A 112,066-nucleotide genomic window follows, 5' to 3' on the forward strand; every position below is an offset into this window, starting at 1 on the left:
TCCCCGAAGCTCCTCCTTGCCCGACCCAACTCCGCGTCTCTCCACAGTGTGTAATCGGTTTCATCCAACGAAACCACAGGATGAAATGGTTTACAATATGCATTTTTGCGATAAGCGTGAGGCTGGCCGCACCCCGGCCCCAAGGTGAGTTTCCCGTGTCAGATCAAGTCCGTCCGCCCCGCATTCTCGATGTCGCCAAGCTGGCGGGCGTGTCGGTCGCCACTGTCAGCCGCACCCTCTCCAACCCCGCCATCGTCTCGGAGGCCACCCGCAAGGCCGTCGAGGAGGCCATCGCGCAGACCGGATACACCCTGAACTTCACCGCCCGGAACCTGCGCCAGCAGCAGGTCGGCGGCGTGCTGGCGCTGGTCCCCAACCTCGCCAATCCGTTCTTCGCGCAGATCCTCTCGGGCATCTCCGAGGTGCTGCGCCGCCATCATCTGAGCCTGCTGGTCATGGACACCACCGCCGTGCCCGATCAGCCCGCGATGACCGTGCTGGCCCCCTATCTGAACCGATCCCGCTCTGACGGGGTGATCGTGCTGGACGGGCGGCTGGACCCGGCGCTGTTCGACCGGCCCGGATGCCCGCCGCTGGTGCAGGCCTGCGAATGGATCGGCGGGCTGGCCGCCCCGCGCGTGCTGGCCGACAATGCCGGCGGCGGGCGCCTGGCCGCCGCCCATCTGACAGGGCTCGGCCATCGCCGAATCCTGCATCTGACCGGCCCCGAAGACAGCTCGCTGACCCGCGCCCGCCGCCAGGGTTTCCTGCAGGGCCTGGCCGAGGCCGGACTGCCCGCCCCCGGACCCGGCGACAGCCTGAGCGGCGACTTCACCGCCCGCTGCGGTCGCGACGCCGCCGCGCGCCTATTGGCCTTGCCCACGCGCCCCACGGCGGTCTTCTGCGACAATGACGAGATGGCCATCGGCCTGATGACCGGGCTGATCGCTGCCGGGTTGCGCGTGCCCGAGGACATCTCGGTCATGGGCTTCGACAATATCGAGATGGCCGATTTCTGCCTGCCCGGGCTCACCACCATCCGCCAGCACCGTGCCCGCCTCGGGCGCCGCGCCGCGGAGACCCTTCTGGCCCGGATGGCAGGACAAACCCCCGAAACGACCCTCACCCTCAACGTCGATCTTGTCACACGAGGCAGCACGGGGAAAGCAGCGCAAGGCTAAGGCCCGCCGCCGTCACAGGATCGCGGGATCGGCGCCTCGGAGGGGAGCTTCAGAGAACCAGCTGGCCCACCTCGGCCATCTGCCGCTCGATCAGGGGCGGGATGTCGGCCACGCTCATCGTCTCGTCCGCGGCCCAGGCCCGGACCGCGTTCGACAGCGCATGGGTGGCCAGTTCCGCCACCAGCATCGCCTCCAGCCGGCGGTCGGGACCAAGCCGCGCCTCCAGCAGGCGCCCAATGGCCAGCGCGATGCTGTCCATCGAATTGCGAAAGATCGTCATCAGTTCAGGCGCGCTGTCCCAGATCTGCTCGATCATCCGCACGATCTGCCGGTCCAGCTGCTTCTGCTCCAGCATCGTTCCCAGAAGTCGCGCCAGATCGCTGCGCAGCGGCGCCGTCGAGGTGACGAGCCAGGCCGCGCAGTCGCAATCCAGCGAGGGCGGTTCGCCCAGCACGGCGGCCTGCTTGTTGGGATAGTAGTTGAAGAAGGTGCGCGGGCTGATCCCCGCCTCGGCAGCGATGGAATCGGTGGTCACCGCCGGATAGCCCAGGCACAGGCTGAGGCGCAGCGCGGCCAGCTGGATCTCTCGGGCGGTCTGCTGTCGGCGACGATCACGCAGATTGATGGTCATTTCACGGGCACCCTCCTCGTGCGGTAAAAGCAAATATTGCACACTCCGCAAAATTATGCAATGAGCAGCCGACAACGGCGCCCTCGGGGCGATTGATCGGGATCCATCACCATGCACAAGACCCTCCTTGCATCCGGCGCGGCTTTGGCCGGCGCGGTCCTTGCAGCCCTTCCCGCGACGGCCCAGCCCGCCGGGGGAATGCCGCCCAAGCAGGTCGGCGTCCTCGAGGTCGCCCGCCAGAGCGTGCCCCGCGTGGTGACCCTGCCCGGACGGGCGGTGGCGGCCTCGGACACGGCGATCCGGCCCCGCGTCGGCGGCATCATCACCGAGATCCTCTACACGCCGGGCCAGCTGATCGAGGCCGGCACGCCGATGTTCCGCATCGAGGAGCGCACCTATCAGGCCAATCTGGCCGGCGCCGAGGCGCAGGTCGCCTCGGCCCGCGCGCAGGTCACGCAGGCGCAGTCCTCGTTCGAGCGCACGCAGCAGCTGCTGGGATCGGGCACCACACAGGCCCAGGTCGAGCAGGCGCAGGCCACGCTGGACCAGGCGGTGGCCGGCCTGCAATCGGCCGAGGCCGACCTGACCCTGGCCGAGGCCGATCTGGAATGGACCACCGTGACCACGCCGATCTCGGGCTTTGCCAGCGTCGCGGCGGCCTCGGTGGGCGATCTGGTGACCGCCGGACAGGCCGAGGCGATGGCGACGGTGACCCAGCTGGACCCGATCGAGGTGGACATGTACGAGCCCTCATCGCGGTTTCTCAGCGTGCTGGACGACATCAATGACGGCAACCTGCGCCTGAACGACGAGCTGAACGCCGTCCTGACGCTGGAGAACGGCCGCGAATACCAGGCGGTGGGCGAGCTGGTGGCGCCGGGCGTGACCGTCTCGACCTCGACGGGGTCGATCGACACGCGGTTCCGCTTCGACAATCCCGACAACCTGCTGCTGCCGGGCATGTTCCTGCGCGGCCAGGTCGAGCTGGGCGTGACCGAGGCCTTCCTCGTGTCCCAATCGGCGGCCAACCGTGACAAGATCGGCAACCTGTCGGCCTGGGTCGTGGTGGATGGCGCGGTGCAGCAGCGCCCGCTGACCGAGGATGGCAGCTATCAGCAGCAATGGATCGTGACCGAAGGGCTGGAGGATGGCGACATTCTGGTCGTGGACGGCCTGACCGGCCTGACCGAGGGCGCCGAGGTCGTCAGCGTGCCGGTGACCTTCGACGACCAGGGCGTGGTGCGCGAGACCGCCGCCCCCGACGCCGATGCCCCCGCCACGGATGCCCCCCCGACTGCGGATGCCGCGCCCGCGGAGAGCCCGGCGGCGGACGCACCCCCCGCAGACATGCCGGCGGCAGACCCCGCCGCCGAGGCGCCCGCTGACGCGCCCGCGACGGAGTAACCCAGACCCATGGCCCGTTTCTTCATTCACCGACCCGTCTTTGCCTGGGTCATCGCCCTGATCACCATGCTGGTGGGCGCGCTTGGCCTCAGCAGCCTGGCCATCGAGCAGTATCCGCAGATCGCGCCGACGACGGTCAGCGTCAGCGCGACCTATAACGGCGCCTCGGCCGAGGTCGTCGAAAGCTCGGTCACCACCGTGATCGAGGACGCGATGACCGGCATCGACGGCCTGATCTACATGACCTCGAACTCGACGCCGGGATCGGCCTCGGTCTCGCTGACCTTCGACGACACGGTCGATGCCGACATCGCGCAGGTGCAGGTGCAGAACAATCTGCAGCTGGTCAATTCGCAGCTGCCCGACGTGGTGCAGCAGCAGGGCGTGCAGGTCGCGCGCTCGACCTCGTCGATCCTCTTGGTGGGGGCGCTGACCTCGCCCGACGGCAGCTATTCCACGGTCGAGCTGGGCGACCTGATCGCCCAGCTGATCGAGGATCCGGTCGCGCGGACCCCGGGGGTCGGCTCGATCAACACCTTCGGGTCGGGCTATGCGATGCGGATCTGGATGGATCCGATGAAGATGGTCCAGTATCAGGTCACCCCCGCCGACGTGACGGCGGCGGTCGCAGCGCAGAACACCAATGTCACCGTGGGCGATCTGGGCGCGCAGCCCGCGACCCCGGGCCAGAGGCTGACCGTGTCGGTCTCGGCGCAGTCGCAGCTGACCACGGTGGACGAGTTCGAAAGCATCCTGCTGCGCGTCGATCCCGACGGCTCGACGGTGTTTCTGGGCGACGTGGCACGGATCGAGATCGGCCAGGAAAGCTATGGCGGCGAATCGCGCCACAATGGCAATCCGGCGGCGGGCTTTGCCGTCAACCTGGCCACCGGCGCCAATGCGGTCGACACCGCCCATGCGGTGCGCGAGACGATCGATTCGGTGGCGGGCGTCCTGCCCGCCGGCGTCGAGATCGTCTATCCCTACGACACCTCGCCCTTCGTCGAGGAATCCATCAGCCAAGTCTATCACACCCTGGCCGAGGCCGTGGTGCTGGTCTTTCTGGTGATCCTGGTCTTCCTGCAAAGCTGGCGGGCGACGATCATCCCGGTCGTGGCGATCCCGGTCGTGCTGCTGGGCACCTTCGCGGTCCTCGCCGTGGCGGGCTATACCATCAACACCCTGACCATGTTCGCGCTGGTGCTGGCCATCGGCCTGCTGGTCGACGATGCCATCGTGGTCGTCGAGAATGTCGAGCGGGTGATGGAGGAAGAGGGCCTCGGCCCCGTCGAGGCCACGGAAAAGAGCATGGACGAGATCACCTCGGCGCTGGTCGGCATCGTGTTGGTCCTGTCGGCGGTGTTCCTGCCCATGGCCTTCATGACCGGGGCGACGGGGGTGATCTATCGACAGTTCTCGATCACCATCATCACCGCGATGATCCTGTCCCTGGGCGTTGCCGTCATCCTGACGCCCGCGATGTGTGCCAGCCTGCTCAAGCCGCGCAAGCACGGACAGGGCGGCATCGCCCCGGCGCGCTGGTTCAACCGCAACCTCGACCGGGTCAATACCGGCTATGTCGGCGCCGTGACGCGGATGGTCAAGCGGCCCCTGCGCATGCTGCTGGTGCTGGTCGCGGTGGGCTTCGGCGTCATGACGCTGTTCGACCGCCTGCCGGGATCCTTCCTGCCCGACGAGGATCAGGGCGTGGCGCTGGTCATCATCCAGGGCCCCGACGGATCGACCACCCAGCAGACGCAGGCCCTGGTCGAGAAGGTCGAGACCTACCTGCTGACCGAGGAATCCGACACGGTCGAATCGGTCTTTGCCGCGCTCGGCTTCAGCTTCGGCGGCACGGGCCAGAACAACGCGATGGTCTTCGTGAAACTGCGCGACTACGACCAGCGCGAGGGCTTCGACATCGCCTCGCTGGTGGGCCGGGCCAACGGCTATTTCTTCACCACCAACCGGCAAGGCAACATCTTCGTGCTGCAGCCGCCGGCCATCCAGGGCCTGGGCACCTCGTCGGGCTTCACCATGTACATGGTCGATCAGGCGGGCCAGGGCCAGGACGCGCTGATCGCCGCCGCCGACGATCTGGTCGCCGGGGCGCCCGCCGACGGGCGGGTGACCAACCTGCGCGGCAACGAGGCCGCGACCCAGACCGCCCTGCGACTGGACATCGACCAGCAGAAGGCCGCGGCCTTCGGCCTGTCGATCCAGGAGGTCAACGCCATGCTGTCGGTCATCTTCGCGGGCCGCGACGTGAACGACTTCTCGCTTGGCACCGACCTGCGCCCGGTCATCGTGCAGGGCGAGGCCGAGGCCCGCAGCCAGCCGCAGGACATCGACCGCTGGTATGCGCGCAACGATCAGGGCGAGATGGTGTCCTTCGGCGCCTTCTCGGACCAGAGCTGGCAGCAGGAGCCGCAGGCCCTGGCCCGCTTCGGGGGCACGCGCGCGCTGGAACTGAGCGGCGCCGCCGTCGAGGGCCTGTCCTCGGGCGCGGCCATGGACGCCATGCAGGAGATGGTTGACGGTTTGGACGGCAATTACGGCACCGCCTGGACGGGCCTGTCCTATCAGGAGCGCCTGTCGGGCAATCAGGCGCCGCTGCTCTTTGCGCTGTCCGCGCTGGTCGTCTTCCTGTCGTTGGCGGCGCTCTACGAAAGCTGGGCGGTGCCTCTGGCGGTCATGCTGACCGTCCCGGTGGGCATCCTAGGCGCGCTGGCGGCGGCCCTGTGGTTCGGACAGTCGAACGACGTCTACTTCAAGGTGGGCCTGCTGACGACCATCGGGCTGGCGGCCCGCAACGCCATCCTCATCGTCGAATTCGCCCAGTCCCAGGTGCATGAGGGCAAGTCGGTGGTCGATGCGGCGCTGATCGCCGCCCGCCAGCGGCTGCGGCCGATCCTGATGACCACCTTCGCCTTCATGCTGGGGGTGCTGCCGCTGGCCATCGCCTCGGGCGCGGGGGCCGGGGCGCAGAACTCGATCGGGATCGGGGTGCTGGGCGGCATGGCCTCCTCCGCCGTGATCGGGATCTTCCTGGTGCCCGTCTTCTATGTTGCCGTGCTGAAGCTGCGGTCGATGCTGACCCGAAAGGAAAAGACCTCGTGATACTCTCTCATTCGGCACGGGCGGCGCTGTCGCTGACGGCGCTGCTGATGATCTCGGCCTGCGCGGCGGTGGGGCCGGACCCTTCCGAGCTTCCCCAGACCCGCCTTCAGGCGGCCTTCGACGAGGGGGGCGCCGCGCCCTTGGGACAGGTCGGCACCAATGCCTTCTGGTCGGGCTATCAGGACCGCACCCTGTCGCGGCTGATCGCGGACGGGCTGGACACCAGCCTGGACATCATCACCGCCAACGAGCGCATCCGCGCCGCCGCCGCCGACCTGCAGGCGACCCAGCCCCTGGCCGCGCAGATCACGGGCGAACCGGCCTCGGCCAGCCGCGTCCGGTCGGGCGGGGACGGCCTGTCCACCGGCTATTCCAGCACCGCCAATCTGTCGGCGGGCTTCGTCTTCGACCTGTTCGGTGGCGCCCGGCGGGCGCGCGAGGGCGCGGCGGCGGCCTATGCCTCGGCCGAGTCGCAGGTGCAGGTCACCCGGCTCGCCTGGCTGGCCGAGGTGATCGGCGCCTATTCCGAGGCGCGCTACAACCAGCAGGCGCTGGCCCTGACGCGCGAGACGATCCGTGCGCGCGAGGCCACGCTGGAGGTGACGCGCAACATGCTGTCCCTGGGTCTGGCCACCGATTACGACATCGCCCAGACCGAGGCGCTGCTGCAGACCGCCCAAGCCGACCTGCCCGCCTTCGAAGCGCAGTTCTCGGCCCAGGTCTATCGCCTGTCCACGCTGCTGAACCAGCAGGCCGGGCCGCTGACGGCGACCATGCAGGGCGGATCGGGCGCACTGCGCATCCCGCCCGGGCCCGGCACCGGCGTGCCTGCCGAGTTGCTGCGCAACCGCCCCGACGTGCGGGCGGCCCAGCAGGACCTGTCGCAGGCGCTGGCGGCGGTGGGCGTGGCCACGGCGGACATGCTGCCCTCGCTGTCGCTGACCGGCACGGTCAGCGATCAGGGCGGGGCGACGGGTTGGGGCTTCGGCCCCCGCCTGTCGCTGCCGGTGGCCGATCAGGGCGTCCTGCAGGCCTCCCGCATCCGGCGCCTGTCCGAGGCGCGCTCGGCCGATCTGGCCTGGCGCTCGTCGGTCGCGGCGGCGGTCGAGGATGTGCAGACCGCTCAGTCGAACCTGCGCCGGCTGCGCCAGCGGGTCGCGGCGCTGGATCAGGCGGCGGCGTCCTATGACCGCGCCTATGATCTGGCCAGCACGAATTTCGAGGCGGGGGCCCTGCCCCTGATCGATCTGCTGGATGCCGACCGGCAGCGCGCGGCGGCAAGGCTGCAGGCCGCCTCGGCCCGCAACGACGCGGCCCGCGAATGGGCGGCGCTGCAGATCGCCACCGGCGCGGGCGCCGCCGTGGAACGGATCGCCGACTGACCGACACGCGGCGGCAGGACCCTGTCGTCGCGACGTTCCCCGGGGGGTGTCACGATGGTCCGGCGATTCGATTTCTGAAAAGGGGGGGTGCCACGAGGACGCTCGTGGACAGCCTGCCTTGGTGCGGCCGAGAAGACTCGAACTTCCACTCCGGTTAAGGAACAGCGACCTCAACGCTGCGCGTCTACCAATTCCGCCACGGCCGCATCCGGGCAGTGCGCGCCTGATAGCCGAGGGCCGCGGCGATGGAAAGGGGTATTTGCGGATGGCGGCCGTCGAGGGGGGCGCTGCCCCCCGGCTTGCGCCCCCCCCGGGATATTTCCGGACCCAAGCAGCCCATTGACGGCAGGACCGGGGCGCGCCACATCGGCCCCATGGTGGAATGGATCATCAGCAAGGGCCTGACCGGCCATGACGAGGCCGTCTCGGTCATGGAGGCGCGGGTGGCCGCGATCCTGGCGGGTGCGGCGAACGAGGCCATCTGGCTGGTCGAGCATCCGCCGATCTATACGGCCGGCACCAGTGCCAAGGGCGCGGATCTGCTGGAGGCGCGCTTTCCCGTTCATGCGACCGGGCGCGGCGGGCAATATACCTATCATGGGCCGGGCCAGCGAATCGCCTATGTCATGCTGGACCTGAACCGGCGCGGGCGCGACGTGCGGGCCTTTGTCGCGCAGCTGGAAGCCTGGGTGATCGACACGCTGGCCGAGTTCGGCGTCTCGGGCCAGATCCGGGCCGGGCGCGTCGGGGTCTGGGTGCCGCGTCCCGACAAGCCGGCCCTGCCCGACGGGTCCGTCCACGAGGACAAGATCGCCGCGATCGGGGTCAAGCTGCGGCGGTGGGTCAGCTTTCACGGGCTGTCGATCAATGTCGATCCCGATCTGACCCATTACGACGGCATCGTGCCCTGCGGGATCAGCGGGCATGGGGTGACCTCGCTGGTCGATCTGGGCCTGCCGGTCGGGATGGCCGATCTGGATGTCGCGCTGCGCCGGACGTTTTTCGACAATTTTCCCTGATTTCTGCATCACTTCTTCGGATGCGACCTTTCGATGGCTGGCCTTTCCGGCCGACTTGCCCTTAGCTTGGCCCTCGGGAGACCAAGGCCCCGAGGGGCGGAGCGAGGAACTACAGCATGAGATCAGCCATTGTCGGCGCCCTTCTGGGCGCGACCCTAGCCATTCCCGCAACTGCGCAGGAGATGGGCGATGTCGCCGCGGGCGAAAGCGAATTCCGCAAGTGCCGGGCCTGCCACATGATCCAGGACGATGCCGGCACCGACATCGTCCGGGGCGGCGCGACCGGCCCGAACCTGTGGAACATCGTTGGATCGGGCATCGCGGCGGAAGAGGGCTTCCGCTATGGCGACGGCCTGATCGCCTCGGCCGAGGCCAATCCGGACATGGTCTGGACCCCCGAGGAACTGGTCGCCTATGTCACCGATCCCACGGCCTGGGTGAAGGAGAAGTCGGGCGATGATTCGGCCCGCAGCAAGATGACCTTCAAGCTGAACCGCAACCAGGAGGATCTGGTGGCCTATCTGGTCAGCGTCTCGCCGGATGCTCCGGCAGAGTGACGCCAGCACGGGACGGATGCGGCACGCTGCCGCCTCCGTCTGCCTTGCGCCCCCGCAGCCCGTCGTGGCGTGGGGGCGTTCTTCGTTCAAGGCCACTGTGACGCATTGCCCGGTCCGCCCGGGTGGTCTAAAGAATGCGTGATTATGCCGGTCTGCCTGACCGGGTCGACGACATCTTGAGGGAGTTCGGGTATGGCAGACGCAGCCGCACACGGCCATGACGACCATCATGACACCCGCGGGTTCTTTACCCGCTGGTTCATGTCCACCAATCACAAAGACATTGGTATCCTGTACCTGTTCACATCGGGTCTGGCCGGCCTGATCGCCGTCAGCTTCACCGTCTACATGCGGATGGAGCTGCACGAGCCGGGCGTTCAGTACATGTGTCTGGAAGGCGCGCGGCTCTTTGCCGATGCGTCGGCGGAATGCACGCCCAACGGCCACCTGTGGAACGTGCTGATCACCTATCACGGCGTCCTGATGATGTTCTTCGTCGTCATCCCGGCGCTGTTCGGCGGTTTCGGCAACTACTTCATGCCGCTGCAGCTTGGCGCGCCGGACATGAGCTTCCCGCGCATGAACAACCTCAGCTACTGGCTGTATGTGACCGGCCTGCTGCTGGGCATCGCCTCGCTGCTGTCGCCGGGCGGCAACCAGCAGCTGGGATCGGGCATCGGATGGGTGCTGTACCCGCCGCTGTCCACGAACGAGGGCGGCTATTCGACCGACCTCGCGATCTTTGCCGTGCACGTCTCGGGCGCCTCGTCCATCGTCGGCGCGATCAACATCATCACCACCTTCCTGAACATGCGTGCCCCCGGCATGACCCTGTTCAAGGTGCCGCTGTTCGCCTGGTCGGTCTTCATCACCGCCTGGCTGATCCTGCTGGCCCTGCCGGTGCTGGCCGGCGCCATCACCATGCTGCTGATGGACCGCAACTTCGGCACCAACTTCTTCAACCCGGCCGGCGGCGGCGACCCGGTGCTGTACCAGCATATCCTGTGGTTCTTCGGCCACCCGGAAGTGTACATCATCATCCTGCCCGGCTTCGGCATCATCAGCCATGTCATCGCGACCTTTTCGAAGAAGCCGATCTTCGGCTATCTGCCGATGGTCCTGGCCATGGCCGCGATCGGCATCCTGGGCTTCGTCGTGTGGGCGCACCATATGTACACGGTCGGCATGTCGCTGACCCAGCAAAGCTACTTCATGCTGGCCACCATGACGATCGCCGTGCCCACGGGCATCAAGGTCTTCTCGTGGATCGCGACGATGTGGGGCGGCTCGGTCGAGTTCAAGACGCCGATGCTCTGGGCCTTCGGCTTCCTGTTCCTGTTCACCGTCGGTGGCGTGACCGGGGTCGTTCTCAGCCAGGCGCCGCTGGACCGGGTCTATCATGACACCTACTACGTCGTGGCCCACTTCCACTATGTGATGTCGCTTGGTGCGGTCTTCGCGATCTTTGCCGGGGTCTATTACTGGATCGGCAAGATGTCGGGCCGCCAGTATCCCGAATGGGCCGGCAAGCTGCACTTCTGGGCGATGTTCATCGGCTCGAACCTGACCTTCTTCCCGCAGCACTTCCTGGGTCGCCAGGGCATGCCGCGCCGCTATATCGACTATCCGGTCGAGTTCGCCTTCTGGAACGCGGTCAGCTCGATCGGTGCCTATCTGTCCTTTGCCTCCTTCGTGTTCTTCATCGGGGTCGTGTTCTACACCCTGTTTGCCGGCAAGAAGATCACCCAGAACAACTACTGGAACGAATACGCCGACACGCTGGAATGGACCCTGCCCTCGCCCCCGCCCGAGCATACGTTCGAGCAGCTGCCCAAGCGCGAGGACTGGGACCGCAGCTCGGCCCACTGAGACAGATCCGACGATGCCTTATCGATGGACAGAAGCGGCCCCGGACACGTCCGGGGCCTTTTTGCAAACCCTGACCCTCTGGCCGCACCGGTCGCTGCCCAAGCGCGGCTTCGTCGGGTTCATCGCCGTGACGGCGGCGTTCCTGTCGCTTCCGATCCTGGCAGTGCTGGGGACGGGGGTCCTGTGGGGGCTGTTGCCCTTCATGGTGCTGACGGTGGGCGGCGTGTGGTTCGCGATCCAGCGCAGCTATCGCAGCGGCGAGACGCGCGAGGAGCTGGTCATGGACCGCAGCCGGCTGCAGATCCGCCGCAGCGATCCCGGTAGGCCCGAGCGGATCTGGCAGACGAACAGCTATTGGGTGCGTCCGGTCCTGCGCAAGGGACCGGTCGAGGCCTATCTGACCCTGTCCGACGGGCAGCGCGAGGTCGAGCTGGGGGCGTTCCTCACCCCCGACGAACGCCGCAATCTCTGCGACGAGCTGCTGCGCCGCCTGTCGCATCTGCGCTGAGGCGATCGGGGCAAGCCCCGCCGCGTCTCAGGCGTCGTCGACGTGATCGGGCAGGTCGTCAAGTTCGGTCGCGGCGAAATCCTGAAGCTCGTCCTCGGACATGCTGTCATACATGTCCTTCGACGCTCCCTTCAGGTCGCCGACCTTCGTCTCGCCGCGCTTGGCGGACAGGGCGGCACCGGCGGCACGTTGCTGGGCTTTGGATCTGGCGGGCATGAACACACCTCCTTCCCGCCAAACTCCGGTCGAAACGGAAAGTTCAGGCCAGCAGGCGGTCCTTGACGGCCGGACCGGCGGCGCCGAAATCCATCTGCCCGGCGTGACGTTCCTTCAGCGTGGCCATGACGCGGCCCATGTCGCGGATGCCCTCGGCGCCCAGATCGGCGATGGCCTTGTCGATGGCGGTCACGGTTTCCTCGGCGCTCATCTGGCGGGGCAGGTATTCCTGGATGACCAGGATCTCCTCCTCCTCCTTCGCGGCCAGTTCCAGCCGCCCGCCCTCCTCATAGGCCCGGGCCGATTCCTGGCGCTGCTTGACCATGCGCGACAGGATCGCGATCAGGTCGGCCTCGGTCAGGGTGCCGTCCCCGTCGCTGCCGCGCGCCGCGATCTCGCGGTCCTTGACGGCGGCGCCGATCAGGCGCAGCGTCGACAGGCGGGAGCTGTCCCTGGCCTTCATCGCCTCCTTGGTCGCGGCTTGCAGCTTGGCTCGCAATTCCATGATCGTCTCCAGACCCAGGGCGCGGAATGCGCCGGAAAGACTGGCATCTAGCCCTGCAGGGCCGCCTGTTCAAGCGGCGGCACCGGGCCGGGGCGGGTTGACCTTGCGCCCCCACCCCACTATCCACCGGCTGATTTCACACCAGAGGTGCCGACATGGCTGCAAAACCGACCGCCTGCCTGGCGCTTGCCGATGGCACCGTCTTCTATGGCCAGGGCTTCGGCGCCCCGGGCGAGGTGGTGGCCGAACTGGTCTTCAACACCGCCATGACCGGCTATCAGGAGATCATGTCCGATCCCTCCTATGCCAGCCAGATCGTGACCTTCACCTTTCCCCATATCGGCAATACCGGCGTCACCCCCGAGGATGACGAGGCGCCCGATCCGGTCGCCAGCGGCATCATCGTGCGGTGGGATCCGACCGAGCCGTCGAACTGGCGCGCCGCCTCGGACCTGACCGGCTGGATGGCCCGGCGCGGACGGGTCGGCATGGGCGGCGTCGACACCCGCCGCCTGACCCGCGCGATCCGCCAGCAGGGCGCCCCCCATGTGGTGCTGGCCCATGACCCGGACGGCAATTTCGACATCGCGGCCATGATTGCCCGCGCCCGCGACTGGAAGGGACTGGTGGGTCTGGATCTGGCCAAGGATGTCAGCTGCGCGCAAAGCTATCGGTGGGACGAAGGCGCGTGGCAATGGGGCGCGGGCTTCGGCACCTCGCCCCAGGACAAGCCCTTCAAGGTCGTGGCCCTGGATTACGGCGCCAAGCGCAACATCCTGCGCTCGCTGGTCGCGCATGGGGCCGAGGTCACCGTCCTGCCCGCCTCGGCCACCGCCGAGGAAGTGCTGGCCCACGAGCCCGAGGGCGTCTTCCTGTCCAATGGTCCGGGCGATCCGGCGGCCACCGGCGCCTATGCGGTGCCGATGATCCAGGGGCTTCTGGCGCGCGACATGCCGATCTTCGGCATCTGCCTGGGCCATCAGATGCTGGCGCTGGCGCTTGGTGCAACGACCGTCAAGATGGGCCACGGCCATCACGGCGCGAACCATCCCGTCCGCGATGTCGAGACCGGCAAGGTCGAGATCACCTCGATGAACCACGGTTTCGCCGTCGATTCGCAAAGCCTGCCCGCAGGCGTGGTGGAAACCCATGTCAGCCTGTTCGACGGCAGCAATTGCGGCATCCGCATGGCCGACCGCCCGGTCTTTTCGGTCCAGTACCACCCGGAGGCAGCCCCGGGGCCGCAGGACAGCCTGTACCTGTTCCAGCGGTTTGCCGAGTCGATGCGCGCGCGGCGCGGCTGACACGGGCAGCAGGCGCGAAACCCGGCAGGGGCGGTCGGCCCCTGCCGCGACGCCCTGTCACTTAACCGGCTGTTAAGCATCCCCATGCCAGATGAGGTCGACCCAACGGGGAATCGACCATGGCCCAGCTTGCCTATCTGCCTCGGCCCGCCAACCTGCCGACCTGCGCCGATCCGGCGGTCACGCGTCCGCATGGCGTCGTGCTGCGCGGTCCGGGTCCCGGCGCGCGCGATCCGCGCCCCCTGGGCCAGATCCTGTTGGAGGACGGGGCCATCACCCCGGGCGACCTGCTCAAGGCGACGGTGGTCACGCAGCGCCACGGGCTGCAGCTTGGTCAGGTGCTGGTGGCGCAGGGGGCCGTCACCCCCGAGGCGCTGGCCCGGGCCCTGTCCCGGCAATGGCGCACCAGCTGCATCGATCCCCTCGAAAGCCCCGCCGATCCGCGCCTGATCGACGTGGCGGGGGCGGGCTTCTGCCTGACGCATGGCCTCTTGCCCTGGCGGCGCATCGGCGGGGTCACCTGGATCGCCACCGCCCGCCCCGACGAATTCGCCGCCTGCCTGCCGCGTCTGCCGCCCGCGTTCGGCCATGTCCGCATGCTTCTATGCTCCGAGGATCAGGCACAGAAGGCGGTCCTGGCCGCGCGCCGCACCCGCCTGATCCGCGAGGCCGAGACGCGGGTGCCCGCCGCCGAAAGCTGCCGCACGCAGAACCATGCCCGCACGGGACGGCTGGCGGCGGGGCTGCTGGCGCTGGCGCTTCTTGGCATGGTCGCCGCCCCGGCGCTGTTGGTGGCGCTGCTGGCGGGCTGGGCGGTCCTGACCCTGCTGACGCAGAGCGGGCTGAAGCTGCTGTCCTTCCTGGCCGCGCGGCGCGTGCAGATCGAGACCGAGGGGATCGCGCGCCTGCGGGCCGAAGGGGGGCACCCGTCGCCCGACCCCGCGCTGCCGGTGATCTCGGTCATGGTGCCCCTGTTCGAGGAAAGCGACGTGGCGGGCAAGCTGGTCGCCCGGCTGGCCCGGCTGGCCTATCCACGCGAGCTGACCGACATCCTGCTGGTCATCGAGGCCAGCGACCAGGTGACCGAGAAGGCCCTGGAGGGCGCCCGCCTGCCCTCGTGGATCCGGGTCATCCGCGTGCCCGACGGCCCGATCAAGACCAAGCCGCGCGCGCTGAACTATGCGCTGAACTTCTGCCGGGGCCAGATCGTCGGCATCTGGGACGCCGAGGACCGTCCCGATGCGGACCAGTTGCACAAGGTTGCCGCCCGCTTCCGCCTGGCGCCCGCCGATGTCGCCTGCCTGCAGGGCGCGCTGGATTTCTACAACCCGCGCACCAACTGGCTGGCCCGCTGCTTCACCGTCGAATATGCTAGCTGGTTCCGGGTGCTGCTGCCCGGCGTCGCGCGGCTTGGGCTGGTCGTGCCCCTGGGCGGCACCACCCTGTTCTTCCGCCGCCCCCTGCTGGAGGAGGTGGGGGCCTGGGACGCGTGGAACGTCACCGAGGATGCCGATCTGGGCGTCCGCCTGGCCCGGCGCGGCTACCGGACCGAGATCATTGACACCACCACCGACGAAGAGGCCAATTGCCGGGGCCTGCCCTGGATCAAGCAGCGCTCGCGCTGGCTCAAGGGCTATGCGATGACCTGGGGGGTGCACATGCGCGATCCGGCGGCGCTGTACCGCGATCTGGGCCCCCGGCGCTTCTGGGGCTTTCAGGTGCAGTTCCTGGGGGCGCTGTCCCAATACCTGATGGCCCCGGTCCTCTGGAGCTTCTGGCTGCTGGCCCTGGGCCTGCCCCACCCGCTGCGCGCGCCCTTGGAAAGCAGCCTGGGGGCCTGGGCGGTGACCGGGCTTTTCGGCCTCTTCATCGGGTCCGAGGCGCTGGCCATCTTCGTGGGCATGCGCGCGGTCCGGGGCAGCAAGCACCGTCACCTGCTGCCCTGGGTGCCGACGCTGCATGTCTACCATCCGCTCGGCTGCCTGGCCGGCTGGAAGGCCATCTACGAGGTGGTGACCAAGCCCTTCTACTGGGACAAGACCGCCCATGGCCTGTTCGTCGAGACCGCCGATCAGCCCGGCGCGGTGCCCCTCGCGCCCGGCCTCGTCTCGCTGCCCATCCTGGGCCAGATCGGCGGGCGCTCGCTGTCCGAGGTGGCCGCCGAGTTGCAGGACACCGCCCAGCAGGCCAGCACGGCCGACGAGATCACATGCGGCGGCCGCTCCCCCGGGCAGAGGGACGAGGACGGGGCCTCGGCGGCGCGCCAGTCACCCGGAGGCGATTCTTCCAATGGACAGGACAGGGGCGCTGACCGACGCAAGGACGGCGGCCGGCATCCGCAGACGGCCCTGGGATAGGTCGGGGGCACCCAACCGCGCGCCTGCACCCTGCGCCGGGCCGTCGGACAGGGAAGATCAATGGCGCTGCTGGTCCCCGTGTTGCCGCCGAAGAGGCGGTTCCGGACAGCCCCCCGCCCGCCGGCCTCCGACGCGGCGTCGTCATCCCCGGCTCCGCCCAAGGGCCCCATCACCCTCCCCCGTGCCGGGCTTACGGATCCGGACGGTCGGGCGGCGGCAGCTGGTCCTCGATCAGGCGGCGGGCCCGGTCCACTTGCCGGGCCAGGGCGTCGCGCAGGGCCTCGGGGCTGGCAGCCTCGACCTCGCGCAGCAGGAAATCCTGCCCGCCGCGTCCGATCTCGTCCATGTCCAGGGGGCGGTCGGTCAGCAGGCGCGTCGCGGCATGCAGCCCCCAGAGCGCGCGCCAGAGCGAGGCCAGCTCCTCGGCCACCTCCGGGGTCAGCAGCCCCGCGCGGCGCCCGGCCCGCAGCTGCGCCAGGGTCCCATGGGCAGGGTCCCCGGCCCGAAGCGCGCAGCTTTGCGCCAGAAGGTCGATGTCCTGCAACCGCCCCGGCCCCTGCCGCGCGTCATGGGCGCCATGCGCGGGCTTGGCGGCGAACAGCCGCGCGCGCATCTGCGCCAGATCGGGCAGGACGCGGGCATCGCCCCCGCGCCGGGTCAGGATCCTGCGGCGCAGATCCTCGATCTGATCGGCCAGGGCGGGCGCATCGGCGCCGATCCGGGCGACGGCGCGGGCGCGGGTCAGGGCCAGATGCTCCCAGGTCCAGGCCTCATCCATCTGATAGGCCTCGAAGCTTTCGATCGCGGTGGCCACCGGCCCCTGCCGCCCCGAGGGGCGCAGGCGCATGTCCACCTCGTAGAGCCGCCCCTCGGCGGTGGGGGCGGACAGGGCCGTCACCATCGCCTGAGTCAGCCGGGCATAATAGGGCCGCGTGGCGAGGGGGCGCGGCCCGTCCGAGGCCTCGACCCCGTCCGCGTCATAGATGACGATCAGGTCCAGGTCGGAGCCGGCATTCAGCACCCGCGCGCCAAGCGAGCCCATCCCCAGCACCACCGCGCCCCGCCCCGGCGGAGGGCCGTGGCGGCGGGCAAAGTCGGCGGCGGTCACCGGGAACAGCGCGGCGATGCAGGCGCCCGCCAGATCGGCATATTGCGCGGCGGCCTCCTCGGCGCCGATCAGGCCGCGCAGGTGATGCACGCCGATGCGGAACTGCCATTCATGCGCCCATCGCCGCGCGGCATCCAAGGCACGCTCGTAACCGCCACCGGGCTGGGTCAGGGCGCGCTGCAGGGCGCGGTCCAGTTCGGCCTGCAGCCCGGCCTCGCCCGGCCAGGGGGCGAAGAAGCTGCCGGCCAGCACTGCCTCCAGCACGGACGGATGGCGCGCCAGATAGGCGGCCAGCGCGGGCGCGGTGCCGCAGATGTCCACCAGCAGGTCGATCAGCTGCGGGTTGGCCTCGAAGAGGGAGAACAGCTGCACCCCGGCGGGCAGGCCCGACAGGAAGCTGTCGAAGCGCGCCAGAGCCTCGGCCGGATGGCCCGCCCGCGCCATGCGTGACAAGAGCGGCGCCTCGATCCGGCGGAAGATCTGCCGGGCGCGGTCGGACCGCAGTGCGGGATAGTCCTGCCAGCGGTCGATGATCGCCTGCGCGGCCTCCGACAGAGGGGGGCGGTCCTCGGTCGGCTCGGCCGGCGCGAAGAACTGCTCGGTCAGGCCATGCACCCGCTCCAGCCGGGCCTTGAGGGCGGTGGCCCAGGCCTGGGGATCGGCCTCGCCCATCAGGGCGGCGATGATGCGCAGGCCGGGGGCGTCCTTGGGCAGGGCATGGGTCTGGGCGTCGTTCACCATCTGGATGCGGTGTTCGATGTCGCGGTGCTGGCGGTAATGGTCGGTCAGCTCGTCGGCCACATCCCGGGGGATCCAGCCCTTGGCGGCCAGCGCGGCCAGCCCGCCGACCGTGTCGCGGGCGCGCAGATCCGGGTCGCGCCCGCCCGCGATCAGCTGGCGGGTCTGGGTGAAGAACTCGATCTCGCGGATGCCGCCGCGGCCCAGCTTCATGTCATGGCCCGCGACCTCCAGCCGTCCGCCCAGGCCCTTGTGGTCGCGGATGCGCAGCCGCATGTCATGGGCGTCCTGGATGGCGGCGAAATCCAGGTGCTTGCGCCAGATGAAGGGGCGCAGCTCGCGCAGGAAGCGCTCGCCCGCCGCGATGTCGCCTGCCGCCGCGCGGGCCTTGATGAACGCGGCGCGTTCCCAGGTCCGCCCCTCGGCCTCGTAATAGGCCAGCGCCGCGGCGGCCGAGATGCAGACCGGGGTCACCGAGGCATCGGGCCGCAGCCGCAGGTCGGTGCGGAAGACATAGCCATGCTCGGTCACGTCCGACAGGGTGCCGGCCATCTTGCGGGTCGCGCGGATCAGGGCGGCGCGGGCCTCGGCCTGATCGGTCTCGGGATAGGCGGTCTCGTCGAAGAGCACGATCAGGTCGATGTCCGAGCTGTAGTTCAGCTCGCGCGCCCCCCCCTTGCCCATCGCCAGCGCGAAGATGCCGCCCGCATCGGCCTGCGTTGCGGGCAGCTTGCCGCGCGCGGCCTCGGCCCGGACATGGGCGCGCAGGGCCAGATCGACGGCGCGGTCTGCCAGATCGGACAGCGCGACGGTCACCTGCTCCAGTGGCCAGACGCCGCCCAAATCGGCCAGCGCCGCCAGCAGCGCCACGCGCCGCTTGGCCCGGCGCAGACCGACCGACAGGGCGGCGGCGTCCAGATCCTCGAAGCCCGCCGTCTCGCGCGCCACCACGTCGTCATGGTCCAGCGCGCCGGGCAGCCACGCGGCCTCGCGCCGGATCAGGTCGGCCAGATAGGGGCTGGAGCCCGCAACCCCTGCAACGAGGTCGCGCAGGCGGTCGCCAAAATCGGGAAACAGCGCCGCCGCATCCGCCCCCCGGGCGGGATCGACGGGCAATGGCAGGCGGGTGATGCGGTCGGAAAAGCTCATGCCGCCACCTTAGGCCGCGCGGCCCCGTGGTCAACGCAAAGCCCTGACCGATGAGCGCTTTCGGCGCTTGGCCTGTCCGGCAAAGGTTGCTAGGCTTGCCCGCACCCCCGCCCGGCGAAACGGACCTCGCAGCCCCCGCATGACCCTCCCTGATCTGACCCAAAGCAGCAAGGGCCGCGCCTGATGCGCCATACGTTGCCCCATGCGCCGCAATTCTATGTCACGGCGCCGCAGCCCTGCCCCTATCTGCACGGCCGCGCCGAGCGAAAGCTGTTCACCGCGCTGCAGGGCGACAATGCGGGCGATCTGAACAACGCCCTGTCGCGGCAGGGATTCCGGCGGTCGCAGAATGTCCTTTATCGGCCTAGTTGCGAAAGCTGCGTGGCCTGCATGTCGGCGCGCATCCGGGTGGCAGATTTCCAGCCCTCGCGCACGCAGCGCCGCATCCGCGCCCGCAACGCGCCCCTGCGGCGGCTGGCCACCAGTGCCTGGGCGACCGAGGAGCAGTTCGAGCTGTTCCGCCGCTATCTGGACAGCCGCCATGCGGATGGCGGCATGGCCGACATGGACATCTTCGAATTCGCCGCGATGATCGAGGAGACCCCGGTCAAGACGCGGGTCATCGAATACCGCTGCAGCGACGATGCCATGCCCGACCTGGCCAAGGGCGACGACCATCTGGCCGGGGTCTGCCTGACCGACGTGCTGGATGACGGGTTGAGCCTGGTCTACAGCTTCTACGACCCGCTGCTGCGCCCGGCCAGCATCGGCACCTACATCATCCTCGATCACATCGAGATCGCCCGGGCCGCGAACCTGCCCTATGTCTATCTGGGCTATTGGGTGCCGGGCAGCCGCAAGATGGACTACAAGGCCCGCTTCAGCGCGCTGGAAATCTACAAGGGCGGCGTCTGGCAGGATATCGGCAGCCCCGAGGCCCATTCCAACGAGGCCCATCCCCTGTCCGTCGATCCGATCGTGGAACAGGTGGCCCGGATCGCCCTGCCGCAATCGGACCGGTAGCGCCTGCCAAAGCGCGAAATAAAGTTTCAAAACACTGCGCGCCTGCGTCACTTTATCCGCCGATCCCCATTGACCCTGCCGGATGGCAACCCTAGTTTGCGCCGACGCCGGGTCGGGATTGCCCCGTCCGGCAGGTGTTTTGATGGATGGAGTGAAGTCATGTCCCGAACAATGACGGGTGCGAGAATGGTCGTCGAGGCGCTGCGCGATCAGGGCGTCGACACCGTATTCGGCTATCCGGGCGGGGCCGTGCTACCCATCTATGACGAGATCTTCCAGCAGAACGACATCACCCATGTCCTGGTCCGCCACGAGCAGGGCGCAGTCCACATGGCCGAAGGCTATGCGCGGGCCACCGGCAAGCCGGGCGTCGTGCTGGTCACCTCGGGTCCGGGGGCCACGAACGCCGTGACCGGCCTGACCGATGCGCTGCTGGATTCGATTCCGCTGGTCGTGCTGTCGGGCCAGGTGCCGACCTTCATGATCGGCACCGATGGCTTTCAGGAGGCCGACACGGTCGGCATCACCCGCCCCTGCACCAAGCACAACTGGCTGGTCAAGGATACCGAGAAGCTGGCCGAGACGATCCACAAGGGGTTTCACGTCGCCACCTCGGGCCGCCCGGGGCCGGTGCTGATCGACATCCCCAAGGACGTGCAATTCGCGACCGGCACCTATGTCGGGCCGAAGCAGGCCGATCTGGGCCGCTACAACCCGCCCCGCAAGGGCGATCTGGCCGCCATCACCCGGCTGGTCGAGCTGATGGAGCAGGCCGAGCGCCCGATCCTTTATACCGGCGGCGGGGTCATCAATTCGGGGCCCGGCGCCAGCCAGCTGCTGCGCGAACTGGCCGAGGCGACGGGCTTTCCGGTGACCTCGACGCTGATGGGGCTGGGCTGCTATCCGGCCTCGGGCGACAAGTGGCTGGGCATGCTGGGCATGCACGGCACCTACGAGGCCAATCTGGCCATGCATGGCTGCGATCTGATGATCAATATCGGCGCGCGCTTCGACGACCGGATCACCGGGCGGATCGCGGATTTCAGCCCCGGCTCAGTCAAGGCGCATATCGACATCGACCCCTCGTCGATCAACAAGGTCGTGCGGGTGGATGTGCCGATCGTGGGCGATGTCGGCCATGTGCTGGAGGACATGCTGAAGGTCTGGAAGTCGCGCGGGCGTCGCACCAACAATGCGGGGCTGAAGGCCTGGTGGGCCGAGATCGCGGGCTGGCGGGCCAAGAACTGCCTGGGCTTCCGCAACAGCGACACGATCATCAAGCCGCAGCACGCGCTGCAGCGGCTGGAGGCGCTGACCAAGGGCCATGACCGCTACATCACCACCGAGGTGGGCCAGCACCAGATGTGGGCCGCGCAATATCTGGGCTTCGAGGGGCCGAACCGCTGGATGACCTCGGGCGGGCTTGGCACGATGGGCTATGGGCTGCCAGCCTCGATCGGGGTGCAGATGGCGCATCCCGAGGCGCTGGTGATCAACGTCGCGGGCGATGCCAGCTGGCTGATGAACATGCAGGAGATGGGCACGGCGGTGCAGTTCCGCCTGCCGGTCAAGCAGTTCATCCTGAATAACGAGCGCCTCGGCATGGTGCGCCAGTGGCAGCAATTGCTGCATGGCGAGCGCTACAGCCAGTCCTGGTCCGACAGCCTGCCCGATTTCGTCAAGCTGGCCGAGGCCTTCGGCTGCCGGGGCGCGCAGGTGCGCGATCCCAAGGATCTGGATGCGGCGATCCAAGCGATGATCGATTATGACGGCCCGTTCATCCTGGACGTGCTGGTCGAGAAGCACGAGAACTGCTTCCCGATGATCCCCTCGGGCAAGGCGCATAACGAGATGCTGATGGGCGAGGCCGAAACGCTTGGCGTCATCGAATCCGAGGGCGCCGTGCTGGTCTGAGGCATGCGGGGGCTTGCCCCCGCACCCCCAGGATATTTGTGCCAAGATGAAAAGGCAGAGCCATGAATGCACTGAACATCCAGAAGGGCATGTCGCGCCATTCGGCCTATGACCTGCGCGATCCCCATGCGCAGCTGGAGGAGAGCCATACGCTGGCCGTGCTGGTCGAGAACGAGCCGGGCGTTCTGGCCCGCGTGATCGGGCTGTTCGCCGGGCGCGGCTACAATATCGACAGCCTGACCGTGGCCGAGGTGGACCATACCGGGCACCGGTCGCGCATCACGGTCGTGACGCGGGGCACGCCCTCGGTCATCGAGCAGATCAAGGCGCAGCTGGGCCGGATCGTTGTCGTACACGAGGTCCATGACCTGACCGTCGAGGGCCCCTCGGTCGAGCGCGAGCTGGGTCTGTTCAAAGTGCGCGGACAGGGCGAGAAGCGGGTCGAGGCGTTGCGCATCGCCGAGATCTTTCGCGCCAATGTCGTGGATTCGACGCTGGAGAGCTTCGTCTTCGAGCTGGTCGGCCCCTCGTCCAAGCTGGATGCCTTTGCCGACCTGATGCGCCCTCTGGGCCTGACCGACATTGCCCGGACGGGCGTCGCGGCGCTGTCCCGGGGCATCTGACCGGCACACCGATCCTGGCGGCGGCGATCCCTCGCCGCCGCATCCGCCATTCGTCAAGGATCGGAGAGGTCAGCCTGCGGCGTTGCTGCGCGCGGTCGTATAGCCGTCATCGCTGTGGCGCGACGCGGAGGCGCTGCAGGGCGCCCGGTCCTGCTGGGCCACGATCCGAAGCTGGGGTCCGCCGGTGTCGGGCTGATACTGGGACAGGATCTGCGGCAGATGCGGCGCCAGCTGTTCGGACAGCATCGACACGTTATGGGCATGTCGCAGATTGCCCGCGGTCCGCGTCTCGAGTTCGACCAGATCCCCGGCCTGCGGCCATTTCCGCGCATCGATGAAATTGGCACGGCCTTGCAGATAGGCCAGGGTCGACTGATCCTCACACCAGATGATCGCCTTTTCGCGCGATGCGTTGCTCCAGACGACAACACCGATCATGGCCGTTCTCCCAATCGTCGTGGCGCCGGGGCGCCTAACAGTGCGGCTTCGATTGCATCTTGTACAAGCTTTCCCTGACTAGAGCAGAATCCCGCCGACATGCCAGTCTTTTCGGTCAGGTCAGGGAACTTTTCTGCACCTTTTGGTTGTCGCGTGGCTCGGACGGCACAACCCTGCCTGCGACTTCGTGAACATGCGCTGACATAAGCGCCAATTCGTCTCTTTCGGACGTTAAAACAAGGGCTTGTGCGGCATAAAACTGAACCATCCCGGTCAGTTCAGACGCCGCTGATTCGAAGACCTCCGGTGCCATCCGGGTCAGCGCCAGCAGCATCGTCTGCAGCGCGCGATGCACCTCGGCCATGGCCGCGCCGTCGCGCGCCAGGGGCATCAGATTGTCGCGCAGGATTTCCTCGGGGGTGATGCTGCGGACATGCAGGCGGGGGAACCGGACCTCGGGGGCCGCCTCGTGGGACCAGACCGACAGGATGCGCAGCATGCGGTTGATGACCGAAATTGCCGTGCCCGGATCGTTGACGGCCGGCGACAGGGCGCGCTGGCCGATCTCGGTCAGCACCAGGAAGCCGAAGCGCGGATCCTGGGCGAAGCTGCGCGCGGGCCGCAGGGTGACGCAGGCGATCAGGTCGCGGCGCAGATCCTGTGCCGCCTCGGCCTCGGTGGGCATGCCCAGGACATGGCACAGGGCCTGGGCCGGATGGACCAGATCCCCGGGCGAGGCGGTCATGTAGAGGATCACCCCGGCCTTGTCGGCCAGATCGGACAGGGACTGCATGTCCAGGTTCTGCACATGCCCGACCTCGGGCGCCAGAATCGGCACGCTGTCCGGGGGTGGCGGGCCGCGCAGGGGATTGGCGCCCATCCAGGGGGATTCGAGCCGTGTCTGCAGCGCCTCCAGCGTCACCTGCTCGACCCGGGCCAGGTTGTCGCCGATCAGGCCCAGCTCGCCAAGCCGGTTGATCCAGCGCAGCAGCGACAGGATGATGATCGCGATCACCAGCAGCGTCACGACGAACAGCACCACCCGTCCGCCACCACCGTAAAGTCCGGTCTTGAGCATGATCAGCCCGACCAGGCTGAAGACGAAGGCGCCCATGAAGGTTGCCAGCACGGTCTGGCTGACCCCGTCGCGCACCAGAAGCTGCACCGCGCGGGGCGTGGAGCCCGAGCTGGCCGTCGCATAGGCCGCCGTCAGGATCGACAGCGAGAAGGTCGTGACCGTCAGCATCGACGAGGCGATGATCTCGAGGATGGCCTCGATCGCCTCGGCCCCGATCTGCAGGGCCAGTTCGTTGGGGATGAAGGGGCGCACGACATAGCCCGTGGAGGCTGTCAGCAGGCCCAGACCCGCGAAGGCCGCGACGCGGACCCACAGGGTCTGCAGGATCTCGCGCAGACGCCAGCGCAGCCCTCCGACGCCCCAATGCTCGGCCATGGCTCAGCGCACCCGGCCGGCCTGCACGTCGACCACGGCACGGCGCACCTGCGCCAGCCGCTGTGCCCGGGCCGGATGGGTGCCCAGGATGTGGTTGCCCGGATCCGGGATGCGCTGGAACAGCCCCGACCCGGTGATCGGATCGAAGCCCGCGTTCAGCGTGATGATGGCGCCCAGATAATCGGCCTCCAGCTCCCATTCCTTGGAATAGTAGCGGGACCCGACCGAGGCGCCGATCTCTTGCGCGCGTTCGATGGCCGAGGTGTCGCCGCCATAGGCCGAGGCGATGCTGCCCAGCACGACCGCTGCCGCCGTGGCCGCCCCGGATTTGCGGTCGAGATGGTTGAGGATGTGATGCGCCGATTCGTGGCCGACGACGAAGGCGATCTCGTCGGGGTTCTGGGTCTGCGCGATCAGCGACAGGGTGAAGCCGACGACGGGGCGGCCGTTGCGGTCGACCGTCTGGAAGGCGTTCGGCTCCAGCCCCGGGCGATCGTCGACGACAAAGACGAAATCGCAGCTGATAGGGCGGGTGCGGCGGTTCAGGCAGTCCTGCCGGACGGCGGGCTCCATCCGGCGCATGACCTGCACGAAGCTGCGCGCGGCGCCGTCCGGCGTGGCCGCATGCGGGGCCGAGGGAGCGGGCAGCGCCGGGGCCGGGGCGCTGCGCGCACCATAGGGATCGGGGCTGCGCCCGGGTCCGGGGGCGGGACCAGGCACCGGTGCGCAGGCCGTCACTGCCATCACGGCCGCGATCAGTCCCGCCAGCCAGCCGCGCGTCCTCACTGTACCCATCCGTCCCGCCTTGCTTCGGCGCCGGCAGATGCGGCGCGACCTTCGTTCCTGCGCAGTCTATCCCGTGGGGGAGGGACGTAAACCCCGACCGCTTGCCGCAGCCGCCCATTCACGCGATTGTCGGACCCTTATCAAGGAGATTCGGATGTTCACCATCGAGCATGATTTCGACGCGACCGTGATCACCCTGATCGACGAGGCCGACCCCGGCGCCCGCCCCCTGAACGAGGATGTGGTCATCCTGGGCTTCGACGACCGCGTGGTGCTGGAACAGATGAGCGCGGATGGCGATGAGGTGGTGCGCGTGACCCTGTCCATGCACCAGCTGACCGAATTGCGGCTCGCGCTGAACCTGCCCGAGGGGAACTATCGCCTCGACAAGCCGGACTAGCCGGGCCGCGGGCTTGACACGCCGGCTTCGGTCTCCCGGGAAACGAAGGGGCTGCAGGCGCGTTCAGGGCGGGCGGGATGGCCCCTGCCCCCGCACCCCCGCTTGCGAGGCGCGCGGACATCTGAGACACCCCGCCCGAACCCGAGGAGATCCGCATGGACCATCGCAACGACGCCGCCCTGCAGTTTCTGGCCAGCCGCCGCTCGCATCCGCCCAAGCTGCTGACCGGCCCCGGACCCGATCAGGCGCAGCTGACCCAGCTGTTGACCCTGTCCGCCCGCGCGCCCGATCACGGCAAGCTGGAGCCTTGGCGCTTCATCATCCTGGGCCGCCAGACGCTGGACGCCCTCGCCCCTGCCCTGCAGGCCGCCGTGCTGGCCGAGGGGCAGGATCAGGCGGCGGCCGAGAAGGCTGCCTTGGCCATGGCCAGCCCCGTGATCGTGGCGGTCGTCTTTTCCCCGGTGAACAGCCCCAAGGTGCCGACATGGGAACAGATGCTGTCGGTCGGGGCGGTCTGCCTGGGGCTGGTGAATGCGGCGCTGGCCTCGGGCTGGGGGGCAGCCTGGCTCAGCGGCTACGTCGCGCTGAACCATGACTTTGCCCAGGCCCATCTGGGGATCGCCGACCATGAGCGCGTGGCCGGGATGATCCATATCGGCACGCGCGGCGCGGCGATGCCCGACCGCCCGCGCCCCGACATCGCCGCCAAGACCCGGTGGCTGCCGTGATGCCTGTCCGCGCCCTAGTGAAGGGCTGGGGCGATCTGCTGCGCCCCTCGGTGCTGCGGCTGGTGCTGCTGGGGATGGCCCTGACGCTTGGGCTGTTCGTGGCGCTGCAGGCGGCGATCTTCTGGGCGCTGCGCCTGTGGCTGCCGGGGGGCGTGAGCCTGCCCTGGCTGGGGCAGGTCGAGTTCGGGCAGGTCCTGTCCTGGGGATCCTTGGCGCTGTTCCCGGTGATGGGGATCTTCCTGATGGCCCCCGTCGCCGCCGGCTTCGCCGGCCTCTTCGCCGAGACCGTCGCCGACAAGGTCGAGGCGATCCACTATCCCGACCGGCGCGGCGCCTCGCTGGATTTCTTCGACGGGGTGCTGGAATCGCTGGCCGTGGTGGCGGCGATGCTGGCCGTGGCGGTGATCTGCCTGATCCTGACGCCGTTTCTGGGCCCGCTGGCGCCGCTGCTGTTCCTGGGGGCGAACGGCTGGCTGCTGGGGCGCGAGTTCTTCCAGATGGCCGCCCGCCGCCATCTGGCCGAGGGCCCGGCCCACGAGTTGCGACGCGCCCATGCGGGGCGGATCACCGCGACGGGTGTGCTGGTCGCGGTGGGTCTGGTCATCCCGCTGGTCAACATCGCGATCCCGCTGCTGGCGGCCGCGGCCTTCACCCATCTTTACCAGATGGTCAGCGGATCAGCTGGTCCAGCTGCGAGATATCGGCGCGGGTGATGATGCCGCCGAGGATGATCCAGGCCAGCACAGCCCAGATCGCGCTGGTGATGGCCGTGGTCCAGATCAGCTTGCGCCGCCAGTTCAGCCCCTCGGGCGCGCCCGCATGGGTGCCGTGGACCACGAGGCCCGCATCGGCCTGACTGCGCTGGCCGATGGGCATGACGCAGAACAGCGTCAGAAACCAGAGAGAGGCGAAAAGCACGATGCCGCCGGTGAGGTTCATCAGATTTGCTCCAGTTCGATCAGGCAGCCGTTGAAATCCTTGGGATGCAGGAACAGCACCGGCTTGCCATGGGCTCCGATCTTGGGGTCTCCGCCGCCCAGCACCCGCGCGCCCTCGGCCAGCAGACGGTCGCGGGCGGCCAGGATGTCCTCGACCTCGAAGCACATGTGATGGATGCCGCCTGACGGGTTCTTGTCCAGGAATCCCTGGATCGGGCTGTCCGCCCCCAGGGGGTAGAGCAGCTCGATCTTGGTGTTGGGCAGGGTGATGAAGACGACGGTCACGCCATGGTCGGGCTCGTCCTGGGGCGGGCCGACATCGGCGCCCAGGGTGGTGCGGTATTGCGCCGCCGCCGCGTCGAGGTCGGGGACGGCAATTGCGACATGGTTCAGACGACCGATCATCACATCCTCCATTTGCCTCGTTCTATGCCCATCAGACCCGGCGCGAAAGGAAAACCGCAGGTCGTTAACGAGTTCTTAGCGAGTCGGGTTCTAACTGAAGGTGAAGTCCAGAATGGGGATCAGCCGATGTTGACACAGACCGCGACCGACCCGCAAAAACCCTTGCCGCACTGGCAGTTGTCCCTGCCGCGACGACCGCTGAGCGGGCTGACCGTGCTGGTGGTCGAGGATTCGCGCTTTGCCAGCGAGGCGGTACGCCTGCTCTGCCTGAAATCCGGTGCGCGCATTCGCCGCGCCGATTGCCTGCGCTCGGCCACGCGCCATCTGCGGACCTATCGCCCGGCGGTGGTCATCGTCGATCTGGGCCTGCCCGATGGCTGCGGGGCGCAGCTGATCGCCGACCTGAACGCGCTGGAGCCGCGCCTGTCGGTGATCCTGGCCATGTCGGGGGACCCGGATCGCAGGGCCGAGGCGCTGGCGGCGGGGGCGGACGGGTTCCTGCCCAAGCCCGTCGAAAGCCTGGCGCTGTTTCAGCAGGCGATTCTGTCCGCCCTGCCACCCGAGAGGGTGGCGAGCGGGCTGCGGGTCTTGCCCGATGATGTGATCCACCCCGACCGCTCCGGCCTGCGCGACGATCTGGCCCATGTGGCCGAGGTGCTGTCCAATGCCCGCGACACCACCGCCGTCGACTATATCGCGCGGTTCCTGGCGGGGGTCGCGCGATCCTCGCATGATGCGGCGCTGGAGGCGGCGGCGGCGGCCCTGGCAAGCGACCATCTGGCGGGCCATGCCCTGGCCGCCGATCTGGCGCGGATCAGCAGCCTGATCCAGGACCGCCTGTCCCGCGCGTCAGAGATCTAGCTGGGAGATCTAGGCGAGGATCCGGGGATCGCTGCCCATGTCCAGCCCCGGAAAGACCGCCCCCTCCAGCGCGGCGCGGGGGATGCCGAACTTGGCATGCATCGCCCAGGCCGCATAGGCGCGGATGTCGCGCAGGGGCATCAGGTCGCGCCCGGCATACAGATCGCCCTCGGCCAGCCCCGGCCAGTCGCCCAAGGCACGTCCGCCCCGGACCGCGCCGCCCGCCATCAGCATCGCGCCGCCGGTGCCGTGATCGGTGCCGCCCGAGCCGTTCTCGCGCACGGTACGCCCGAATTCGGTCATCGCCATGACCGTCGTGCGATCCCAGTTCGCGCCCAGATCCGCCTTCAGGCTGAGGATCGTCTCGGAGAGCCGGGTCAGCGACCGCTCGATCCCGCGCGCCTGTCCCGCATGGGTGTCCCAGCCCGGCAGCGAAAAGCTGGCGATCCGGGTGGCCCCGTTCAGGCGGTTGGCGGCAAAGCTGGCCAGTTCCAGATGTTCCTGACCGCGCTTGGCCTCGGGCAGGTCCGGCGACAGTCCCGCCACGATCTCCAGCGCCTGCGCGCTGGCCTCGCGGAACAGCGGATCGTCGTGATAGATCCGCGTCAGCAGCAGTTCGGCCTGCGGGCTCAGGTCCATGTTCACCTTGGGGGTCCAGCTTTTCGCCTCGGCCGCGCCGCGCAGGATGCGCATCTGCGCCACGCCGACCGAATAGGCCGTCTCGCTGTCCTGACCGGGCATCTGCTGCAACAGACGGTTCAGCCAGCCGTCCTGCTGGCTGTCGATCTCCAGATCGGTGCCGGTGCCGGCCTCCAGCATGTCCTGACCGTCGAAATGGCTGCGCTTGTCGCGATAGGGGGTCGAGACGGCGGGCGCGAAGCTCAGCTGCCCGGCATTCCACAACGGCAGCAGCGGCGAGAGCGCGGAATGCAGCGCGAAGAAGCCGTCCAGGTCGGTCGCGCCATGATCGGGGCCAAGCGACAGGGTCTGGCGCAGCGCGGCCAGATCGGGGTCGCCATAGGGCTGGAACACGTCCAGCCCGTCCATGGCGCCGCGCAGGATGATGACGACCAGCCGGTTCTCGCCGGGCGCGCCGGCAAAGGTGGCGGTGGACATCAGCGGATGCGCGGCGGCCGAGCAGCCGATCAGCGCGGTGGATTTCAGGAACAGGCGCCGGGTCAGCATCGCATCACCTCCGGTTGAAATCGGCAGAGGCCAGGACCAGCGCCACGCCGTCGCTCTGGCTTTCGGCGCGCGGGACGGCCCAGGCCAGCGTCTCGGACGCGCTGTCGCCCAGGCAGGTCTGCAGGAAGCGGCGCGCGTCGGGCAGCCGCCCGACCAGATCGACCGGCGCCGCCAGGGCCCAGTTGATGCGCATCGCCAGACCCTGCGGGCTGGCCCAGACCTCGGCCGCCTCGGGCCAGCCGTCGGGGCCCTGCGGGCTGGCCCAGGGCTGGCCCATGATCGCCATCGGCTGCAGCAGGCGGGTGTTCACGATGCGGGGGCGCAGATCGCGGACCTGCGCGCCGTCCAGCCCCAGGCTGCGCAGCCCGGCCACGAGAAACTCGAAGGGCTGGCGCATCTTGGCGCGGAAATGGGTTTCCAGCTCCGGCGCCTCGGCCAGGGTCAGGTTCATCGCGCCCAGATCGCCGCCCGTGTCCATGAAGACATCCGTCAGGCGGTCGACCAGCGCCTGCGGCGGATCGTCGGCCACGAAATGCACGGCCATCTTGCGCGCCAGATGCGCCGCCGTCGCCGGATGCACGGCCAGATCGTCGATCACGGCGCGGATGTCATCCAGGGTGCCCTTGCGCCCGCCATAGCTGGTCCCCAAGACCGTCTCGGCCCCGGGTTCGGCGCGCCGGCGCTGAAAGACGCCGGGCTGGCGCGGATAGTAGGCGAGGCCGGTCAGCAATTCGGCCAGCTGTTCGATATCCTGCTGGTCGTAATCCGCACCAGCGCCCAGGCTGTGCAATTCGATCATCTCGCGGGCGAGGTTCTCGTTCAGCCCGCCGGCCTTGTCGGGATTGCGCCGCGCCTGGATCGAGTTCGGCCCGATCGAGCGCGACTGGTCCAGATAGGTCAGCATGGCGGGATGGGTCTCGGCCGCGAACAGCATCTGGGCAAAGCGCCCGGTCAGGTGCGGACGGATCGCCTCCGAGACCAGCGCCTCGGTCATCAGGTTGGTATAGTGGTTGCGCCCCGCGACGGTGAAATGGTCGGCCCAGAACCAGACCAGCCGCTCGCCAAAGCCCGGGGCGTCGTCCACCGCCCGGGCAAAGCGCTCGACCACGGCGCCGCGAAAGATGTGGTTCATCTCTTGGCGATGCGTGCGGAAGGCCTCGTCCGCGTCGGGCACCTTCTCGCGCCGGTCGCGGTTCAACTCCTGGCCTTCCATCTGCCAGGCGCGCAGCCGATCCATCGTCACATCGTCCGGGCCGGGGCGGGTCGCCGCCGTGACAGAGCCCGCCACCGCCTGCGGATCGGCAGGCAGGGTCAGGTGCGGCGACAGGCCGTAGCCAAGGCGGAACGCGGCGAGGTGATCATAGGGAAGCATCTGGCGGGGGGTCCGGGTGATTGCTGCTCTGCAGCATCATGCCACGAACGCCCCCCGCTGTCAGGTCACTCTTTCGGCAGCGCCCGCAGGCGCAGATCGCGCATCTGCTCGTTGGTGGGCTCGCTCGGCGCGCCCATCATCAGGTCCTCGGCGCGCTGGTTCATCGGGAACATGATCACCTCGCGGATGTTCTGCTCGTCGGCCAGCAGCATCACGATGCGGTCGATGCCCGCCGCGCAGCCGCCATGCGGCGGGGCGCCATAGCGGAACGCCTTGACCATGCCGCCGAACCGCTTCTCGACCTCGGAGGCCGGATAGCCCGCCAACTCGAACGCCTTGAACATGATCTCGGGCGTGTGGTTCCGGATCGCGCCGCTGATCAGCTCGTAGCCGTTGCAGGCCAGATCGTACTGATAGCCCAGCACGTCCAGCGGATCGCCCTCCAGCGCCGCCATCCCGCACTGCGGCATCGAGAAGGGGTTGTGGCTGAAGTCGATCTTGCCGTCGTCGGTCTTCTCGTACATCGGGAAATCGACGATCCAGGCGAACTTAAACTGGTTCTCGTCGATCAGGCCCAGCTCGCGCCCGATCTCGGTCCGGGCGCGGCCCGCGACGGCCTCGAACTGGTCGGGCTTGCCGCCGAGGAAGAAGGCGGCGTCGCCCTCGGCCAGACCCAGCTGCGTGCGGATGGCATCGGTCTTCTCGGCCCCGAGGGCCTTGGCGATGGGACCGGCGGCCTCGGTCGAGCCGTCCTCGGCCTTACGCCAGATGATGTAGCCCATGCCGGGCAGGCCCTGTTGTTGGGCAAAGGCATTCATGCGGTCGGCGAACTTGCGGCTGCCGCCCTTGGGCGCGGGAATGGCGCGGACCTGCGTGCCCTCCTGCTCCAGAAGCTTGGCGAAGATGCCGAAGCCGGACCCCCTGAAATGCTCGGAGACGATCTGCATCTCGATCGGATTGCGCAGGTCGGGCTTGTCGGTGCCGTATTTCAGCAGGCTGTCGGCATAAGGGATCAGCGGCCAGTCGGCATCCACCCGGCGACCCTTGCCGAATTCCTCGAACAACCCCTGGATGACCGGCTGGACGGTGGCGAACACATCCTCCTGGCGGACGAAGGACATCTCCATGTCCAGCTGGTAGAAATCGGTGGGGCTGCGGTCGGCGCGGGGATCCTCGTCGCGGAAGCAGGGTGCGATCTGGAAATACTTGTCGAAGCCCGCGACCATGATCAGCTGCTTGAACTGCTGCGGCGCCTGCGGCAGCGCATAGAACTTGCCCGGATGCAGGCGCGAGGGCACCAGGAAGTCGCGCGCGCCCTCGGGGCTGCTGGCGGTGATGATGGGCGTCTGGAATTCGGTGAAGTCTTGGTCCCACATGCGGTTGCGGATGGACCGGATCACCTTGGACCGCAGCATGATGTTGGCGTGCAGACTGTCGCGGCGCAGGTCGAGGAAGCGATAGGCCAGCCGCGTCTCCTCGGGGTAGTCCTGATCGCCGAAGACCGGCAGAGGCAGCTCGTCCGAGGGGCCCAGCACCTCGAGATCGGTGGCATAGACCTCGATCTCGCCAGTGGGCAGCTTGGCGTTCACGAGGTTGGCGTCGCGCAGCTTCACGCGGCCGTCGATGCGGATCACCGTCTCGGCGCGAAGCTTGTCCATGGCGGCAAAGGCCGGGCTGTCGCTGTCGGCCAGCACCTGGGTCATGCCGTAATGGTCGCGCAGATCGACGAACAGAACGCCCCCGTGGTCGCGGACCCGATGGACCCAGCCCGACAGGCGGACGGTCTCGCCGGCATCGGCGGCCTTCAGGTCGCCGCAGGTATGGCTGCGATAGGCGTGCATGAGCGTTTCCCCGTTAATACAGCCCCCGCTCAAAGCGCGGGACGGGCGGGAAGTCAACCTCTGAGGCGGGGCGCTAGAAGGGCCGCACCACATTGCCGCTGTAGAAATAGACGCCCATGCCCACCGCGAACAGCAGGTTGCCTGCCACGGCATGCAGCACGAAGGCGGCCGGAAATCCGTGGCGCAGATAGGCGCGGGCAAAGAACCAGCCGCCGATGAAGGTCATGATCGCCACGATCCAGGACCAGAACATCAGATGCGCGAAGGCGAAGATCGCCGCGTTCAGCGCGATTGCCGCACGCCCCTTGGGCAGGATCGCGCCATAGCGGTGAAAGAACAGTGGGCGGAAGATCAGCTCTTGCGGCAGGGCCGAGAGGATCGGGTAGAAGGTCCAGATCACCAGCAGGAACTCGGGCCGGTCGCGCACCATGGCGAACAGCGCATTGGGACTGGTCAGCGACAGGATCACCCAGCCCGCCACCAGCACGGCCAGCGCGATCCCCGCCACCTCGCGCCAGGGCATGCGCCGCCAGCCGCGCACGAGGACCCGCCAGCGGAAGCCTCCGGTCAGCCACAGAAGGGCCAGGCCCGCGAGGCTGAAGGCCGCCAGCGCCGTGAACAGCTGGTCGGGCGGCAGGAACAGCGCGATGGCCAGCGGCGCCCCAATATAGAGCGCCGCGAATTCCAGCTTCAGCCAGCGATGCGGGGCTACCGCACCAGTCGTGCCTGCAACCATCGTGCCCAATCCGCAGCCGAGCCCGCAAAGGCGTTGATATCCGTGTCACCCTGGATGCCGGGAACGATCCCGGTGCCGGTGTACTGCCAGAAGGTCCAGCGCTGCCCCGGATAGGTCACGCTCGGATGGTTCGCGGTCGAGCGCAACCAGAACTCGGCATTCATCCGGCCCAGCTGGTTCTCGCGGTAAAAATCGACGGTCGTATAGATTATCGGGCGCTGCCCGTAATGGCGGCCGACCAGCTGCATGAAGACCTCGGCCTCACGCAGCACCTCGGCGGCCGGGGGGCGGCGCGGGCAGTTGCGCGAATTGGTCCATTCCAGATCCAGCACGGGGGGCAGCGATCCCGCCTCGCGCGGGACATTGCGCATGTACCAATAGGCGTTTTCCGCGCCCGTCCGGCAGAAATAGTAGAAATGATAGGCGCCGCGCGGAATGCGCGCCTGCGCGGCCTCGTACCAGTAGCGGCGGAAGTTGGGATCGGCGTGATCGCCCCCCTCGGTCGCCTTGATGAAGGCGAAGCTGATGCCCGACCCGCGCACCCGGCTCCAGTCGATGTCGCCCTGCCAGCGCGACACGTCGATGCCGTGGACCGCATGGCCATAGGGGGCGCCCCCCGTCCAGGCATGGGGGCGGCGGTCGCCCAGCTGCGGCGTGGCACCCGGACCCGGCGCCGCCTGATAGGTCGCCGGGGCCCCGCCGCGCGGCGGGGTCCTGGAGCAGGAGACCGCAAAGGTCAGGACCGCCAGCCCCAGCATCAGTCTTGTCAGAAATCTCATCCCTGCCCCGTCCTTCCCTCGACGATCATCGTCCTGCGCTTTGCGCGCCATTGGGCAGGGTTATCTCAAACCCGTGAGGCAATGTCATCGTGCCGGGCCGGTCACGGTTGCGTCAGCACGCAGAAAGGGCCCGGATCGTACCGGGCCCTCGCGTCGACGCGTGCGGGTGCTGCACGCTCGTCAATTGGCGGGAGTGTCCGCACCTGCCGGGGCATCGATCGTGCCGGCGGGGGCATCGGTGCCGGCGGCGGGCGTGTTGGCACCCTCGGTGACCACCGGGGGTGCGACATCTTCGCCCAGACCCTCGGCGTCGCTCACCGGAACGTCCGACGGCGGGGCGGTGGTGGAGATGCCGTCGTTCTGCTCGTCCGCACCGGGCGAGAAGACCAGGAAGGCCAGACCCGCCACGACCAGCGCCACGATGATGGCGATGAGGGCAGGCTTGTGCTTGCTGGCGGCTTTCTGCGGATCGTCGTGGTTGTAGGACATGGGGGGTTCTCTCTCTGATGAGTCTCATGCCAACGTCGCGCAGGGTGCGGGGTTCCCCTTCCGCCGCCATCCAAAGAGCGCTCAGGGCGGGGTCTGGGGGTCGGGCGCGGCAATAGGGCCTCAGTGCCCCTCAGGGTGGTTGCCCCCTCCCGCCTCCGTCTGGCATGACGGGGCCAGCGCGGCATCCGGGCCGCGGACCGATCCCAGGGACCCCGATCATGGCTCTGCCGCGCCCCGCCCCCGCCGCCCTGCCGCAGGGGCTGATCGCCGACAGCCCGCGCCGGGCGGATCACGCCTATGTCACGCTGGTCAGCAACCCCGCCTATCTGCCGGGCGCCGAGGCGCTGCTGCGCTCGCTGCGGCTGACCGGCACCCGGGCCGATCTGGTGGTCCTGCATCGCGGGTTGTCGGAGGCCGATCTGGCCCGCCTGCGTCCACACGCCCCCCGCCTGATCGCCGCCGACCTGCTGCCGACCTCGGTCGCCTTCGATCAGGCCCATGCCCGCGACGCGCTGCACGCCCGCGCGGCCTTCACCAAGGGCGGCAAGCCCGATTTCCACACGCCTCTGGACAATTTCATCAAGCTGCGGCTGTGGCAGCTGGATTACGAGGCCTGCGTCTTCATCGATGCCGATGCGCTGGTGCTGCGCGACGTGGACAAGCTGTTCGCCTTTCCCGAATTCTGCGCCGCGCCCAATGTCTATGACGGGCTGGACGGGTTTCACCGCATGAATTCGGGCGTCTTCACCGCCCGCCCCGACCCGGCGACCTTCGCGGCGATGCTGGACCGGCTGGATCGGCCCGGCGCCTTCTGGCGGCGCACCGACCAGAGCTTCCTGCAGGAGGTCTTTCCCGATTGGCAAGGCCTCTCGATCCATCACAACCTGCTGCAATATGTCTGGCTGCACATGCCCGAGCTGTTCGACTGGTCCCAGATCCGCATCCTGCATTTCCAGTACGAGAAGCCCTGGCAGGACCATGACAAGGCGCAACGCCTGGCCCCGCTGATCGACCTGTGGCGCCGGATCGCGGCGGGCGGGCCGATGCCCGACCTGTCCACCCTGCCCAAGCCCGGCCCCTGATGCGCGTCGCGCTGACTGGAGCCTCGGGCATCATCGGCAGCGCCGTGGCCCGCGCCCTGAGCGCCGCCGGGCACGAGGTGACGCCCCTCGGGCGCGCGCAGGGCTGGCAGCTGGGGATGCCCGCGCCGCTCGGTGGCCAGGAGGCGCTGATCCATTGCGCCCTCGCCCACGCGCCGGGCCGCTATCGCGGCGGCGAGGGGGACGATCCCGCAGGCTTTCTCGCCGCCAATTTGGACGGCACCCGCGCGCTCTTCGATCAGGCGGCGCAGCAGGGCCTTGGCCGCGTGCTGTTCCTGTCCTCGCGTGCGGTCCATGACGGGTATCCGGCGGGGATGCGCCTGCCCGACGACCTGCCCCCGCGCCCCACCAGCCTCTACGGACAGGTCAAGGCCGGGGCCGAGGCGCATCTGGCCCGCCTGCCGCTGTCGGGCTGCGCAATCCGCGCCACCGGGATCTACGGCCCCGGCCCCGCGCATAAATGGCGCCCGCTCTTTGCCGAATATCTCGCCGGACGCCCCATCGCCCCCCGCGTCGCGACCGAGGTCCATGTCGACGATCTGGCCCAGGCCCTGATCCTGTTGCTGACCCACCCGGCCCCGCTGCCCGCCGTGAACTGCAGCGACCTGATCCTGGATCGTCACGATCTCCTCGGCATGGTCCGCGACCTCACCGCCTGCCCGCACCCGCCGCCGCCCCGTGCCGATCCAAGCCCCCTGCGCCTGCCCGACTGCACGGCCCTCACGACCCTCGGCTGGCATCCCGGCGGCGTCGCGCTGCTGAGCCGGGCCCTCCCAGCGCTCTTGCGCGACTAGCGCGGCCCATTCATCTTGGCACAAATATCCTCGGGGGGTCCGGGGGGCGAAGCGCCCCCGGCCGTCGCGGGACGCAAGCTTCAGCCGCGCCGGATCGAGGCCATGCCCAGCACCCGCGCGCGCTTCCTCGGATCGCTGTCGAACAGCGCGGCCAGCTGCTCGGTGATCGCGCCGGCAAGCTGCTCGGCATCGGTAATGGTCACCGCGCGGCCATAATATCGCGTCACGTCATGGCCGATGCCGATGGCCAGCAGCTCGACCGCGCGGCGCTTCTCGACCATGGCGATCACGTCGCGCAGATGGCGTTCCAGGAAGTTCGCCGGGTTCACCGACAGGGTCGAATCATCGACCGGCGCCCCGTCCGAGATCACCATCAGGATCTTGCGCGCCTCGGCCCGGCGGGTCAGGCGCTTATGCGCCCATTCCAGCGCCTCGCCGTCGATGTTCTCCTTCAGCAGCCCTTCCTTCATCATCAGTCCCAGATTGGGACGCACGCGGCGCCAGGGGGCGTCGGCGGACTTGTAGATGATGTGGCGCAGGTCGTTCAGGCGGCCGGGCTGGGCGGGACGGCCCGCCGCCAGCCAGGCCTCGCGCGACTGCCCGCCCTTCCAGGCGCGGGTGGTGAAGCCCAGGATCTCGACCTTCACGTTGCAGCGCTCCAGCGTGCGGGCCAGCACATCGGCGCAGATCGCGGCGATGCTGATCGGGCGCCCGCGCATCGAGCCGGAATTGTCGATCAGCAGGGTCACCACCGTGTCGCGGAATTCGGTGTCCTTCTCGACCTTGAAACTCAACGGAGTTGTCGGGTTCGCCACCACGCGAGCCAGTCGCCCCGCATCCAGCACGCCCTCCTCCTTGTCGAATTCCCAGCTGCGGTTCTGCTGGGCCTGAAGGCGGCGCTGCAACTTGTTGGCCAGGCGGCTGACGGCGCCGCGCAGGGGCTCTAGCTGCTTGTCCAGATAGGCGCGCAGGCGCTCCAGCTCGGCGGGATCGGCCAGATCCTCGGCGCGGATCTCCTCGTCCCAGGTCTGGGCAAAGATCCGGTAATCGGGGCTGGCCTCGCTGACCGGGGGCGGCAGATCGGGCGGGTTGTCCTGGTCGGGCATCTCGGCCTCGTCGGACATCTCGTCCTCGGACCCCTCATCCATGCTGACCTGGGCCTGACGCTCGTCCTGGGTCTGCTCCTGACTGCGCTCGGGGCTGGCCTCGCTGTCCTCGCCCTCCTCCTCGTCCTGAGACTGGCTGTCGCCGGACTCCTCGTCCTGCTCGGCATTGTCCTCGGCGTCGTCGTCCTGCGGCTGGTCGGGATCCTCGCCCAGCTGGTCGCCATAGCCCAGATCGGTGATGATGCGCCGCGACAGCCGGGCGAAGGCCGCCTGATCGGCCAGCGCGCCGTTCACGTCGGCCAGCGCGCCCGAGGCCTGGCTTTCCACGAAGGGCCGCCACAGGTCCGCCACATGCTGCGCCCCGGGCGGCAGGGCGCGGCCCGTCGCCGCCTGCCGCAGGATATAGCCCGCCGCGACCGACAGGGGCGCATCGGCAGGCGCCTTGATCTGGGCATAGCCCTTCTTGTCGGCCTCGGCGCCGATCTTCACGTCGATATTGGACAGGGCGCCGGGCATGTCGCGGGCGCCGAGCGCCTCGCAGCGCGCCGTCTCCATGGCCTCGTACAGCTCGCGCGCCATCGGGCCCGCCGGGGTATAGCGGCTGTGCAGACCCGCGTCGTGATGCCGCATCCGCATGGCCAGCGCATCCGCCGTGCCGCGCGCCAGCAGGACCTCATCGCGGCCCATGCGGCGACTGATCTGCGGCAGGCGCATGGTGTCGCCCGCCACGCCCGCCGGATCGGCGCTGTAGGTCACGTTCAGATCGCGGTCATGGGCCAGCGCCCGTGTCGCCTCGGACAGGGCCTTCTTGAACGGATCGGCGGGATTGTCGGATTTCTTCATGCCCTTTATAGACCACCGCCCGCCGCGCCAGACAAGAGGGCCCGACAGGGCCCGTCAGGCAACCGATCCCGCCCCGCATGTGTTAGGGTGCCAGTTCCCCCAGCCCGAGGTTGTCCATGTCCACTCCCCGCATCGCCGTCATCATCGGCTCGACCCGCAAGACCCGCTTTGCCGACAAGCCCGCCCAGTGGTTCATGGACCAGGTGGCCGAGCATGCCGATCTGGACTTCGAGCTGGTCGATCTGCGCGATCAGGACCTGCCCTTCTTCGACGAGGCCGCCTCGAATCTCTGGGCCCCGTCCAGCGATCCGCGCGCCGTCGCGTGGCAGCATAAGCTGGCCGGGTTCGACGGCTTCGTCTTCGTCGTGGCCGAGTACAACCACTCGATCACTGGCGCGCTGAAGAACGCGCTGGATCAGGCCTACAAGGAATGGAACCGCAAGCCGATGGCGGCGCTGGCCTATGGCGGCGTGGGCGGCGCGCGGGCGGTGGAGCAGTTGCGGCTGATCGCGGTCGAGCTGCAGATGGTCCCTTTGCGCAATGCCGTCCATATCGGCGGCGGCGATTTCATGAAGGTCTCGCCCTTGGGCGAGGACGCGCCCATGTCGGCGATCGAGGATCACCTGAAAGGGTCGGTCAAGGGCATGCTGGGCGAGCTGACCTTCTGGGCCCGCCTGCTGAAGGACGCGCCCAAGCCCTGAGGCTGCCGGACCTGAGCCGCCGGGCCGGGCATCGCCCTCCGGCGGATTTTGGGATCCCGGATGACAGGGATGAGGTCACCCGACGCCTTCCGGTTGCGGCAGGCCGAGGCTCACCTCCCGGAAGGAGCGGCCATGCCCATTGCGTGGGCGGAGTTTCGCCGCTTTGCCAAGGTGAACCAAACTGGACGTGACACATCGGGCCGGTCGGTTATGGATCGGGCATCTTCCGGTTCACCCTGCGCCTGCTCCGTTTCGACGGGTTGCCGCGCCCTGATGATGAAGGTTCGCGACATGACAAAACGCTGTAAACCTGCAGGACCCCGCCGCGCCGCGCTGTCGATCATGGCCTGCCTGATGGCGACCCAGGTTGGCGCGCAGGGAAGCGGGCTTCCGGATGCCCAGGACATCTGGCGGCATCTGCCCCCCCTGCCCGGCCAGACCGCCGCACCCGCCCCGACGCCCGAGCCGACACCCGAACCTGTGCCCGCACCCGCGCCAACCGCCGCGCCCGCGCCGGCGCCCGAACCTGCGCCCCAACCCGCGCCGGTCCCCCGACCCGCCGCGCCGGCGCCGGCGGCCCCCCAGCCCGCCCCGCCTGTCACTGCAGCGCCCTTCCCCCCGCCGGTCTCGACGGTGCCGCAGGGTGCCCCGCAGACCACTGCGCCCGGATTCTCGCGCACGCTGGCAGAGGCGCGGGTCGTGATCCATTATCCCGAGGGTCGCGGATACCAGCGATCCGTGGAACTCGACCGCCTTCTGCGCGCGGTCGGCACGGGAGAGGTCGAGACACGCCCGGTCCGCTATGCGGTCGACCGACAGAGCATCCGCTATTACCACGCCGCAGACCGCGAGGTGACAGGCACGATCAGTGAGTTGGTCGGCGGGGGGGGGTGGGCGACCGTGTCCGATTTCACGTCTTACCGCCCCACCCCCCGGATCGGGACGATCGAGATCTGGCTGCCCTGAGGCAGCGCAGACCGGCGGTCGTCAGGGACCAATAACCCTGTGGTGCGGAGGGTGCTGCACAGTGCAGCGCCCCCTCCGGGATCGGCTTCGGATGGGGGTCGATTGCCGCCTGTCAGGGCGCGGCCTCCTCGGGGCGACAGAAGGGCGGCACCGGATCCTGCGCCGCCGACCAGTCGGCCGCGCGGATCAGGGCCGTTTGCCGACCCTCCTCGCGCCGCGCGGCGCCGCCCCTCACAATGCGCGGGCGGCGGCGCTTTCGGGCAGTTCCTCGTCGAAGAGGCGCTGGTAGAACTCGGCCACGGTCTGGCGTTCCAGCTCGTCGCACTTGTTGAGGAAGGTCAGCCGGAAGGCATAGCCCACATTCTCGAAGATGCGGGTGTTCTGCGCCCAAGAGATCACCGTGCGCGGGCTCATGACCGTGGACAGATCGCCCTGCATGAAGGCCGTGCGGGTCAGGTCGGCCAGCGTGACCATCTGGTTGATGGTCTTGCGGCCCTTCTCGGTGTTGTATTGCGGGACCTTGGCCAGCACGATGGCGGCCTCGGCGTCGTGGGACAGGTAGTTCAGCGTGGCGACCAGCGACCAGCGGTCCATCTGGCCCTGGTTGATCTGCTGCGTGCCGTGATAGAGGCCGGTCGTGTCGCCGAGGCCCACCGTGTTGGCGGTCGCGAAGAGGCGGAAGAACGGGTTGGGCGTGATCACCTCGTTCTGGTCCAGGAGCGTCAGCTTGCCGTCCGCCTCCAGCACGCGCTGGATCACGAACATCACGTCCGCGCGGCCCGCGTCGTATTCGTCGAAGACGATGGCGGTCGGGTTGCGCAGCGCCCAGGGCAGGATGCCCTCGTGGAACACGGTGACCTGCTTGCCGTCGACCAGCTTGATCGCGTCCTTGCCGATCAGGTCGATCCGGCTGACATGGCTGTCCAGGTTCACGCGCACGCAGGGCCAGTTCAGCCGCGCCGCGATCTGTTCGATATGGGTCGACTTGCCGGTGCCGTGATAGCCCTGGATCATCACGCGGCGGTTATAGGCAAAGCCCGCCAGGATCGCCATCGTGGTGTCGGGGTCGAACTTGTAGGTGCTGTCGATCTCGGGGACGCGCTCGGATCGGTCGGCAAAGCCCTTGACCTTCATGTCGCTGTCCAGACCGAACACCTCGCGCAGGTCGATCTCTTCGGTAGGTTTCGCGTTCATGTCCAGCATCGGCCCGGGCCCTTTCCATCGCATCGGCGCATTGATCGCGCATTCGCCGGGCAGGTGCAAGACGGGCCTGTGCCGCGGGCGGGCGGTGACGGGCGCGTTGACGGGCGGGGGCGGGCTTCCTAAGGTGCGCCCTATCGCGGCCACCCTCACGGCAAGGACGACCCGGTTTTGACAGATGCCCGCCGATCCGACCTGGAAAACCTGATCTCGCGCGTGGCCCTGGGCGACCGGGCAGCCTTCGATGCGCTTTATGACGCCACCTCGGCCAAGCTGCACGCGGTCTGCCTGTCGGTCCTCAAGGACCGCCCCGAGGCCGAGGAGACCCTGCAGGAGGTCTATATCCGCGTCTGGCAGGGCGCCGCGCGCTATGCCGCGAACGGGCTGTCGCCGATGACCTGGCTGATCACCATCGCCCGGAACCGGTCCATCGACCGGCTGCGGGCGCGCAGCGCGCGCCCCGTCACCGCGCCCGAGGATGCGGCGGCGCAGGTCGCCTCGGGCGATCCCAGCCCCGAATCGGCGACCATCGCCGCGCAGGAGCGCCGGATGCTGCACGAATGCCTGGCGCAGCTGGCGGCGCCGCAGGCCGGGGCGGTGCGGGCCGTCTATCTGGAGGGCTTCAGCTATGCCGATCTGGCCGAGCGCGAGGGCCTGCCCATCAACACCGTGCGCAGCTGGCTGCGCCGCAGCCTGCTGCGGCTGAAGGACTGCGTGACGCAATGACCCCCGACACCCCCCTGACCCCCGCCGAGGATGACGAGGCGCTGGCTGCGGAACTGGTCCTGGGCCTGCTGGAGGGCGAGGCGGCCGAAGCCGCCATGGCCCGGCTGACGCAGGACCCGGGCTTTGCCCGCGCGGTACGTGGCTGGCAGGAGCGGCTGGCCGGGCTGGCCGAGGGGCTGACCCCGGTCATGGCCCCCGCCCGCGCGCGCCAGGCGATCCGCGAGCGGCTTGGCCATGCCCGCGCGCCGCTGACCATCGATCCCAATGCCCGCGCGGCATGGTGGCGCGGCCCGGCCGGATGGCTGGCGGGCCTTCTGGCAGTCGCCGCGACCCTGGCCCTGCTGTGGCTGCCCGGCCAGCCCGGACCCGAGGCGCCCATGGCCCCCGGCGCGCCGGTCTATCAGGCGCAGCTGTCGGGCGCCGACGCCGTCCTGCGGGCCGCCGCCCGGATCGAGGGCCGCGACATGCGCATCGCCTTGGAAAGCGGCGCCGCGCCCGAGGGCCGGGACTGGGAGGTCTGGTGGATCGGGTCCGAGGACGCGACCCCCGTCTCGATGGGCGTGATGCCGCGCGACGGCGAGATGCGCATGACCCTGCCCGAGGGGATGGAGCCCTCGCCCCTGGTGCGGCTCGCGCTGTCGGACGAGCCGGCGGGCGGATCGCCCACCGGACAGGCCACCGGCCCGGTCATGGCCATCGCGGCCCTCACCGCGTTGTGATGACGGGGTGATCGGGCCCCGGCGCAACTAAACCCCTCCCCTCGCGTGTTTGGGGGTATCGGGCGCAGAGATGCGCCGGACCCAACCGGAGGAAAAGTCCATGAACACCCGCTTTGCCACGATCGGCGCGTCGATTCTTGCCACCACCGTTGCCCTGTCCGCTCCTGCCCTCGCCCAGAACACGATGGTCGGCGGCGCCGAGATGCTGCCCACCAACAATATTGTCGAGAACGCCGTGAACTCGGCCGATCACACCACGCTGGTCGCCGCCGTGCAGGCCGCCGGCCTGGCCGAGACGCTGTCGGGCCCCGGCCCCTTCACCGTCTTCGCACCCACCAACGCCGCCTTCGAGAAGCTGCCCGAGGGCACCGTCGAGGGCCTGCTGGAGCCCGAGAGCCTCGAGGCCCTGCAGACCATCCTGACCTGCCATGTCGTGCCCACCGAGGCCTTCTCGACCGCGGTCGGCAACATGATCCTGCAGGGCGGCGGCTCGGCCGCGCTGGAGACCGTGGGCGGCTGCACGCTGACCGCCTCGATCCGCGCCAGCGACAATGCACTGCAGATCACCGACGAGAACGGCAATGCCGCCACCGTCCTGATCCCCGATGTGGACCAGTCGAACGGCGTGATCCATGTCGTCGACACGGTGCTGCTGCCCGCCGCGTAAGGCACGCAGCCGGAGGCCGGATCCGTCCGGCCCCCGATCCGATTTCTGAGTGCCGCCCGCGCAGACCCATCTGCGCGGGTTTTTTGTGGCCCGTGGCCGCGCGGGCGATGAACCCCCTTGCCTCGGGCGCGTTGCCGGGTGCCACTGCGCTGCGGCAGGATGCCGCAACCGGGGCTTTCGAGGGACGATGACATGAGCGGGCTGATCGCGCTTCTTGACGATATCGCGGCAATTTCCAAGGTGGCGGCGGCCTCGATCGACGATGTGGCCGGGCAGGCCGCCAAGGCCGGGGCCAAGGCCGCCGGCGCGGTGATCGACGATGCGGCGGTGACGCCCAAATACGTCCACGGCTTCGATGCCAGCCGGGAACTGCCCATCGTGTGGAAGATCGCGCGCGGCTCGATCTTCAACAAGCTGGTGATCCTGCTGCCGATCGCACTGCTGCTGTCGGCCTTTGCGCCTTGGGCAATCCCGCCGCTGCTGATGCTGGGCGGGGCCTACCTGTGCTACGAGGGCGCGCACAAGGTCGCGCATCTCTTCCACAAGACCGACACCCATGACAGCGAGAAGCACACCCATCCCGACACCGACGGCGCCGCGCTGGAAGAGGCGCGGGTCGCCGGCGCCATCAAGACCGACTTCATCCTGTCGGCCGAGATCATGACCATCGCCCTGTCCACCATCCCGGTTCAGGACAGCCTGTGGATGAAGGCGGTGATCCTGGCGCTGGTGGCAGTGGCGATCACCGTCGCGGTCTATGGCTTCGTGGCGCTGGTGGTGAAGGCCGACGATCTGGGCGTGCATCTGGCGACGCGGTCGAACGGCGCGGTGGCAGCCTTCGGGCGCGGCATCGTCAAGGTCATGCCGGGCTTCATGACTGCGCTGACGGTCGTGGGCACGGCGGCGATGATCTGGGTCGGCGGGCAGATCATCGTGCATGGCCTGCACCAGCTGGGCTGGCACGCGCCCTATGACCTGATCCACGAGTGGGCCGTCGCGGCCGCCGCCGCCGTGCCCGCCGCCGCCGGCACCGTGGCTTGGATCGTGACCGCCTTCTGCGACGGGGTGATCGGGCTGATCCTGGGCCTGGCGCTGATCCCGGTGGCCACGCGGGTCATCTCGCCGCTCATCGAAACCGGCAAAGAGGCAATCGCGCAGATGCGGAAAAAACCGAACGCCAACGAAAATCGTTGACCGAACCCCTTGGTCGTCACAAGACTGTCGCATGAGCGTTGCGAAGCTGTCGTGAACCGCCGCTAGGCGGGGACAGCATCGCAACTCCTAGGGGAGGACTGACCATGAACCGATTGAGCACCGCATCCGCGGTGGCGCTGATGGCGTCGCTTGGCGCCGCACAGGCCCAGGAAACCACCATCGAGTGGTGGCATGCCATGGGCGGCGAGCTTGGCGCCAAACTGGAAGAGATCGTCCAGGGCTTCAACGACAGCCAGGACCAGTATACCGTCAACCCGTCCTACAAGGGCACCTATCCCGAGACGATGACGGCCGCGATCGCCGCCTTCCGCGCGGACCAGCAGCCCGCCATCGTGCAGGTCTTCGAGGTCGGCACCGGCACGATGATGTCCGCCCAGGGGGCGATCGTTCCGGTCCACCAGCTAATGGAAGAGCATGGCGAGGGCTTCGACCCCGACGCCTTCCTGCCGCAGGTCGTGGGCTATTACACCGATACCGACGGCAACATGCTGTCGATGCCCTTCAACAGCTCGACCCCGATCCTGTACTACAACAAGACCGTCTTCGAGGCGGCCGGACTGGACCCCGAATCCCCGCCCGAGACCTGGGCCGAGATGGAGCAGTTCAGCAACCAGATCATGGAATCGGGCGCGGCCAGCTGCGGCTTCACCACCGGCTGGATCAGCTGGATCCAGACCGAGAACCTGTCCGCTTGGCACGACCAGCCCATCGGCACGCTGGAAAACGGCTTTGGCGGGCTGGACGCGCGCCTGACCGTGAACGGACCCGTTCAGGTCAAGCATTGGGAGAACCTCAAGCGGTGGGCTGACGAGGGCATCTTCAAGTATGGCGGCCCGGTGGGCGGCGACAATGCCGCCCCGCTGTTCTACGCGCAGGAATGCGCGATGATCATGAACAGCTCGGCCAGCCGCGCGGGCGTGATCGCCAATGCCGAGGCCTTCGATCTGGGCTTCGGCATGCTGCCCTATTACGACGATGTCGAGGGCGCGCCGCAGAACTCGATCATCGGGGGGGCCACGCTGTGGGTCCTGTCGGGCAAGTCCGACGAGGAATACGACGCCGCCGCCGCCTTCTTCACCTATCTGTCCAGCCCCGAGGTTCAGGCGGACTGGGCATCCTTCTCGGGCTATCTGCCGATCACGCAGGCCGCCTCGGATGCAATGGGCGACTTCTTCGCGCAGAACCCCGGTGCCGATACCGGCATCAACCAGATCACCCTGAACGAGCCCACCGAAAACTCGAAGGGCCTGCGCTTTGGCAACTATGTCCAGGTGCGCGGCGTCATCGACGAGGAGTTCGAGCAGCTGCTGTCGGGTGACAAGGATGCGCAGGGCGCGCTGGATTCGGTGGTCAGCCGCGGGAACGCGCTGATCGAGGATTTCCAGGAACAGAACCAGTAACCTCCACCCTGTCCCGGGACCGGGGCCGCGCGAAATGCGTGGCCCCGGTCTTTCCCGTTTTCTCGCCCGCAGGTCCTTGATGAAACGCACGATCTTTTCGAACCAGCTGCTGCCCTGGCTTCTGCTGGCGCCCCAGCTGATCATCACGTTCGTCTTCTTCCTGTGGCCCGCCGGTCAGGCCGTCCGCCAGAGCTTTCTGCGCGAGGACGCCTTCGGCACCCGCACCAGCTTTGTCGGCCTGGAGAATTTCGCCCGCCTCTGGAGCAGCCCGGAATACCTGAACTCGCTGCAGGTGACGGCGGTCTTCGCGATCTCGGTCACCGTGCTGTCGATGGGCCTGTCGCTGCTGCTGGCCATCGCGGTGGACCGGATGATCCGCTCGACCCGCGTCTATACCACGCTCCTGGTCTGGCCCTATGCGGTGGCCCCCGCGGTCGCGGGCATCCTGTGGTGGTTCATCTTCAACCCGACCATCGGCATCATGCCCTATCTGCTGGGGGGCCTCGGCTATGACTGGAACCATATCAGCGACAAGGGCGACGCGATGACGCTGGTGGTGATCGCCAGCGCGTGGAAGCAGATCAGCTACAACTTCCTGTTCTTCCTGGCGGGCCTGCAGGCCATCCCGGCGTCCCTGCGCGAGGCGGCGGCCATCGACGGCGCGGGCCCGGTGCGGCGCTTCTTCGACATCACCTTTCCGCTGCTGTCGCCGACGACCTTCTTCCTGCTGGTCGTGAACATCGTCTATGCGATGTTCGACACCTTCGGCGTCATCGACGCCACCACCGAGGGCGGCCCGGCGCAGGCCACCAACATCATGGTCTACAAGGTCTATTTCGACGGCTTCGTGGGGCAAAACCTGGGCTCGTCCGCCGCGCAATCGGTGGTGCTGATGGGGCTGGTGCTAGTGCTGACGGTGATCCAGTTCCGCTATGTCGAGAAGAAGGTGGCCTACTGATGATCGAGAACCGCCCCATCCTGAACCTTCTCGCCCATCTGACGCTGATCCTGGGCGTCTGCATCGTGGCGCTGCCCGTGTGGGTGGCGTTCGTGGCCTCGACCCACGGGCCCACAGCCTTCATGTCGGGCACCATCCCGATGTGGCCGGGCGACCAGATGATCGCCAATTACAGCCAGATGCTGGGCGCGGGCGTGTCCACCAGCGGCACGCCCCCGGTGGGCGTCATGATGCTCAACAGCATGATCATGGCGCTGTCGATCGCCGTGGGAAAGATCGTGATCTCGGTCCTGTCAGCCTTCGCGGTGGTCTATTTCCGCTTTCCCTTCCGGGGCCTGGCCTTCTGGTGCATCTTCATCACCCTGATGCTGCCGGTCGAGGTGCGCATCGTCCCGACATTCCAGGTCGTGGCCGATCTGGGCATGCTGAACAGCTATGCGGGCCTGTCGATCCCGCTGATCGCCAGCGCCACCGCCACGTTCCTCTTCCGCCAGGTCTTCCTGACCATCCCGGACGAGCTGACCGAGGCCGCGCGCATCGACGGCGCGGGCCCGATGAAATTCTTCCGCGACATCCTGCTGCCGCTGTCGCGCACCAATATCGCCGCGCTCTTCGTGATCCTGTTCATCTATGGCTGGAACCAGTACCTCTGGCCGCTGCTGATCACGACCAGCTCGGATTATTACACCATCGTTGCGGGGATCAAGCGCATGGCCGATGCCGTGGACGGTCTGCCGCAATGGCATCTGGTCATGGCGACCGCGATGCTGGCGATGATCCCGCCCGTGATCGTGGTGGTCGCCATGCAGCGCCTGTTCGTCAAGGGCCTTGTCGAGACGGAGAAATAAGATGGCATCCATCACCCTGAACAACCTCGGCAAGGTCTATGCCGGAGGTGCCCGCGCCGTGGGCGGCGTCAATATCGACATCGCGGATGGCGAGTTCCTGGTCCTTGTCGGCCCCTCGGGCTGCGGGAAATCCACCCTGCTGCGCATGGTCGCGGGGCTGGAGAGCATCTCCGAGGGCGAGGTCCGCATCGGCGACCGGGTCGTGAACGATGTCGAGCCCGCAGACCGCGACATCGCCATGGTGTTCCAGAACTATGCGCTTTATCCGCATATGTCGGTGCGCCAGAACCTGGCCTATGGGTTGAAGAACCGCGGCACGCCCAAGGCCGAGATCGAACGGCGCGTGGGCATCGCCTCGGACATCCTGCAGATCGGCCCTTTCCTGGACCGAAAGCCCCGCGCCCTGTCCGGCGGCCAGCGCCAGCGCGTCGCCATGGGCCGCGCCATCGTGCGCGAGCCTGCCGCCTTCCTCTTCGACGAGCCGCTGTCGAACCTGGACGCGAAGCTGCGCGTCGCCATGCGGCTGGAGATCAAGGAGCTGCAGAAACGCCTGCGCACCACCTCGATCTACGTGACGCACGACCAGCTGGAGGCGATGACCCTGGCCGACCGCTTGGTGGTGCTGAACGGCGGCCGGATCGAACAGATCGGCACCCCGCTGGAGGTCTATCGCCGCCCCGCATCGGCCTTCGTGGCCAGCTTCATCGGCAGCCCGGCGATGAACCTGATCGACAGCGCCGCCGTGCCGCATCTGGCGGGCAGCGCCCATGCGGGCCAGATCGGCATCCGCCCCGAGGATCTGACCGTCACCCCCGACGGCCCCATCCAGATGCGCGTGCTGGCGGTCGAGGAATTGGGCGCGCAGCGTCTGGTCCATGGCAAGACCGGCGACCAGCGCATCACCATCACCATGGCCTCGGATGCGGACCTGTCGGACGACTTGCGCCTGTCCTATCGCCCGAACGCGCTGCATCTGTTCCACAGGGACACCGGAAAACGACTGGACTGAAACGTGAACACTCGCCCCTTGTCGGGCGGGTGATCCGTGTTACCGTGGGGGCCAGTCCGAAGCCGGAGGTCGCCTCATGTGCCTGTCCCTGTCCTGCAGCCACCACAATCCCATCGCCTGCATCGTGCCGCCCTATATGCTGCGGGTGCTGGCGCTGCGGGGCGATCCGGCCACCGCCGACATGGCGCGGTCCCTGCTGCGCCATGACGAGCAGATGCGCGATGAGCGCGCGGCCTTCACTAGCCTGCCGCCGGGCCTGCAGGGGGTGCTGCCCGCGGCCGATCCCGACCTCTGCTGTCCCGACCGCCGCATCCATGACGGCGAATTTCGCGCCGCCCTGCCCGGGCGTCTGGTCCGGTCCGAGGGCGACGGCCCCTCGGGCATCCCGGATGCCGACATGGCCTATGACAGCGCGGGGCAGGTCTTCTCGCTCTTTGCCGAGGAATATGGTCGCAACTCGCTGGATGGGCGGGGGATGCCGCTGGTGGCGACGGTGCAGCACCGGCGCAACTACAACAACGCCTTCTGGGACGGCCAGCAGATGGCCTATGGCACCGGCGACGGCAAGATCTTCCGCACCTTCCTGGAACTGTCGGTGATCGCGCATGAGATGGCGCATGGCGTCATCCAGCATTCCGGCGGACTGATCTATGAAAACCAGTCGGGCGCGCTGAACGAGCATGTGGCCGATGTCTTCGGCGCGCTGGCCCAGCAGCGCGTGCTGGGTCATGAGGTGCATCAGGCCGACTGGCTGGTCGGGCGCGGCATCCTGGGTCCCGGCATCAATGGCGTCGCGTTGCGCAGCATGAAGGCGCCGGGCACGGCCTATTCCGACGACCTGCTGGGCACCGATCCGCAGCCTTGGCACATGGACCAGTTCAACACCACGACCGACGACAATGGCGGGGTGCATATCAACTCGGGCATCCCCAACCATGCCTTCTACCTCTTCTGTGCCTATCTGGGCGGGCGGTCCTGGGAGGTGCCGGGCCGCATCTGGTACAAGACGCTGCAGGACATCAACAATCCCATGGCCAGCTTTTCAGATTGGGCCGACCAGACGCTGCGCGCGGCCTCGGCGCTGGAGGGCGCGGGCAGCGCCCCGGTCCTGCTGCTGCGCCGCGCATGGAAGCTTGTCGGAATCGCCGTCTGATCCTATCTTCGGGCCCAGAACGGAGGTCCGCATGATCATCGAGATCCGCAGCCATGGCGGCTTCGGCGGCATCACCGCCGCCGCCCCGCCCCGCCGCATCGACACGGATGCGCAGCCCGCAGACAGGCGTGCGGCGCTCTGTGCGGCCTTCCGGCCCGGCGCGCTGTCGCAACTGGCCCAGACCCCCTGCCCCGGCTGCCCCGACCGGATGCGCTATGCGATCACCGTGACCGAAGATCCGACCCAGTCCCCGCACAGCATCACCCTGTCCGAAGGGCAGCTGCCGCCCGAGATGCTGGACCTGATCGACAGCGTCTAGAGCCAGCGCTTCCATCGCAAAACCAGCCAGGTGCCAAGCGTGGCGGCCCCCATCATCGCCAGCGCGAAGGGATAGCCCCAGGACTGGTTCAGTTCGGGCATGGCGGCGAAGTTCATCCCGTAGATGCTGGCGATCAGCGTCGGCGGCAGGAACAGCGCGGCGATGACCGACAGGATGCGGGCGGTGTTGTTCTGTTGCAGGTTGATCATGCCAAGCGTGGTGTCCACGGCCAGGCTGACCCGGCTGCCCAGGAAATCGGCATGCACCTCCAGCGCCTGCACGTCGCGCATCTGCGCGCGGATGACCGGGCGCAGGCGGTCGGCCTCGGGGCGGTCGTCGATGGTGGCGGTATAGAAGGCCAGGATCCGCTCGATGGTCAGCAGGGCCAGCCGGACGCGGGCCATCGTCTCGGCCTCGCGGCCCACGCCCTGCAGCGCGGCCTGCAGCCGGTCCGAGGATGCCGCCGCCGCGCTGCGTTCGAAGATGCCGGCGGTGGTCTGGTCCAGCACCCGGCCCGAGCCTTCCAGGATGTCGGCCTGCCGGGCGATGATCTCCTCCAGCAGGCCCGCAAACAGCCGGTCCGGCCCGCCGCAGCCCAAGGTGGATCGTTCGGCCCGCGTCGGAAAGGTCAGGAAGGGCCGGGGCGAGTGGTGGCGCACGGTCACCAGCCGCTCGGCCGACAGGATGAAGGTCACCGGCATGGAGGAGCGGTCGCCGCCGGCCTTCTCTCCGGGCAGGACGGCGGTCATGTAGTCCAGGCCGTTCTCGCGGTAGAGGCGGTTCGACAGCTCGATCTCTTCCATCTCGGCCAGGTCGGGCAGCGGCACGCCCAGGACGCGCAGCCGGTCCATCTCGGCATCCGAGGGCTGGATGAGGTCGATCCACAGCGCCTCGCCCAGATCGCGGTCGGGATCGTGACGGATGAGGCGGGTGCCCTGCAGGGCATAGGCGTAATGCATGGCGGCCTCTCCTTGGGCTGCGGCCTTGGTGCCCCAGTCCGGCTGCGGGATCAAGCGCGCCGGGACCCTCACGCAAAGGGCGCCCCGAGGGGCGCCCTGTTCATGTCACGGATGATCGTGAAGGATCACTTGTCGCGGAAATAGTCGTCGATCTCGCGATCGGCCTGATCCTTGGTATATCCGTATTTCTCCTGCAGCTTGCCGGCCAGCTTGTCCTTGTTGCCGTCCATCTGGTCCAGATCGTCGTCGGTCAGCTCGCCCCACTTCTCCTTGGCCGAGCCCTTCAGCTGCTTCCACTTGCCTTGAATGATATCCCAGTTCATGTCGATCTCCTTGAAGACGATGATGTATGGTTATCAAACGCTTTCGGACCGGGCCGGTTCCTCAGCTCACCAGATCGGGAGGGGTGCCGCCCGCCGCGAAGGCCTTGAGGTTCTCCAGAGCCCGCAGGCCCATCCGGCTGCGGGTGTCGTCCGTCGCGGTGCCCAGATGCGGCAGCAGCGTGGCATTGGGCGCGGCGATCAGGGCTGCGGGCACATGCGGCTCGCGGGCATAGACGTCCAGCCCCGCCCCGGCGATGGTGCCTTCGGTCAGGGCGGCGATCAGCGCGTCCTCGTCGACCACGTCCCCGCGCGCGATATTGACCAGGCAGCCCTGGGTCCCAAGCGCGCGCAGCTCGTCCGCCCCGATCAGGCCGCGCGTGCCCGCGCCCCCCGGCACGGCGATCACCGCCACGTCGCAGGTCCGCAGCAGGTCCTGCAGATCGTCGATCTGGCGCGCCGGGACGCCCGGATCGGCAACCGTCGAGCGGTTGAAGAACACGACCTCCATCCCGAAGCCGTGATAGCAGCGGCGCGCGATGGCCTTGCCGATGCGGCCCATGCCGATGATGCCCAAGGTGCGGCCCGACATCTCGGAGCCCAGAAGCTGCGTGGGGTTCCAGCCGGTCCACTCTCCGGCGCGCAACAGCCGCTCGCCCTCCGAGGCGCGGCGCAGGACCATCAGCATCAGCGTCACCGCGATGTCGGCGGTGGCGTCCGTCACCACGTCGGGGGTGTTGGTCACGGTGACGCCCGCCGCCCGTGCCGCCGCGATGTCGATATGGTTGAAGCCCGCGCCGAAATTCGCCAGCAGGCGGCAGCGCAGATCACCCTGGAACGCGGCCGCCGTGAAGGCATCGCCAAGCGTCGGGATGATCGCATCATGATCGCGCATCGCCTGCGCGGCTTCGGCTTCGGTCAGGGGCGTGTTGTCGCGGAATGTCGCGTCGCAGGCCGCATGGATCGCCTGCGTGGCGCGATCGGTCATGGGGCGGGTGACAAGGACCTTCAAAACAGGCGCCCTCCGTTCGGAACGGTGTGGTCGGGGCGGATCAGCACGACCTCGCCCTCGGGGTCGGGCACGCCCAGCACCAGCACCTCGGAGCGGACCGGGCCGATCTGGCGAGGGGGGAAGTTCACCACGCAGAGGACCTGCGTGCCGACCAGCAGGGCCGGATCGTAATGCCGGGTGATCTGGGCCGAGGATCTGCGTTCGCCCAGATCGCCCAGATCGACCCACAGCTTGATCGCGGGCTTGCGCGCCTCGGGGAAGGGCTCGGCGCGGGTGATGGTGCCCACGCGGATGTCGACCTTCAGAAAATCATCATAAGTGATGGTCATGCCGAACCGCGCCCCAGTTCCCGGCCCCGGTCGGTCGCGGCGGCCACGGTCCGTGCCATCAGGGGCGGCAGGCCGCGATCCGCATCCATCAGCACCGCCAGACCCGCCGCCGTCGTCCCGTTCGGAGAGGTCACGTTCGCGCGCAGCACGGCGGGATCCTCGTCGGCATGGACGGCCAGGGCACCGGCGCCCGCGACGGTCATGCGCGCCAGCTCCAGCGCCAGCGCGGGCGACAGGCCCTGCGCCTCGCCCCCCGCCGCCATCGCCTCGATCATGTGGAAGACATAGGCCGGGCCGCTGCCCGACAGGCCGGTGACGGCGTCCATCTGGGCCTCGCTCTCCAGCCGCACGACCCGGCCCACGGCACGCATCAGCGCCTCGGTCAGATCCAGATGGGCGGGCGTGGCGACCCCGTTGCCGATCATCGCGCTGATGCCCTGCCCGATGGCTGCGGGCGTGTTGGGCATCACCCGCACGATGGGCGCGCCGGGAAAGGCCGCCTCGAAGGTGGCGATCGTCGTGCCCGCCGCGACCGAGATCACCAGCGTGTCCGACAGGTCCGGCATCGCGCCAAGCGCGTCGCCCATCATCTGCGGCTTGACCGCCAGCACCAGCACGGCGGGGCTGTCGGGCAGATCCGCGTTCACCCGCAGGCCGCGGTCCTGCCATTCGGGCGCCAGCTTGGGGTCCAGCACGGTCACCGCGCCGGGCTGAAGCCCGCGGGCCAGCCAGCCCGTCAGCATGGCCCCGCCCATCCGGCCGCAGCCGACCAGCACCAGACCGCGCCGGTTGATCTCGGTGAAATCGCTCATGGCATGTCCCTTTCCGTCGCGTCAGGCCCGTCCGTAGGTGGCGCCCAAGGCGATGTCCAGCGCTGCGGCGGGCGAGGTATTCCCCCAGCCCGCCAGCTGGAACGAGGGATAGAACCGCTCGCAGGCCGTCAGCGCATTGCCGATCATCTGGTCCACCTGCTCGGGCAGGGCGATGGCCTCGCCGGCCAGCACCAGCCCATAGCGCCAGACCATCAGCCGCTGCGGCACCCAGAAGGTGAAGCCGCCGTCCCAGACCTGGTCGTTGGCCAGGTTGATCGTCTCGTAGATGGCGGGCAGGCGGCCCTCGGGCGGGTCCATCTCGAAGGTGCAGATCAGGCGCAGCACCTCGTCGCCGGGCGACCAGGCCAGCGTCAGGGAATAGCTGCGCCACTGCCCCTCGACCGCCATGGCGATCTGGTTGTCGGCCAGCCGGTCGAAATCCCATTCGTGATGGGTGGCCACGGCCTCGACGATGTCGATCGGGTGGATCTCGTCGCTGGCGATGAAATGGTCGGTCTGTGCCATGGCCTGCCTCCTGCCGGGGTGCGCACCGCTGTCTGTGGGCGGTTGCACAAGACCGGGCGGATGTGCCCGGTGCCTCCACCACATATCGTGGTCACCTTTGGTGCGCGTGTAAAGCGGGAATCAGGGCGCCGGGATTGCGAAGCTGCCCGCGCTGGCCTAGCAGGACAGCCAGAGCCACAGGGGCAGGAGGCGGCGGATGCCAAGGGATCACGGTGGCAATCTGGACGCGGCTGTGGCCCGGTATGGCGCGGGCGACTGGATCGACCTGTCGACCGGCATCAACCGACGTCCCTGGCCGGTGCCGCCCCTGTCGCAGGCCGCCTGGCGCGCCCTGCCGACGGCAGCAGCCGAAGCCGCGCTGGTCCGCAGCGCCGCCGGTTGGATCGGCTGCGCCCCCGGCCGGGTGCTGGCGGTGGCGGGGGCCACGGCGGCGATCCAGATGCTGCCGCGCCTGCTGCCGGGGCGGCGCGCGGCGGTGCTGACGCCCAGCTACAACGAACATGCCGCCAGCCTTGCCGCCGCCGGGTGGCAGGTCTCCCCTGCCCCGGACCTCGCGGCGATGGCGGGCGCCGATCTGGCCGTCGTCGTGAACCCCAACAATCCCGACGGGCGCGAATGGCCGCCCGAAGTGCTGGCCGATCTGGCCGCGCGGGTGGGCTGGCTGGTCGTCGACGAGAGCTTTGCCGATCCGCGCCCCGATCTGTCGCTGGCCCCCGCCCTGCCCGGGAATGCGGTGGTGCTGCGCAGCTTCGGCAAGTTCTGGGGGCTGGCGGGGCTGCGGCTTGGCTTCGTGCTGGCCGTGCCGGACCTGCTGGCCCGGCTGCGCGAGGCGGCGGGCCCCTGGTCCGTCAGCGGCCCCGCGCTGGAGATCGCCACCGCCGCCATGTCCGACAGGGCTTGGGCCGACGAGGCCGTCACCTATCACGGCGAGGCCAGCCTGAACCTGGACCGGCTGGCCAGCCGCGCGGGCTGGCAGCCCTTGGGCGGCACGCATCTGTTCCGGCTGTATCACACGCCCGATGCGGGCGCCGCGCAGGACCGGCTGGCCCGCGCACATATCTGGAGCCGACGCTTCCCCTATTCCGACCGCTGGCTGCGTCTGGGGATTCCGGGCCATGCCGGGGAATGGGATCGGGTGCGCGCCGCGCTGCGGTCCTGAAGCCAGGAATCGGCTGCCCTGCCGCGTCCCGGTCTTTGCCGGAACAACGCGGGTCGGGATGCGTTCCGGGCGACAGCGTCACGGGAGGCCGAAAGGCCCCCGGCATTGTCCCACCCGTTCCCCGAAGGAGAGCCCCATGCCCGTCTTCACCATTGCGATGGGCGCCGCGCCCCATCTGAAACTGTCCGAATCGGGCACCGAGTTCCTTGCCTCCGGCCCGCACATGGCCTTCGACAGCCATGACGGCGCCTTGGCCTATGTCCTGGCCCATACCGAGGACGCGCCGCTCAAGGGCCTGCGCGCGACCGTCATCGAGGATCTGGCGCTGGAAGGCGACGCCCAGCCCTGAGCGCCGGGGCGGGATCGCAGCCGAGGCCGGGGTTCACCCGACCTCGGCGGCCTGCCTTTCCTTGATCCGGGCAAGACCCTGCCGGGCCGCCTCCGAATCCGACAGGTTCAGCAGCCGAGTATAGCAGTCCTGCGCTCTCCTGTTATGGCCGCAGGTTTCGGCAAGCTGTCCGCGCTGTTCCCAATACTCGACAGTGTCGGAATAGAAGGGCATGTTCGCATCGAGCAGGCGGTAGGCCTGCGCATAGGCCTTTCTGTCCATGAAGAACCGGCAATGGCGCAGCAGTCCCGAGATCCGGCCGTTCTTCTTGTCCGTCAGCCCCGAGGTGACGATCTGCAGGATCCGCTCGAGATCCTTCGCCGACACGACGGGGGCGAAGAACCCGTCATCGACATAGGAGGGGTCGCGGTCCTCATCGTCGAAATCCATGCCGACGACGATCAGGTGATAATGACACCCCGAAACATGGCACAAGGGGATGAAGTCGACCCACCGGCTGACGGCCGTCTGATAGGTGGCGATCTCGAACACATGGGCGTTCTCGCGGGCGAACATCATGTTGGTCAGTCCCGCCCCATGCTGACCGATGATGCAATCCGCCTCGCTGACGCATTTCACCTGCTCCAGCGGGGACATCTTTTCGAAATAGACGACCTCGAATCCGATCTTCTTCAGCGACCGGATCAGCTCCTTCTCTCCACCCATGACGCGCTTGCGGGACAGGCCCTCGGCGCGGGCCGTGTAGATCAGCTTGGACCAGGTCTTGCCGACAGTCGCCTTGGCCCGCGCGACCATCGCATCCCGAAACCGGACGATGGTCTGATCGAAGGAGTTCAGTTGCAGCGTTTTGACCGGATGCGGCTTGGCATCGTACCCGTCCCAATTGTTCCCTGCAGGTCGGGCCGCCGCGATCTTGGCATGATGATCCCCGGAAAACTGGTAGAGCAGATGCTCGCACGAGATCGGCATCACGACCGAGGGGACCTCGTCTATCTGTTCCTGGGAAAAAGACTTGGCCTCGACATGCGGCCCGACCAAGGCGTCGCATTCGGAAACCCATCTTCCGATATAGGGCTCCATATGCTTGTTCTTCGTGGCAAAGGAAATATCGTCGAACGACTCCGAAAAAGGTCCGGGCAAGAACGCCTGATGCAGGCTTTCGCTGGTGAAGTGAAAGAAGTTGTGCAGGTTCTTCGCGTCGATCCAGACCGATTTCGTCTCCGGCGCCGCCAGCGTCATCGCGCGCGGGTCGAGCAGCCCGTCATAGATCTCGTCGAAGATCGTCGTGCTTTCCGGAGCAAATTTCATGTCCTTGCGCAGCTTGTTCCGCGCCCGATGCGCCGCCGCCCCGTTCAGGACGATCTTGCCCCGCGTGGTGATATAGGTGCCCTTCAGCTTGGGGCGCTGGATTTCGGCCAGAATGGTCCTGATCGAAAATCCCATGACCATGCGCTTTTGCCAGTAATAATCCGTGACATATCCATCCAGGATCTTGCTGCGGCGCGGGTTGTCCAAAAGATTATAGGCGGCAATATCCCCAAGGGGAATTTCCGAAACCATATCCTCGGGATATTCAAGAAGTTTTATTCCGCCATCTTTTGAAAAGCTGTGCAGCATAATGTCACTTCTTTTCTGCTACGATCGAAATACGGCTAACAGCTTCACATTGAGCCATCAACCCAGGCCTCTCCTTAAGGCTGAAATAGTTAATAAATGATGAACATTGCGCGCGCCTTGGGCAGATCAACCCACCTTGCACGCAGAGTGCCGTCCTGCGGCGCAGCCCGCGCCACAAAGCCGATGGGCGGCAGCATTCTTGGCGGACATTGGCGACCCCGGCAGGACTCGAACCTGCAACCTATTGATTAGAAGTCAATTGCTCTATCCAGTTGAGCTACGGGGCCGGTCGCTTTCCCCTCATAGCGCCGGATGGGGCGGCTTTCAAAGCCTTATCGCATCGGCGGGCCGGAAGCCTACAGCAGCAGGGTCATGAAGACCGAATGGGGATCGGCGCGATAGCTGGCAAAGGGCGGGCATTCGGTGAAGCCCTCGCGCGCATACAGCCCCCGCGCCGGGGCAAAGCCGGGCTGCACGCCGGTTTCCAGCGACAGGCGGCGGAAGCCCGCCTCCCGCGCATGGGCCAGCAGATGGCGCAGCAGCATGCGCGACAGGCCCCGCCCGCGCTGCTCGGCCATCACATGCATGGATTTCACCTCGCCCTCGGACCGGCCCAGATCCTTGACCGCACCCATCGCGACGGGCAGGCCCGCATCGCGGATCACGAAGAACGCGATGGCGGGATCGGCCAGCGCATCCTTGGGCAGCATGTGGATCGATCCGGGCGGCGTATCGGCATGCATCTCGGCGGTGTGGCGCGCAAACAGCGGGTCCAGATCCGCCGAAAGCGGGCTTTCCGTATGGATCGTCAGCGTCATTCCCGGACCTTTTGCCACCTTGCCCCACCGGACCTAGCCCGGCGTGACGCCCGGGTAAAGCGTCAGAGCACCTGGTCCAGCACCGGGACCAGCCGCGCCAGCGTGCCGTCCACGTCCTTCAGCTTGTCCAGCCCGAAGAGGCCGAGCCGGAAGGTCGAGAATCCCTCGCCCTCCTCCAGCGCCAACGGGACTCCCGCGGCGATCTGCGTGCCGAGTGCGGCGAAGGCGCGGCCCGATTTCACCTCGGGGTCGGCGGTATAGCTGACGACCACGCCCGGCGCCTGGAACCCCTCGGCCGCGACGGACCGGATGCCCCGCGCCGCCAGTTCGGCCCGCACCGCGCGGCCAAGCTGCCATTGCGCATCCGCCGCCTCGGCAAAACCCATGGCGCGGGTCTCCTCCATCGCATCGCGCAGGCCCAGCAGCGCGTCGGTGGGCATGGTGGCGTGATAGGCGTGGCCGCCGCCCTCGTAGGCGGCCATGATCGCGCGCCATTTCTTCAGGTCCAGCGCGAAGCTGTCGCTGACAGAGCCCTCCAGCCGCTCGGCGGCGCGCTCGGACAGCATCACCAGCCCGGCGGCGGGCGAGGCCGACCAGCCCTTCTGCGGGGCCGAGATCAGCACGTCGACGCCCGTGGCTGCCATGTCCACCCAGACCGCCCCCGAGGCGATGCAGTCCAGCACCATCAGCGCGCCGACCTCATGCGCCGCCTCGGCCAGCGCCGCGATGTAGTCGTCGGGCAGGATCAGTCCCGCCGAGGTCTCGACATGCGGCGCGAAGACCGCATCGGGGCGGGTCTCGCGGATCTTGGCCACCACCTCGTCGAGGGGCGGCGGGGCATAGGCGGGCTGGGGCTCGTTGCCCTGCGGGCGGGCCATGGCAACCGTCACCTCGCGCGCGAAGCCGCCCGCCTCGAAGATCTGGCTCCAGCGATAGCTGAACCAGCCGTTCCGCACGATCAGCGCATGGGCGCCCCGGCCGAACTGCCGCGCGACCGATTCCATCGCATAGGTCCCGCCGCCCGGCACGATGGCCACCGCCGAGGCGCCATAGACCTCGGCCAGGGTGGCGGACAGGTCGCGCATCACCTGTCCGAAGCGCTGCGACATGTGGTTCAGCGAGCGGTCGGTGAAGACGACCGAGAACTCGTCCAGACCCTGAGGGTCGATCTGGGGGCGCTGATGGGGCATGGGGGCGTCCTTTCGCATCTTTGGGCGGCAGTCTTGGGGCGGAAGTCTAGCCGCAGCGGGGTCCTGCGGCCAGACCGCCAAAGGGTTGGGACCGATCCCCCCTTGCAGGCCCCCCCGTGGCACGACTACCTTCGCGCCATCGGGACAACATCAAGGGTTTTCATGCGGATCGGCATCCTTCAATGCGGCCAGTCGCCTGCCCAGCTGAAGCAGACTCTAGGCGACTATCCCGACATGTTCGTGCGCCTTCTGGCCGGGCGGGGCTTCACCTTTTCCGTCTGGCATGTCGAAGGGATGGCGTTCCCCGACGAGGTGACCGAGGCTGACGGTTGGCTGCTGACCGGCTCGCGCCACGGCGCCTACGAGGATCACCCCTTCATCGCGCCGCTGGAAGATTTCATCCGCCGCGCCCATGACGCGGGCGTGCCGATGGTGGGGATCTGCTTCGGCCACCAGATCATCGCGCAGGCGCTTGGCGGCACGGTCGTCAAGCATCCGGACGGATGGGCGGTGGGCACGCAGGATTACGACTTCGACGGCCAGCCAGTGCGGCTGAACGCCTGGCATCAGGATCAGGTCGTGGCGTTGCCGCCGGGGGCCGAAGTGGCCGGGCGCAACGCCTTCTGCCAGAACGCCGCGCTGATCTATGGCGATTGGGCCTATACGGTGCAGGCGCATCCCGAATTCGGGGACGCCTTCGTGCAGGGGCTGATGGAAACCCGCGCCCGGGGCGTGGTGCCCGACGACATCCTAGAAGGCGCCGCCGCCCGGATGGGCGAGGACAAGGGCGCGGACCTGATCGCCGACCGGATCGAGGCCTTCTTCAAGCAACCCCGCGCGCTGGCGCGTCAAGATGCCCAAGGTGCCCCATGACCGACTGGACCGACAAGCTGCCCGCCGCCGCCCGGGCCTTCATGGCGGGCCGGCGCCTAGACGAGGTCGAATGCATCGTGGCCGACATCGCCGGCGTCGCGCGCGGCAAGGCCATGCCCGCGTCGAAATTCGCCCGGCAGAACCAGTTCTACCTGCCCAACTCGATCTTCCTGCAGACGATCACCGGGGAATGGGCCGACAACCCCTCGGGGGCCTTCACCGAACCCGACATGGTGATGGTGCCCGATTACACGACCGCCACCGCCGCTCCCTGGACGGCGGACTGGACGATCCAGGTCATCCATGACGCGACCGACCAGCAGGGCAACCCGATGCCCATGGCGCCGCGCAATGTCCTCAAGCGCATCGTGAAGCTCTACGAGGACAGGGGCTGGAAGCCCGTCGTCGCGCCCGAGATGGAATTCTTCCTGGTCGCCCGCAACATCGACCCCAACCAGCCGATCATTCCGCCGATGGGCCGCACCGGGCGCCGGGCGGCGGCCAAGCAGGCCTATTCCATGTCGGCGGTGGACGAATACGGCAAGGTCATCGACGACATCTATGATTTCGCCGAGGCGCAGGGCTTCGAGATCGACGGCATCCTGCAGGAAGGCGGCGCCGGCCAGGTCGAGATCAACCTGAACCACGGCGACCCGGTGGCCCTGGCCGACGAGATCTTCTACTTCAAGCGCCTCATCCGCGAGGCGGCGCTGCGCCACGACTGCTTCGCCACCTTCATGGCCAAGCCCATCGAGGGCGAGCCGGGCAGCGCGATGCATATCCACCATTCGGTGATCGACCAGGCGACCGGGCAGAACATCTTCTCGGACGAGCGGGGCCGCGAGACGCCCGCCTTCCTGCATTTCATCGCCGGGATGCAGAAGCACCTGCCCGCCGCCATCGCGCTGCTGGCGCCCTATGTGAACAGCTATCGCCGCTATGTCCCGGATTTCGCCGCCCCCATCAATCTGGAATGGGGCCGCGACAACCGCACCACGGGCCTGCGGGTGCCCATCTCGGGGCCCGAGGCGCGGCGGCTGGAAAACCGGCTGGCCGGGATGGATTGCAACCCCTATCTGGGGATCGCCGCCAGCCTCGCCTGCGGTTATCTGGGCCTGATCGAGGCGGAAAATCCCCGAGCCGAATGTCTGGGCGACGCCTACATGTCGCGCGACGAGCTGCCCTATAACCTGGGCGACGCGCTGGACCTGATGATGGAGAACGCGGCCATGCGCGAGGTGCTGGGCGAGGAGTTCACCGCCGTCTACGAATCCGTCAAGCGCAACGAGTACAAGGAGTTCCTGCAGGTCATCAGCCCCTGGGAACGCGAACATCTGCTGCTGAACGTATGAACCTGCTGCATCTGAACGACCGGCCCGGAGCCTATCCGCCCAGCCTCTATGCCGCGGACAGCCCGCCGCCCGCCGCCCGCCCGCCCTTGCAGGGCGAGGCGCGGGCCGACGTGGCGGTGATCGGCGCGGGCTTTACGGGCCTCTCCGCCGCGCTGCATCTGGCACGGCGCGGGCTGTCGGTCACGGTGATCGAGGCGCAGCGCGTGGGCTTCGGCGCCTCGGGGCGCAACGGCGGCCAGATCGGCTCGGGCCAGCGGCAGGAGGTCGACTGGCTGGAGGCGCAACTGGGCCACGACACCGCCCGCCGCCTCTGGGATCTGGGCGAAGAGGCCAAGGCCTTGACCCGCGCGCTTGCCGCCGAGGCCGGGGTGCCCGTCCGCGACGGCATCGCCCATGCCTGCCGCTCGGACGCCGAGGTGGATCACGCCCGCCACATGGCCGACCATCTGGCGCGGCATTACGACTATGACAAGGTGCAAGCGCTGGACCGCGACGGGCTGGCGCAGGCGCTTGGCAGCACCGCCTATGCCGGGGGCGATCTGGACCGGGGCGCAGGCCATGTCCAGCCGCTGGCCCTGACGCTTGGCCTGGCCCGCCTGGCCGAGGCTGCCGGCGCCCGCATCCACGAGGGCAGCGAGGTCACGGGCATCGACCACGCCCCCCATTCGGGCACGCCCAGCACCGTCCGCACGGCAGAGGGCCATGTCACCGCCGATCACGTCATCCTGGCCTGCAATGGCTATCTGGGCGCGCTGGACCGGGACATCGCCGCGCGCGTGATGCCGATCAACAACTACATCGTGGCGACCGAGCCCCTGGGCGACGCCTTCCCCGAGATCCTGCCCGACCGCATCGCCGCCGCCGACACCAAGTTCGTGGTGAACTACTGGCGGCTGGACGACCGCCGCCGCCTGATCTTCGGCGGCGGAGAGACCGCGACCTACCGTTTTCCCCGCGACATCGAAGGGGTCGTGCGCCCGCATCTGCTGTCGGTCTATCCCCAGCTGGCCGACATCCCCCTGGCCCATGCCTGGGGCGGCACGCTGGCCATCACCATGAACCGCATGCCCTGCTTTGCCCGGCCCGCGCCGAACTGCCTGTCGGCCAGCGGCTATTCGGGCCATGGCGTCGCGATGGCGACGCTGGCGGGACGGCTGATGGCCGAGGCGGTGGCGGGACAGGCCGAGGGGTTCGATGCCATGGCGGCGGTGCCCACCCGTGCCTTCCCGGGCGGCGCGGCCTTGCGCGCGCCCCTGCTGGTCGCAGGCATGGCGTGGTTCGGGCTGCGCGACAGGCTGGGCTTCTAGGCGGGCGACCTCTGATCAGGCGGGCGGCAGCCCCATCTGCACCATCACCTGACGCCGGATCAGCGCCGAATCCCGATCGGTGATCCCCAGCAGCCCGGACACGAGGCGGATCAGGCTGTCCTCGTCCGCGCCGCGCGTGTCATCGGCAAAGGCCACCTCCCACATCGCGGCCAGCACGCCCTGGCGGTCCTCCAGCGCGATGCGGTCCTTGATCTGGCGGGTGAAGCGGACGGTATCGCTGGCCTCGGCCTCCATCGCCTCGGCCTCGGCGCGCCGTTCGGCGGCCTCATGCGGGGTCAGGCCCCGGCGGCAGGCCAGCACCTGGTCGATGCGGGCACGTTCGGCATCGTCATAGTGATCGTCGGCACGGGCCACGCGGACCAGCAGGGCGGCGATGGCCAGCTCTGCATCCTCGGCGCCGAACGGGTCGGGCCCGGGCGCATCGCCCATCAGACGGGTCAGAAGATCCTTGAACATCATGGCAACATGCTCCCTGCATCGCCCCGGGTCCAGCCCGGCGGCGGCGCGGCCCCGATCACATCTGCGGCAGCGTGCCGACGACCCGCCCGCATCGCCCGCTCACACTTCGGGCACGCGGATGCGCCCCTCGGCCACCCGCACCGCCCGCCCCGAGACGCAGACCTGCGCCAGACGCCCGTCCGTCACGGTGATGCGCAGGCCCAGTTCCGCCGGACGGCCCATCTCGACCCCCTGGCGCAGGGCCAGCCGCGTCTCGCCCTCGGCCAGCGCCCCCGCCGCCAGCAGGGCTGCGGCCAGCACCGCCGTGGCCGATCCGGTCGCCGGATCCTCGGGCACGCCATTGGCCGGTGCGAACATCCGCGCCCGGAAGCCCGCGCCCTCGGGGGCATAGCAATAAAGCTTGGCGATCTCGCCGGTCAGCGCGTCGAAGGCCGCGCCCCGGGGACGCGCCTCCGCCAGCGCCGCCAGATCGCGCAGCGGCGCGAAGACGAAACCCGGCCCGGCATGGGCGATGCAGGGCCGGTGCGCGCCGAACCCCACCTGCCCGACTTCCAGCCCCAGCCCCGCCGCCACCGCCTCGGGCGTCACGACGTCGCCCGACAGCACGGGCAGCACCGGCGCCGCGAACTCGGCCAGCCCCGACGCGATCCGCACCGGCACAGGCCCGGCCTCTTCCTCCAGCACGAGGCGGCCGTCCGCCCCGCCTGCCAGGTGCAGCGCGCAGCCGATGGTCGGATGGCCCGCGAAGGGGATCTCGGCCAGAGGCAGGAAGATCCGCACCCGCGCCGCATGAGCCGGGTCGCGCGGCGCCATCACGAAGATCGTCTCGGACAGGTTGAGCTGCCGCGCGATCGCCTGCATCTGCGCGCCGCTCAGGGCATCCGCCCCCATCACCACCGCCAGCGGATTGCCCGAGAAGGCCCGATCGGTGAACACGTCATAGACGAAGAACTCCAGCATGACGCCCTTTCATCTTGGCCCAAATATCCCCGGGGGAGTCGCCGCCAGGCGACGGGGGCGGGAGCCCCCTCCCCCGCCCCCCACGATCTCAGTACTTCTGCGGCACGTACAACTCGCGCGGCAGGACCTCGCGCTCGTAATCGGGGTTGAAGACCCGGTCGGGCAGATGCACCTCCTCATGGGGCACGTCGCCATAGGGGATCAGCCCCAGCAGATGATCGATACAGTTCAGCCGCGCGCGCTTCTTGTCGTTGCCGGGCACGATGTACCAGGGCGCCTCTGGGATGTTGGTGCGCTCGAACATGTCCTCCTTGGCCTTGGTATAGGCCTCCCACCGGATGCGGGACTGCAGGTCCATGGGCGACAGCTTCCACTGCTTCAGCGGATCGTGGATGCGGATCTGGAAGCGCATCTGCTGCTCCTCGTCGGTGACCGAGAACCAGTACTTCACCAGCCGGATGCCGGACCGCACCAGCATGCGTTCGAATTCCGGCACGTCCTGGAAGAACTGCTCGACCTGATCCTCGCCCGCGAAGCCCATCACCCGCTCCACGCCCGCGCGATTGTACCAGCTGCGGTCGAACAGCACGATCTCGCCGCCCGCCGGCAGATGGGGCACGTAGCGCTGGAAGTACCACTGGGTCTTCTCGCGGTCCGAGGGGGCGGGCAGCGCCACGACGCGGGCCACGCGCGGGTTCAGCCGCTGCGTGATGCGCTTGATCGCGCCGCCCTTGCCGGCCGAATCGCGGCCCTCGAAGATCACGACGACCTTCTCCTGATGATGGCTGACCCAGTCCTGCAGGCGGATCAGCTCGGATTGCAGGCGCAGCAGCTCGTGGAAATAGGTCTTGCGGTCCATCTGGTCGGGATGGTGGCTGCGATAGATGCGGCGGATCTCGGCGGACAGGACCGCATCCTCCAGCTCCAGCTCCATGTCCTCGTCCAGGGTTTCCTGCAGCTCGGCTTCCAGCCAGTCCTTGTAGGTGTTGGTCATCGACATCTCCGGAATATGTTGCTGCGGTCTAGGAGGGATATGTGACATTCCCGCGTCAGCGTGCAAAGAGCCGCGCACAATCGGGGGTCACCGCCAGGACGAACCCGCCATCGCGCAGCCCGTCCACCGTCCCGCACCAGGCGCCCTGCGTGGTGAACAGGCTCTTCGTGCCGCGCGCCGGGCGATAGGCCACGCGTCGTCCGCCCAGGTCGAACAGGTTCAGGACGCCCCCCGCATTGGGCGCGTAATAGCCCAGCACCGAGCCGTCCGAGGTGAAGATCACCCGCTGCTCGTTGGCCGGGTTCTCGGGCCGGTTCGCCGGGGCCGAGGCGGAATTGGCGGTGTTGCCCGCCGAATTCCACGCCGCATGGGGCGCGTTGCCCGCCCGCGCCGGGTTGTTGGCGGGATGGCCCGGCCCCAGGTCGAAGGGCAGCTGCGTGCGGTCCAGGACGACCAGCGGCGCATCCGCCAGGGCGGGGACGGGCAGCATCAGAAACAGGCTCAGCGCAAGACGCAGCATGGCGGGAACGGTCCTCGTGTCGGCGTGCCCCATCATGGCCAAGGATCGCGCCCGGCGCCAGAGCCTGATCTGCCCCCGCTGGTCCGGACCGGCCCGGCGGCCCGGCGCCTCAGGGCTGCGGCATCAGGAAATGCCCGGTCGCCTGCGCGATCAGCCGCGCGCGGTTGTCCTGCCAGGCCTCGACATGGACGGAGGCATAGCGCCGCCCCGACCGCACCACCCTCGCCCGGGCATAGGCGTCGCGCGGCAGGCCCGAGCGCAGATAGTCCACGGTGAAGTCGATGGTCTTGGGCAGGCGCGGCAGGCTGCCCTCGACGGCGGCATCGGGGGCGATGCGGCCCGATTCCAGATCCTCCCACATCGCGGCCCAGCCCAGCTCGATGATCGCCGTCACCTCCAGGAAGGCCGCCGTGACCCCGCCATGCAGCGCGGGCAGCATCGGATTGCCGATCAGCTTCTCGTCATAGGGCAGGATCGCCGTCAGCTCGTCCCCGCGCCGGTCGAAGCGGATGCCCAGCCAGCTCATGTAGGGCACGCCGCTGACCATCGCATGCAGGGCGCTGTCGCGGCGCGACTTGATCTGGTGCAGGGGCTCGTTTCGGTCGGCCATGGTCTAGCGTTCCGCCGTGAAGGCGCCGGTCGCGGCGGCGACGGGGTTCTCCTCGTCCTCGTCCAGCGCGGTCGCGCGCAGGAAGGCCACGCTGCGGGTCATGTGATAGCATTCGGCCCGCGCCGTGATCCGCTGCCCCGGCGTCGCGGCGCGCATGTAGTCGATGCGCAGGTCGATCGTCGCGGTGGATCGCGGGTTCGTCGGATGGACCATCACCGCCGCCCCGCAGCAAGTGTCCATCAGCGCCGAGACGACGCCGCCATGGATCACCCCGGTGCGCGGGTCGCCCACCAGATGCTCGGCCCAGGGCATGCTGATCACCGCCCGGCCCGCGCCGATCTCGTCCACGCGCATGCCCAGGGCGCGCGCATGGGGGATCGCCTCGATGAACTGCTTGGCGATGCGGGCGTGATCCTCGGGGTCGGTCATCGGGCGCTCCTTCTTTCACCGACCCTAGCGCCAGGTGCCGCGCACACTCAAGCCCCGCCGCCGCGCGTTTCGGTTGAGAAACCCGGCGTCCCGCCCTAGGCTGACGCGCAGGGAAGTCGGCAAGGAGGCGCGGATGAGCGATGACCGGATCAGCTTCAAGGACATGTGCACGCGCTTCGACGTGACGCCTCGGACGCTGCGCTACTACGAATACATCGAGCTGCTGCAACCCCGCAAGGAAGGCCGCACCCGGTTCTACGGCGCGCGCGAGGTGGCGCGGATGACGCTGATCCTGCGCGGCCGCCGCTTCGGCTTCAGCCTGGAGGAGATCCGGCAATGGCTGCAGATCTACGACAAGAAGGGCTCGCGCGAACAGTATCAGGTCTGGATCGACATGGCCGACCGGCAGCTTGCGGTGCTGGACGGGCAGATCTCCGACCTGCGCGCCGCCCGCGACGACCTGGACGAGCTGCGCCGCATCACGCGGGACGAGTTGACCAAATTGAGCTGACGCTGCGGCAGGCGCGCCCGTGACGCGGCGTTTCGCTTACCTGCACGTCAGCTTTGGGATAGGTTCACATCAGGACGGAAAGCCGGTGTGAGGAGGAGCGTACCGAATGTCCGACGATCTGATTTCCATCCGCCAGATGTGCGACGCCTTCGAGGTCACGCCCCGGACGCTGCGCTTCTACGAGGCGCGAGAGCTGATCTTTCCCCATCGCCGGGGCCAGCACCGCCTGTATGACCGGCGCGACCGGGCCCGGCTGACGCTGATCCTGCGCGGCAAGCGCTTCGGCTTCAGCCTGGAACAGATCCGCCAGCTGCTGCAGCTCTACGAGCCCGGCGGCACCAACCGCGCGCAGATCGCCGCCACGATCGAGATCGGCCGCGCGCGGCTGGCCGACATGGAACAGCAATATGCCGAACTGAGCGAGGCCATCGCCCAGCTCAAGGTGCAGATCACGGATGCCCAGGGCCGACTTTCCGCAGCCCCCCACGAACAGCCCACAGGATGACGCCATGCCCAGCTACACGCCCCCGATCCGCGACCTGCAGTTCGTCCTTCACGACGTCCTGAAGCTGTCGCAGTCCGGTCTTCCCGGACATGACGACCTGGCCCCCGACTTCACCGAAGCCGTGCTGGAGGCGGCGGGCAAGCTGGCCTCCGAGGTGCTGGCGCCCTTGAACCTGCCCGGCGACCAGCAGGGCTGCCGGCTGGAAAACGGCGTCGTGCGCACCCCCGACGGCTTCTCGGCCGCCTTCGAGCAGGTGAAGGAGGGCGGCTGGACCTCGCTGGACTGCGACCCGGACTATGGCGGCCAGGGCATGCCCTATGTGATGGGCGTGGCGACGGGCGAGATCTTCGTGTCCGCCAACATGGCCTTCAACATGTATCAGGGCCTGACGCATGGCGCCTATTCGGCGATCCATGCCCATGGCACCGAGGCGCAGAAGCAGACCTGGCTGCCCAAGATGGTCAGCTGCGACTGGACCGGCACGATGAACCTGACCGAGCCGCATTGCGGCACCGATCTGGGCCTGTTGCGCACCAAGGCCGAGCCGCAGGACGACGGCAGCTACCTGATCACCGGGCAGAAGATCTTCATCTCGGCCGGCGATCACGACATGGCCGAGAACGTCATCCATCTGGTGCTGGCCAAGGCGCCGGGCGGCGGCGCGGGCACCAAGGGCATCAGCCTGTTCATCGTGCCCAAGGTGCTGGTGAACGAGGATGGCAGCCTGGGCGCGCGCAACAACGTGTCGGTCGGCGCGCTGGAACACAAGATGGGCATCCATGCCAACGCAACCTGCGTGATGAACTATGACGGCGCGCGCGGCTGGCTGCTGGGCGATCTGCACAAGGGCATGCGGGCCATGTTCACCATGATGAACGAGGCGCGGATCGGCGTCGGCCTGCAGGGCTATGCGGGCGCGGTGCCCGCCTATCAAAATGCGCTGGCCTATGCCAAGGACCGCCTGCAGGGCCGCGCGGTGACCGGCGCCGCCAACCCTCAGGGCGCCGCCGATCCGCTGATCGTGCATCCCGACATCCGCCGCAGCCTGCTGGACCAGAAATCCTTCCTGGAGGGCGCCCGCGCCCTGGCCCTGTGGGGCGCGCATCTGGTCGATCGCGGCAATCTGGGGGGCGATGCCGATGCCGAGGGGCTGATCTCGCTGATGACCCCGGTCGTGAAGGGCTTCCTGACCGACAAGGGCTTCGAAACCACCGTGCTGGCGCAGCAGGTCCTGGGCGGGCACGGCTATGTCGAGGAATGGGGCATGAGCCAGTTCGTCCGCGACGCCCGCATCACCATGATCTACGAGGGTGCCAACGGCGTGCAGGCGCTGGATCTGGTCGGCCGCAAGCTAGCGCTGGACGGCGGCAAGCACGTCATGGCCTTCTTCGAGATGATCAAGACCTTCTGCCGCGAAGAGGCCGGCAACGAGGCGATCCGCGCCGATTTCATCGAGCCGCTGAAGGCCGCCTCCAAGGATCTGCAGACGGCGTCCATGTTCTTCATGGAGCGCGGCATGAAGAACCCCAACGACGCGCTGTCGGGCAGCTACGACTTCATGCATCTCTTCGGGCATGTGACGCTTGGCTACATGTGGGCCCGGATGGCGGTCGCCGCGCAACAGGCGCTGGATGCCGGCACCCCCGACCCGGCCTTCCACAAGACCAAGCTGATCACCGGCCGCTACTACATGAAGCGGCAGCTGCCGATGACCGCGACCCATCTGGCCCGCATCCAGTCCGGTGCAGCCACGGTGATGGAACTGGAAGCGGAGGCATTCTGAGGCGGGGCACTGTGGGACGAGGTCGCGATGGGTATTTTCTGCAAAGAAGAAGCAGGATGCGCCCCGGCCTCTCCCGCGGTTCGGACGGGGCAGGCGTTGTCGGCCCACAGGCCGGGGCGACTTCTCCTTTGACGGTCATCGGCTCCCCAGCCTGTACCGTGGGGGAAGTCTAGCACCGTCTTCCTGAAGAATTGGTAAACGCCTCTTCTTCTTTGCTCAAATACCCCGCGGGGGGTCCGGGGGGCGCGAAGCCCCCCGGCTGTTTCGGAGGAAAGATGACCGCGCAACTCTGGTGCTTTGGCGAATCCGGCAATGCCTACAAGGCGGCGCTGACGATGCAACTGGCAGCCTATGACTGGCAGCCGGTCTATGTCGATTTCTTCAACGGCGAAGGCCGCAGCCCCGAATTCCGGGCCCTGAACCCGATGGGCGAGGTGCCGGTCTTTCGCGAGGGCGATCTGACCCTGACCCAGTCCGCCGTGATCCAGCTGCATGTCGCGGAACGCACGGGACGCTTTCTGGGCCGCGACCGGAACGAGACCCTGCGCTGGCTGATGTTCGACAATCACAAGCTGTCGGGCCAGGCCGGACCGGCGCGGTTCCTGCTGAACTTCCTGCCCGAGGACAAGCGCCCCGCCGGCGCGGCCGCCTATCTGCAGGGGCGACTGAAGGCCGCGTATCAGGTGCTGAACGACCATCTGGCGGACCGGGACTGGGTCGCGGATACGGATCCCACCGTCGCGGATTTCGCCCTGTGCGGATACCTCTATTACCCCGAGCCCTTCGGGTTCGACCGCGCCGACTGGCCCCATATCGACCGCTGGCTGGAGGGGCTCGCCGCCCTGCCCGGCTGGACACATCCCTATGACCTGATGCCCGGGCACCCCTCCGACCGGGCGCCCAAGGAGGACACATGACCGACGCATTCATCTATGACGCCGCCCGCACCCCGCGCGGCAAGGGCCGGGCCGATGGCAGCCTGCACGAGGTCACCTCGCTGGCGCTGTCCGCCCGCCTGCTCAACGCCCTGAAGGCGCGCAACAACCTTGAGGGCCATGCCGTCGAGGACGTGATCTGGGGCAATGTCACCCAGGTCAAGGAACAGGGCGGCTGCCTCGCGCGGTCCGCCGTGCTGGCCTCGGATCTGGACGAGCGGATCCCCGGCCTGTCGATCAACCGCTTCTGCGCCAGCGGCATGGAGGCCGTGAACCTGGCCGCCAACCAGATCAAGGGCGGCGCCGGCCAGGCCTATATCGCGGGCGGGGTCGAGATGATGGGCCGCGTCGCCATGGGCAGCGACGGGGCGGCCATCGCCGTCGATCCCTCGCTGACGATGAAATCCTATTTCGTGCCGCAGGGCATCAGCGCCGACATCATCGCGACGGAATACGGCTTCTCGCGCGAGGAGGCCGATGCCTTGGCGCTGGAAAGCCAGCGGCGCGCGGCGCAGGCCTGGAAGGAAGGCCGGTTCGACAGGTCCATCGTCCCGGTGCTGGACCAGAACGGTCTGACCATCCTGGGCCGCGACGAATACATGCGCCCCGGCACCACCGCCGAGGACCTGGCCAAGCTGCGCCCCGCCTTCAAGGAGATGGGCGAGACGATGCCCGGCTTCGACAAGGTGGCGATGCTGAAATATCCGCATTTGGATCATATCGACCATATCCACCATGCCGGGAACAGCTCGGGCATCGTGGACGGGGCGGCGGCGGTGCTGATCGGGGATGCGGACTTCGGCAAGGCCCATGGCCTCAAGCCCCGCGCCCGCATCCGCGCCACCGCCAAGATCGGCACCGATCCCACGATCATGCTGACCGGCCCGGTGCCCGTCACCGAGAAGATCCTGAAGGACAGCGGCCTGTCCATCGGCGACATCGACCTCTTCGAGGTGAACGAGGCCTTTGCCGCCGTCGTGCTGCGCTTCATGCAGGCCTTCCAGGTCGATCCGGCGCGGGTCAACGTGAATGGCGGCGCCATCGCGATGGGCCACCCGCTTGGCGCCACCGGCGCGATCATCATCGGCACCCTGCTGGACGAGCTGGAGCGGCAGGACAAGACCATGGGCCTGGCCACCCTCTGCATCGCGTCCGGCATGGGCGCGGCCACCATCATCGAGCGTGTGTGATGGCGATCCTGCGCAAGGACAGCGTCCCGGTGACCGAGGGCGTGTCGGGCTATCCGGCGCCCTATAATCTGGGGCGCGGGTTTCTGGGCTATCGGCACCTGACCGAGGCGGGCGGGCTGACGCAGTTCGGCATCGCGCTGGAAACGCTGCAGCCCGGCAAGCAGAGCAGCCAGCCGCATTGGGAGGAACACGAGGACGAGTTTCTCTATCTGCTGGAGGGCGTGCTGACCGTGGTCGAGGATGGGGTCGAAGCCGATCTGCATCCGGGCGACGCCTGCGCGTGGAAGGCCGGCGATCCGGTGGCCCATACGCTGCGCAACCGTACCGACGCCCCGGTGACCTATCTGATCGCGGGTGGCCGCCAGCCGCACAACATCTGCCATTATCCGGGGCTGGACCTGCTGGGCACACCTGCCGGCTATATGCATCTGGACGGCACCCCCTACCCCAAGACGGGAGAGACCGAATGACCGATTTCACCATGACGACCGGCGATGATGGCGTGGCGATCATCACCTGGGACGTGCCCGGCAAGTCGATGAACGTGCTGTCGATGGACGGCGCCGTCGCGCTGGACGGCCTGATCGATCAGGCGCTGGCCGACGAGGCCGTGAAGGGCATCGTGATCACATCGGCCAAGAAGGACTTCGCCGCCGGGATGGATCTGAACGTCATCGCGGGCATGAAGGACCGTGGCGGCGCGCAGGGCGTCTTCGACGGCGTGATGACGCTGCACACCATGCTGCGCAAGATCGAACGCGCGGGCATGGATCCCAAGACGCTGAAGGGCGGCAAGCCCATCGCCAGTGCCCTGCCCGGCACGGCGCTTGGCATCGGTCTGGAGCTGCCTCTGGCCACGCATCGGATCTTTGCCGCTGACAATCCGAAGGCCAAGATCGGCCTGCCCGAGATCATGGTCGGGATCTTTCCCGGCTCGGGCGGCACCACGCGCCTTGTGCGCAAGCTGGGCGCGATGATGGCCGCCCCCTTCCTGCTGGAGGGCAAGCTGTCGGATCCGAAGAAGGCCAAGTCGGCCGGGATCATCGACGAGGTCGTGGCCGATCCCGTCGCCGCCGCCCGCGAATGGGTGCTGGCCGCCAAGGACGCCGATCTGGTCAAGCCCTGGGACGCCAAGGGCTACAAGATGCCGGGCGGCGAGCCCTTCCATCCGGCGGGCTTCATGACCTTCGTGGGCGCCAGCGCGATGGTGCATGGCAAGACGATGGGCGTCTATCCGGCGGCCAAGGCGCTGCTGAGCGCGGTCTATGAGGGGGCCATGGTGCCCTTCGATACCGCGCTGAAGATCGAGGCGCGCTGGTTCACCCATGTGCTGATGAACCCGTCCTCGACGGCGATGATCCGCAGCCTGTTCATCAACAAGGAAGCGCTGGAGAAGGGCGCCAACCGCCCCGAGGCGCCGGACCAGACCGTGCGCAAGGTCGGCATCCTGGGCGCGGGCATGATGGGCGCGGGCATCGCCCATGTCAGCGCGATGGCGGGGATCGAGGTCGTGCTGATCGATGCGCAGCAGGCCAGCGCCGATAAGGGCAAGGCCCTGTCCGAGGGGCTTCTGGACAAGGCCATCGGCCGCAAGAAGGCCACGCCCGAGAAGAAGGCCGAGGTGCTGGCCCGCATCACCGCCACCACCGACTACGCGGCGCTGGAGGGCTGCGATCTGGTCGTCGAGGCGGTCTTCGAGGATCCCGCCGTCAAGGCCGAGGTCACCAAGCGCGCCGAAGCCGTCATCCCGGCGGACGCGATTTTCGCGACCAATACCTCGACTTTGCCAATCAGCGATTTGGCGAAAGCCAGCGCACGGCCCGAGCAGTTCATCGGCATCCACTTCTTCAGCCCCGTGGACAAGATGCTGCTGGTCGAGATCATCAAGGGCCAGCAGACCGGCCCGGTCGCCGTGGCCAAGGCGCTGGATTTCGTCCGCCAGATCCGCAAGACCCCCATCGTGGTGAACGATGCGCGGTTCTTCTATGCCAACCGCTGCATCATCCCCTATATCAACGAGGGGATCCGCATGCTGGCCGAAGGCGTGAACCCCACGCTGATCGAGAATGCCGCCAAGATGATGGGCATGCCTTTGGGCCCGCTGCAGCTGGTGGACGAGACCAGCATCGATCTGGGCGTCAAGATCGCCAAGGCGACCCGCGCGGCGATGGGCGACGCCTATCCCGATGGGGCGGTGGACGAGGTGCTGTTCTGGATGGCCGATCAGGACCGCTTGGGCCGCAAGGCGAATGCCGGCTTCTATGCCTATGACGAGGCGGGCAAGCGGCAGGGGCTGTGGGACGGTCTGGACGGGCGCTATGCCCGCGCCGAGGACCAGCCCGACCTGCACGATGTCCAGCACCGGCTGATGTTCGCGCAGACGCTGGAGGCGGTGCGTGCGCTGCAGGACGGCGTCTTGGAGGATATCCGCGAAGGCGATGTGGGCGCCATCCTGGGCTGGGGCTTCGCGCCCTGGACCGGCGGTCCCTTCGGCTGGCTGGACATGCTGGGCGCCGCCCGGGCGGTCGAGATCTGCGATGCCCTGACCGCCGCGCAGGGCGACCGCTTTGCCGCGCCTCGGCTGCTGCGCGAGATGGCGGAGAAGGGCGACAGCTTCTATGGCCGCCCGGCCGCGCAGCCCTCGGCGGCGTGACCCGATCCGTCCGGGGGGCTGCACCTGCGGCCCCCCGGACATCCTTCCTGTGACAGCCCCGCCCCGGGGCGGAAACTTTCCGACCGGCATGTTGTTGATCGGACATGATTTCGCCATATGCTATGGCGACGGCACCGCCATTGGCGGTCGGCTGACAAGGGGACCCGACGATGACCGACGACACCAGACGCCGCGCCGAGGCCGCTCAGGCGCAGATCGATGCGCTGACGCAGGCGCCCCTGCCCGAGCCCGCGACCGCGCCCTCGGGGCTGACCGAGGCCGATCCGGCGACCCAGGCCCAGATCCGGTCACGCATGGCCGAGATCGATCTGAAGGACAGCAATTCCATCCTGCGCTTCGGCACCCGCGCCCAGGCCGATCTGCAGCAGATCAGCCAGGCCATGCTGGCCGACGTCAAGACCAAGGAGGTCGGCCCTGCCGGCGACAGCCTGCGCGAGGTGGTGACCACCATCCGCGGCTTTTCCACCACGGAACTGGACATGCGCCGCAGCCGCAGCTGGTGGGAGAAGCTGCTGGGCCGCTCGGCCCCCTTCGCCAAGTTCGTGGCCAATTACGAGCAGGTCCAGACCCAGATCGACCGCATCACCGCCGAGCTGGAATCGCACGAGCAGAAGCTGCTCAAGGACGTCAAGTCGCTGGACATCCTCTATGACCGCACGCTGACCTTCTATGACGAGCTGGCGCTCTACATCGCCGCCGGCACCGAGAAGCTGCGCGAGCTGGACAGCGACACCATCCCCGCCAAGGAGGCCGAACTGGCCGCCAAGCCCCAGCCCGATCAGGTGATCGAGGCGCAGGAGTTGCGCGACCTGCGCACGCTGCGCGACGATCTGGAACGGCGCGTGCATGACCTGCGGCTGACCCGGCAGGTGACGATGCAATCCCTGCCCTCGATCCGGCTGGTGCAGGAGAACGACAAGTCGCTGGTCACCAAGATCAACTCGACCCTGGTGAACACCGTGCCGCTGTGGGAAACCCAGCTGGCGCAGGCCGTCACCATCCAGCGCAGCGCCGAGGCCGCCCGCGCCGTCAAGGAGGCCAGCGATCTGACCAACGAGCTGCTGACCCGCAATGCCGACAACCTGCGCCAGGCCAATGCCCAGATCCGGGCCGAGACCGAGCGCGGCGTCTTCGACATCCAGGCCGTGCAGACCGCCAATGCCCAGCTGATCGCCACGATCGAGGACAGCCTGCGCATCGCCGACGAGGGCCGCACCCGCCGCGCTGCCGCCGAGACCGACCTGACGCGGATGGAGGCGGAACTGCGCGACGCGCTCGCCTCAGCCTCGGCGCAGCGGCCCGCCGCCCCGGCGGAGGCTGCGCGGCTTGGACGCGGCGGGGTGCGTTGATGCGGCAGACGGCCCTGCCCCCGCGAAAGACGGCGTTTGGTCTGGCGCTGGTGCTGCTGGCGGGCACCGCCTGCGGGCGGATCGACCCCGAGGGACCGGATCCCGCGCGCCCCGACCCGCGCCCGACCCTGCAGCAGGATCAGGGGGCCAGTCAGGCCGACCTGCGCCGCGCCCGCGCCGAGCGCAACCGGGCGGCCAATGCGGCGGCGCGTCAGGCCGTCGCCAATCCCAGCCCGGCCAGCCAGTCGCAGCGCGACTTTTATGCCGCCGCCGAACGGCGGCTGGTGGCGCAGGGCCGGTTGCGCCGCGACCGCGTGCCGCTGGACGCGCCCATCGATGCCGAGACGCTGACCCGCAACTTCATCGCCATCGCGCTGCGGGACGAATACAGCCAGACCTCGGACGGGCTGGTGGCGCAGAGTGCCGCCGCCCCCCTGCGCCGCTGGCAGGACCCGGTGCGGATGCAGTTGGACTTCGGCGCCTCCTTCGACATGGCCGCGCGTCCCGCCTGGCGGGCCGAGGTGGCCGAGTTCGCCGCGCGCCTGTCCGACACCACCCGCCATCCGGTCCGCCTGACCGCCGAGCGCGGCAACTTCACCATCCTGGTGCTGAACGAGGACGAGCGCCGCGCCGCAGGCCCGCGTCTGGCGCAGCTGGTCCCCGGCATTCCCGCGCAGGACATCGGCATCCTGACCGACCTGCCGCCCGCCATCAGCTGCTCGATCTTCGCCTATTCGCGCGGCGGCGCCAGCGACTATGCCCATGCCGTCGCGGTGATCCGGGCGGAACTGCCGCCGCTGCTGCGGACCTCCTGCATTCACGAGGAGCTGGCGCAGGGCATGGGTCTGGCCGCCGACAGCCCCGCCGCGCGCCCCTCGATCTTCAACGATGACGAGGAATTCGCCCTGCTGACCCGGCATGACGAATTGCTGCTGCAGATCCTCTACGACCCCCGCCTGACCCCCGGCATGACCGAGGCCGAGGCCGCGCCCCTCGTCCGGCAGATCGCTGCCGAGCTGCTGGGCGAGGCCGCCTGATCCCATCCCGAACCCCAGAGGCAAGCCATGTCCATCTTCGATATCCTGGGCGGCGAATTCATCGAGATCATTGAATGGGTCGATGACAGCCGCGACACGATGGTCTGGCGCTACGACACGGTCGGGCGCGCGATCAAGTACGGCGCCAAGCTGACCGTCCGCGAGGGGCAGGCCGCCGTCTTCGTCCACGAGGGGCAGCTGGCCGATGTCTTCGGCCCCGGCCTCTATCTGCTGGAGACGAACAACCTGCCGGTGCTGACCCGGTTGCAGCACTGGGATCACGGCTTCCGCAGCCCCTTCAAGTCCGAGGTCTATTTCGTCAACAAGACCCGCTTCAACGACCTGAAATGGGGCACGCGCAACCCGATCATCGCGCGAGATCCGGAATACGGCCCGATCCGCCTGCGCGCCTTCGGCACCTATTCGATGCGCGTCAGCGACCCGGCCCGCTTCATGTCCGAGATCGTCGGCACCGACGGCGACTTCACCCGCGACGAGATCGCCTTCCAGATCCGCAACGTGATCGTGCAAGAGTTCTCGCGCGCCATCGCGGCGGCCAATATCCCGGTCCTCGACATGGCCGCCAACACCGACCAGCTGGGCGCGCTGGTGGTCCGCGCCATCGCCCCGGTGATCGAGGCCTACGGCCTGATCCTGCCCGAATTCTACATCGAGAACATCAGCCTGCCCGCCGAGGTCGAGGCGATGCTGGACAAGCGCACCAGCATGGGGATCATCGGCGATCTGGACCGTTTTGGCCAATATGCCGCCTCCGAGGCGATGCTGGCCGCCGCCCGCAACGAGGGCGGCGCGGGGGCGGGCTTCGGCGCGGCCATGGGCGCCGCGATGGGCATGGGCGCCGCCGCCCCCCGCCCCGGTCCCTGGGGCACGGCCCCCGCCGCCGCGCCTGCGGCCGCCGCCCCCCCGCCCCTGCCCGGCCGCACGGTCGAGACGGTCTGGCACGTCGCCCTGGACGGCACCCCCCAGGGTCCCTTCGGGCGTGGCCATCTGGGCCGCATGGTGACCGAGGGACGCTTCGCGCGCGACACGCTGGTCTGGGCGCCGGGCCAGGACGGCTGGCTGCCCGCCGAGGACGTGCGCGAGCTGGCGCAGCTGTTCACCACCCAGCCCCCGCCCTTGCCGCAGTAAGGTGGCCGCGCCCGCTGAACACCGCTTTCCCTGCGCGCAATGCGGGGCCAGCCTGCGCTTTCAGCCGGGCCAGCACAGTCTGGTCTGCGACTGGTGCGGACACCGGCAGGAGATCGGCCCCGGCCCGGCCCGCGCCCCGGGATTGCCCCGCGCGGGTGCCAGCCCGCCGCCCCTGCAATGGGACGCCGCCCACAAGGCCCCGGAACTGGCCGAGATCCCGCTGGACCAGGGCCTGCACCTGGAAGCGGACTCAACGATCACGCAGGTGGTGCGCACGCTGTCCTGCCCGCAATGCGGCGCGCGGGTGGATCTGGACGAGACCCATCACGCCGGCGCCTGCCCCTTCTGCGCCTCGCCCGTGGTGACCGACACGGGCGCCACCCGCCGCATCAAGCCGCAGGGCGTGCTGCCGTTTGCCCTGACCCATGATCAGGCGCGCGACGCGATGACCGACTGGCTGGGCGGGCTGTGGTTCGCGCCCTCGGGGCTGACGGCCTATGCCCGCCACGAGCGGCGGCTGACCGGCGTCTATTCGCCCTTCTGGACCTTCGACGCCGCCAGCCGCTCGCGCTATCGCGGCCAGCGCGGCGATGTCTATTACGTCACGCAATGGGTCACCCAGACCGTGAACGGCCGCAGCCAGCGGGTCGCCCGGCAGGTGCCCCGCATCCGCTGGAGCCCCGCCTCGGGGCAGGTCGCGCGCGATTTCAACGACGTGCTGGTGCTGGCCTCGACGGCGCTGCCGGCGCGGATCACCGATGCGCTGGTGCCCTGGGACCTGTCGCAGCTGTCAGGCTATGATCCGGCCTTCCTGTCGGGCTTCGAGGCCGAGGGCTATACCGTCCCCCTGGCCGACGGCCATCAGGCGGCGCGGGCCCAGATGGCACAGGTCATCGCCGCCGATGTGCGCCGCGCCATCGGCGGCAGCCAGCAGCGCATCGACAGCCTGGAGAGCGATTTCTCGGCCGAGACCTTCAAGCATATCCTGCTGCCCGTCTGGACCGCCGCCTATCGCTACAACGGGAAAAGCTATCGTTTCGTGGTGAACGGCCAGTCCGGGCGCGTCATGGGCGAGCGCCCGTGGTCGGCCTGGAAAATCGCCGCCGCAGTGGCCGTGGCGCTGGTCGCGCTAACGGCATTCCTGTATGTGGCGCAATCAGGCTGAGGGACAGAAAGGGACGGACATGATCCTGTGCGCGGGCGAATCGCTGATCGACATGGTGCCGCAGGACGGCGCCTTCCGGCCGCTGGCCGGCGGCGCGGTCTACAACACCGCCATCGCGCTCGGTCGTCTGGACCGATCCACGGGATATCTGTGGCCGATCAGCCGCGATCCCTTCGGCGATCAGATCCTGCGCCCCCTGGCAGAGGCCGGGGTGAACACCGACCTCTGCCCCCGCACCGACCGGCTGACCACGCTGGCGCTGGTGACCCTGACCAACGGCGAGGCGCGCTACGCCTTCTATGACGAGGGGTCTGCCGGGCGGATGCTGGTCCCCGAGGATATCGCGCCGCTGCCCGCGGCGGTGACGGCGCTTTTCGTGGGCGGCATCAGCCTGGTGCCCGATCCCTGCGGCGCCACGCTGGAAGGACTGGTCGCGGCCCATCAGGCCCGCCTGCCGGTGATGATCGACCCCAATATCCGGCCCTTCTTCATCACCGATCCGGAGGCCTATCGTGCCCGTCTGGCGCGCCTGCTGCCGATGGCCGACATCGTCAAGCTGTCGTCCGACGATCTGGACTGGCTCTATCCCGATCTTGCCCCCGAAGAGGCCGCCCGCCGCATCCTCGCCACCGGCCCCCGGCTGGTCCTGCAGACCGGCGGCGAGACCGGCGCCCGGGCCATCTGGGCGGGCGAGACGATCAGCGTCCCCGCCGTGCGCACGACGGTCGCCGACACGATCGGCGCGGGCGACACGTTCAATGCGGGCATCCTCGCCAGCCTCGACCGCCAGGGGCTGCTGACCAAGGACGGGATCGCCGCCATCACCCCCGACCAGATCCGCGCCGCCCTGACGCTTGGTGCAGAGGCCGCCTCGGTCACCGTGTCACGGCCGGGGGCCAACCCGCCATGGTTGCATGAGATGCCCCGCCAGGACTGATCCGCGTCGATTGGCTGGTGCAAGTCGCAAGATGGGGGGCTTTGCGCCCCCCGTCGCGCCTTGCGCGACTCCCCCCGCAGGATATTTTCGCCAAGATGAAACGGGACAAGGTTCCCGGGCCGGCGGGAGCGTCTTGGAGTTCACCTTGGCGCAAATATCCTCGGGGGGTCCGGGGGGCGAAGCGCCCCCGGCGCTCGCGGGACGCATTGCCTTGCTGCGGTCAGTCCGCCGGGTGCCAGCCGCCGATGCGTGGCTCGTCGGGGCCGTCCTCCTCGTCCGGCTCCTCCGCAGTGCCCGAAAAGGCTTCGAAGGCGCCCTTCTGGCGGGCGGTCCAGCGAAGATGGAGGTGCAGCCCATCCTCGCCCGCCTCCTCGCGTTCGACCACGCCCGCCTCATGCAGCCAGGCGCGGCTGCGGCCGTCGGCGAAATCGAGCGTCACCTGATCCTCGGCCCGCGGCTCGTCCAGGACTTCGCCCAGCAGGTGGTCGATGGCGGCGGTCAGGTCGTCCAGACCCTCGCCGGTCAGGGCGCTGACCGCCTGCACGCCTTCGGTGCGCTTGTCGGTCCGGCGGAGGGCGGCGCGGGTGTCGGGCCCCAAGGCATCAATCTTGTTCCAGACCTCGATCGCCGCCACGTCCTCGTCCACGCCCAGGCTGTCCAGGATCTCGGCCACGTCGGCGGCCTGCTCCTCGGTCTCGGGGTGGCTGATGTCGCGGACATGCAGGATCAGGTCGGCCTCCAGCACCTCTTCCAGCGTGGCGCGGAAGGCGGCGACCAGTTCGGTGGGCAGGTCGCTGATGAAGCCCACCGTGTCGGACAGGATGATCTTGCGCCCCGATCCGCCCTCGCCCGCATCGGGCAGCGTGATGGCGCGCATGGTCGGGTCCAGCGTCGCGAACAGCATGTCCTTGACGAAGACCTCGGCCCCGGTCATCCGGTTGAACAGCGTCGACTTGCCCGCGTTGGTATAGCCCACCAGCGCCACGATCGGATAGGGCACCTTGGCGCGGGCGGCGCGGTGCAGGCTGCGGGTCTTCACGACACGCTCCAGCTGGCGGCGCAGGCGGGTCATCTGGTCGTCGATGGCCCGGCGGTCGGCCTCGATCTGCGTCTCGCCGGGACCGCCCACGAAGCCAAGCCCGCCGCGCTGGCGTTCCAGGTGGGTCCAGGCGCGCACCAGACGCGTGCGCTGATAGGACAGTGCGGCCAGTTCGACCTGCAGCACGCCTTCACGGGTGCGGGCGCGGTCGGCGAAGATCTCGAGGATCAGCCCGGTCCGGTCCAGAAGCTTGACGCCCCAGTCCTTTTCCAGATTGCGCTGCTGCACGGGCGTCACGGGGCCGTCAACCAGCACCAGCTCGACCTCCAGCGCTTCCAGCCGTTCCTTGATCTCGGCCAGCTTGCCCTTGCCGAACAGCTTGCCGGGATTGGGCTCGCGCAGGTTGGCGACCTCGGAGCCCACCATCTCGATGCCGGGCAGAGCCATGGCAAGCGCGACGGCCTCGGCCAGCGAATGCTCGGGCTCGCGTCTCTGGGTCCGCGCGCGGCCCAGATCGGGGTGGATCACATAGGCGCGGGTCGGCTTGGCCTCGGTGTCGGTCAGTTCGGCCAATCAGTCCTCGCCTTCATACAGGGTGATGGGCTGGCCGGGCATGATCGTGCTGATCGCATGCTTGTAGACCAGCTGCGACTGGCCGTCCCGACGCAGCAGCACGCAGAAATTGTCGAACCAGGTGATGACGCCCTGCAGCTTGACGCCGTTGATCAGGAAGATGGTGACCGGCACCTTGGCCTTGCGGACATGGTTCAGGAACGCATCCTGCAGGTTCTGCTTGTCGCCAGCCATTTGTTATCGTCCGTTTTTCACTGCCCTGTCACAACAATATCTAGGCGCATGCGTTCGGCCTTGCAAGCAAGCGCGCTTGCGCAACCCCGCGTCGATAACATTTGCGCCACACCTGCGGGTTCAGCGCCGCCAGAAATCCGGGGAAAAGATGGCCAGCACGGCCAGCGTCTCGATCCGGCCCAGCACCATCGCAGCGGCCAGGACGGCCTTGGTGAAATCGGGCAGGCCCGACCATCCCTCCCACGGGGCCGAGGCGATGCCGGCCGTTCCCTCGAAGGCCGGGGTCAGGGGAATGGCGCCCGCCAGCGGCCCCGCATTGGTCAGCGCGGCGATCGAGAGGATCGTCGCGGTCTCGAATTCGATAGGGTGGATCGAGACCAGGCAAATCACCACCGCGATGGAGATGGCGAAGAGCATGAAGAAGATGAAGGACAGATAGGCCCCTTCGCGGCGCAGCCGTCGCGCGATGCGCCCCCCGCCCGAGACCGAACTGGGATGGATGATCCGCTCCATCTCGCGCTGGCCGTGGCGGGCCAGGGCATAGACCCGCAGCAGCTTGACGCCGCCCGCCGTGGTGGCGATGCCGCCACCCATCATCGCCAGCCCCGCCAGGATCAGCCCCGGCGCATCCAGCCCCGACCAGGCCCGCGCATCGGCCCATTCGACCGAGGTCCAGCCCGTCGTGGTCAGATAGCTGAGCGCGCTGAACAGCCCCCCCCAAAGCGCTGCCAGTCCCCGGCCCAGCTCGGCCAGGGGATGCGCGTCCTCGGGCAGGCTGCGCTCGATCTCGATGGCGCCCAGGAAATGGCGCAGGAACAGCAGCGCGCCGACCATCAGGACCAAAGCCAGGGCCATGCGCAATTCGGGGTCCTCGACCATCCGGTCCGTGGCTTGCAATTCGGCACCGCCCGGCCAGAAGCGGCGCGACAGGGCCGGGATCAGGAACAGGAAGACCAGCATCTCGCCGGCGATGCCCGAGGCCTGTCCGGCGGGGCCGATGACCGGCGAGATGCCCGAGGTGGACAGCGTGCCCATCGCGCGGGTCAGCGCCACCACCGCCGGATCGCCCAGCATCGCCAGCCCCACCCACAGCGCCAGGGTGAACCCGGCATAGAGCGGCCCCACCTCCAGCGCGGCACGGGCCAGGCGGCTGGTGGGGTCGGACAGATGCGCCTCGGTGCGGGGATCGGACATGTGCAGGACCGGGCGACGCGGGTCCGAGGACCGCGGCAGGTGCTGGCGGTATTCCTCGCGGCCATAGGGGCTGGACATGATCTCGAACCCGCCGACCCGCAGGGGCGCCAGGATCGCCACTGCCGCGACCAGCACGAAGAACCCGCCCATCCAGCCGACGATGGCCCGCCACAGATGCAGGGGCATCGGCAGCAGGTCGGCGGAATAGAGCGAGGCGCCGGTGGTGGTCAGCGACGACACCATCTCCCACCAGGCGTTGAAGAAGCCGGTATCGGGCTGGCTTTCGGCAAAGGGCACCGCCAGCAGCAAGGGCAGGATGCCATAGGCGCCCAGCATCATCAGCAGCGTCTCGCGCGCGCGCTGCGGGCGGGGATTGGCCTGGGTCGCCAGCCCGATCAGCCCGCAGAAGACCAGCGTCAGCAGCGCCGCATAGAAGAAGTTGCGCGCGATGGACGCGTATCCGGTGACCGAGGCATAGGCGGCGGGCACCAGCATCAGCAGCGCCGCCATCCCGGCCAGCAGGATCAGAAGCGGCAGGCGCTGGACGGTGCTGGTCATGCGGCGGCCCCCGTCTAGAAGAAGTCGATCGAGACCTGCAGCAGGCGCTCGACCTCGGGGACGTCCTTGGTCAGGGCAAAGATCAGCACGATGTCGCCCTCGTCGATGCGGGTGTCGGCCAGGGGCTTCAGCACCCGGTCGCCCTTGCGCACGGCGCCCAGCAGCGCGCCTTCGGGAAAGTCGATGTCGCGGATCGCCCGGCCCGCCATGGGGCTGGTGGACAGGACCTGCGCCTCCATCACCTCGGCCTCGGCATCGCCGATGGAATAGATGTCGCGCACCCGCCCGTGGCGGATGTGGCGCAGGATCGTCGAGACGGTCGTGGCGCGCGGGTTGATGTAGGCGTCGATGTCCAGCGCCGCCATCAGCGGCACCAGCGTCGGATCGTTGATCAGCGCGATGGCCATCTTGGCCCCCGCCTGCTTGGCCCGGACCGAGGCCAGGATGTTGGTCTTGTCGTCGCTGGTCACGGCCAGGACGGCATCGGCCTGCGGCACGCCGGCCTCGTCCAGGATCTCGGCCGACAGACCGTCGCCGTTCAGCACGATGGTGCGTTCCAGCCGGTCGGCGGCATATTCGGCGCGGCTGCGGTCGCGTTCGATCAGCTTGGCGCGGATGCGGTCGGGGCGGGCCTCCAGCGCCTGCGCGACGGCCAGGCCCACATTGCCCGCGCCGATGATCGTCACGCGTTCCTGCTTCTGCGGAGGCTTGCCGAAGATGTCCAGCGTGCGCGCCACGTCGTCCGCATGGCTGAACACATAGATCTGGTCATGCGCGAACAGCTGGTCGCCCGGGTCGGGCGCGAACAGCCGCCCCTCGCGGCGCACCCCCGCCACGATGGCGCGCAGGCTGGAGAACAGGTCCGTCAGCTGGCGCAGCGGCGTGTTCAGCGCCGGGCAGTCGGGTTCCAGATCGATCCCCAGCAGCTGCACCTTGCCGCCCATGAAGGTTTCCACATCGAAGGTCGAGGGCGCGGACAGGCGCTGCAGCGCGGCCAGCGCGACCTCGCGCTCGGGGCTGATGACCACGTCGATGGGCAGGTGTTCGGTGCGGTAGAGATCGGAATAGATCGCGTCCAGATAGGCGCCCGACCGCAGCCGGGCGATCTTGCGCGGGATCTGGAAGACGGAATGGGCCACCTGGCAGGTGACCATGTTCACCTCGTCGGAATGGGTGGCGGCGATGATCAGGTCGGCGTCGCGGGCGCCCGCCTGATCCAGCACGTCGGGATGGCTGGCAAAGCCGGTCAGGCCCTGCACGTCCAGCGCCTCGGTCGCGCGGCGGACCAGATCGGGATTGTTGTCGATGACGGTGACGTCGTTGCGCTCGCCCGACAGATGGCGCGCGATCTGCCAGCCGACCTGACCGGCCCCGCAAATGATGATCTTCATCCACAGCCCTCTTGCCGCTGCCGCAACCGGCGCCTCCCCTGCCTATGCCGGGCGGGCGCGGGGCGCAAGCGCGGCCCCCGCGCGCCTGCGGCCCGGCGGTGGACAGGCCCCGCCCTACTTGCCCATCGCCATCTCGTCGTCGCTGCGCATGCCGCCCACCACGCCCAGGGATTTCAGCTTGCGGTGCAGCGCGCTGCGCTCCATCCCCACGAATTGCGCGGTGCGGCTGATATTGCCGCCGAAGCGGTTGATCTGGGCGACCAGATATTCCCGCTCGAACAGCTCGCGCGCCTCGCGCAGCGCCATCGCGGTGACCGAGGGGCCCAGGGTCAGCGTCTCGCTGTTGTCGGGCGTGGCGCCCTGCGGTTCCAGCTCCGAGGGTAGGATCGGCCCGGCGCTTTCGGCCAGGATCAGCACCCGCTCGATCACGTTGCGCAGCTGGCGGATGTTGCCGGGCCAGCGCATGGATTGCAGCGCGGCCACGGTCTCCTCGGGCAGATCGCGCGGGGTCAGGCCCTGGTGGCGGTGGAACTGCGTGATGAAATGGCGGGCCAGGGCCGCGATGTCGTCGCGCCGGTCGGCCAGCGAGGGCACCGCGATGGGCACCACGTTCAGCCGGTCGAACAGCTCCTGCCGGAAGCGCCCGGCGGCGATCTCGGCCATCAGGTCGCGGTTGGTCGAGGACAGCACCCGCAGGTCGACCCGCACCTTGTCGGCGCCGCCCGAGCGCACGAACTGCTGTTCGGTCAGCACCCGCAGGATCTTGGGCTGGGTGCCCATGGGCATGTCGCCCACCTCGTCGAAATAGATGACCCCGCCATGGGCCTGTTCCAGAAGGCCCGGCTCGATCCCGCGCTCGGGGGATTCGCGTCCGAAGAGGACCTCCTCCATCCGCTCGGGCTCGATGGTGGCGCAGGGCACGGTGATGAAGGGCGCGGAGGCGCGGGGGCTGTGGGCGTGGATATAGCGCGCGGCCATCTCCTTGCCGGTGCCCGGCTCGCCCGCCAGCATCACCCGGCCGTTGGATTTGGCCAGCTTGTCCAGCCCGTCGCGCAGCCGCTTGAAGGCCGCCGACTGGCCCAGCATTTCCGAGGCCTTGTCGCCGCCGCGCCGCAGGGTGCTGTTCTCGCGCCGCAGCCGGGCGGTTTCCATCGCGCGGTTGATGACCACCATCAGCTGGTCGATGTTGAAGGGCTTCTCGATGAAGTCGTAGGCGCCCTGCTTGATCGCCGCCACCGCGATCTCGATATTGCCATGCCCCGAGATGATGATCACCGGCACGGCGGGGTTGTTGCGCTTGACCTGCTTGAGGATGTCGATCCCGTCCATCCGGCTGTCCTTCAGCCAGATGTCCAGGATCATCAGCGCGGGCTCGGCCTCGTTCAGCGCGCCCACCGCCTCGTCGGAATTGGCGGCCAGCCGGGTGTCGAAGCCCTCGTCCTTCAGGATGTCCGCGATCAGCTCGCGGATGTCGCGTTCATCATCGACGATCAGGATGTCGCTCATGGTGTCGCCTCGTCTTTGTCGTGTCTGCTTTTCGGTTTCGCCCCCCGGACGGGATGGCGTTCGCGCGGCAGCCGGATCTCGGCCATGGCGCCCGGCCGGTCGGGGGCATCGGTCAGGGACAGGCTGCCGCCATGTTCCTCGACGATCTTCTTGACGATGGGCAGGCCCAGCCCGGTGCCGTGGCTTTTCAGCGTCACATAGGGCTCGAACAGGCGCGAGCGGTCGGCGGGCAGGCCCGCGCCATTGTCGATGACGCGGATGCAGACCTGCTCGGGCTGGGTCTCCAGGCTGACGCGGATCTGCGGCGCCCAGCCCTCGGGGGCATGGGCCGCCTGTTCCTCGACCGCCTCGCCCGCGTTCTTCAAGAGGTTCGTCAGCGCCTGCCGCATCATGCCCGCGTCGCAATCGACGATCACGGGCGTGTCGCCGATCTCGCTGACCAGCGCGCCATGCAGGGCATCCTGCTGCAGCAGCACCACCTCGCGCAGCAGGGCGGCCATGTCGGTCTCGGCCCGGTCGGGCTCGGGCATCCGGGCAAAGCGGCTGAACTCGTCCACGATCCGGCGCAGGTCGTTGGTCTGGCGGATGATGACGTCGGTATATTGTTCCAGCGCGGCGCGGTCGCCCTCGGCGGCCAGCGGGCCGAACTTGCGGCGCAGACGTTCGGCGGACAGCTGGATGGGGGTCAGCGGGTTCTTGATCTCGTGCGCCACGCGACGTGCCACGTCGCCCCAGGCTGCCATGCGCTGCGCGCTGACCAGCTCGGTCACGTCGTCGAAGGCCACCACATAGCCCTCCAGCACGCCATCGGCGCCGCGCCGCACGGCCATGCGGACCAGCAAGCTTTCGACGCGCCCCTCGCGCATCAGCCGCACCTCGTCCTGGATGGTCTCGGCGACCGAGGCCGACAGGCGCTCGAACAGCGCCGCAAATTCCGGCACCGCCTCGGACAAGAGCGCGTCGATGTCGCGCTTGGCATCCAGCCCCAGAAGGCGGCTGGCCGAGCGGTTGACGAAGTCGATCTCTCCGGCGGCGTCCAGCCCGATCACCCCCGAGGTGACCGAGGTCAGCACGTTGTCGAACAGCCGCCGCTGGTCGTCCGACAGCCGATAGCTTTCGATCAGCTCCTCGCGCTGCGTCTTCAGCTGGCGGGTCATGCGGTTGAAGGCCTCGCCCAGGGTCTGGATCTCGTCGCCGGTGCGCGGCTCGGGCACCTGGACGTCCAGATCGCCCTGCCCCACGCGTTCCGTCGCCTGCGCCAGAAGGCCGATGGGCCGTGACAGGCCCCGCGCGAACCACAGGCCCAGCCAGATCGCCGCCGCCACCAGCAGCAGCGCGAAGCCCAGATAGACCAGCGAGAATTCCAGCAGCACCTGCGCCCGCATCGCCTCCAGCTGGCGGTAATCGCCGACCGTGGCGCGGGTCTCGTCCAGCAGCCCCAGCAGGCTGCCGTCCACGTCGCGCGTCACGTACAGATAGCGATCGGCCAGCGGCGGCAGGGCGACCAGCGCGCGGAACTCGTCATTGTCCCAGTCCTCGATCAGCACGATGCCCTCGGCCTGCGCGCGGTCCAGCTGGTCGCTGGAGGGAGCCTCGTACCAGAACAGATAGCTGCGCTCGCCCCGCGCGCGGATCTCTCCGGTGCCGCTGATGATATAGGCCTCGCGCAACCCGCGCTGGATCAGCGACTGGCCCTGCGCCAGAAGCTGGCGCATCTCGCCATCCTCGATCAGCGGGTTGGCGCGACCCGCCTGGGTCAGCACGCCCGCCAGCGCGCGGGCATCCTCGGTCAGATCGCCCCGGTGTTCGGCGTGATAGGCCTCGGCCGCCGCCTGCGAGGTGGTGACCACCTGCTGCACCCGGTCGGAAAACCAGCCCTCCAGCCCGATATTGACGAGGAAGCCGGCGAACAGCGCGACCAGCACCGTGGGCACCAGCGCCAGCCCGCCGAAGATCGCCACCAGCCGGGCATGCAGGCGCGAGGCGGGCATGGTGCTACGCCGGGACGAGATCAGCCGCGCCATGCGCCCGACGATGAAGCCGATCAGCACGATCAGATAGGCCAAATCCGCCAGCAGCACGACGCGCAGCGCCTGCCCCTGCATGGCCTTGCCGAAGGGTCCCATGATCATCAGCGTTGCCACGGCCAGCATGACGCCGGACAGCACAATGCCCCAGGTGAGCGCGCCCCGCCATTGGCGCGGCAATCGGATACGGGCCAGCCTGTCCCAGCTGAGCCCCGACGCTAGGCCTGCCATAACCCCCACTTGCCGTCTTGCGCGGCTTTTGTTCGTGGGCGGCGCGTGTCCTTCGCGCTGCCCCCTGTGGCGGTTTTACATCAGTTTGCGGCGCCGTGTCACCTCGATATTCAGCTCGGTCAGCTTCTTGCGCAAGGTATTGCGATTGATGCCCAAAAGGTCTGCGCAGCGCAGCTGGTTTCCGCCGGTCGCATCCAGCGCCACCTGCAGCAGCGGGCGTTCGACCTCGCGCAGGATGCGGTCGTAAAGGCCCGGAGGCGGCAGCGCGTCGCCATGCAGGTCGAAATAGCGCTGCAGATGCGCCTCGACCGAATCCGACAGGCGCGATCCGGCCTGCGGCAGGCTGGCCTGCCCGGTGGGCTCGGGCGGTTGCGGGGCAGGACCGCTGGCCGAGCTGGGCGCCGGAGGGGGCGCGCGGTGGCCGGTCTGCTGGGTCAGCGCCTCGCGCATCTCGGACAGGCTGATCGCCGCGCCGCTGGCGGTCAGGGCCAGGCGGCGCATCATGTTTTCCAATTCGCGCACATTCCCGGGGAAGGGATGGGCGCGCAGCAGGCTGGCCGCCTCGTCCGACAGCATCCGCTCGGGCAGGCCCTGCGCCGCCGCGCGGGCCAGAAGATGCGCGGCGAGCGGCAGGATGTCGTCCACCCGGGCCCGCAGAGGCGGCACGCTGACCGTCACCCCCGCCAGCCGGTAATACAGATCCGACCGCAGCCGCCCCCCGGCCACGTCCGATTGCGGATCGGCCCCGGTGGTCGCCACCACGCGCGGCGCCTGCGCACGGTCCGGCCCCGATTCCATCGCCTCGATCAGCCCGATCAGCCGGGCCTGCGCGGCGGCGTCGAAGCCCGCCGGGTTCTCGATCACGATGGTGCCGCCGCGCGCCTTGTCGGCAGCGCGCGCGATCGCGTCCTCTCCGGCATCCGACGAGGTCAGGACCGCCAGCCCCCGGTCGCGGCGGTCCGACAGCTCGTGAAAGCTGCGCGCGATGGTGGTCTTGCCCACCCCCGCCTCGCCCGCGATGATTACCGGCAGATCGGCGTTCAGCACCCGCGCCACCATCCGGAACAGCGCCTGCATCGAGGGCGCGTGCCCGATCAGCGGCATGGCCGGATCGGCGGCCTCGCGCGGCAGGGGCAGCGGGTCGGGCATGGGATCGGACTTGCGCGGGCGGCGCGACAGGGCCTGGTTGGCCTTGGCCATCAGGTCGGGCAGATCGAAGGGCTTGGGCAGGTATTCGAAGGCCTCGGCCTCGGTCGCGCGGATCGCGGTGACGATGGTGTTCTGGGCCGAGATGACGATCACCGGCAGATCGGGCCGCGCCTCGCGGATGGCGGGGATGCGGTCGATGCCGTTGCCGTCAGGCATCATCACGTCGGTGATGACCAGATCGCCGCGCCCCTCCTCGACCCATTTGGACAGCTGCGCCAGGCTGCCCGTCGCATGGACCCGGCAGCCCGCGCGGGTCAGCGCCTGCGTCAGCACCGTGCGGATGGTGCGGTCGTCGTCAGCGATCAGAACGGTGCCGTCCATGGGGTGAGGTCCTTATGCCTTGGGCAGGGAAATGCGGAACACGGTGCGACCGGGCTTGCTGTCCACGCGGATCAGCGCGCCGTGGTCGGTGATGATCTTGCTGACCAGCGCCAGCCCCAGCCCGGTGCCGTTCTCGCGGCCCGAGACGAAGGGCTCGAAGACCTGGTCGGCGATGGCGGGGGGAAAGCCCGGGCCGTTGTCCTCGATCTCGATCTGCAAGGGCAGCGGGCGGCCGGCGGGGTCGGTCTCGTCGGGGGGATGGCGCAGGGTGTGGTCGTAATGGGTGCGCAGGCGGATGGTGCCGCCGGCCTTGCCCTCCAGCGCCTCGGCGGCGTTCTTCACGAGGTTCAGGCAGACCTGCACCAGCTGGTCCGCATCGGCCAGCGCCGGCGGCAGCGAGGGGTCGTAGTCCGTCACCACCTGCACGCCGCGCGCGAAGCCCACCTGCGCGGACCGGCGGACCTGTTCCAGCACGTCATGCACGTTCAGCGCCGCCAGCTTGGGTTCGGAGGTGTCGCCGAAGCGTTCCACCTGATCCAGCAGCGCCACGATCCGGCGCGATTCGCTGACGATCATCTCGGCCATCTCGCGGTCCTCGGGGGTGGCGTTCATCGCCATCAGCTGCGCCGCGCCCCTTATGCCCGCCAGCGGGTTCTTGATCTCGTGGGCCAGCATCTCGGCCATGCCGATGGCACTGCGCGCCGCGCTGCGCACATGGCGGGCCTGATGCAGCCCGTCATCGTCCTGCGGCACGATCAGCAGCGTCACCGCGCCCCCCGTGGCCCCGCCCGCCCCCGCATGGACCGCCGCGCGCCGCGCCTGATGGCCCCCCGCGCGGTCGCCGATCTCGAAGACGACCGAGGTCTGATAGAGCGCCTCGTCGCTGGCCCGCACGCGGGCGATCAGCGGACCGAGGCTGGGGGACAGGCGCAGGCGGGTGGACAACTCGTCCCCCTCAAGGACCCGGCCCAGGGTGGAATTGCGCGAGATGTTCAGCCAGATCTCGGCGGCGTCGTTCATCGCCGCGACCCGTCCCGAGGCGTCCAGGATCAGCGCGGGCAGCGGCAGCGCCTCCCATCCCGGGCCGGGCGAGATCACGCGGAAATCCCGGGGGCGGGTCATGCGGCGGCCCGCCCCGGCGCATCTGCGAAGGCGCGGCGGATCAGCTCGACCGTCGCCGCGGGGCTGGGCGCGCGCAGCATCTGGTCGCGCAGGGGGGCGCCCGCCGCCTCGGCATACCAGCCCAGATGCTTGCGCGCGACGCGCAGGCCGGGATCGGCCCCGTAGAAGTCCAGGATGTCCAGGTAATGGGCCTCGACCAGATCGGCCAGCGCGGCGCCCTGCGGGATCAGGGGCGCGGGGCAGCCCCACAGGTCATGGGCGATCTGCGCCAGCACCCAGGGCCGCCCCTGCGCGCCGCGCCCGACCATCACCGCCTCGGCCCCCGACCGGGCCAGCGCGGCCCGGGCGCTGGCGCCGTCGGTTACGTCGCCATTGGCCACCAGCGGCGGGCGCCCGGGCAGGTCGGCCACGGTGCGGATCGCCTGCCAGTCGGCTTGGCCCTTGTAGAACTGCGCCCGGGTGCGGCCATGCACGGTCAGCATCGCCACCCCCGCATCACGCGCCCGCGCCGCCAGTTCGGCGGCGTTCAGGCAATCGTCGTCCCAGCCCAAGCGCATCTTCAGCGTCACCGGCACCGAGACCGCGCCCACCACCGCGTCGATCAGGCTCAGCGCATGGTCCAGATCGCGCATCAAGGCCGCGCCTGACAGCCCGCCCGTCACCTTCTTGGCCGGGCAGCCCATGTTGATGTCGATGATCCGCGCGCCCATGTCCTCGACCATGCGGGCGGTCTGGGCCATCGGCCCCGCCTCGCGCCCGGCGATCTGCACGCTGACCGGCAGCGCGCCTTCGGTCAGGGCCTTCGCGCGGACAGAGGCCCGAGTCGAGGGGCGGGGCGTCACCATCTCGGTCGAGGCGACCATCTCGGAGACCATCAGCCCGGCGCCGAAGCGCGCGACGGCGCGGCGGAACGGCAGGTCCGTGATGCCGGCCATCGGCGCCAGGAAGACCGGCGGACCCAGGGGCGTGGCGCCAAGACGGATGGGGTCGGGCAATCTCATGTCCTGTTCCTTCGCCCCGCGCGCCGCCGCCTGCAAGAAGGGCAGGGAGGGCCCGGCCTGCCCAATTCGCAGGCGCGACCCAGTTGCACGAAATGGGGGCATGTTGCAACAGTTTTGGGCACCCCCCGCGCCCAAGGGCGGATCCCGCCCGTGTCGCATCCGGGGGGCGAAAGCGTCGCAGGGGGGCATGGCGGCCAGCCGCCGGGCGTGATTGGATGGGTGGATGCGCTCAGGGGAGATGTCATGTTTCTGTCGGTCTTCGATCTGTTCAAGCTGGGGGTGGGGCCCTCGTCCTCGCATACGATGGGGCCGATGGTCGCCGCCGCGCGGTTCCTCGAGGCGCTGCAGGGCCAGCCCTTTCAGGCGAAGGGGCTGCGCGCCAGCCTGCATGGCAGCCTGGCCTTCACCGGCAAGGGACACGCCACGGATCGCGCCACGATCCTTGGCCTTGCAGGCTTTACCCCGGCCCGCATGGACATGGAAGCCGCCGAGGCCGCGCTGGCCGAAAACCGCGCCACGGGCCGCCTGACCCCGCCCGGCCTGCAGCCGATGGCCTTCGATCCCGACCGCGACCTGCGCTTCGACTACGACACCGTGCTGCCCGGCCATGCCAACGGCATGACGCTGCAGGCGACCGATGCGCAGGGCGACGTGCTGTTCCAGCAGATCTATTACTCGATCGGGGGCGGCTTCGTGATGACCGACGCGGAACTGGCCGCGCGCGGGACCGAGGATCGCAGCGATGCGGTCGCCGCCGTGCCCTTCCCCTTTGCCAGCGCTGCCGAGATGTTGCAGATGGCTGAAAAATCAGGCAAATCCATTGCCCGCATGAAGGCGGCGAATGAGCTGTGCTTTCGCAGCCAGGCCGATCTGGATGCCGGGCTAGCAGGCATCTGGCAGGCGATGCGCGACTGCATGGACCGGGGCCTGGCGACCGAGGGCATCCTGCCCGGCGGCCTGAACGTGCGCCGCCGCGCCAAGGCCATCCACGACACGCTGCAGGCCGAGCGCGGGCTGAACATGACCGCGCCCCATGTCATCAACGACTGGATGTCGACCTATGCAATGGCCGTGAACGAGGAGAACGCCGCCGGCGGCGCCGTCGTCACCGCTCCCACCAATGGCGCGGCGGGCACCGTGCCGGCAGTGATCCGCTATTGGCTGGACCATGTGCCCGGCGCCTCCGAACGGCTGCTGCCCGACTTCCTGCTGACGGCGGCGGCGGTGGGCGGGCTGATCAAGCACAACGCCTCGATCTCGGGCGCGGAATGCGGCTGCCAGGCCGAGGTGGGCAGCGCGGCGGCGATGGCCGCAGCGGGGCTGGCCGCCGTGCTGGGCGGCACCCCCGGCCAGATCGAGAACGCCGCCGAGATCGCGCTGGAACATCATCTGGGCATGACCTGCGACCCGGTGCGCGGTCTGGTCCAGGTGCCCTGCATCGAACGGAACGGGCTGGGCGCCATCAAGGCCGTCGCGGCGGCCAGCCTGGCCCTGCGCGGCGACGGCCACCATATCGTGCCGCTGGACGCCGCCATCGAGACGATGCGCCAGACTGGCCGCGACATGTCGGAGAAGTACAAGGAGACCTCGCTTGGCGGCCTCGCCGTCAACGTCCCCAACTGCTAGGGCGTCAGGCGCCCGCGCAGGCGGTAATGCAGGCCCTGCGGCAGGTATTCCGCCAGCCCCTCGCCGTCGAAATAGGCCGGGACGATCTGGTTGACCAGCCGCGAGCCGAAACCCTCGCGCGTGGGCGCCTCGACCGCCGCGCCGCCGCTTTCCTGCCAGTCCAGCCCGAAATGGTCACCCTCGACCGACCAGCTCAGGTCGACCGCGCCCTGCGGGCTGGCCAGAGCGCCGTACTTGGCCGCGTTCGTCGCCAGCTCGTACAGCGCCAGCGACAGGCCCACGGCCTGCTGGCTGCTCAGCGGCACCGAGGGGCCGGACAGGCGGATGCGGTCGTTGCCGACCAGATGCGCGCCGATCGACCGGGCCATGACCTCGGTGATGTCGGCGCTGTCGCCGAGGCCGGTGAACAGGCCCTGCGCCTTGGCCAGCGCCATGATCCGCGCGCCGACGCTGTCGCGGGCCTCCTGGATCGTCTCGGCGTTGCGCAGGCTGGAGGACACCACCGTCGAGGTCACCGACAGGATGTTCTTGATGCGGTGCAGCAGTTCCTCCTGCATCACCTGCTGGTTGCGCCGCGCCTGAACCAGCGCGGTCACGTCCACGGTGACGTTCATCAACCCGGCCACGACGCCGTCATCGTCGTGCAGGGGGCTGTAGCTGAAGGTCCAGAAGGTTTCCTCATCGAAACCGTTGCGGGTCATGATCAGCCGCATCTCTTCGGAATAGGTGCCGCGCCCGGACAGGGTCTGGTCGACCAGCGGCTTGACGTCGTTCCAGACATCCGCCCAGATCCGCCGGAACGGCTGGCCCAAGGCGCGCGCCTCCTTCCGGCCCAGGACCGGGGCATAGGCGTCGTTGTAGAGCATGGTCAGATCGGGGCCCCAGAACATGCAGGCCGCGTGGCTCTGGCCCAGCATGATCCGCACCGAGGTCAGCAGCGAGACCGACCAGCCCGAGATCGGGCCGAGGGGCGTCGTCGACCAGTCGAAGGCACGGATCGCCCGCCCCATCGGACTGTCGTTCCACGAGAACCGCGGGGTCTCGAGGCGCAGGGCAGCGGTGTCATGGCCGAGGTCCGCAGGGATCATGTCGTCAACGCCACCAAAAAGAACATCTGCAGACCATGGCCCCTTTTCATCCTCCAATTCAACGAAGAACCCATGAGATAGCCCGTCCAAAGCCGGAAATGAACAAATATCATAGCGCTGCAACACCCTGTCCCCTGTCGGGCAAATGACTGCGGATGCCTGCCAGAGGGGGCGTGGTGCTTGCCCCCTCGGGTTGTGATTGGTAACGCTTGGCGAACACTTACCCGGAAGGCCCCTGCCCCATGCTCCCCCGTCTTGCCTCCCTCGCCCTGCTGATCCTGCCGCTGGCGGCCTGCGACACCCAGGCTTTGTCCGATCTGCGCCGTGGCATCGGCCTGGATCAGGCGGAAGCCCAACCCGAACAGCCCGCCGGGCCGCGCCCCCCCGCGGTGTCCCCGCTGGAGCAGCCGATCGAGACCGCCGAGGCCGCACCGCGCCCCATCTCGATGGCCGAGCCGCTGACCTATCGCAACACCGCCTTCCTGGCGGGCGGGAACGAGCCCGGCTGGACCGTCGAGATCGCCGGCAACACCGCCACCTATCGCACGCCGGACAGCCCCTCGGGGCGGCAGATCCCGGTGAACCGGTTGGTCTTTAACCAGGGCGTCGAATATATCGGCGTGCTGAACGGGCGGCCCTTCGTCGTCAACCTCCGCGCGGAACGGTGCCGCGACAGCATGTCGGGCGCCCGCCTGCCCCTGACCGCCCGGCTGACCGTCGCCGGAGAGGCCCAGCTGGGCTGCGGCACCCCCGGCGCCGCGCCCGCCCCGGTCGAACCGGCCCCCGTCGAGGCCGCTCCGGCGGCTGCGGCGCCGGTTGCTGCGACGCCGTCCGCCGAGGCTGCAGCCCCCGCCACCTCGCCCCGGGCCGAGGCCGCCCCGGCGGCAGGATGACCCCGGCCGCGGCGGGTCCTCACGCAGTCGTGTGTCGATCCGCCGGGCCAAGCCTGCCACTGCGCCTGAACATCTTGAACTGCCGATCCCGCCGTCGAAAGGAAGCCGCCCGATGCGCCGCTCGCGCCTGACCCGCCAGCTGATGGCCACCACCCTGCCCCTAGCCCTGATCGTGGGCTCGGGGATTGGCATCGCGACGGCCGACCCGATGCTGGCGCGCAACATGTCCACCTATGGCATGCCCGGCGGCATCGACACGCCCACCGCCGAGGCGATGGCCGAGGGAACGCTGGCGGCCACCGTCTCGCTGTCGGATTACGCGCTGCGCAGCAACGTGCTGTTCCAGCTGACCCCGCGTCTGACCACGGCCTTCCGCTATTCCCGCATCGAGGGCATCAACGACGCCCGCAATTCCGGGTCGATCTATGACCGGTCCTTCGACTTCCGCTATCAGCTGGTCGATGAGGATGGCTGGCGGCCGGCCATCGCGATCGGGTTGCAGGATTTCCTGGGCACCGGGGTCTATTCCGGCGAGTATATCGTCGCCACGCGCAACATCACGCCCACCATCCGCGCCAGCGCCGGTCTGGGCTGGGGAACCCTTGCGGGCAAGCCCCGGATCATCGATGCCGGCGACGAGGGCGGCACCGCGAATGTCGAGGACTGGTTCCGGGGCGGCGCCGCGCCCTTCGCCTCGGTCAGCTGGCAGGTCAGCGACCGCCTGAACCTGCAGGCCGAATATTCGAACGACATCTATCGCGCCCAGTACCGCCTGAACAGCGGCGCGCTGGTCACCCAGCAGCAGGGCGACACCGAGCCGGGGCGCGTCAACCTGGGTCTGACCTATCAGATGGGCCGGTCCTATCAGCTGGGCCTCTACACGATCGGCTCCGAGACGATCGGCGCGCAGTTCACCGTGGCGCTGAACCCGCGCGATGCGGTCTATCCCTCGGGTCTGGAACCCGCCCCGGCACCGGTACGTCCGCGTCCCGCGCGGGCCGCCGATCCCGAGGGCTGGTCGGGGCAGTGGTCGCAGGACCCGACCGCGCAGCCGGCCATCCAGACGGCCCTGTCCAATGCGCTGGCCGGCGAAGGCCAGATCCTGCAAAGCATGGCGCTTGCCCCGACGCGGGCCGAGGTGCGCATCCGCAACACCCGCTATGTCCATCAGGCCGAGGCCGTGGGGCGCACCGCGCGTCTGATGACCCGCGCCCTGCCCCCCTCGGTCGAGACCTTCGTCATCACCCTGGTCGAACGCGGCATCCCGGTCTCGTCGGTGACGCTGCGGCGGTCGGATGTCGAGCGGCTGGAGAACACTGAGGTCGGGCAGATCGCGCAGGCCTCGGTCCTGTCCGACGCGGTGCCCTATCCGGGCGATCTGGTGCGCACCCCCGGCGCCTACCAGCGCTTCACCTGGAACCTGGGGCCCTATCTGGCGACCTCGCTGTTCGATCCGAGCGATCCCTTCCGCTACGAGGTGGGGGCAGAGGCCCGGGCCAGCTACGAGATCGTTCCGGGGCTGGTCTTGAGCGGCGCGATCCGCCAGCGAGCCTTCGGATCGATCGACAAGGAGGCGCCGGGCGGGCTGTCGCCTGACGAGTACGAGGCGCAGGACAGCGACATTGCCGGGAACGGCGTGCCGCGCGTGCGCTCGGACAGCCGCATGTATTCCGGCACGACCAGCCCGACCATTCCCGACCTGACGCTGGCCTGGTTCGCGCGGCCGACCGATCAGGTCTATTCCCGCGTGACCGTCGGCCTGCTGGAGCGCGCCTATGGCGGCGTCTCGGCCGAGGCCCTGTGGAAGCCGGTGAACTCGCCCCTGGCCTTCGGCGCCGAGGTGAATCGCGTGCGCAAGCGGGACTTCGACGGCGGGCTGGGGTTCCGCGACTACGAGGTGACCACCGGGCATGTGTCGGCCTATTACGAGTTCGGGCAGGGCTACACGGCTCAGGTCGATGTCGGCCGCTATCTGGCCGGGGATGTCGGCGCGACGCTCAGCGTCACGCGCGAATTCGCGAACGGATGGCGCGTGGGCGCCTATGCGACCGAGACCGACCTGAGCGCAGAAGAGTTCGGCGAAGGATCCTTCGACAAGGGGCTGACGATATCCATTCCGCTGGCCTGGGCCACCGGCCAGCCCAGCACGCAACGCGTGGGCGGCACCCTGCGGTCGCTGTCGCGCGACGGCGGATCCCGCGTGCGGACCGACGGGCTGTACGACCGCGTCCGCGACAGCCATGCGACGCAGATTTACCAAGGCTGGGGGAGGTTCTGGCGATGATCGGATATCACGTTCGCGCGGGGATGGCCGCCTGCGCGTTGCTGATGGGCCTCTCGGCCTGCAGCAACACGCCTGCCGGGCAGGAGGGGTCGGGGATCGGCACCGCCCTGCGTCAAGCCGCCGCCGAGGCCGTCGCGGCGCGTCGCGGGTCGTCCGAAGCGCCGGTCGCACCCCGCACCCCGCAGCAGCGCGCCGAGGAGGCGCTGCGCCTCAATCCCGGGCCGCTGATCATGGTGGGCTTGGAAAACCTGGGCACCACGCAGATCATGGCCCTGACCGGCCAGAACGGGGCCATGCGCACCTACATGACCCCGAACGAGCAGGCGCTGATCCTGCGCGGCGGCATGCTGGTCGGCACCCGGGGTCTGGGCAATGACATGTCCGTCACCGAGCCGCAGACCGAGACGCTGATCCGCAACGGCCAGTCCGGCTCGGGGCAGCGCATCCTGCGCTACTACACCGGCGACGGGCTGGAGACGCCCCTGCGGTTCGACTGCACCACCGGCCCCGGCCCCAATCCCGGCATCATGGTCGAGAACTGCGCCGGCCATGGCGTCACGTTCCAGAACAACTATCAGGTCCAAGGCGGCCAGATCACGGTGTCGCGGCAATGGGGCGGCCCGGCCTTGGGCTATCTGACGATCCAGACCCTGCGGCCCTAGGGCCTTGCCAAGGCGCTACGCGAAAGGGCCAGGGTCATCGCGACCTCTGGCCCTTTCTTCGTCACGCCGACCGGCTTGATCCCGGATCGGGCATCACGGGATCGGGCAAAAAAAATAAGGGCTGGCACATGGCCAGCCCTCACTGCTTCCACCGGCATGCGCCGAAGGAATGAATCAATCGGTGGTGGAGTCGTTGTCGTCGTCGTCCGAAGCGACGGCGGCAATCACGCCCAGCAGCAGCAGGGCGGGGACAACCAGGCCAGCGTTGGTCGAAGCGGGACGCTCCTCAACGATGACGGGCTCGACTTCGACGACGGGGGCGACATAGCCACCGGCCAGAGCCGAAGTTGCGGTCAGGCCGAGAGCGGCCGCGAAAGTAGCGAATTTGGTCATGATCATGCTCCGTTTCGATTGACGGCTGCCATCTCTGGCAACATCGCTGCGACAGTTACATAAAGCCGTACGGTTGAAAAGCTGGATTGGATTGAATCCCCCGTGGGCCTGTACGCACTGTTGCATATTGGCCAACCCGCGATTCACCCCTTCGTTCCACCCCCTGCAAACCCCCGGAAAAACTGTGACAATTGCGCACTAGCCCCGTCGAAGCGCTTGGGAGAGGACGAAAAAACAGGCCGCCGCGGTCACGATCGAGGGACCTGCCGGCGTGTCCATCCGCAGGCTGGCCCACAGCCCCAGAACGACCGAGGCGGCGGCGATGAGGGCGGCGACGGCGGCCATCCGCTCGGGCGTGTGGGCCCATCCGCGGGCCGCCGCCGCCGGCACGATCAGCATGGCCGAGATCAGCAAGGACCCTACGACGCGAATCGCAAGCGCGACCACAACCGCAAGCGCCAGCGACAGGACCAGCCGCTCCACCCGGGGATCGATCCCGGCGGCCATCGCCAACTCCTCGTTCAGGCTGGAGGTCACCAGCCGCTGCCAGCGCGCGATCAGCATCGCCAGGACCAGCGCCGCCCCGGTCCAGATCAGCGCCAGATCGGCCCGCCCCACCGCCAGAATGTCGCCGAAGAGATAGCCGGACAGGTCCGACCGCGCCGCCGGCACGAAGCTGATCGCGACCAGACCGAAGGCCAGTGCCGAATGGGACAGCACCCCCAGCATCGTGTCCATCGCCTGCCCCCGCGCCACCAGCGCCGAGACGAGGCAGGCCATCGACACCGCCACGGCCAGCGTGCCCGCATAGATCGAGATGTCGAAAGCCAGCGCCAGCGCCACCCCCAGGATCGCCGCATGGGCGGTCGAATCCCCGAAATAGGCCATGCGCCGCCAGACCACGAAGCTGCCCAGAGGCCCCGCCACCAGCGCCAGGCCCAGCCCCGCCAGCACGGCCCGCATGAAGAAATCGTCAAGCATCGGATGTTCCTTGCGCGGCCCCTGCCCTATGGCCCGGGCACTGTCCCGTGGCCGTGATCGGCCGAGCAGCCCGGCCCGTGGCGGTGGCCTTCTGGCATGACGGTGACGGGCCCCCGGTCATGATCGTGGTCGTGGTCATGGTTGTGGCGATAGAGCGCCAGCGTACCCGCCGCCTCGGCTCCGAACAGGGCGCGGTATTCGGGCGCGGTGCTGACCTGCTGGGGGCTTCCCTCGCAGCAGACATGCCCGTTCAGGCAGACCACCCGGTCCGAAGAGCGCATGACCACCAGCAGGTCGTGGCTGACCATCAGCACCGAGGCCCCGGTCCGGCGCCGGACCTCCTCGATCAGCTGGTAGAAGGCGACGATGCCCGGCTGGTCCAGCCCCTGCGTGGGCTCGTCCAGCACCAGCAGATGCGGATCGCTCAGCAGCGCGCGGGCCAGCAGCACGCGCTGGAACTGGCCGCCCGACAATTGCGTCAGCTGGCGCGGACCCAGACCGGGAACGCCGGTGCTGGCCAGCGCGGCCTCGGCCTCGGCCTCGCTCACGCGGACGGGCAGCGACAGGAAGCGGCGCACGGTCATCGGGATGGCGATGTCCAGCTGCACCCGCTGCGGGACATAGCCGATGCGCAGCCCGGCCCGGCGCGTCACCCGCCCCGAGGCCAGCGGCATATGCCCCAGCAGCGCCCGGATCAGCGAGGACTTGCCCGATCCGTTGGGGCCGACCACGGTCACGATCTCTCCGGGCCGGATGCGGAAATCGACATGGCTCAGGACCGGCTCGGTGGTGCCGGGGCGGTGGATGGTCAGCGCCTGCGACTCGATCAGCGCTGCCGCCGCCTCCGACGCCGGCAGAGGGGGGGTCATGCCACGCCCTCCTCGGCGCAGGTGGCGCATAGGCCGAGCGCCTCGACCGTCGCGCGCTCCACCCGGAAGCCGCCCTGCGCGGCGACGGCGGTCAGGGCGTCGCGGATGGGCGCGGCGGCGGCCTCGGCCACCTTGTCGCAGCTGCGGCAGATCAGGAAGGCGGGGTGGTGGTCATGGCCCGGATGCAGGCAGGCCGCGAAGGCATTGAGCCGCTGCAGCCGATGCGCCAGGCCATGCGTGACCAGGAATTCCAGCGCGCGATAGGCGACCGGCGGCTGGCGTCCGAAACCCTCTGCCGCCAGCCGGTCCAGCACCTCGTAGGCGCCCATCGCCCGGTGGCTTTCCAGCAGGATCTCCAGCGTGCGGCGGCGCACCGGGGTCAGCCGGGCGCCCTGCCCCGCCAGCCGCGTGGCCGCCTCGTCCAGCACCCGGCTGGCGCATTGCTGGTGATCATGGGGCGCGAAGGTCGCGGCGATGGCATCGTCATGGGGCACAGCAGATCCCTCCCGCATAGGGCGTTACTGTATTACATTCAGGTTGACTTGTTATGCTGTAACACACAGAACCCCGGGATCGCAACAAACCCCGACTACTAGGAGATCACGATGCGTCCGTCCGCCTCCATCGCCGCCATCCTCTCGCTGGCCGCCGCCCCCGCTTTTGCCGCCCCTCAGGTCGTGGCCGATATCGTGCCGACCGGGGCCTTGGTGCAGGAGGTGATGGGCGATCTGGGCGAGGTCCGCGTCCTGCTGCCCCAAGGGGCCAGCGCCCATCATTACCAGATGCGCCCCTCGGATGCGCAGGCGCTGCAGGGGGCCGATCTGGTGGTCTGGATGGGCCCCGAACTGACCCCCTGGCTGGCCCGCGCCTCGGACAGCCTGACCCGCGGCGCGCAACTGCCGCTGCTGCAGGTCCAAGGCGTGACGCTGCGCGACTACACGGATGGCGGGGCGGAGGGGCACGAGGATCACGGCCATGCAGACGCCGCCGACCATGACCATGACCATGACCATGACCATGACCATGACCATGACCATGACCATGACCATGAGGATCACGGCGACAGCCACGATGGCCACGACCATTCCGGCACCGATCCCCATGCCTGGCTGAACCCCACCAATGCCGGGCCTTGGCTGCAGGCCATTGCCGACAGCCTGGCGCAGCAGGACCCGGAGAACGCCGCGACCTACCAGGCCAATGCCGATGCCGCCGCCACGCGGATCGCGGCGCTGGACACGGAGCTGCGCGCCCGCCTCGCCCCCCATGCCGAGGCGAAGTTCGTCGTCTTCCACGATGCCTACGGCTATTTCACCGACCATTTCGGCCTGCAGCCCGCGCTGGCCGTGTCGCTTGGCGATGCCTCGACCCCCTCGGCGGCACGGATCGACCAGCTGCGCGGTCAGATCGCCGAGACCGGCGCCGCCTGCGCCTTTCCGGAATACGCCCATGACGGCGCATTGATCGAGACGGCGATCGAGGGCAGCGACACCCGCTTGGGTGGCGAGCTGAGCCCGGAAGGCAGCGCCCTGTCCTCCCCCGGGGCGGGCCAGTACGAGGCGGTTCTGACCGGCATGGCTGACACGATCATCGACTGCCTGGCGCAGGACTGAACGCATCCGGGCGGTGCGTCGCGGGCCGCCCGGATGCCCGATTTCTGCCGGTCCGGAGATTCCCGACTCTTTTACTTTGACAAACCTGAATGAATTTGTCAGCTTTGGGACATCGCCACCGAAACCCCATGAGGTTGACCATGACCGCAACGCGCCCCGCCGATTTCACCCGTCCCGGCACTTCGATCCTGGCCCGGATGCCCCAGCACGATGCCACCCAGTTGACCCAGGGCGGCAATCAGGCCCTGATCGTGCTGGACGAACAGGTCTATCAACTGCGCATCACCCGCGCCGGCAAGCTGATCCTGACCAAATAGCCCGATCCTTGCTGCGCAGTCAAAAGGCCGGCCCCTCGGGGCCGGCCTTTTGCTGTCATCCCCGCGGCGCGCGCGGCTTGCCGCCGGGCTTGCCGGCTCCGCCCGGACGCGGACCGCCGGGTTTGCCCGCCCCGGCGGGACGACCGGCCCCGCCGGGCTTTCCGGCCCCGCCCGGCCTGCCCGGACCCGCCGGACGATCACCGCCGCCCCCGGCACGCGCTCCGCCGAAGCTCTTGCCGCCGCCCGAGCGCGGCTTGCCCGCCTCGCCCGCCTTCGATCCACCATAAGGCTTGCGCGGACCGTCGCCCGCGCCGTCACGTGGGGCACCGAAGGGCTTGCGCCCGGCCTCGCCGCCCCCGGCACGCGCCCCTCCGAAGGGCTTGCCCCCCTCGAAGCGCGGCTTGCGGGCCTCGTCGCCCCCGGCATCGCGCGGCTTGCCATAGGGCTTGCGCCCGGCGTCTCCGCCCTCGCCGCGCGGCGCCCCGTAAGGCTTGCGCCCGGCATCTCCGCCCGGCGCGCCGTAAGGTTTACGCCCACCCTCGGCGCCCGCATCGCGGGGCTTGCCATAGGACTTGCGCCCGGCCTCTCCGCCACCGTCCCGCGGGGCCCCGTAGGGCTTGCGCCCACCCTCGGCCCCCCCGTCGCGGGGCGCCCCATAGGGCTTGCGGGCCCCGTCGGCGCCAGCGTCGCGCGGCTTGCCATAGGGCTTGCGTCCGCCCTCGGCACCGCCGTCCCGCGGCGCGCCGAAGGGCTTGCGGGCATCGCCGGGCTTGCCCGGGAAGCGGGCGGGACGGGGCTTGTCCGAAGGACCACCCCGGCTGTCGGATCCCGCAGGACCGGCGTTTTTCCAGCGCGGCTTGTCGCCGACCGGACGCGGCCGGTCGCCGAAATCGCCGCGCGGACCGGCAGGCTTGCCTTGGAAGCGCGGCCGCGCCTCATCCCCGGCAGGGGCCTTGGCCCCCCAGCTCCGGGGCGCCCGGTCATCACCTCCCTCGCGCGGGCGATCGCTTGGCCCCCGCCCGCCCGGCTTGCCCGCAAATCCGGGCTTCGCCGCGAACCGACGCGGCCCCGCCTCGGCACCCGCCTCCGGACGCGGCCCACGCGCCCCCTCGGCCCCCCGCGGGCGCATCTCGCGCGGCTTCTCGTCGACATCGCCGGTCAGCAGCCCGCCCAGCTGGTCGCGCAGCACCTTGCGCTTGACCTCCATGACCTGATTCTTGTCCATGCCGGTCAGCTTGAAGGGGCCATAGCCGATCCGGATCAGCCGGTTCACCTGCAGCCCCACATGGGCCATCGCGCGGCGGATCTCGCGGTTCTTGCCCTCGCGGATGCCGACGCTGATCCAGGCATTGGCGCCCTGCTGGCTGTCCAGCTTGATCTCCATGGGCGAGAAATCCTCGCCCTCGATGGTCACGCCCCGGCGCAGCGGATCGAAGGTCATGTCCGAGGGCGTGCCGTTCACCCGCACCCGATAGCGCCGCAGCCAACCGGTCGAGGGCAGCTCCAGCCGCCGCTTCAGCTCGCCGTCATTCGTCAGCAGCAGCAGCCCCTCCGAGTTCAGGTCCAGACGCCCGATGGTCATCACCCGCGGCATCTCGCGCGGCAGGGCGTCGAAGACCGTCTGCCGGCCCAGCTCGTCATTCTCCGAGGTGATCAGGCCCAGGGGCTTGTAATACAGCCACAGCCGGGTCTCCTGCGGGTCCTCCAGCTTCTTGCCGTCCACGGTGATGCGGTCGGTGGGCAGGACGTCCAGCGCCGGGCTGTCGATCTTCTTGCCGTTCACCTGCACGCGCCCTTCGACGATCATGCGCTCGGCCTCGCGGCGCGAGGCGACGCCGGCACGGGCCATCACCTTGGCGATGCGGTCGGCATCCGTGCGCGGCGCGGTCTGGGGGGTCTTGCGGTCGGGGATCTGGTCGTCGGTCATGCGCGTCTCCTTCGCATCTCTGCGGGGCAAAGAGGGGTGTCTACGCCCAACCCCCCGCCGAGGAAAGCGTTTCCTTGCGCCGCCGCACGCGGCTTGCCACAAGGAGACATGCCCCGGTTCCTTTCGCACATGCCCCTGGCCCTGGCCCAGGCCCGCGCCGCCGCCCTGCGCGGCGAGGTGCCTGTCGGCGCGGTCGTCACCGACCCGCAGGGCCGCGTCGTGGCCGCCGAGGGCAACCGCACGCGCGAGCGGTCCGACCCCACCGCCCATGCCGAGATCCTGGCCATCCGTGCCGCCTGCGCGGCCCTGGGCTCGGAACGCCTGCCCGGCCATGATCTGTGGGTGACGCTGGAACCCTGCCCGATGTGCGCCGCCGCCCTCTCCGCTGCCCGCATCGCGCGGCTCTATTACGGGGCCGACGATCCGCGCATGGGGGGCGTCGCGCATGGGGCGCGCGTCTTCGCCCATCCGCAATGCCACCACCGCCCGCAGGTCTATGACGGCCTCTCGGCCCCCGCCTCCCGGCGCCTTCTGCAAGAATTCTTCGCCGCGCGCCGCACTGTCGGCTAGCGCTTGAACCCACCGCGCGCCCGGCGTATATCGGGGCCAGCGCGGGTGTTGTGTAATGGTAAGACCCTAGCCTTCCAAGCTAGAGACACGGGTTCGATTCCCGTCACCCGCTCCAAACTTACCCCCTCATCCCCCGCAACGCGCGGCCTCGGCACGCCGCCCGCCCGGCTCTTTCATCTTGGCCGAAATATCCCGGGGGGTCCGGGGGGCTGGCCCCCCGGCACCGAAGATCAGGCCCGCAGCCGCCCGCCGGTGGCCTTGCCCACCTTCTCGACGATCTTGCGGCTGACCGCCTCGATCTCGGCATCGGTCAGCGTCTTCTCCTTCGGCTGCAGCCGCACCGTGATGGCCAGCGACTTCTGCCCGCCCTCCAGCCCCTCGAACTGGTCGAAGACCGAGACCTGCGCGATCAGCGCCTTGTCCGCCCCGGCGGCGGCATTGACCAGTGTCAGCGCCTCGACCCCGGCATCGACCACGAAGGCGAAATCGCGGTCCACGGATTGCAGCTCGGACAGTTCCAAGGCCGGGCGGGTGGGCGTTTTGGCTTTGGGGAAGGGCACGGCGCCCAGCTGGATCGTGAAGCCCATGGCGGGCCCCTTGACGTCCATCTGGCGCAGCACCCGGGGATGGATCTCGCCAAAGCTGGCCAGCACGTTCGGACCAAGCGCGATGGTGCCGGCCCGGCCGGGATGCCACCAGCCGTCCAGCTTGCGGGTGATCTGGGCCTTCGCGGGGGCGCCGATGGCCTGCAGGATCGCCTCGGCATCGGCCTTGGCGTCATACAGATCGACCTTGCGGCGGCTGCCGAAGGGATCGCGGGGCGCGATCGCGCCGACCAGCAGCCCGCTGATGCGGACCGACTGTTCGCCCGGCTCGCCGCCCGAAAAGACCGGGCCCAGCTCGAACAGCGCCAGATCGGCAAAGCCGCGCGCCTGGTTGCGCGCCGCCGCCGCCAGAAGGCCGGGCAGCAGGTCGGGGCGCAGATGGCTCATCTCGCTGCTGATCGGGTTCTCGACCCGGACCGCATCGGTGCCGCCGCCGAACAGCTCGGCCGAGGGTCGGTCGATGAAGCTGTAGGTCACGCATTCGTTATAGCCCAGGGCGGCCGCCATGCGTCGCGCGGTCTTCTCGCGCATCTGCAGCGGCGTCAGCACGGGCAGCGGCACGCCCGCGCGGGGGCGCGGCAGGGGCTTGCCCTCCAGCCGGGTCAGGCTGGCGATGCGGGCGATCTCCTCGACCAGATCGGCCTCGCCCAGCACGTCGGGCCGCCACGAGGGAACATGGGCCATGTCGCCCTCCAGCCGGAAGCCCAGGGCCTCCAGCATGGCCCGCTGCTCGGCCTCGGGGATGTCCATGCCGACCAGCCGTGTGGTGCGTGCGGGGTCCAGGCGATAGGCGCGGTCGGTGTCGGGCAGCGCGCCGGCGGTCACCACCTCGGAGGCCTCGCCGCCGCACAGATCCATCACCATGCGCGTCGCCAGTTCCAGCCCGGATTGCGTGAAGGCCGGGTCGATGCCGCGTTCGAAGCGATAGCGGGCATCGCTGTTGATCTTCAGCGCGCGGCCGGCGGCGGCGGTGCTGATCGGGTCGAAGTAGGCGGCCTCGATGAAGACCTCGGTCGTCGTCTCGGAGGCGCCCGAGGCCGCGCCGCCCATGATGCCCGCGATGCTCTCGATGCCGCGATCGTCGCAGATCACCACGGCGCCGTCCGGCAGGGCATGGGTCTTGTCGTCCAGCGCCACCAGTTCCTCGCCCGCCCGCGCACCGCGCAGGATCAGGTCGCCCGAGACCTTGGCCGCGTCGAAGACATGCAGGGGCCGGTTCAGGTCGAAGGTGAAGAAGTTCGTGATGTCGACCAGCGCATTGATGGGCCGCAGCCCGATGGCGCGCAGGCGCTTCTGCAGCCAGGCGGGCGAGGCGCCGTTGGTCACGCCGCGCACCACGCGGCCCGCGAAGAACGGCGCCTTGGCCGCCACCTCGGGCGCGATGGTCACGCCGATGGGACAGGGGAAGGCGCCCGCGACCGGATCCACCTGCACTGGCTTCAGCACCCCCAGGCCCCGCGCCGCCAGATCGCGGGCGATGCCGTGGACGCCAAGCGCGTCGGGGCGGTTGGGGGTGATCTTGATGTGGATCATCGGGTCGATCTTTTCGGGCGCGTGTTCGGCCAGCCAGTCGACGAAGCGCTGGCCCACCTTGCCCGAGGGCAGTTCGATGATGCCGTCATGCTCCTCGGACAGCTCCAGCTCGCGCTCGCTGGCCATCATGCCGTGGCTCTCGACGCCCCGGATGCGGCCCACGCCAAGCGTCGTGTCGATGCCGGGCACGTAATCGCCGGGCTTGGCCAGCACGACGGTGATCCCCGCCCGGGCATTCGGCGCGCCGCAGACGATCTGCTTTTCGCCCTCGTCGGTCATCACCCGGCAGACGCGCAGCCGGTCGGCATCGGGATGGGGTTCGGCGTGATCCACCCGCGCCAGGGTGAAAGCGCCGAGGCTTGCGGCGGGATCGTGGATGTCCTCGACCTCCAGCCCCAGGTCGGTCAGCGCCTCGGCGATCTGGGCCAGGGTCGCGGTGGTGTCGAGATGCTCCTTGAGCCAGGAGAGGGTGAACTTCATGAGCGTGGTGCTTTCCGGGTCCGGCCCGCTAGGAGGGGGGTTTGCCGCCTTCAAACCGCGCAAGGGGCCAAGGGTCAAGCCGGATCGGCGGAAAATCCCCGAAAACCGGGCAATCGGGGCGGTGGCTGCGGGCCGCGGGCGGGGCGACGGGGTCGTGACCGGGGCGCGCGCAACCTTGCACGGGGCTGCGAAGTTCCTATGTCGACAGCGCGGGCCGATGGGGCCTGCGTGAATGACAGGAGCCTTTCGGAATGGACGTGCAGCGGGAACTGATGATCGAGCAACGGGTCGCCAACGAGGCGAAGTCGCCCCTGATCGCCTATCTGCTGCTGATCTTCCTGTGGGGCTTCGGCGTGCATCGCATGTATCTGGGCCGCTGGATCAGCGGTCTGATCATGCTGTCGATCTGGGCCGTGGGCTGGCTGCTGACGCCCATCCTGATCGGCTGGCCGGCTGTGGGTTTCGTGCTGCTGTGGTGCGTGATCGACCTGTTCCTGATCCCCGGCATGGTGCGGTCGGATCGCGAGGATATTCGGCGGCGGTTGCGGTAAAGCAATTAACCTGACCCCTGCAATCGTAAAGCAAAATTCTGCGCATGAACATGCATGCAGTTCATAACCGCGAAAAACTCCGTGATTGATAGATATTCCCTACTTAACGCTTGTAGAGGCCGTTCTTAACTCTTTGCCAAAAAGAAGGGCTAAGGCGGCCCAAGCTTTGGTACGATCGCATTCCTTCCAGCATCGATAGCTCTGCATTTCGCAAATCTGATGTAAATTTGCGTACTTGCTGGCGTCTATCGGACGCGCTTTCAAATTCTTTGGAGAACGCCATTTTCCAGTGCCTGAATGCGTTGTCGTGAGCCCTAATAAGTTCAAGAATATGGTCCGGCGCAATTAAAAATAGCTGGTCCCGGGTGATGTAAGAGTGCTGCTCGGCGGTTGATATGCTAAGAAAAGTTTTCGCTTTTTCAACTTCGCTTTCTTCGCCAATAAAGGGCTGCTCAAAGAACGCTGTTTTTGCTGCCTTTATATATTCTGCGCACAAACGCCTGAACTCGATCTGAAGCGCGGTCTCACGGTCAATCTCTTTTTGCCATCGGTAAATAACTGTCGCAATAAGCAGAGCGACCATGAGTTGTAAAAGGATCACCGACTCAACCCACCGCTCACGCTCGGCACATCCCCCGCCGCAAACCCGTAATGCCTCAACCAGCGCAAATCGCTCTCGAAGAACGCCCGCAGGTCGGGGATGCCGTATTTCAGCATCGCGATGCGGTCGATGCCCATGCCGAAGGCGAAGCCCTGCCACTGGTCGGGGTCGATCCCGCCCGAGCGCAGCACATGGGGGTGGACCATGCCCGAGCCGAGGATCTCGAGCCAGGAATTCCCCTCGCCGATCTTCAGCTGACCGCCCTCCCAGGAGCAGCGGATGTCGACCTCGGCCGAGGGCTCGGTGAAGGGGAAATGCGAGGCGCGGAAGCGCAGCTCGACCGAGGGGACCTCGAAGAAGGCGCGGCAGAATTCCTCCAGCGTCCATTTCAGATGGGCCATGCTGATGTCGCGGTCGATGGCCAGGCCCTCGATCTGGTGGAACATCGGCGTGTGGGTCTGGTCCATGTCCATGCGATAGACGCGGCCCGGCGCGATGACGCGGATCGGCGCGCCCTGCTCCTGCATGGCGCGGATCTGCACCGGAGAGGTGTGGGTGCGCAGCACATGCGGCGGGCGGTCGTCGCCGGGCGCGCGGTGCAGGAAGAAGGTGTCATGTTCCTGCCGCGCGGGGTGTTCGGGCGCGATGTTCAGCGCATCGAAATTGTACCAATCGCTTTCGACCTGCGGACCTTCGGCCACGGCAAAGCCCATGTCGGCGAAGATCGCGGTGACCTCCTCGGTGACCTGGCTGATCGGGTGCAGCGTGCCTTGGCGGCGCGGGCGGCCCGGCAGGGTCACGTCCAGCCATTCATCGCGCAGGCGCGCGTCCAGCGCGGCATCCTCCAGCGACAGCTTGCGGGCGCGCAGCGCGGCGTCTATCTCGTCGCGGACGGCGTTCAGGGCCTTGCCGGTGGTCTGGCGTTCCTCGGGCGACATCTTGCCCAGCTCGCGCATCTTCAGGCTGATCTCGCCCTTCTTGCCCAGGGCGGCCAAGCGCACCTCCTCGATGGCGGCGGGGTCGGAAGCGCCGGAGATGCGGTCCAGCCATTGCTGGCGCAGGGGGGTCAGATCGTCCATCGCATCGCTCATCACGGGGCCTTTCCTGGTTGGCTCCGCGTTAGCATGGGCGGGCGCGCGGGGTAAAGACCGCGCGCCCGGCCGGTCCTACTTCCAGATGTCGCGGTTCACGCCGGGCGCGATGCCCGGGTGATCGGCGATGTGGAAGCGCGGCTCGACCCCCGCCTTGCGTTGCCGCAGGTAGTCGCGGGTGAGATGCGCGACCGTGCCCGACAGCATGACGATGGCGATCAGGTTGATCGTGGCCATCAGGCCCATGCTGGCATCGGCAAAGTTGAACACCGTGGCGACGGCCTGCAGCGAGCCCCAGACCACCATCGCCAGCGCGGCGACGCGCAGGACCATGATGCCGGGCTTGCCCGCGCCTAGGTAGACGACCGCGTTCTCGGCATAGGAGTAGTTGCCGATGATCGAGGTGAAGGCGAAGAAGAAGATCGCCACCGCCACGAAGATCTGCCCGAAGCCGCCAAAATGGTCCGACAGCGCGGCCTGGGTCAGGTTCACGCCGGTCAGCTCGTCCGAGGGGATCACGTCGGCCAGCAGGATCATCACGGCCGTCGCGGTGCAGACCAGGATGGTATCGATGAAGACGCCAAGCGCCTGCACGAAGCCCTGGCTGGAGGGGTGGTGCGGATTGGGCACCGCCACCGCGGCGATGTTGGGGGCCGAGCCCATGCCGGCCTCGTTCGAGAACAGCCCGCGCTTGATGCCGTTCAGCATCGCGGCCATGACGCCGCCCGCGACGCCGCCCACGGCCTCCTGCAGGCCGAAGGCGCTGCGGATGATGCCGATCAGGATGCCCGGCACCTCGGACGCGTTCATGGCCAGCACGACGGCGGCGGCCATCAGGTAGAGCCCCGCCATGACCGGCACGACCAGCTGCGCGGTGCGCGCGATCTGCGGGATGCCGCCGAAGATGATGACGCCCGACAGGACCGCCGTGACGATGCCCACGATGCCCGCATTGATGCCGAAGGCGCCCTCGACCGCCTGCG

Annotated in this window: 107 protein-coding genes and 3 tRNA genes (1 of these 110 cut by a window edge); 57 read left to right on the forward strand and 53 right to left on the reverse strand. The window is 68.6% G+C overall.

Annotation, left to right across the window (positions count from 1 at the left end):
* The first annotated feature begins 155 nt into the window (after nt 1-155).
* Nucleotides 156-1,181 (forward strand): LacI family DNA-binding transcriptional regulator, encoded by a 1,026-nt coding sequence (locus FA743_RS12390; RefSeq protein ID WP_211242267.1) that lies wholly within the window; start codon nt 156-158, stop codon nt 1,179-1,181.
* 49 nt (nt 1,182-1,230) lie between these two features.
* Here FA743_RS12390 and FA743_RS12395 read toward each other — a convergent pair whose 3' ends face one another.
* On the reverse strand, nt 1,231-1,812 hold the full coding sequence (locus tag FA743_RS12395; protein ID WP_136886425.1) for a TetR/AcrR family transcriptional regulator: 582 nt from the start codon (nt 1,810-1,812) through the stop codon (nt 1,231-1,233).
* A gap of 111 nt (nt 1,813-1,923) precedes the next feature.
* Here FA743_RS12395 and FA743_RS12400 point away from each other — a divergent pair, with 111 nt between their 5' ends.
* From FA743_RS12400 to FA743_RS12410, 3 genes are read left to right on the forward strand one after another with little or no spacing between them, the layout of a single operon-like run.
* Nucleotides 1,924-3,216 carry an efflux RND transporter periplasmic adaptor subunit gene (locus FA743_RS12400; RefSeq protein ID WP_136886426.1) on the forward strand — a complete coding sequence of 431 codons (1,293 nt, stop codon included), beginning with the start codon at nt 1,924-1,926 and terminating at the stop codon, nt 3,214-3,216.
* A gap of 9 nt (nt 3,217-3,225) precedes the next feature.
* On the forward strand, nt 3,226-6,336 hold the full coding sequence (locus FA743_RS12405) for an efflux RND transporter permease subunit (protein ID WP_136886427.1): 3,111 nt from the start codon (nt 3,226-3,228) through the stop codon (nt 6,334-6,336).
* Nucleotides 6,333-7,718, forward strand: coding sequence for an efflux transporter outer membrane subunit (locus FA743_RS12410; RefSeq protein WP_246054949.1), 1,386 nt, complete (start codon nt 6,333-6,335; stop codon nt 7,716-7,718). The genes FA743_RS12405 and FA743_RS12410 overlap by 4 nt, the downstream gene beginning before the upstream one ends.
* Before the next feature lie 119 nt (nt 7,719-7,837).
* On the opposite strand, the gene FA743_RS12415 is transcribed toward FA743_RS12410, so the two are convergent.
* Nucleotides 7,838-7,924 (reverse strand) — tRNA-Leu (locus tag FA743_RS12415).
* 168 nt (nt 7,925-8,092) lie between these two features.
* On the opposite strand from FA743_RS12415, the gene lipB reads away from it, so the two are divergent.
* The 4 genes from lipB to FA743_RS12435 all read left to right on the forward strand — a co-directional run bounded on the left by lipB (nt 8,093) and on the right by FA743_RS12435 (nt 11,671).
* Nucleotides 8,093-8,737 (forward strand): lipoyl(octanoyl) transferase LipB, encoded by a 645-nt coding sequence (lipB, locus tag FA743_RS12420; protein ID WP_136886428.1) that lies wholly within the window; start codon nt 8,093-8,095, stop codon nt 8,735-8,737.
* Between the two features lie 116 nt (nt 8,738-8,853).
* Nucleotides 8,854-9,294, forward strand: coding sequence for a c-type cytochrome (locus tag FA743_RS12425; protein WP_136886429.1), 441 nt, complete (start codon nt 8,854-8,856; stop codon nt 9,292-9,294).
* Nucleotides 9,295-9,486: 192 nt separating this feature from the next.
* Entirely contained in the window at nt 9,487-11,163 is a 1,677-nt protein-coding gene (locus FA743_RS12430; protein ID WP_136886430.1) for a cytochrome c oxidase subunit I, read from the forward strand.
* 61 nt (nt 11,164-11,224) lie between these two features.
* The gene (locus FA743_RS12435; protein ID WP_425467185.1) at nt 11,225-11,671 is read left to right on the forward strand and encodes a DUF2244 domain-containing protein; all 447 of its coding nucleotides are present in this window, start codon (nt 11,225-11,227) and stop codon (nt 11,669-11,671) included.
* Nucleotides 11,672-11,698: 27 nt separating this feature from the next.
* Here FA743_RS12435 and FA743_RS12440 read toward each other — a convergent pair whose 3' ends face one another.
* Both FA743_RS12440 and FA743_RS12445 read right to left on the reverse strand, forming a co-directional pair.
* A complete protein-coding gene (locus tag FA743_RS12440; protein WP_136886432.1) occupies nt 11,699-11,887 on the reverse strand; it encodes a DUF3008 family protein in 189 nt (62 codons plus the stop codon).
* Between the two features lie 43 nt (nt 11,888-11,930).
* A complete protein-coding gene (locus FA743_RS12445; RefSeq protein ID WP_136886433.1) occupies nt 11,931-12,392 on the reverse strand; it encodes a GatB/YqeY domain-containing protein in 462 nt (153 codons plus the stop codon).
* Nucleotides 12,393-12,547: 155 nt separating this feature from the next.
* On the opposite strand from FA743_RS12445, the gene carA reads away from it, so the two are divergent.
* Nucleotides 12,548-13,696, forward strand: coding sequence for a glutamine-hydrolyzing carbamoyl-phosphate synthase small subunit (carA, locus tag FA743_RS12450; RefSeq protein WP_136886434.1), 1,149 nt, complete (start codon nt 12,548-12,550; stop codon nt 13,694-13,696).
* A gap of 119 nt (nt 13,697-13,815) precedes the next feature.
* On the forward strand, nt 13,816-16,053 hold the full coding sequence (locus FA743_RS12455) for a glycosyltransferase (protein WP_136886435.1): 2,238 nt from the start codon (nt 13,816-13,818) through the stop codon (nt 16,051-16,053).
* Between the two features lie 190 nt (nt 16,054-16,243).
* Here FA743_RS12455 and FA743_RS12460 read toward each other — a convergent pair whose 3' ends face one another.
* Nucleotides 16,244-19,048, reverse strand: coding sequence for a [protein-PII] uridylyltransferase family protein (locus FA743_RS12460; protein ID WP_136886436.1), 2,805 nt, complete (start codon nt 19,046-19,048; stop codon nt 16,244-16,246).
* Nucleotides 19,049-19,231: 183 nt separating this feature from the next.
* Between FA743_RS12460 and FA743_RS12465 the strand changes: the two genes are divergently transcribed.
* The 3 genes from FA743_RS12465 (at nt 19,232) to ilvN (ending at nt 22,608) form a co-directional block, all read left to right on the forward strand.
* Nucleotides 19,232-20,071 (forward strand): arginyltransferase, encoded by an 840-nt coding sequence (locus FA743_RS12465; RefSeq protein ID WP_136886437.1) that lies wholly within the window; start codon nt 19,232-19,234, stop codon nt 20,069-20,071.
* 159 nt (nt 20,072-20,230) lie between these two features.
* Nucleotides 20,231-21,985, forward strand: a complete 1,755-nt coding sequence (locus FA743_RS12470; RefSeq protein WP_136886438.1) for an acetolactate synthase 3 large subunit — start codon at nt 20,231-20,233, stop codon at nt 21,983-21,985.
* A gap of 62 nt (nt 21,986-22,047) precedes the next feature.
* Nucleotides 22,048-22,608: an acetolactate synthase small subunit gene (gene ilvN, locus FA743_RS12475; protein WP_136886439.1), complete on the forward strand. Its 561-nt coding sequence runs from the start codon at nt 22,048-22,050 to the stop codon at nt 22,606-22,608.
* A gap of 69 nt (nt 22,609-22,677) precedes the next feature.
* On the opposite strand, the gene FA743_RS12480 is transcribed toward ilvN, so the two are convergent.
* From FA743_RS12480 to FA743_RS12490, 3 genes are all read right to left on the reverse strand, one after another.
* The gene (locus FA743_RS12480) at nt 22,678-23,046 is read right to left on the reverse strand and encodes a hypothetical protein (protein ID WP_136886440.1); all 369 of its coding nucleotides are present in this window, start codon (nt 23,044-23,046) and stop codon (nt 22,678-22,680) included.
* A gap of 115 nt (nt 23,047-23,161) precedes the next feature.
* Entirely contained in the window at nt 23,162-24,499 is a 1,338-nt protein-coding gene (locus FA743_RS12485; protein ID WP_136886441.1) for a DUF2254 domain-containing protein, read from the reverse strand.
* Nucleotides 24,500-24,502: 3 nt separating this feature from the next.
* Nucleotides 24,503-25,294 (reverse strand): M48 family metalloprotease, encoded by a 792-nt coding sequence (locus FA743_RS12490; RefSeq protein WP_246054950.1) that lies wholly within the window; start codon nt 25,292-25,294, stop codon nt 24,503-24,505.
* A gap of 145 nt (nt 25,295-25,439) precedes the next feature.
* On the opposite strand from FA743_RS12490, the gene FA743_RS12495 reads away from it, so the two are divergent.
* The 3 genes from FA743_RS12495 to FA743_RS12505 all read left to right on the forward strand — a co-directional run bounded on the left by FA743_RS12495 (nt 25,440) and on the right by FA743_RS12505 (nt 27,126).
* Nucleotides 25,440-25,685, forward strand: coding sequence for a hypothetical protein (locus FA743_RS12495; RefSeq protein ID WP_136886442.1), 246 nt, complete (start codon nt 25,440-25,442; stop codon nt 25,683-25,685).
* Between the two features lie 155 nt (nt 25,686-25,840).
* Complete coding sequence (locus tag FA743_RS12500) at nt 25,841-26,413, forward strand: nitroreductase family protein (RefSeq protein ID WP_136886443.1); 573 nt, start codon at nt 25,841-25,843, stop codon at nt 26,411-26,413.
* Entirely contained in the window at nt 26,413-27,126 is a 714-nt protein-coding gene (locus tag FA743_RS12505) for an EI24 domain-containing protein (RefSeq protein WP_136886444.1), read from the forward strand. Before FA743_RS12500 ends, FA743_RS12505 begins: the two co-directional genes overlap by 1 nt.
* Here the strand turns inward: FA743_RS12505 and FA743_RS12510 are convergent.
* A complete protein-coding gene (locus FA743_RS12510; protein ID WP_136886445.1) occupies nt 27,083-27,352 on the reverse strand; it encodes a DUF1467 family protein in 270 nt (89 codons plus the stop codon). The two genes, FA743_RS12505 and FA743_RS12510, sit on opposite strands and share 44 nt — an antisense overlap.
* A complete protein-coding gene (gene mce, locus FA743_RS12515; protein WP_136886446.1) occupies nt 27,352-27,756 on the reverse strand; it encodes a methylmalonyl-CoA epimerase in 405 nt (134 codons plus the stop codon). Before mce ends, FA743_RS12510 begins: the two co-directional genes overlap by 1 nt.
* A 126-nt stretch (nt 27,757-27,882) precedes the next feature.
* Here mce and FA743_RS12520 point away from each other — a divergent pair, with 126 nt between their 5' ends.
* Complete coding sequence (locus FA743_RS12520) at nt 27,883-28,617, forward strand: response regulator (RefSeq protein ID WP_136886447.1); 735 nt, start codon at nt 27,883-27,885, stop codon at nt 28,615-28,617.
* A 9-nt stretch (nt 28,618-28,626) separates the two neighbouring features.
* On the opposite strand, the gene FA743_RS12525 is transcribed toward FA743_RS12520, so the two are convergent.
* From FA743_RS12525 to FA743_RS12550, 6 genes are all read right to left on the reverse strand, one after another.
* Nucleotides 28,627-29,802 (reverse strand): DUF1501 domain-containing protein, encoded by a 1,176-nt coding sequence (locus FA743_RS12525; RefSeq protein ID WP_136886448.1) that lies wholly within the window; start codon nt 29,800-29,802, stop codon nt 28,627-28,629.
* Nucleotides 29,803-29,806: 4 nt separating this feature from the next.
* Complete coding sequence (locus FA743_RS12530; RefSeq protein ID WP_136886449.1) at nt 29,807-31,174, reverse strand: DUF1800 domain-containing protein; 1,368 nt, start codon at nt 31,172-31,174, stop codon at nt 29,807-29,809.
* A gap of 65 nt (nt 31,175-31,239) precedes the next feature.
* The gene (gene aspS / locus FA743_RS12535; protein ID WP_136886450.1) at nt 31,240-33,015 is read right to left on the reverse strand and encodes an aspartate--tRNA ligase; all 1,776 of its coding nucleotides are present in this window, start codon (nt 33,013-33,015) and stop codon (nt 31,240-31,242) included.
* 73 nt (nt 33,016-33,088) lie between these two features.
* Nucleotides 33,089-33,751 (reverse strand): CPBP family intramembrane glutamic endopeptidase, encoded by a 663-nt coding sequence (locus FA743_RS12540; RefSeq protein ID WP_136886451.1) that lies wholly within the window; start codon nt 33,749-33,751, stop codon nt 33,089-33,091.
* Nucleotides 33,724-34,530 (reverse strand): glycoside hydrolase family 25 protein, encoded by an 807-nt coding sequence (locus FA743_RS12545; protein WP_136886452.1) that lies wholly within the window; start codon nt 34,528-34,530, stop codon nt 33,724-33,726. The genes FA743_RS12540 and FA743_RS12545 overlap by 28 nt, the downstream gene beginning before the upstream one ends.
* 180 nt (nt 34,531-34,710) lie before the next feature.
* Nucleotides 34,711-35,019: a hypothetical protein gene (locus FA743_RS12550; protein WP_136886453.1), complete on the reverse strand. Its 309-nt coding sequence runs from the start codon at nt 35,017-35,019 to the stop codon at nt 34,711-34,713.
* Nucleotides 35,020-35,237: 218 nt separating this feature from the next.
* Here FA743_RS12550 and FA743_RS12555 point away from each other — a divergent pair, with 218 nt between their 5' ends.
* Nucleotides 35,238-36,101 carry a glycosyl transferase gene (locus FA743_RS12555; RefSeq protein ID WP_136886454.1) on the forward strand — a complete coding sequence of 288 codons (864 nt, stop codon included), beginning with the start codon at nt 35,238-35,240 and terminating at the stop codon, nt 36,099-36,101.
* The gene (locus FA743_RS12560) at nt 36,101-36,913 is read left to right on the forward strand and encodes an NAD-dependent epimerase/dehydratase family protein (protein ID WP_136886455.1); all 813 of its coding nucleotides are present in this window, start codon (nt 36,101-36,103) and stop codon (nt 36,911-36,913) included. The genes FA743_RS12555 and FA743_RS12560 overlap by 1 nt, the downstream gene beginning before the upstream one ends.
* A gap of 80 nt (nt 36,914-36,993) precedes the next feature.
* On the opposite strand, the gene cobT is transcribed toward FA743_RS12560, so the two are convergent.
* Nucleotides 36,994-38,862 (reverse strand): cobaltochelatase subunit CobT, encoded by a 1,869-nt coding sequence (gene cobT, locus FA743_RS12565; RefSeq protein WP_136886456.1) that lies wholly within the window; start codon nt 38,860-38,862, stop codon nt 36,994-36,996.
* A gap of 116 nt (nt 38,863-38,978) precedes the next feature.
* Between cobT and FA743_RS12570 the strand changes: the two genes are divergently transcribed.
* Nucleotides 38,979-39,563, forward strand: coding sequence for an NADPH-dependent FMN reductase (locus FA743_RS12570; protein WP_136886457.1), 585 nt, complete (start codon nt 38,979-38,981; stop codon nt 39,561-39,563).
* A gap of 291 nt (nt 39,564-39,854) precedes the next feature.
* Nucleotides 39,855-40,529 (forward strand): hypothetical protein, encoded by a 675-nt coding sequence (locus FA743_RS20475; RefSeq protein ID WP_211242268.1) that lies wholly within the window; start codon nt 39,855-39,857, stop codon nt 40,527-40,529.
* A gap of 231 nt (nt 40,530-40,760) precedes the next feature.
* Here FA743_RS20475 and cobS read toward each other — a convergent pair whose 3' ends face one another.
* Entirely contained in the window at nt 40,761-41,732 is a 972-nt protein-coding gene (gene cobS, locus FA743_RS12580) for a cobaltochelatase subunit CobS (protein WP_136886458.1), read from the reverse strand.
* A gap of 168 nt (nt 41,733-41,900) precedes the next feature.
* On the opposite strand from cobS, the gene FA743_RS12585 reads away from it, so the two are divergent.
* The 10 genes from FA743_RS12585 to FA743_RS12630 all read left to right on the forward strand — a co-directional run bounded on the left by FA743_RS12585 (nt 41,901) and on the right by FA743_RS12630 (nt 50,743).
* Nucleotides 41,901-42,455 carry a sigma-70 family RNA polymerase sigma factor gene (locus FA743_RS12585; RefSeq protein WP_136886459.1) on the forward strand — a complete coding sequence of 185 codons (555 nt, stop codon included), beginning with the start codon at nt 41,901-41,903 and terminating at the stop codon, nt 42,453-42,455.
* A complete protein-coding gene (locus FA743_RS12590) occupies nt 42,452-43,174 on the forward strand; it encodes an anti-sigma factor (RefSeq protein ID WP_136886460.1) in 723 nt (240 codons plus the stop codon). Before FA743_RS12585 ends, FA743_RS12590 begins: the two co-directional genes overlap by 4 nt.
* 100 nt (nt 43,175-43,274) lie before the next feature.
* A complete protein-coding gene (locus tag FA743_RS12595; RefSeq protein ID WP_136886461.1) occupies nt 43,275-43,841 on the forward strand; it encodes a fasciclin domain-containing protein in 567 nt (188 codons plus the stop codon).
* 192 nt (nt 43,842-44,033) lie between these two features.
* On the forward strand, nt 44,034-45,035 hold the full coding sequence (locus FA743_RS12600) for a DUF808 domain-containing protein (RefSeq protein ID WP_136886462.1): 1,002 nt from the start codon (nt 44,034-44,036) through the stop codon (nt 45,033-45,035).
* Nucleotides 45,036-45,139: 104 nt separating this feature from the next.
* Nucleotides 45,140-46,456, forward strand: coding sequence for a sn-glycerol-3-phosphate ABC transporter substrate-binding protein UgpB (gene ugpB, locus FA743_RS12605; protein ID WP_136886463.1), 1,317 nt, complete (start codon nt 45,140-45,142; stop codon nt 46,454-46,456).
* Between the two features lie 76 nt (nt 46,457-46,532).
* Nucleotides 46,533-47,414: a sn-glycerol-3-phosphate ABC transporter permease UgpA gene (gene ugpA / locus FA743_RS12610; protein ID WP_211242269.1), complete on the forward strand. Its 882-nt coding sequence runs from the start codon at nt 46,533-46,535 to the stop codon at nt 47,412-47,414.
* On the forward strand, nt 47,414-48,262 hold the full coding sequence (gene ugpE, locus FA743_RS12615) for a sn-glycerol-3-phosphate ABC transporter permease UgpE (protein WP_136886465.1): 849 nt from the start codon (nt 47,414-47,416) through the stop codon (nt 48,260-48,262). The genes ugpA and ugpE overlap by 1 nt, the downstream gene beginning before the upstream one ends.
* A gap of 1 nt (nt 48,263) precedes the next feature.
* On the forward strand, nt 48,264-49,271 hold the full coding sequence (locus FA743_RS12620; RefSeq protein WP_136886466.1) for a sn-glycerol-3-phosphate import ATP-binding protein UgpC: 1,008 nt from the start codon (nt 48,264-48,266) through the stop codon (nt 49,269-49,271).
* 76 nt (nt 49,272-49,347) lie between these two features.
* Nucleotides 49,348-50,424, forward strand: a complete 1,077-nt coding sequence (locus FA743_RS12625) for a M4 family metallopeptidase (RefSeq protein ID WP_136886467.1) — start codon at nt 49,348-49,350, stop codon at nt 50,422-50,424.
* 31 nt (nt 50,425-50,455) lie between these two features.
* Nucleotides 50,456-50,743 (forward strand): protealysin inhibitor emfourin, encoded by a 288-nt coding sequence (locus FA743_RS12630; protein ID WP_136886468.1) that lies wholly within the window; start codon nt 50,456-50,458, stop codon nt 50,741-50,743.
* Here FA743_RS12630 and FA743_RS12635 read toward each other — a convergent pair.
* From FA743_RS12635 to FA743_RS12660, 6 genes are all read right to left on the reverse strand, one after another.
* Nucleotides 50,740-51,756, reverse strand: a complete 1,017-nt coding sequence (locus FA743_RS12635; RefSeq protein ID WP_246054951.1) for a magnesium transporter CorA family protein — start codon at nt 51,754-51,756, stop codon at nt 50,740-50,742. The genes FA743_RS12630 and FA743_RS12635 overlap by 4 nt on opposite strands.
* Nucleotides 51,757-51,827: 71 nt before the next feature.
* Nucleotides 51,828-52,025: a CsbD family protein gene (locus FA743_RS12640; RefSeq protein WP_136886469.1), complete on the reverse strand. Its 198-nt coding sequence runs from the start codon at nt 52,023-52,025 to the stop codon at nt 51,828-51,830.
* Nucleotides 52,026-52,086: 61 nt separating this feature from the next.
* Nucleotides 52,087-53,034 carry a 2-hydroxyacid dehydrogenase gene (locus tag FA743_RS12645; protein WP_136886470.1) on the reverse strand — a complete coding sequence of 316 codons (948 nt, stop codon included), beginning with the start codon at nt 53,032-53,034 and terminating at the stop codon, nt 52,087-52,089.
* Entirely contained in the window at nt 53,031-53,363 is a 333-nt protein-coding gene (locus FA743_RS12650) for a tRNA-binding protein (protein WP_136886471.1), read from the reverse strand. The genes FA743_RS12645 and FA743_RS12650 overlap by 4 nt, the downstream gene beginning before the upstream one ends.
* Nucleotides 53,360-54,175, reverse strand: a complete 816-nt coding sequence (proC, locus tag FA743_RS12655) for a pyrroline-5-carboxylate reductase (RefSeq protein ID WP_136886472.1) — start codon at nt 54,173-54,175, stop codon at nt 53,360-53,362. The genes FA743_RS12650 and proC overlap by 4 nt, the downstream gene beginning before the upstream one ends.
* Nucleotides 54,176-54,196: 21 nt before the next feature.
* Nucleotides 54,197-54,700: a type III secretion system chaperone family protein gene (locus FA743_RS12660; protein WP_136886473.1), complete on the reverse strand. Its 504-nt coding sequence runs from the start codon at nt 54,698-54,700 to the stop codon at nt 54,197-54,199.
* 196 nt (nt 54,701-54,896) lie between these two features.
* Between FA743_RS12660 and cobD the strand changes: the two genes are divergently transcribed.
* Nucleotides 54,897-55,859: a threonine-phosphate decarboxylase CobD gene (gene cobD / locus FA743_RS12665; protein WP_136886474.1), complete on the forward strand. Its 963-nt coding sequence runs from the start codon at nt 54,897-54,899 to the stop codon at nt 55,857-55,859.
* 136 nt (nt 55,860-55,995) lie between these two features.
* The gene (locus tag FA743_RS12670) at nt 55,996-56,208 is read left to right on the forward strand and encodes a hypothetical protein (RefSeq protein ID WP_136886475.1); all 213 of its coding nucleotides are present in this window, start codon (nt 55,996-55,998) and stop codon (nt 56,206-56,208) included.
* Between the two features lie 33 nt (nt 56,209-56,241).
* On the opposite strand, the gene FA743_RS12675 is transcribed toward FA743_RS12670, so the two are convergent.
* The 4 genes from FA743_RS12675 to FA743_RS12690 all read right to left on the reverse strand — a co-directional run bounded on the left by FA743_RS12675 (nt 56,242) and on the right by FA743_RS12690 (nt 59,833).
* Nucleotides 56,242-57,651, reverse strand: coding sequence for a glycosyltransferase family 61 protein (locus FA743_RS12675; RefSeq protein ID WP_169308881.1), 1,410 nt, complete (start codon nt 57,649-57,651; stop codon nt 56,242-56,244).
* A gap of 384 nt (nt 57,652-58,035) precedes the next feature.
* Nucleotides 58,036-58,112 (reverse strand) — tRNA-Arg (locus FA743_RS12680).
* Between the two features lie 69 nt (nt 58,113-58,181).
* Nucleotides 58,182-58,643, reverse strand: coding sequence for a GNAT family N-acetyltransferase (locus FA743_RS12685; protein ID WP_136886477.1), 462 nt, complete (start codon nt 58,641-58,643; stop codon nt 58,182-58,184).
* 62 nt (nt 58,644-58,705) lie between these two features.
* A complete protein-coding gene (locus tag FA743_RS12690; protein WP_136886478.1) occupies nt 58,706-59,833 on the reverse strand; it encodes an aminotransferase class V-fold PLP-dependent enzyme in 1,128 nt (375 codons plus the stop codon).
* Nucleotides 59,834-59,995: 162 nt separating this feature from the next.
* Here FA743_RS12690 and FA743_RS12695 point away from each other — a divergent pair, with 162 nt between their 5' ends.
* The 3 genes from FA743_RS12695 to FA743_RS12705 are packed head-to-tail and all read left to right on the forward strand — an operon-like array spanning nt 59,996 to nt 63,365.
* The gene (locus tag FA743_RS12695; protein WP_136886479.1) at nt 59,996-60,706 is read left to right on the forward strand and encodes a type 1 glutamine amidotransferase; all 711 of its coding nucleotides are present in this window, start codon (nt 59,996-59,998) and stop codon (nt 60,704-60,706) included.
* A complete protein-coding gene (locus tag FA743_RS12700) occupies nt 60,703-62,058 on the forward strand; it encodes a glutamine synthetase family protein (protein WP_136886480.1) in 1,356 nt (451 codons plus the stop codon). Before FA743_RS12695 ends, FA743_RS12700 begins: the two co-directional genes overlap by 4 nt.
* On the forward strand, nt 62,055-63,365 hold the full coding sequence (locus tag FA743_RS12705; protein WP_136886481.1) for an NAD(P)/FAD-dependent oxidoreductase: 1,311 nt from the start codon (nt 62,055-62,057) through the stop codon (nt 63,363-63,365). Before FA743_RS12700 ends, FA743_RS12705 begins: the two co-directional genes overlap by 4 nt.
* A gap of 15 nt (nt 63,366-63,380) precedes the next feature.
* On the opposite strand, the gene FA743_RS12710 is transcribed toward FA743_RS12705, so the two are convergent.
* From FA743_RS12710 to FA743_RS12735, 6 genes are all read right to left on the reverse strand, one after another.
* Nucleotides 63,381-63,842, reverse strand: a complete 462-nt coding sequence (locus FA743_RS12710) for a tellurite resistance TerB family protein (protein ID WP_136886482.1) — start codon at nt 63,840-63,842, stop codon at nt 63,381-63,383.
* Nucleotides 63,843-63,944: 102 nt separating this feature from the next.
* Entirely contained in the window at nt 63,945-64,805 is an 861-nt protein-coding gene (locus FA743_RS12715) for a PhzF family phenazine biosynthesis protein (RefSeq protein WP_136886483.1), read from the reverse strand.
* 88 nt (nt 64,806-64,893) lie between these two features.
* Nucleotides 64,894-65,799 carry a polyphosphate kinase 2 gene (gene ppk2 / locus FA743_RS12720; RefSeq protein ID WP_169308882.1) on the reverse strand — a complete coding sequence of 302 codons (906 nt, stop codon included), beginning with the start codon at nt 65,797-65,799 and terminating at the stop codon, nt 64,894-64,896.
* A 55-nt stretch (nt 65,800-65,854) separates the two neighbouring features.
* The gene (locus tag FA743_RS12725; protein WP_211242270.1) at nt 65,855-66,319 is read right to left on the reverse strand and encodes a hypothetical protein; all 465 of its coding nucleotides are present in this window, start codon (nt 66,317-66,319) and stop codon (nt 65,855-65,857) included.
* 109 nt (nt 66,320-66,428) lie between these two features.
* Entirely contained in the window at nt 66,429-66,929 is a 501-nt protein-coding gene (locus tag FA743_RS12730; RefSeq protein WP_135313704.1) for a PaaI family thioesterase, read from the reverse strand.
* Nucleotides 66,930-66,932: 3 nt separating this feature from the next.
* Nucleotides 66,933-67,358 carry a PaaI family thioesterase gene (locus tag FA743_RS12735; RefSeq protein WP_136886485.1) on the reverse strand — a complete coding sequence of 142 codons (426 nt, stop codon included), beginning with the start codon at nt 67,356-67,358 and terminating at the stop codon, nt 66,933-66,935.
* A 133-nt stretch (nt 67,359-67,491) separates the two neighbouring features.
* On the opposite strand from FA743_RS12735, the gene FA743_RS12740 reads away from it, so the two are divergent.
* The 12 genes from FA743_RS12740 (at nt 67,492) to FA743_RS12795 (ending at nt 80,593) form a co-directional block, all read left to right on the forward strand.
* A complete protein-coding gene (locus tag FA743_RS12740) occupies nt 67,492-67,869 on the forward strand; it encodes a MerR family transcriptional regulator (protein ID WP_136886486.1) in 378 nt (125 codons plus the stop codon).
* A 106-nt stretch (nt 67,870-67,975) separates the two neighbouring features.
* Nucleotides 67,976-68,374 carry a MerR family transcriptional regulator gene (locus tag FA743_RS12745; RefSeq protein WP_136886487.1) on the forward strand — a complete coding sequence of 133 codons (399 nt, stop codon included), beginning with the start codon at nt 67,976-67,978 and terminating at the stop codon, nt 68,372-68,374.
* Nucleotides 68,375-68,378: 4 nt separating this feature from the next.
* Entirely contained in the window at nt 68,379-70,157 is a 1,779-nt protein-coding gene (locus FA743_RS12750) for an acyl-CoA dehydrogenase C-terminal domain-containing protein (RefSeq protein ID WP_136886488.1), read from the forward strand.
* Between the two features lie 275 nt (nt 70,158-70,432).
* A complete protein-coding gene (locus tag FA743_RS12755; RefSeq protein ID WP_136886489.1) occupies nt 70,433-71,074 on the forward strand; it encodes a glutathione S-transferase family protein in 642 nt (213 codons plus the stop codon).
* Nucleotides 71,071-72,282, forward strand: coding sequence for an acetyl-CoA C-acetyltransferase (locus FA743_RS12760; protein ID WP_136886490.1), 1,212 nt, complete (start codon nt 71,071-71,073; stop codon nt 72,280-72,282). Before FA743_RS12755 ends, FA743_RS12760 begins: the two co-directional genes overlap by 4 nt.
* Nucleotides 72,282-72,752: a cupin domain-containing protein gene (locus tag FA743_RS12765; protein WP_136886491.1), complete on the forward strand. Its 471-nt coding sequence runs from the start codon at nt 72,282-72,284 to the stop codon at nt 72,750-72,752. Before FA743_RS12760 ends, FA743_RS12765 begins: the two co-directional genes overlap by 1 nt.
* On the forward strand, nt 72,749-74,935 hold the full coding sequence (locus FA743_RS12770) for a 3-hydroxyacyl-CoA dehydrogenase NAD-binding domain-containing protein (RefSeq protein ID WP_136886492.1): 2,187 nt from the start codon (nt 72,749-72,751) through the stop codon (nt 74,933-74,935). Before FA743_RS12765 ends, FA743_RS12770 begins: the two co-directional genes overlap by 4 nt.
* A gap of 170 nt (nt 74,936-75,105) precedes the next feature.
* Nucleotides 75,106-76,305 carry a toxic anion resistance protein gene (locus FA743_RS12775; protein WP_136886493.1) on the forward strand — a complete coding sequence of 400 codons (1,200 nt, stop codon included), beginning with the start codon at nt 75,106-75,108 and terminating at the stop codon, nt 76,303-76,305.
* Nucleotides 76,305-77,342 carry a DUF2927 domain-containing protein gene (locus FA743_RS12780; protein WP_136886494.1) on the forward strand — a complete coding sequence of 346 codons (1,038 nt, stop codon included), beginning with the start codon at nt 76,305-76,307 and terminating at the stop codon, nt 77,340-77,342. The genes FA743_RS12775 and FA743_RS12780 overlap by 1 nt, the downstream gene beginning before the upstream one ends.
* Nucleotides 77,343-77,369: 27 nt before the next feature.
* Nucleotides 77,370-78,491: an SPFH domain-containing protein gene (locus FA743_RS12785; protein WP_136886495.1), complete on the forward strand. Its 1,122-nt coding sequence runs from the start codon at nt 77,370-77,372 to the stop codon at nt 78,489-78,491.
* Nucleotide 78,492: 1 nt separating this feature from the next.
* Nucleotides 78,493-79,656: a TFIIB-type zinc ribbon-containing protein gene (locus FA743_RS12790; protein ID WP_136886496.1), complete on the forward strand. Its 1,164-nt coding sequence runs from the start codon at nt 78,493-78,495 to the stop codon at nt 79,654-79,656.
* A 19-nt stretch (nt 79,657-79,675) separates the two neighbouring features.
* Nucleotides 79,676-80,593: a carbohydrate kinase family protein gene (locus tag FA743_RS12795; protein WP_136886497.1), complete on the forward strand. Its 918-nt coding sequence runs from the start codon at nt 79,676-79,678 to the stop codon at nt 80,591-80,593.
* A 220-nt stretch (nt 80,594-80,813) separates the two neighbouring features.
* On the opposite strand, the gene hflX is transcribed toward FA743_RS12795, so the two are convergent.
* The 9 genes from hflX to dusB all read right to left on the reverse strand — a co-directional run bounded on the left by hflX (nt 80,814) and on the right by dusB (nt 92,999).
* Nucleotides 80,814-82,205, reverse strand: a complete 1,392-nt coding sequence (hflX, locus tag FA743_RS12800) for a GTPase HflX (protein ID WP_136886498.1) — start codon at nt 82,203-82,205, stop codon at nt 80,814-80,816.
* The gene (gene hfq / locus FA743_RS12805; RefSeq protein ID WP_042250201.1) at nt 82,206-82,439 is read right to left on the reverse strand and encodes an RNA chaperone Hfq; all 234 of its coding nucleotides are present in this window, start codon (nt 82,437-82,439) and stop codon (nt 82,206-82,208) included. It abuts the gene before it with no gap.
* Between the two features lie 120 nt (nt 82,440-82,559).
* Nucleotides 82,560-84,191: a TrkH family potassium uptake protein gene (locus FA743_RS12810; protein WP_136886499.1), complete on the reverse strand. Its 1,632-nt coding sequence runs from the start codon at nt 84,189-84,191 to the stop codon at nt 82,560-82,562.
* Between the two features lie 14 nt (nt 84,192-84,205).
* Entirely contained in the window at nt 84,206-85,582 is a 1,377-nt protein-coding gene (gene trkA, locus FA743_RS12815) for a Trk system potassium transporter TrkA (protein WP_136886500.1), read from the reverse strand.
* A 114-nt stretch (nt 85,583-85,696) separates the two neighbouring features.
* Nucleotides 85,697-87,088: a nitrogen assimilation response regulator NtrX gene (gene ntrX / locus FA743_RS12820; protein WP_136886501.1), complete on the reverse strand. Its 1,392-nt coding sequence runs from the start codon at nt 87,086-87,088 to the stop codon at nt 85,697-85,699.
* Entirely contained in the window at nt 87,085-89,346 is a 2,262-nt protein-coding gene (locus FA743_RS12825) for a sensor histidine kinase NtrY-like (RefSeq protein WP_136886502.1), read from the reverse strand. The genes ntrX and FA743_RS12825 overlap by 4 nt, the downstream gene beginning before the upstream one ends.
* A gap of 75 nt (nt 89,347-89,421) precedes the next feature.
* The gene (locus tag FA743_RS12830) at nt 89,422-90,876 is read right to left on the reverse strand and encodes a response regulator (RefSeq protein WP_136886503.1); all 1,455 of its coding nucleotides are present in this window, start codon (nt 90,874-90,876) and stop codon (nt 89,422-89,424) included.
* A gap of 12 nt (nt 90,877-90,888) precedes the next feature.
* The gene (locus tag FA743_RS12835) at nt 90,889-91,998 is read right to left on the reverse strand and encodes a two-component system sensor histidine kinase NtrB (RefSeq protein WP_136886504.1); all 1,110 of its coding nucleotides are present in this window, start codon (nt 91,996-91,998) and stop codon (nt 90,889-90,891) included.
* Nucleotides 91,995-92,999, reverse strand: coding sequence for a tRNA dihydrouridine synthase DusB (gene dusB / locus FA743_RS12840; RefSeq protein WP_136886505.1), 1,005 nt, complete (start codon nt 92,997-92,999; stop codon nt 91,995-91,997). Before dusB ends, FA743_RS12835 begins: the two co-directional genes overlap by 4 nt.
* A 243-nt stretch (nt 93,000-93,242) precedes the next feature.
* Here dusB and FA743_RS12845 point away from each other — a divergent pair, with 243 nt between their 5' ends.
* Nucleotides 93,243-94,625: an L-serine ammonia-lyase gene (locus FA743_RS12845; protein WP_136886506.1), complete on the forward strand. Its 1,383-nt coding sequence runs from the start codon at nt 93,243-93,245 to the stop codon at nt 94,623-94,625.
* Here the strand turns inward: FA743_RS12845 and FA743_RS12850 are convergent.
* Entirely contained in the window at nt 94,622-95,713 is a 1,092-nt protein-coding gene (locus tag FA743_RS12850) for a sensor histidine kinase (protein ID WP_211242271.1), read from the reverse strand. The two genes, FA743_RS12845 and FA743_RS12850, sit on opposite strands and share 4 nt — an antisense overlap.
* Nucleotides 95,714-95,955: 242 nt before the next feature.
* Between FA743_RS12850 and FA743_RS12855 the strand changes: the two genes are divergently transcribed.
* From FA743_RS12855 to FA743_RS12865, 3 genes are all read left to right on the forward strand, one after another.
* Nucleotides 95,956-96,606, forward strand: coding sequence for a COG3650 family protein (locus tag FA743_RS12855; protein ID WP_136886507.1), 651 nt, complete (start codon nt 95,956-95,958; stop codon nt 96,604-96,606).
* A 112-nt stretch (nt 96,607-96,718) separates the two neighbouring features.
* On the forward strand, nt 96,719-98,890 hold the full coding sequence (locus FA743_RS12860) for a YjbH domain-containing protein (RefSeq protein ID WP_136886508.1): 2,172 nt from the start codon (nt 96,719-96,721) through the stop codon (nt 98,888-98,890).
* Entirely contained in the window at nt 98,887-99,552 is a 666-nt protein-coding gene (locus FA743_RS12865; protein WP_246054952.1) for a YjbF family lipoprotein, read from the forward strand. Before FA743_RS12860 ends, FA743_RS12865 begins: the two co-directional genes overlap by 4 nt.
* 174 nt (nt 99,553-99,726) lie before the next feature.
* Here FA743_RS12865 and FA743_RS12870 read toward each other — a convergent pair whose 3' ends face one another.
* The 4 genes from FA743_RS12870 to FA743_RS12885 all read right to left on the reverse strand — a co-directional run bounded on the left by FA743_RS12870 (nt 99,727) and on the right by FA743_RS12885 (nt 102,289).
* Nucleotides 99,727-99,945 (reverse strand): hypothetical protein, encoded by a 219-nt coding sequence (locus tag FA743_RS12870; protein WP_425467186.1) that lies wholly within the window; start codon nt 99,943-99,945, stop codon nt 99,727-99,729.
* Nucleotides 99,946-100,143: 198 nt separating this feature from the next.
* Nucleotides 100,144-100,926, reverse strand: a complete 783-nt coding sequence (locus FA743_RS12875) for a metal ABC transporter permease (protein WP_136886510.1) — start codon at nt 100,924-100,926, stop codon at nt 100,144-100,146.
* Nucleotides 100,927-100,952: 26 nt separating this feature from the next.
* Nucleotides 100,953-101,795 carry a metal ABC transporter ATP-binding protein gene (locus tag FA743_RS12880; RefSeq protein WP_136886511.1) on the reverse strand — a complete coding sequence of 281 codons (843 nt, stop codon included), beginning with the start codon at nt 101,793-101,795 and terminating at the stop codon, nt 100,953-100,955.
* Nucleotides 101,792-102,289, reverse strand: a complete 498-nt coding sequence (locus tag FA743_RS12885) for a Fur family transcriptional regulator (RefSeq protein WP_246054953.1) — start codon at nt 102,287-102,289, stop codon at nt 101,792-101,794. The genes FA743_RS12880 and FA743_RS12885 overlap by 4 nt, the downstream gene beginning before the upstream one ends.
* Nucleotides 102,290-102,400: 111 nt before the next feature.
* Here FA743_RS12885 and FA743_RS12890 point away from each other — a divergent pair, with 111 nt between their 5' ends.
* Together FA743_RS12890 and hemP are read left to right on the forward strand one after the other, a co-directional pair.
* Nucleotides 102,401-103,408: a zinc ABC transporter substrate-binding protein gene (locus tag FA743_RS12890; RefSeq protein ID WP_136886513.1), complete on the forward strand. Its 1,008-nt coding sequence runs from the start codon at nt 102,401-102,403 to the stop codon at nt 103,406-103,408.
* A gap of 140 nt (nt 103,409-103,548) precedes the next feature.
* Nucleotides 103,549-103,725, forward strand: a complete 177-nt coding sequence (gene hemP, locus FA743_RS12895) for a hemin uptake protein HemP (RefSeq protein WP_135313729.1) — start codon at nt 103,549-103,551, stop codon at nt 103,723-103,725.
* Nucleotides 103,726-103,780: 55 nt separating this feature from the next.
* Here the strand turns inward: hemP and FA743_RS12900 are convergent, their stop codons facing one another.
* On the reverse strand, nt 103,781-105,652 hold the full coding sequence (locus tag FA743_RS12900; RefSeq protein WP_136886514.1) for a pseudouridine synthase: 1,872 nt from the start codon (nt 105,650-105,652) through the stop codon (nt 103,781-103,783).
* Between the two features lie 108 nt (nt 105,653-105,760).
* Between FA743_RS12900 and FA743_RS12905 the strand changes: the two genes are divergently transcribed.
* Both FA743_RS12905 and FA743_RS12910 read left to right on the forward strand, forming a co-directional pair.
* Nucleotides 105,761-106,222 (forward strand): nucleoside deaminase, encoded by a 462-nt coding sequence (locus tag FA743_RS12905; protein ID WP_136886515.1) that lies wholly within the window; start codon nt 105,761-105,763, stop codon nt 106,220-106,222.
* 41 nt (nt 106,223-106,263) lie between these two features.
* Nucleotides 106,264-106,337 (forward strand) — tRNA-Gly (locus FA743_RS12910).
* A 115-nt stretch (nt 106,338-106,452) separates the two neighbouring features.
* Here the strand turns inward: FA743_RS12910 and pheT are convergent.
* A complete protein-coding gene (gene pheT / locus FA743_RS12915; protein ID WP_136886516.1) occupies nt 106,453-108,840 on the reverse strand; it encodes a phenylalanine--tRNA ligase subunit beta in 2,388 nt (795 codons plus the stop codon).
* 251 nt (nt 108,841-109,091) lie between these two features.
* Between pheT and FA743_RS12920 the strand changes: the two genes are divergently transcribed.
* A complete protein-coding gene (locus FA743_RS12920; RefSeq protein ID WP_135313732.1) occupies nt 109,092-109,391 on the forward strand; it encodes a TM2 domain-containing protein in 300 nt (99 codons plus the stop codon).
* A gap of 103 nt (nt 109,392-109,494) precedes the next feature.
* Here the strand turns inward: FA743_RS12920 and FA743_RS12925 are convergent, their stop codons facing one another.
* The 3 genes from FA743_RS12925 to FA743_RS12935 all read right to left on the reverse strand — a co-directional run.
* Nucleotides 109,495-109,992: a hypothetical protein gene (locus FA743_RS12925; protein ID WP_169308883.1), complete on the reverse strand. Its 498-nt coding sequence runs from the start codon at nt 109,990-109,992 to the stop codon at nt 109,495-109,497.
* Nucleotides 109,989-111,071, reverse strand: a complete 1,083-nt coding sequence (pheS, locus tag FA743_RS12930) for a phenylalanine--tRNA ligase subunit alpha (protein ID WP_136886543.1) — start codon at nt 111,069-111,071, stop codon at nt 109,989-109,991. The genes FA743_RS12925 and pheS overlap by 4 nt, the downstream gene beginning before the upstream one ends.
* An 87-nt stretch (nt 111,072-111,158) precedes the next feature.
* Nucleotides 111,159-112,066 carry the 3' portion of an alanine/glycine:cation symporter family protein gene (locus FA743_RS12935; protein ID WP_136886518.1) on the reverse strand. It continues 499 nt past the right edge of the window, so only the last 908 of its 1,407 coding nucleotides appear in the window; the start codon falls outside the window, past its right edge; its stop codon occupies nt 111,159-111,161.

Source organism: Paracoccus gahaiensis, from assembly GCF_005048225.1.
Classification (GTDB): Bacteria; Pseudomonadota; Alphaproteobacteria; order Rhodobacterales; family Rhodobacteraceae; genus Paracoccus; species Paracoccus gahaiensis.

Bases quoted from the DNA above. Each gene is read 5' to 3' on its own strand.
- FA743_RS12620 (WP_136886466.1), top strand. From the start codon at position 48,264: ATGGCATCCATCACCCTGAACAACCTCGGCAAGGTCTATGCCGGAGGT.
- FA743_RS12400 (WP_136886426.1), top strand. From the start codon at position 1,924: ATGCACAAGACCCTCCTTGCATCCGGCGCGGCTTTGGCCGGCGCGGTC.
- FA743_RS12765 (WP_136886491.1), top strand. From the start codon at position 72,282: ATGGCGATCCTGCGCAAGGACAGCGTCCCGGTGACCGAGGGCGTGTCG.
- hemP (WP_135313729.1), top strand. From the start codon at position 103,549: ATGACCGCAACGCGCCCCGCCGATTTCACCCGTCCCGGCACTTCGATC.
- FA743_RS12755 (WP_136886489.1), top strand. From the start codon at position 70,433: ATGACCGCGCAACTCTGGTGCTTTGGCGAATCCGGCAATGCCTACAAG.
- FA743_RS12725 (WP_211242270.1), bottom strand. From the start codon at position 66,319: ATGCTGCGTCTTGCGCTGAGCCTGTTTCTGATGCTGCCCGTCCCCGCC.
- FA743_RS12630 (WP_136886468.1), top strand. From the start codon at position 50,456: ATGATCATCGAGATCCGCAGCCATGGCGGCTTCGGCGGCATCACCGCC.
- FA743_RS12405 (WP_136886427.1), top strand. From the start codon at position 3,226: ATGGCCCGTTTCTTCATTCACCGACCCGTCTTTGCCTGGGTCATCGCC.
- FA743_RS12835 (WP_136886504.1), bottom strand. From the start codon at position 91,998: ATGACCCGCCCCCGGGATTTCCGCGTGATCTCGCCCGGCCCGGGATGG.
- FA743_RS12845 (WP_136886506.1), top strand. From the start codon at position 93,243: ATGTTTCTGTCGGTCTTCGATCTGTTCAAGCTGGGGGTGGGGCCCTCG.
- FA743_RS12520 (WP_136886447.1), top strand. From the start codon at position 27,883: ATGTTGACACAGACCGCGACCGACCCGCAAAAACCCTTGCCGCACTGG.
- ntrX (WP_136886501.1), bottom strand. From the start codon at position 87,088: ATGAGCGACATCCTGATCGTCGATGATGAACGCGACATCCGCGAGCTG.
- FA743_RS12710 (WP_136886482.1), bottom strand. From the start codon at position 63,842: ATGTTCAAGGATCTTCTGACCCGTCTGATGGGCGATGCGCCCGGGCCC.
- FA743_RS12490 (WP_246054950.1), bottom strand. From the start codon at position 25,294: ATGGGTACAGTGAGGACGCGCGGCTGGCTGGCGGGACTGATCGCGGCC.
- FA743_RS12810 (WP_136886499.1), bottom strand. From the start codon at position 84,191: ATGACCAGCACCGTCCAGCGCCTGCCGCTTCTGATCCTGCTGGCCGGG.
- FA743_RS12850 (WP_211242271.1), bottom strand. From the start codon at position 95,713: ATGATCCCTGCGGACCTCGGCCATGACACCGCTGCCCTGCGCCTCGAG.
- ugpB (WP_136886463.1), top strand. From the start codon at position 45,140: ATGAACCGATTGAGCACCGCATCCGCGGTGGCGCTGATGGCGTCGCTT.
- trkA (WP_136886500.1), bottom strand. From the start codon at position 85,582: ATGAAGATCATCATTTGCGGGGCCGGTCAGGTCGGCTGGCAGATCGCG.
- FA743_RS12530 (WP_136886449.1), bottom strand. From the start codon at position 31,174: ATGCTTCCCTATGATCACCTCGCCGCGTTCCGCCTTGGCTACGGCCTG.
- FA743_RS12730 (WP_135313704.1), bottom strand. From the start codon at position 66,929: ATGGCCGACCGAAACGAGCCCCTGCACCAGATCAAGTCGCGCCGCGAC.
- FA743_RS12715 (WP_136886483.1), bottom strand. From the start codon at position 64,805: ATGCTGGAGTTCTTCGTCTATGACGTGTTCACCGATCGGGCCTTCTCG.
- FA743_RS12485 (WP_136886441.1), bottom strand. From the start codon at position 24,499: ATGGCCGAGCATTGGGGCGTCGGAGGGCTGCGCTGGCGTCTGCGCGAG.
- FA743_RS12870 (WP_425467186.1), bottom strand. From the start codon at position 99,945: ATGACCAAATTCGCTACTTTCGCGGCCGCTCTCGGCCTGACCGCAACT.
- FA743_RS12545 (WP_136886452.1), bottom strand. From the start codon at position 34,530: ATGAGATTTCTGACAAGACTGATGCTGGGGCTGGCGGTCCTGACCTTT.
- FA743_RS12740 (WP_136886486.1), top strand. From the start codon at position 67,492: ATGAGCGATGACCGGATCAGCTTCAAGGACATGTGCACGCGCTTCGAC.
- FA743_RS12525 (WP_136886448.1), bottom strand. From the start codon at position 29,802: ATGCTGACCCGGCGCCTGTTCCTGAAATCCACCGCGCTGATCGGCTGC.
- FA743_RS12480 (WP_136886440.1), bottom strand. From the start codon at position 23,046: ATGATCGGTGTTGTCGTCTGGAGCAACGCATCGCGCGAAAAGGCGATC.
- FA743_RS12905 (WP_136886515.1), top strand. From the start codon at position 105,761: ATGCCCCGGTTCCTTTCGCACATGCCCCTGGCCCTGGCCCAGGCCCGC.
- FA743_RS12555 (WP_136886454.1), top strand. From the start codon at position 35,238: ATGGCTCTGCCGCGCCCCGCCCCCGCCGCCCTGCCGCAGGGGCTGATC.
- FA743_RS12745 (WP_136886487.1), top strand. From the start codon at position 67,976: ATGTCCGACGATCTGATTTCCATCCGCCAGATGTGCGACGCCTTCGAG.
- FA743_RS12495 (WP_136886442.1), top strand. From the start codon at position 25,440: ATGTTCACCATCGAGCATGATTTCGACGCGACCGTGATCACCCTGATC.
- FA743_RS12540 (WP_136886451.1), bottom strand. From the start codon at position 33,751: ATGGTTGCAGGCACGACTGGTGCGGTAGCCCCGCATCGCTGGCTGAAG.
- FA743_RS12430 (WP_136886430.1), top strand. From the start codon at position 9,487: ATGGCAGACGCAGCCGCACACGGCCATGACGACCATCATGACACCCGC.
- FA743_RS12560 (WP_136886455.1), top strand. From the start codon at position 36,101: ATGCGCGTCGCGCTGACTGGAGCCTCGGGCATCATCGGCAGCGCCGTG.
- FA743_RS12690 (WP_136886478.1), bottom strand. From the start codon at position 59,833: ATGCCCCATCAGCGCCCCCAGATCGACCCTCAGGGTCTGGACGAGTTC.
- FA743_RS12395 (WP_136886425.1), bottom strand. From the start codon at position 1,812: ATGACCATCAATCTGCGTGATCGTCGCCGACAGCAGACCGCCCGAGAG.
- FA743_RS12500 (WP_136886443.1), top strand. From the start codon at position 25,841: ATGGACCATCGCAACGACGCCGCCCTGCAGTTTCTGGCCAGCCGCCGC.
- FA743_RS12920 (WP_135313732.1), top strand. From the start codon at position 109,092: ATGGACGTGCAGCGGGAACTGATGATCGAGCAACGGGTCGCCAACGAG.
- FA743_RS12670 (WP_136886475.1), top strand. From the start codon at position 55,996: ATGCCCGTCTTCACCATTGCGATGGGCGCCGCGCCCCATCTGAAACTG.
- FA743_RS12425 (WP_136886429.1), top strand. From the start codon at position 8,854: ATGAGATCAGCCATTGTCGGCGCCCTTCTGGGCGCGACCCTAGCCATT.
- FA743_RS12825 (WP_136886502.1), bottom strand. From the start codon at position 89,346: ATGGCAGGCCTAGCGTCGGGGCTCAGCTGGGACAGGCTGGCCCGTATC.
- FA743_RS12750 (WP_136886488.1), top strand. From the start codon at position 68,379: ATGCCCAGCTACACGCCCCCGATCCGCGACCTGCAGTTCGTCCTTCAC.
- FA743_RS12865 (WP_246054952.1), top strand. From the start codon at position 98,887: ATGATCGGATATCACGTTCGCGCGGGGATGGCCGCCTGCGCGTTGCTG.
- FA743_RS12775 (WP_136886493.1), top strand. From the start codon at position 75,106: ATGACCGACGACACCAGACGCCGCGCCGAGGCCGCTCAGGCGCAGATC.
- hfq (WP_042250201.1), bottom strand. From the start codon at position 82,439: ATGGCTGGCGACAAGCAGAACCTGCAGGATGCGTTCCTGAACCATGTC.
- FA743_RS12705 (WP_136886481.1), top strand. From the start codon at position 62,055: ATGAACCTGCTGCATCTGAACGACCGGCCCGGAGCCTATCCGCCCAGC.
- ugpE (WP_136886465.1), top strand. From the start codon at position 47,414: ATGATCGAGAACCGCCCCATCCTGAACCTTCTCGCCCATCTGACGCTG.
- FA743_RS12455 (WP_136886435.1), top strand. From the start codon at position 13,816: ATGGCCCAGCTTGCCTATCTGCCTCGGCCCGCCAACCTGCCGACCTGC.
- FA743_RS12860 (WP_136886508.1), top strand. From the start codon at position 96,719: ATGCGCCGCTCGCGCCTGACCCGCCAGCTGATGGCCACCACCCTGCCC.
- cobD (WP_136886474.1), top strand. From the start codon at position 54,897: ATGCCAAGGGATCACGGTGGCAATCTGGACGCGGCTGTGGCCCGGTAT.
- aspS (WP_136886450.1), bottom strand. From the start codon at position 33,015: ATGCACGCCTATCGCAGCCATACCTGCGGCGACCTGAAGGCCGCCGAT.
- FA743_RS12780 (WP_136886494.1), top strand. From the start codon at position 76,305: ATGCGGCAGACGGCCCTGCCCCCGCGAAAGACGGCGTTTGGTCTGGCG.
- FA743_RS12795 (WP_136886497.1), top strand. From the start codon at position 79,676: ATGATCCTGTGCGCGGGCGAATCGCTGATCGACATGGTGCCGCAGGAC.
- FA743_RS12900 (WP_136886514.1), bottom strand. From the start codon at position 105,652: ATGACCGACGACCAGATCCCCGACCGCAAGACCCCCCAGACCGCGCCG.
- FA743_RS12440 (WP_136886432.1), bottom strand. From the start codon at position 11,887: ATGCCCGCCAGATCCAAAGCCCAGCAACGTGCCGCCGGTGCCGCCCTG.
- FA743_RS12700 (WP_136886480.1), top strand. From the start codon at position 60,703: ATGACCGACTGGACCGACAAGCTGCCCGCCGCCGCCCGGGCCTTCATG.
- FA743_RS12460 (WP_136886436.1), bottom strand. From the start codon at position 19,048: ATGAGCTTTTCCGACCGCATCACCCGCCTGCCATTGCCCGTCGATCCC.
- pheS (WP_136886543.1), bottom strand. From the start codon at position 111,071: ATGGACGATCTGACCCCCCTGCGCCAGCAATGGCTGGACCGCATCTCC.
- cobT (WP_136886456.1), bottom strand. From the start codon at position 38,862: ATGAAGAAATCCGACAATCCCGCCGATCCGTTCAAGAAGGCCCTGTCC.
- FA743_RS12595 (WP_136886461.1), top strand. From the start codon at position 43,275: ATGAACACCCGCTTTGCCACGATCGGCGCGTCGATTCTTGCCACCACC.
- FA743_RS12625 (WP_136886467.1), top strand. From the start codon at position 49,348: ATGTGCCTGTCCCTGTCCTGCAGCCACCACAATCCCATCGCCTGCATC.
- FA743_RS12590 (WP_136886460.1), top strand. From the start codon at position 42,452: ATGACCCCCGACACCCCCCTGACCCCCGCCGAGGATGACGAGGCGCTG.
- FA743_RS12685 (WP_136886477.1), bottom strand. From the start codon at position 58,643: ATGACGCTGACGATCCATACGGAAAGCCCGCTTTCGGCGGATCTGGAC.
- FA743_RS12675 (WP_169308881.1), bottom strand. From the start codon at position 57,651: ATGGGATTTTCGATCAGGACCATTCTGGCCGAAATCCAGCGCCCCAAG.
- FA743_RS12875 (WP_136886510.1), bottom strand. From the start codon at position 100,926: ATGCTTGACGATTTCTTCATGCGGGCCGTGCTGGCGGGGCTGGGCCTG.
- ppk2 (WP_169308882.1), bottom strand. From the start codon at position 65,799: ATGACCAACACCTACAAGGACTGGCTGGAAGCCGAGCTGCAGGAAACC.
- FA743_RS12600 (WP_136886462.1), top strand. From the start codon at position 44,034: ATGAGCGGGCTGATCGCGCTTCTTGACGATATCGCGGCAATTTCCAAG.
- cobS (WP_136886458.1), bottom strand. From the start codon at position 41,732: ATGCTGGACATGAACGCGAAACCTACCGAAGAGATCGACCTGCGCGAG.
- FA743_RS12890 (WP_136886513.1), top strand. From the start codon at position 102,401: ATGCGTCCGTCCGCCTCCATCGCCGCCATCCTCTCGCTGGCCGCCGCC.
- FA743_RS12470 (WP_136886438.1), top strand. From the start codon at position 20,231: ATGTCCCGAACAATGACGGGTGCGAGAATGGTCGTCGAGGCGCTGCGC.
- FA743_RS12855 (WP_136886507.1), top strand. From the start codon at position 95,956: ATGCTCCCCCGTCTTGCCTCCCTCGCCCTGCTGATCCTGCCGCTGGCG.
- proC (WP_136886472.1), bottom strand. From the start codon at position 54,175: ATGAGCGATTTCACCGAGATCAACCGGCGCGGTCTGGTGCTGGTCGGC.
- FA743_RS12570 (WP_136886457.1), top strand. From the start codon at position 38,979: ATGTCCACTCCCCGCATCGCCGTCATCATCGGCTCGACCCGCAAGACC.
- FA743_RS12445 (WP_136886433.1), bottom strand. From the start codon at position 12,392: ATGGAATTGCGAGCCAAGCTGCAAGCCGCGACCAAGGAGGCGATGAAG.
- FA743_RS12465 (WP_136886437.1), top strand. From the start codon at position 19,232: ATGCGCCATACGTTGCCCCATGCGCCGCAATTCTATGTCACGGCGCCG.
- FA743_RS12770 (WP_136886492.1), top strand. From the start codon at position 72,749: ATGACCGATTTCACCATGACGACCGGCGATGATGGCGTGGCGATCATC.
- FA743_RS12505 (WP_136886444.1), top strand. From the start codon at position 26,413: ATGCCTGTCCGCGCCCTAGTGAAGGGCTGGGGCGATCTGCTGCGCCCC.
- FA743_RS12640 (WP_136886469.1), bottom strand. From the start codon at position 52,025: ATGAACTGGGATATCATTCAAGGCAAGTGGAAGCAGCTGAAGGGCTCG.
- ilvN (WP_136886439.1), top strand. From the start codon at position 22,048: ATGAATGCACTGAACATCCAGAAGGGCATGTCGCGCCATTCGGCCTAT.
- FA743_RS12830 (WP_136886503.1), bottom strand. From the start codon at position 90,876: ATGGACGGCACCGTTCTGATCGCTGACGACGACCGCACCATCCGCACG.
- FA743_RS12760 (WP_136886490.1), top strand. From the start codon at position 71,071: ATGACCGACGCATTCATCTATGACGCCGCCCGCACCCCGCGCGGCAAG.
- FA743_RS12695 (WP_136886479.1), top strand. From the start codon at position 59,996: ATGCGGATCGGCATCCTTCAATGCGGCCAGTCGCCTGCCCAGCTGAAG.
- mce (WP_136886446.1), bottom strand. From the start codon at position 27,756: ATGATCGGTCGTCTGAACCATGTCGCAATTGCCGTCCCCGACCTCGAC.
- pheT (WP_136886516.1), bottom strand. From the start codon at position 108,840: ATGAAGTTCACCCTCTCCTGGCTCAAGGAGCATCTCGACACCACCGCG.
- FA743_RS12510 (WP_136886445.1), bottom strand. From the start codon at position 27,352: ATGAACCTCACCGGCGGCATCGTGCTTTTCGCCTCTCTCTGGTTTCTG.
- lipB (WP_136886428.1), top strand. From the start codon at position 8,093: ATGGTGGAATGGATCATCAGCAAGGGCCTGACCGGCCATGACGAGGCC.
- dusB (WP_136886505.1), bottom strand. From the start codon at position 92,999: ATGAGATTGCCCGACCCCATCCGTCTTGGCGCCACGCCCCTGGGTCCG.
- FA743_RS12880 (WP_136886511.1), bottom strand. From the start codon at position 101,795: ATGACCCCCCCTCTGCCGGCGTCGGAGGCGGCGGCAGCGCTGATCGAG.
- carA (WP_136886434.1), top strand. From the start codon at position 12,548: ATGGCTGCAAAACCGACCGCCTGCCTGGCGCTTGCCGATGGCACCGTC.
- FA743_RS20475 (WP_211242268.1), top strand. From the start codon at position 39,855: ATGACAAAACGCTGTAAACCTGCAGGACCCCGCCGCGCCGCGCTGTCG.
- FA743_RS12550 (WP_136886453.1), bottom strand. From the start codon at position 35,019: ATGTCCTACAACCACGACGATCCGCAGAAAGCCGCCAGCAAGCACAAG.
- FA743_RS12650 (WP_136886471.1), bottom strand. From the start codon at position 53,363: ATGACCATCACTTATGATGATTTTCTGAAGGTCGACATCCGCGTGGGC.
- FA743_RS12660 (WP_136886473.1), bottom strand. From the start codon at position 54,700: ATGGCACAGACCGACCATTTCATCGCCAGCGACGAGATCCACCCGATC.
- FA743_RS12735 (WP_136886485.1), bottom strand. From the start codon at position 67,358: ATGACCGACCCCGAGGATCACGCCCGCATCGCCAAGCAGTTCATCGAG.
- FA743_RS12785 (WP_136886495.1), top strand. From the start codon at position 77,370: ATGTCCATCTTCGATATCCTGGGCGGCGAATTCATCGAGATCATTGAA.